The organism is Shimazuella kribbensis DSM 45090 (assembly GCF_000428065.1).
In the GTDB taxonomy this organism is placed as follows: domain Bacteria; phylum Bacillota; class Bacilli; order Thermoactinomycetales; family Thermoactinomycetaceae; genus Shimazuella; species Shimazuella kribbensis.
In genome coordinates, this window is the sequence record NZ_ATZF01000013.1 from 1 (window position 1) to 115,343 (window position 115,343).

Consider the following 115,343-nt stretch of genomic DNA (forward strand, 5'->3'; position numbering starts at 1 on the left):
GAGGTGTAAGCACAGCAATGTGTTTAGCTGACAGATACGAATCGGTCGAGGGCTTCTCCTACGCAACAACATCATTTCCTATCCGATTTTGGAAGTGCGAAAGCATTCCTTACAAAAAGTAAATACGTCTGGTAATCATAGCAGAGGGGTTCCACTCGTTCCCATCCCGAACACGACCGTTAAGCCCTCTCACGCTGATGGTACTTGGACCGCAGGGTCCTGGGAGAGTAAGTAATTGCCAGGCAGCAAACGAAAGCCTACCATTTGGTAGGCTTTTTTGTTTACGAAGTTTTGTCTGAAATAGAATTTATTAATAGAGATAAAGCAATGTCTGAAATGGAGGAACTATATTATGAGAGATATGAAGAATATGGAATTTATCTAGCTAGTTTGGAAATTGGAAAAATATATTTATCGAAAAGTATTTATCGAAAAGGTTTGGCTGATTTAAGTACACAGGATGAGGCAAGATATAGATGGAGATAGTCGATCTGATGATGGACATATTGGATATTTGTTCTGTGAAAAAACAGGCTTCTTCTTTATGGTTATGGCACTGTTGTATTGTGGATCTATACTATAGAATCTATACTTACGATGTTCTGAACACAGTTTGTGTATTCGATGGTGACTATTTACTCTTTCAGGTTTTTGCAAGCTGTATTTAGGTTCAGTCAAAATTAATTTCTTTTAAATGCAATCCAAGTTTCATCAGCGAAAATAAGCTTAACAACTGGAATGAGATCAGTACTTTTCTCAACATCTTTCCCGATTATTCCATTTACAAAGATAGTGGATGTTCAACAAACGCCCAAAACGTGCTTACTGCTGGTGAATCAATAGCTAATTTCGTTAAATACTGTTTTTTATGATTTTTCAATCTATCGTGTTTAGGTCAAAGGTTTTTTGGGAGCAGCGAAACATTGCATGATTATCATGAGACAGTTAATAATAATCATACCAATAATAGGTATGGTAAAACTATTCGTTGTATCGTGGAGTAAGCCAATCATAAATGGACCAGTTGCTCCAAATACGTATCCAACGGATTGAATCATGGCAGACCATGCAGCAGCTTCTTCTGAGTTTTTTGTTAAGTCAATAGGGAGAAGGAGGCTTAGTGAGAATAATGTACCTGCTCCGAGACCAATAAAAACAGCTGCAAGCCATGGTTGGACTGAGAAGAAAATCATACAAAAACCAAGCAATTCTATAGAAGCAGCTAAAGACATCCAAAGTAAACGCGATGGAAATCGTTGAAGGAGTTTTGGAAGTACTAACCCAACTGGAATTTGTATAACGGCAAATATCGTTAGTATATTGCCGGCATATACTTCACTATATCCCATACTCAACCACTACTCGTTTCAATGAATAGTCGATAATTAAATTAACCAAAGCCTACCATATGGTAGGCTTTGGTTGTGTCTTATTGAGAAGAATATTTTCATTCCATGATGGGGTATATATAAAAATTCGGATATCATCAATAAATGGAGAGACTCTTCCTTTCCCGATACCACATTAATTTTGGATAACAATTTGTGTATATTACTAGTGTTAAATAGTTAGGTAACATGAATCATTTGTTCTGAGTCATTGAGCTCCTTTCTCCCATAAAATCCTATAAAATTTCACTAGTAAATATTACTTATAAAGTATTATATTTATATTAAATACATTATATTATGCCAATGTTAAGCTACATCACTTCTCTCGCTTTTTTCTTGATGGAAAAGGTGCTATAGTAAAACAGATATAAATGAGCGGAGTGTGGGCCATGCAGGAACATAATGAAGTAGAACTTATTGTAGTAACAGGCATGTCTGGGGCAGGTAAAACAGTAGCAGCTCAGTGTTTTGAAGATCTTGGTTACTTTTGTGTAGATAATCTTCCACCGATCCTAATAACGAAATTTGCTGAGCTCTTGGGGCAATCAAACGGAAAACTACAAAAAGTAGCACTTATTATCGATCTGCGGGGCAGAGCGTTTTTTTCAACTTTGTTGGATTCATTGAAACAGCTCGAAGAACAATTTGGAATACGTCATCGCATTCTTTTTTTGGAAGCTGATGATAATACATTAGTTCGTCGATACAAAGAGACGCGAAGAAGGCACCCACTGGCTAAAGACGGGACTCCTTTAGATGGTATACGTCAAGAAAGGTTATTATTGCAGGAGCTTCGAGAGAGAGCCAATGATGTAATTGACACAAGCAGACTCCGTCCGCTTGAACTGAAGCAAAAAATACAAGCACTACAAAAGCAAACAGATTCCAAGAATGATGCGTTTGTAACCTTTATGTCCTTTGGGTTTAAACATGGTATTCCGATTGATGCTGATTTGGTTTTTGATGTTCGATTTTTACCTAATCCTCATTATATAGATGAGTTGCGTCCTCAAACGGGTAGAGAAAAAATTGTTTCTGACTATGTGATGAAATGGGATGAAACCAAATTATTTCTGGAAAAGTTAAAGGATTTACTGACTTTTCTTATACCCCAGTATAAAAAAGAAGGTAAATCTCAACTTGTAGTGGCGATAGGATGTACGGGTGGTAAACACCGTTCTGTGGCAATTGCCGAGCATCTATATCATACATTGAAAGATCAAGAAAGATGCCAAGTGAAACACCGGGATATGGAGAAAGGCGGTTAAGCACAGGTATGAAACGGAAAAAACAATATCCGCGTATCGTCTGTATTGGAGGAGGTACAGGGTTATCTGTATTACTTAGGGGTCTAAAAAAATTTCCAGTGGACATCACAGCTATCGTAACGGTAGCAGATGATGGCGGTAGTTCAGGAAGATTGAGAAACGATTTACAGATGCCTCCGCCTGGTGACATTCGTAATGTACTTATTGCGATGGCTGATACAGAGCCGCTTTTAGAAAAAGTATTCCAACATCGTTTTCAAAATGGAGATGGATTGGCGGGACATACTTTTGGTAATCTGATGATCGCTGCCATGCAAGAGATCACAGGCGATTTTACAACCGCAATCAAAGAATTGAGCCGTGTATTGGCGATACATGGGAGAGTGTTCCCAGCAAGTGAACAAGATGTTGTACTACTAGCTGAGATGATGGATGGTTCGATTGTTAAAGGAGAATCCAAAATACCTAAGTCTGGGAAAAAAATTCGAAGGGTATTCCTTCACCCGCCAAGTCCAAAGCCTCAGGAAGAAGCTATTGAAGCGATACGACAGGCAGACGGTATTATAGTAGGTCCAGGAAGCTTATATACTAGCATATTACCAAACCTTCTTGTAAAAGGAATGGCAGATGAGATTCGTAATGCAAATGCTTGTAAAATCTATATTTGTAACATTATGACACAGCATGGTGAAACAGATGGTTTTTCTGCAAGTGATCATATAAAAGTTATTTATGATCATGTTGGCCCAGAGCTATTTGATTTTACTTTACTGAACAATGAAGTTCCTCCATCCTTTTTAAAAGAGCGGTATGCAAGTAGTCAACAAAATATGGTGCTACCTGATTTGGAAGAAATTATGCGTCTTGGTTGTCATCCCATTATGGATAACTTGTTACTTTATCGTTCTTTACTTCGACATGATGCATATCGGATAAGCAAACATATCTTGAGGTTGGTTCGTGGAAGATTACGTGAGTTTCAAGGTGTTTAAGTTGCAGATATACGAGAAAATCCAGTAAAATAGGTAGTAAGTATAAGCGCTAGAAGGGACCAATCATGTCGTTTACTTCCGAAATAAAAAAAGAACTAACGAAAATGGAGACCAAACCGTGCTGCAAAAGAGCTGAATTATCAGCACTTGTTCGCATGAATGGTATCCTTGAAATTAGACATAAGCAATGGATGGTGGAGCTAGTTACAGAAAGTCCTTCTACGGCAAGGCATATGTTTTCTCTTCTAAGAGGTATGTATGGTGTACAACCAGAAGTACTCGTGCGTAAAAAAATTAGATTGAAGAAAAATAATGTTTACTCTATTCGACTTCATCAAAACTCAGCTAAAATATTAGCTGATCTAAGTATTTTTGAGTCAAAAGGATGGGAGAGAATTTCTGGAATATCTCCATCTTTAATAGCCAAGCCATGTTGTAAACGGTCTTACTTACGAGGTGCATTTCTAGCAGGGGGATCTGTCAATAATCCCGATAGTGGATCCTATCATCTGGAGATCATGACTACTTATCATGACCATGCAGAATCACTACAGCAATTGATGGAGGAATTTCATCTTCATCCTAAGATGATCGAACGAAAAAAAGGGTACATTGTTTACATGAAAGAAGGAGATAAAATAGGTGAATTTCTAAATATTATCGGGGCTCATCCTTCCCTTCTTCACTTTGAAAACGTTCGCATCATGAAAGATATGCGCAATTCCGTCAATCGATTGGTTAATTGTGAAACTGCAAATCTCAATAAAACAGTGCAAGCTGCAATGCGGCAAAAAGAAAACATTGAACTCATTGCAGAGCAATTAGGATTAGATAATATACCAGAAAAGTTACGAGAAGTAGCAGAACTCAGATTACAATATCCAGAAGTAAACTTTACCGAACTTGGAGAGTTAATCCCCAGCGGAAAAATTAGTAAATCTGCAGTGAATCACCGTATGCGAAAAATTGATGAGCTGGCCAAACAACTACGAGATAAATTGGGGGAGAATGATCGTGTATAAACAAAACGTAATAGTGACTTTAGATGTTGGCCTACATGCCCGTCCAGCAGCATACTTTGTTCGAGAAGCGAGTCGTTTTTCGTCGGAGATTTATGTAATCAAAGATACAGCCAAAGTGAATGCCAAGAGCATTATGGGGGTTATGAGTTTAGCTGTAGGAAAAGGGACAGAGATTACAATTGAAGCTACAGGACGAGATGAACAGGAAGCTGTAGAGCGATTAGTCGAAATCGTTCATGAAAAACATTAATGATAGTGTCACAATTGTAGCTCAGTATCACTTATCAACTTTGCTATGATGGAGGGTGATGAATGCTCCCACACCTATAAAGGTGTGGGTTTCTAATGTATCAACTATTTGGGGGCTTAATGTTAGTGAAGTTGAAACGTAAACCGATGGGAGGAGGGAAACCGTTTTGTCAAAACCTGCAACATTGTAATACTCGAAAAAAGAATCCGTCTCCTACATAGACGTTTAACCAATATACGAACGAATCATATTCATCAAGAGACAACCTCGATTGTGAAAACCAAGCCATCGAGAATCGTGATGGAAACTTTAAACATCAAAGGTATGATGGAGAATAAACACTTGTCCAAAGCGATAAAAGATCAAAAGTTAGCCGAGTTTATTCGTTTTATTACTTATAAATGTGCCAAATACAGAATCGAATTGGTGCAAACTGATAAGTGGTTTCCATCATCGAAAACCTGTTCATGCTGTGGGTATAAGAAAGAGAAATTGTATTTATCGGAGCGAGTTTTCCACTGTGAAAATTGTGGGAGATCCATGGACAGAAATTGGAATGCAGCAAGAAATTTAGCTCAGTATGAATTCGTACCAGTCACCTAAACGACTTTGCGAATATGTAGGACGCGTTGCATCCGAAATTTACGCCTGTGGAGTGTTATACCAAAATGGAGTAGCTTTGGCAAAACAGGATACGTCGAATCAGGAGGCAAACATGATTCTAAAAAGTTTTTTAGAGTTTTGGCAACGGACAACATGGATATTCTACTTTACCCTCTTTTTGTTTTGGGTTGTATGGTTTTATTCTTTTTTTGTTTTCGTTATTTCCAAGAATCTCCGTTTTGGGGGACAGCTTGGGTCTTCTTTTTAGTTATCACCCTTGTATATGACAATTTAGTTTTATTTTTGGGTCGTTGGATTGGTTTTGGAGAGACATTGGAAATGCTTAGTATGATTCGCTATCTTTTACACGTTTTTCTCGTACCAACCTTGGTATTTGTATCTCTAGACTTTCTTCGTCGAACTGGGGCGAGATGGGTAGAAAGTGTAACAGTACAATTGTTATTTCACCTCTATACTTTGATCTTGACCATAATCAGCGTTTTTCATGATTTTTTATGGGTACAAATGGAAGCTATTTCGATAAATGGAATAGATAGGTATATTACGAGTGAATCTCCATTTTCTATTACATTTGTACTTGCTTTCGTGCCAATGATTGTGACCTCTTTTGTTATATGGCGAAGAATGGAATGGCCCATCTTATTTTTTGGTTGTATGTTTGTTACTTTACTGGGGGCAGTGTCATTTTTTACAGAATACTACGCGCTTGGCTCGTTCACGGAACTAATATTTTTAGCCATATTGGTATTAACGGAATACAAACTAAAACAGGAAGATTATACATCCGACCTATTTGAAGCATGAAGATCATTTCACCTAGACAAACTACTCTGTAGGAGGTGGAAAGTATGCTTCGTCAATTGGGTTGGTTGTTTTTATGTTTAGGGATATTGCTAACAGGCTGTCAGCGTGCAGAACCACTGGAACGAAGAGAAGGTCTAGATAATGATACACATTCCTATAGTTATGTCGGTTACCCAGAGAGTAAGATGGTACAAGCCGCAAAAACTGTAAAAGGAGTAAATCGAGCAAAGATCGAGTACACAGGAAAGAATATCATCATGGATGTATATGTAAAACCAGGAATAGACCCGAGCAATTATGCAGTCATTGAGGCGAAAGTGAGAAAAGTCGTTACACAAGCTGCACCGCTCAATCCTTTTATTCTTCATATTCATCCAACAGAAGAAAGCCGAACCTAATTCACTAGGTTCGGCTGTTTTATTTAAGATCAGGTGCCGGTCACACACTGTCGTTAGGAGACGAACGCCAAACCCCTGACAGCGTGTGACCGACTTATAGGATTGATCTGGCGACATGTAAGACCCGAGGTCACCCGGAAGGAGAGGAAGCCTCACATGATGATCAATCGCTATACTTATTATTATATGATTATCTAAAAGAGAAACAAGAATATTATTTATTTTTTATTCTCTTTTTCTTGTCAAAGAAACGATTTTTTTGTTTTCCAGATGTCGAGGAGCCGCCTTTTCCATAATTACGCTTTGTTTTCGGGAAAGTTTGCTTTTCGGATCTTCTTTCTGACTTTTTCGGTGTACGTAATCTTCCAGGAACATTCAAATCAGAAAGGTTCACTTTGGTCTTATTTGGTTCTTTGGTGAGCATTTTTAGTGCAGCCGCAACAAGTGCAACAGAATCATGTTCGTCCAATAATTTTTTAGCAAGTTCACGGTAGGGTCCATAATTTTTTTCTTCCACCATATTGCGTAAGTTATCCATTGCTGTGAGTTGTTGGCCTTCTAATGCCTCATGGATCGTAGGGATTGCTTCGCGTTTGATTTTCTTCTTGGTCATCCGCTCAATATAACGAAGGTGATCCATTTCCCGGTAACTGACAAATGTGATAGCTACCCCTGTTTTACCAGCACGACCTGTTCGGCCGATCCGGTGAACATAGCTTTCTGGTTCTTGTGGGATATCAAAGTTATAGACGTGAGTTACACCTGAAATATCGAGTCCACGAGCGGCAACATCGGTTGCTACCATGATATCGATCGTACCTTCTTTAAAACGGCGTACAACCGTGTCACGGCGCGCTTGGTTGAGATCACCATGCAACCCTTCAGCAGCATATCCACGTTTGTTTAGAGCCTCTGTCAGTTCGTCTACGCGTTTCTTGGTTCGACCAAAGATAATGGCGAGTTCGGGTGACTGGATATCAAGTAAGTTGCAAAGGGTATCAAACTTTTGTTGTGGAGCTAGTTCGATAAAAGTTTGCTCGATGTTTGGCATCGTTACTTCTTTTGCTTTGACTTTTACTTGTAATGGTTCAATCATAAATTTATTCGCCAATTTGCGAATTTGATCCGGCATTGTTGCGGAAAAGAGTAGCGTTTGTCTCTCAGTTGGTGCTTGATCCAAGATCGCTTCGATATCTTCAATGAAGCCCATGTTCAGCATTTCATCAGCTTCGTCTAAAACGACGATCTGCGTGTTTTGAAGACGGATTGTTTTACGGCGAAGATGGTCTTGTAGTCTTCCTGGTGTACCAACAATTACTTGTGGGCGCTTTTTGAGTGCTCGGATCTGACGATCGATATCTTGACCACCATAAACAGGTAAAGCACGTACGCGTTTAAATTGACCAATCCGATTTAATTCTTCTGCTACCTGAATTGCGAGTTCGCGTGTTGGTGCGATGACCAAAGCTTGAATACTTTCGTTTTGTGTATCAATACGTTCAACTAATGGGATACCAAATGCTGCGGTTTTCCCTGTTCCTGTTTGAGCTTGACCAATAAGGTCCTTTCCGGAAAGTGTAATCGGTATGGTTTCGGCTTGGATGTCTGTTGCTTCTTCATATCCCATTTGATGGATTGCCTGAAGAAGTTGTGGACTTAATCCTAATTCGGAAAAAGGTTTCAATGTGTTTCTAACTCCTTTGATTGTAGTGGTTTCGTTTATTATTTGCATTAAATCTCATCCTATGTTGCCGGCTGAAAAAAATCCGCTCCCGCAAAAAATCCACCCTGACGGGTGGATTTCGATTCAACTTATCTTTTCATCTTATTTCTTTTCGATAACTTTGTCAATTAAACCATACTCAAGTGCTTCTTGTGCACTCATGAAATTGTCACGATCGGTATCTTTTGCGATACGTTCGATTGGTTGTCCAGTAAAGTCAGCATACAAGGAATTTAATTTATCACGCATTTTGATGATTCGTTTTGCGCGGATTTCAATATCGGATGCTTGCCCTTGTGCACCACCTAATGGTTGGTGAATCATCACTTCACTGTTAGGCAATGCAAAACGTTTTCCTTTTGCACCTGCTGCGAGCAAGAAGGAGCCCATGGATGCTGCAATGCCAATGCAATTTGTCTCCACATCTGGTTTGATAAATTGCATGGTATCATAAATGGCCATTCCAGCAGTAATTGAGCCGCCAGGTGAGTTGATATATAGGTGAATATCTTTTTCTGGGTCTTCTGCTGCGAGGAATAGCAATTGAGCTACAATGACGTTTGCTACATTATCATCAATCGCACTACCAAGTAGGATGATACGATCTTTGAGTAGTCGAGAGTATATATCATAGGAGCGCTCACCACGGTTTGTCTGCTCTACTACCATTGGTATTAGGTTATTCATCATGTTCGTCTCCTCCATATGTAAGGGGAATATTTTGTTCACAGGACTATCATAACTCATTGGTCAAAAAAGGTCAAATGAATTTTCTCAGTTTTGAAACGAGTCATCATAAGGTTCATATCATTTGATATTCTTTTGTTTTAAGCTGTATAATTACTACTAAGTGAAAGTAGAGCCCCTAATGGAAGGTAAGTTGGTAGCCGTGATCGACGGTCCTGACATCAACAAGTCTGTAGCTGAGTGTGCGTTTGCGTGTGGCGAACTCGAGGCAGAGATCAACTTCATTCGGGAGGCATTTGAGAAGGCCGTTCTCTGCCTCCCCCTCTTCCTCATTCCACTGATCACCAAGCTCGAGTTGGAGAGGCTGGCACAAGTACACAAACTTGCCCGTATGCTGGAATCGGTTCCTGAGCACCTTCGACCTGAGTTCAAAGCTATTTGGCACTACGGCATTGTGTACACCACATGGAGGAAGCATCTCCCGTTTGCTTACCAAACTACCAGTGATGAGTGGTTGAAGATTCAGATGTCCGCCCTGCGGACATCTGAAAGCTTCCGTCAGGCACAGGAGAACCTGGGGATCAAGTTTCCCTAACTCACCTTTCAAGGGGGCGCATCCGGAGACAGAAGGTTGATAGCATCCAGCTGTCCCTTACTGTCCCCGGATCCCGAATTCAATTTAACAAATTTTATATAGATAAAACCTATGATTTATTTCACAGGTTTTTTTCTTTTGTGATAATCCTTAAAGATGAATACAATTCCTATAGAATACGAATTAAAATTATTTCAAACCTTTTAGTTGACATATCAACTAAAAGAGAGGTATACTCTGTTTATGGTTGATATGTCAACTAAAAAACAAATACACAAATCAAGATATCACGGAACATGTTTACAATTGTAAGATTCGGTATTTTTATTAGAACTGTCCGTGATGCAGTAGAAAGGTGAGAATTTATATGATTAGCGGAACATTTCCTTACCAAAAAAAGCGTCAGCAAGTTCTAGATTTAGAGATGGCATATGCAGAGGTAGGCAGTGGAGACCCAATCGTCTTCTTGCACGGTAATCCATCATCCTCTTATCTCTGGCGTAACATTATTCCTTATGCACAGGAATATGGACGCTGCATTGCTCCTGATTTAATTGGGATGGGAGATTCGGATAAATTATCGGTTAGTGGTCCAGATTCTTATACTTTTGTCGAGCATCGAAAATACCTTGATGAACTTCTAAATCAACTTGGAATTTATAAAAATATCACCTTCGTCGTTCACGATTGGGGATCAGCATTAGGATTTGACTGGGCTCGCCGTCATCCTGGAGCAGTAAAAGGGATTGTTTATATGGAGGCAATTATCAAACCTCGTAGTTGGAGTGAGATTCCTGAGCAAGGACGTAAGATCTTTCAGACATTGCGATCTCCAGAAGGGGAAAAAATGGTATTGGAACAAAATTCTTTTCTCGAAGTCAACCTACCAGTTGGTATTTTGCGGGAGCTGACAGAGGAAGAAGTAGTACAATATCATCGTCCTTTTAAAGAAGCAGGAGAAGGACGTCGTCCAATGTTATCTTGGGCTCGACAACTTCCTTTTGATAACGACCCAGCAGATGTGACGGAAATTGTTACTGCTTATGGAAATTGGTTAGCTCAAAGTCCAATTCCTAAATTATTCGTCAATACTTACCCTGGAACTGCTCCACAGTCTCATCTTGATTTTTGTCGCAGTTGGCCTGAGCAGACAGAAATCACAGTGCCAGGGCGTCATTATCCAATGGAGGATGCCCCTGATGAGATTGGTACAGCCCTTGCTTCTTGGTTGGAAAAACTGAAATAAGTTTTTTCATTAGCCTGTGATTTATTTCATAGGTTTTTTGTTGTGTCATCAATAAAATTCCTAAAATGTTACCGTGAAAATAAAATTGATTATTTAGTTTAGATAAAATTCGAAAAGAATAGTCTACTATTTTTTTACATCAAAGAATAGATAAGATGAAATGGGGTATGAGGACATTACAGCAAAATATAACCTCTAAAAATGTATTTTACAAGATATGTTCCTTATGATATATTATAACTGATAAAAATATATTTAATAGGTTATATGAATAAATTATAGAAAGAAGTTGCTGAATATGTTGATACAAAAAATGTCTTGGGCTGGAATACACATTGATTCAGGAGAGACAAAAATAGCAATAGATCCTCTTTATCACTTCCCAATTAAATTTGGGACACCACATGAAGAGTTGGTTGCATGGGATCAGTTTGGCTCTGTTGATGCAGTTCTTATCACTCATTTGCATGAGGACCATTTTGATGTAGAGGGAATAAAAAGGTTTTATGGGGAAGATGTCCCTGTGTATGTAGCACAAGAACTACAAGAAGAAGCGAACAAGCGAGATTTAACCAATGTAAAAGGAGTAGTGTTTGGAGATTCTTTTTCCATTGGAGAACTCACGATTACTTCCACTTTTGCAGTAGATGGGATCGGGGATCATCAAATAGCTTATGTGATAGAGGGTGATGGCAAAAGAATATTCCACACAGGAGACACGTTATGGCATGGATATTGGAGAAAAATAAAGGAAAGATTCGGGATTTTTGATACAGTATTTTTACCAGTAAACGGAGCAGTTATCAACAATCCAGCATTATCAGCTAATAATCAACAGATTGTAATGACTCCTGAACAAGCTGTGTCTGCAGCTGTGATTCTTCAAGCTGGAAATTTGGTTCCTATTCACTATGGGGTAGTACACCACCCACCATTGTATCGGCAAACAGAAGATGTACTAGGGCGTTTAAAAGAAAGCGCAGGTGAAAAAGTGAAGGTGAAAATTTTACAAGTAAAAGAGAGTATTACTCTTTAAATAAATAAAACAATGATAGAAGAAATGCCCCCTAATGAAGTGAAAAATAATATTATGAAGGTGACCTTTTAAAAAGGATAGTAACTAAATAAAATTCAGGGGATAACGATGAATAAGAAACATTATGTTGACCGTTTGCAAATAGATCAAAAAGAAGCAGACTTCCATTTTTAACTCAAATGCAGTGCCAGCATGTACTTCAGATTCCTTTTGGATATCTAGATATGTTGCAAGATATTCCCATACCGCTTGATAGTAAAAAAAGAGAACATCAAAAATGCATGTTCTCTTTCATGTAATATTTAACGATTATGGATAGGAAATATTTAAGGTACAGTCACTTCTACATGAGTTATTTTCTCGAACTTCCCTTTATTCACTGTAAAGTAGAAAGTAAGGGTGTTCCCATCAGCATTGTAGGATACATAACCACTATTTTTCTCTTTGTATTCACCACCTGTACCCAGTTCCTTTTTTAATTCTTCGTAGGTCACAGAGGAATAGCTCTTGTCAAAAGTTTGCAGTAAAAATGCAGACTGTTTGTGTCCGTCGAAGTCATCTATTTCAAAACGAGTATGGCGTTTGCTGTACTTCATTTCCCCGTCCTTGCTATCTTTATCGGCTTTTCCCCATTTTTTTTCGATTTCTTTTTGTGAGGAACCAATTTTGAATTCACCACTGGTCTTTACTTTCCCTTGTGCAGCTAGTTTTTTTGTTTGTTGCAACAATTGTGCATGGTTTTGTTTTGTGGACTGTTGAACAGAAGATTTAGGGTTACTATTTGCTTGTGCTTCTCCAGTAGACACCCATCCAGTTAAAAGTGTTCCTACCGCAAGAGCCACTACCAACATACCTTTTATGCTTTTTTTCTGTGTTATCATTTGACTCTCTCCCTTATTTGTTTTTTCTAACACTTATTTTAGGGAGTGATTTTTTCCAAAAAATATGCAATTTGTCTCCAGTTTGTAAACTAAGTTTTACCAAATGGTGAAATGGGATAGTGAGTTGAAATTTCCTACAAGGAATAAAGCCTTCACGCTATAGCAAGAAGATCTGTGTGAAACATCTGCGATAAATTTTTTCCTTGTGATTTTTATTGGTTTTGCTTTTTTCGTATTTTGTAATAAATGGTTTATATAGGCATAATAGAGAAGCCGTAATTTTGCCAACAAATGAAAAAATGACTCGAGATTACCCAATAAGGAACTCCAATCATTTCGTATTTTAAAGCTATTTGCTTATTTGATTTATATTTCTTATTTTATAGAAATCACCAGAAAGGCTATTGTACAAAATCATTCTCTTTTTTGTATGATCATTTTTTCTGTAGTTTGCAATCTTTTATCCAACATTCCGTTGAATAGCACCACAACTACTGTCAGGAGGATAACAATTGCCCCTACCCAAGAAACCGCATGGAGTCCGTAAGAACTTTTAATGGCGAATCCTCCAATAAAAGGTCCCAAAGCGTTTCCTAGATTGATAGCCGAAACATTCACAGTAGAGGCCAATTCAGGGGCCTCAGGAGCAACTTGTACAATTCTACTTTGAAGGGCTGGTGCAACAGTAAATGACATTAAACCAAAGAAGAAAACCGTAATGATAGTTGCAATTTGATATTGACTAACAAAGGAAAATAAAACCATCACAGCAGCTAATGCCAATAAGAACAATATCGAACTACGAATTAAATTCTTGTCGGCAGCTTTTCCTCCCCAAATGATCCCAATCGCAGAGCCAATCCCTACCAGTGCTAATAGGAAGCTAGTCCAACCGGGGCTGAATTTAGAAATGCTTTGGAGAATTGTCGATAGATAAGTAAAGATCATGACTATTCCTGTTGCGAATAATAAAGACATGAGCAGAGTAGATAAAACTCTTGGACGGTATAAAACTCGAATGTTACTAACTGAATTGCCTGCCATTTGACTTTTCACGGTGGGTACTTGCACGAAGATTAACAAAAGTGCGAGTCCACCTAAGATCGCAACACTCCAAAAAGCGGATTGCCAACCAAAGAGTTGTCCAATGAAAGTCCCAAGAGGAACACCAACAACATTCGCTATCGTAATCCCCGCAAATACAAGAGCAATCGCGCTGCCTTGTTTATCGGAACTAACCATATTTACTGCCATGACTGAACTGACACCAAAAAATACGCCATGACAGAGAGCAGTGATAATGCGTGATATTATCAAAACCGTGTATGTTTCGGCTAACGCTGAGACAACGTTTCCTAAGATAAATATCACCATCAGTAAAAGAAGCAGTGTTTTTTTAGAAATAGACGAGGTAAGAATACTCATGATTGGACCACCAAAGGCAATAGTTAAAGCATAGACGGAAATCAAGGTGCCTGCTGTGGCGATAGGGATATGAAGATCTCGACTGATCTCAGGTAAAAGTCCCATGATCACAAATTCGGTTGTACCAATAGCAAAAACACTGAATGTAAGGATATAAAGCGCAAGAGGGAATCCGTGTTTTTCCATTGTTAGAGTCCTTTCTAGTTCATTTTTGTTTCATAAAGCTATGACATTGGAAATTCCTTTTCCGTAAAATCCAATATACTAATTATTTAATATATAGGTATATTAGCATATCTACAGAGTGAGTCAACATATTTTTTAAAGTACTAGTTTTTCGATACATCAGTAATTTGAATTATTCTAGTGAATATGTTATTCTCCCCTTATGAGAAAACCATATCAACCTTCCATAAACGATATAAGATTGTCGTCTGTCCTACATGCTTTGAGTGATCCGCGGCGCTTACAGATTGTGATGAGCCTTAAAGATAATACAGAGCAAAACTGTGCGATCTATTACGACTTGATGCCCAAGTCGACATTAACCCATCATCTAAAAGTCCTAAGAGAGGCAGGTGTGGCACAGGTAAGGATCGATGGGACCCAACACATTTACTCTTTACGTGTAAATGATCTGGAAGAACTTTTTCCAGGGCTACTCACAGCTGTTTTGAATTTAAACAAAGAAATGATTGAGTGAGGCGTTCATTTTAAGCAGGCAATTTATTTTCATAAGCAAATATGTTTTTAAATATAGATGGTTCAGTGTATCTCTAATCTGGGCCTAAAAGAACGCGGGAATTCCCTGCGTTCTTTTTTCATTGGACGGCGACTCCTTGCTCTATACCGCCAACCACTCGATTTCAGACATAGTAAAAAGCGTTCTCCTTATCACTTGATACAGACGATAAGGAGAACGCTTCACACATTCCATTATGTTAATTTAACGCTTTCCGACGTTTAAAAATAACGCTAATATTCGTTAAGACATCGCTAGAAACACGACTTTATACCGTTATGGTGCGCCTACCAGGATTCGAACCTGGGCACCCGGTTCCGGAGACCGTTAATAAAAGATTTCCGCTATGTAAAAACGCTCAATTGCGTTAATTTATTACGTTTTCCGAACGTTAAAATGACGTATACCTTACCGCCATGCACAAGTTTATAAATTCAGTATTGTTAAAATTCATATTATCATATGACAAAACGTTTATACAACACCCGAGGTTTAAAAAAATTGCCGGCAAATTTCGGGCATCTGGCGCAGGTGTATATACTGGACCCTCCCGGGGGGTTTGAAAATAATTTACAACAAGCAAGACAATTATTTTTATCGATCTACACGATCAACGTCGTTAAATAAAATGAAAACGAAAAATAAAATATATTAAATGTTCTTTGTTCGTTGTGTTCTCGTCGCTTCTTCTCGTTGTGTTCATCGTCGTTATAACTCATTCATTATTAACGTAAGTAATTACGTGATGTGATAGGTACGAGATAGGAGTGTAGTACGCCTGTAGTACCTGTGTAGTATCTAGGTAGTACCCGTAGCTATAGCGTGTATGTAGTAGCGTATAGAGCGCCTATATAGCGTGGGTAGTATTGCACTAACTAGCGTAGGGGGTACGGTAATAAAGCCGCTAGGGGCATCGTTATTTAGCCGGTACCCCTTTTATTTTCCGCGCCTCCCTGTATATTGTTGCTTCCGATACATGCGTAATTTTAGCAATCTGCTTTACGGTGTACTTGTTCTCATCACGGTTTTTATAAAGCTCCATAGCGTGGGTTAATCCCTCGTGCTTATCTGTATAACGTTTCGGACGTCCTTTGTATATTCCGCGCTCCTTCGCCTTTGCGATCCCTTCGCGCTGACGCTCCTTATTTATCCCTAATTCAAACTCAGCAACCGCACTGAACATCGTTATCATCATTTTACCGGTTGGCGTGGTTGTATCGACATTCATACCGCCAAAGTTAAGAATAACGAGGCCAACGCCTTTATCGTTTAAATATTCAATCGTTTCTAGTGCGTCTTTTGTGGAGCGGGCAAAGCGGTCGAGCTTTGTAACTACGATCGTATCGCCCTGTTGTACACGTTCCAGCAACGACTTAAAACCATTACGACCAGCGATGGTTTTATCACTAATCTTTTCTTTTATGATAGTTTCGCAACCGTGGTTATTTAGTTGCTCGATCTGTGGCGCTAACTTCTGGTCCTTCGTGCTGACCCTCGCGTATCCGTATATCATGAAAAACACCTCTTATTTTTGATAGATGTAAATGACAGTTGATTAATACCATAATACTGTTATCAAAAATAACTGTCAACAGGGTAAGCCCAAATGATAGAAATATTCTTTTGATGTTACGGGTATTGTAAAGATCGTTGTAATGGCAGGAATCGTAACCCCCTAATATTTTAGGGACGTTGTCTGTCAGAGAGGCACGGCTGGTATTGTAGTGGCAGGTACTAATTATAAATAATAACTCTATCTAACAGAGTAATTATATCAACTCGATATACCTTTATAAAATCTAATTTTCGCCGTCATCGCCACTTAGTTCATAACCGCAGTCAGTCGCCGACTATAGTAGCTAATACGTTACATAACGGCAATAAAAAAGCCCGTAGGATCACCCACGGACTAACGTTTATTCTTGTAATGTTTACCGACTACCGGACTAGCATCAATAGGTTTTACTGCCCTAAGATGTTCAGGGCGTAAGCAATCGCGATTCCCGCAAGTAGTAATAATGCGTAATTTATCCGCTATAGCTCCGTTATGAAGCGTATAGACATAACGACGAGGCGACCAATATTTATTGTATCTTTTAAGACCGGTAAATGTTGCCGGTCGTCCTTCTTTCGTGGGCTGGTAAAGCCAACACCCGTTATTAATTACATAGCGAATAGGCGAAATAGCTCGCTTCTTAGCGATATACCCGCCTTCATTGATATATTTTATATCGTTCTTATTATCTAACATTGTTAAGGGCACCTCCTCTATGGGGTAGTCGTAAGAGTCTCGCATTTCGTATATGTTTTTAACATTGTTTTTTCCTTTGATCTTTACTAGAATGAAAGTACACAGGTCAGTTATTTCACTGGACAGGAAGAAGAGTCAACATGTCTCACGACCAGATCATGGACATCGCCAACGAGAAGCTCATCTGGGTTCTCGGTGCACTGATCGTGATGGGGGTGCAGCTCGCCGTGTACGCGAAGACCGGTAAGAAGCCGCTGCTCTACTCCGCTGGATGCTTCGCGTTCGTCGCATTCATCAACGGGATCGTCCTGGTCCGAGCGTGGATTGAGCTTGCCTAACCGCGAGTTCCTCTGACTTCCGCGCTGACCGTTCTTTCTCCCCTTGGGCTGGAAACTTCAATTCAAGGGGGGAACAAATATTTACTACACAAATTGAATGGCTGTAAGTATTGTATTCCTCTTAATCCCCTTTACCAAATCTGCCACCACAATTTCTTAACGTTCCTAATACGTTTACCACATTCCACGTGAATCTTTGAAATTTGTTTTTCATTGCGCCACCCACGAGCTTTATTAATCGCGTCTTTACCTTGTTCATATAGCGAATTAGCGGAGTTATTAGTTGGTTTTCTTGTTGCCGGATTCTTCATAGTGGGATCGGTACCAACTTTATTAACTCGCAGCTCTATCGTTAATAATTCCGCTTGTGTTTTTAGTTGGATCTCGTCTTCTCCGTGTAACTTCTCATCTATCACCGCTAACATATCGTCATCCACGTTAAATTGTTTTAATAGCTCAGCTTTAATCGATTTAAGATACTTCTGTTTATAGGGTGCTAGGGCGTTGATCTCGCCCCGTAAGCGCTCTACTTCTATCATTGCATCAAGATATTTATTCCTATCGTCCTGAGCAGCTTCGACATTATCGACGGTGTTATGCTCAACGTGATTACGCTCTATAGCGTTGCTCATAATGATTTTATTCCCTTCGTAACTATGTGATAGGTATCATATGCGGCGGTTGGATTGCCGTGGGTGCGTAGCTGCTTTAATTGCATTAACTGTAACTCATGTTTAGGTAGTGCTAACTTTAAATGACTTTTTAGACCGGATAACATACCATCTAAATTATCGTCATCGCTCACGGCTTTAGATATTTGACCGAATTGGCGTAGAACGGTTAGTTTCTGCGTGTCGTTCATGACACGGATCTTATAGGCCAATAATTCTAATATGCGGTTTTTATCATCGCTATAGGAAAGCTCATTAACCGTATGATCGATTAACTTCGCTATGGTTGGGTCGTCGTCAATTACATGCGTAAGCGATGCCGTCGCAGCTTCGTCTATAAGGTTGTCGATCTCTTCGGCATATTTAGCCTTAAACGTCTTCATATCGTTTGTTAGTTCCGACTCTAATAAATCAAGTTGATATTTGCGCTCGCTTTCGTTTGAGTTATAACGTTCCGTTTCGGTTAATGCTATTTTCTTTTCCTTATATTGTTTAAATATGTGGTTGGCAGCTCTAGTGATGGATTCAAGCGTTGGGAAGTTTACCATCACGGCTATACCATCTTCTATTAGTTGCTTTGCTTCGTTTGCTGGAAATGAATGGATCCCGTTTGCATCGCAGTAATTACCGGCGTTATTCTTGTATCCGTCCTGTACAGATGCCGGCGAGTTTCTTCTCTCCGGCGTATTTTTTTTGTTTAAAATCGCTTATTTTAGATACTTGGAGGCGGGACTATATTGTCGGTGCTGAGCTTGCACATGATCTTTGTTCATTTGGATATAACGTCTAGTTGTTGTTATATCGGCATGATCTAGAATCAGTTGCAGGGTGAAGATATCCCCACCGTTTAGCAGGTAATCACGAGCAAATGTGTGCCGAAACATATGCGGCGTGGCGCGTTTTACCTTTGCTTCCTTTGCGTATACATACAAACGGCGTCTAAAAGTATCGGGGATCGCTTGATCTCCATAAGCGGTTAAGAACAAATAGTCGGTAGGTTCAAAGTAAGATTTGTTTTCCTTGTGTAGTTCTAATAGTAGTTTCATTATCTTTCTACTAACTGGTATAGTACGGCTTCTTCGGTTTTTTGCTATTTCTGCGGGTATGGTTAGTGTTAGTTGCTTAACATCTAAATGCTGTATCTCGATGTTAACAAGCTCATTGATTCGAATGCCTGTATCTAAGAGTAGTAACATAATCACTTTGTCACGGAAGCAACTGTATTGCCTCGTATCTAATACACCGAATAATTTTTTTAATTCCTTCTCGGTAAAGCCTGTCAAATCATCCACACTATCTGACTTTAGTAACTTCACTTTTTCCATGGGATTAGTAGTTAAATAGCCTTCTTCCGCCCAAAACCGGCACATAGTACATAAGGTACGCAAGCGAATATTAATAGTACTAACGGCAAGTCCTTTTCTAGGGCGTTCTCGTTTGTCTATACCTGCGAAGGGATTACGCTCATCTTTTAGATAATTAATATAGTTACGGATTAGGTCTGCTGTTAGTTGCTGAATGAAATTTACATCGGGATAAAATTCACTAAGAAACCGCCGGAACCATTCGATATGTTGGTAGTAATCATGAATGGTACGAAGGCGCATTCCTTCCGCTTTTTTGGCGTTGACAAAGAGTTCTAGAGCTTCCTCTAGTGTAATTTCATAGGAATTATTAACGGCAGGGGATACCGTTTTACGAGCGCTAACACGGTTTTTACCTTTGCGCTCTCTAATTGGTGATTTACGTGGTGTTTCGGTCATAATAAAAAACGTTCCCCCTTCGCCTGATACAGACGATAAGGAGAACGTTTCACACGTTCCATTACGTTAATTTAACGCTTTCCGACGTTTAAAAATAACGCTAATATTCGTTAAGACATCGCTAGAAGCACGGACTTTATACCGTTATGGTGCGCCTACCAGGATTCGAACCTGGGCACCCGGTTCCGGAGACCGGTGCTCTATCCCCTGAGCTATAGGCGCATGATAAGAACAAACGCTATTATACCATGTTTTTTATCTTACATACAAGAATAAAAAAAGTGTACAATTTGTGGTTTACCAGTAAAATCAAGTTTTTTGGTATTACCTGTGTAAAAGGTGTAGGTTATTCCAATATAATTGAAACGGATGATTAATACTATGGTGTTATTCAAGGTGTTAACATGTTTTATTATGTTTTTATCACCCTGTTCTACCTTAGTTCGCCTTCCTTGAGAACGGAGAACGAAATGGGTTGTTTTTTATTATTTGTACTAGCATTGAACATTGAAGTAAAATATAGTAATTTAAAAGAGTACTGATTTTTGTTGACAGTGATTGATCCTATACATCATTTTCATGGTGTTGGGAGTTGGTTGATGGTGATCTCACTAGAAAGCATACAATGTTATCGCAATTACGAGAAAGCGGTTTCGAGAAAATTTGTCTCTAGGCTTCGTGATCAGTCAACATTTTTTAACTCCTGTCTAAGATGGTGCTGGATCTATTTCATCGTTAACAGTCCAAACAAAGGACTGTTTTTATTTATTTGAAATGTGTTTTTTTTGGTCATACTAGTAGGGAATGCGTAAAAGGAGGAAGTTTATATGGGTAAAGGCAAAGTAGCAATTAATGGATTTGGTAGAATTGGGCGTAATGTTTTTCGTTCTTTGATCAATCATCCAAACTTGGAAGTTGTAACTGTAAACGATTTGACTGATAGCAAAACATTAGCTCATTTACTTAAATATGATTCAGTGCATGGTACTTTGGATGCAACAGTAAAAGTATCAGATAATGGGTTCAAAGTAAACGATAGAGAAGTAAAAGTAACTGCAGAACGTGATCCTGAGAAATTATCTTGGGGACAAGATAACATCGATATTGTAATTGAATCCACAGGTCGTTTTACCAAGCGGTCAGATGCAGAAAAACATATAAAAGCTGGTGCAAAAAAAGTAATTATTTCCGCTCCTGCGACAGATGAAGATATCACCATCGTTTTAGGTGTGAACGAAGATAAATACGATGCTGCAAGCCATCATATTATTTCCAATGCTTCTTGTACAACAAATTGTTTGGCTCCAGTAGCGAAAGTATTGCATGATAAGTTTGGATTGCGTCGTGGTTTTATGACAACGGCACATGCATATACGAATGATCAACAAATCCTTGATCTACCTCATAAAGACTTACGTCGTGCTCGTGCAGCTGGATTATCCATGATTCCTACTACTACAGGTGCTGCAAAAGCTATTTCACTCGTTCTGCCAGAATTAGAAGGCAAGTTAAATGGTATGTCCATCCGCGTTCCTACACCAACTGTTTCCATTGTTGACTTGGTAGCTGAATTAGATCAAGACGTTACAGTAGAAGATATCAACGGAGCTCTAAAGGAAGCAGCAGAAGGTGAATTGAAAAACATTTTGGATTACTCCAATGAGCCGCTTGTTTCAATCGATTATAAAGGAAATCCACACTCCTCTATTGTAGATGGACTATCTACCATGATCTTGGAAGATAATATGGTAAAAGTGCTAGCTTGGTATGATAACGAGTGGGGTTATTCTTGCCGCGTAGTAGATCTTGTTGATTTTATATTAGAAAAAGGCATTTAATCCTTTTATTGAAGCAGAGTATTCTGTAGAAAGGTGCAACATGATCGGTTACAATCAAGAATGATGTACCGAACATTTTGTTGTACGTGCAGTCAATAAAGGAGGAAGCCCCTTTGGATAAACTAACAGTCTATGATGTGGATCTACATAGTAAACGCGTATTTTGCCGGGTAGATTTTAATGTGCCATTAGAAAATGGAAAGGTGGCAGATGATACGAGAATTCGTGCTGCTATTCCTACCATTGAATACTTGATGGAACAAGGTGCGAAGGTTATTCTTGCTAGTCACTTGGGACGACCAAAAGGCAAAGTAGTTGAGGAGTATCGTCTCACACCTGTAGCAGATCGTCTTAGCGAATTGTTATCAAAAGAGATAAAAAAAGTAGATCAAGTAGTAGGTTCTGAAGTAACAACTGCTGTGGAGAAATTGCAAGATGGCGAAGTCCTGCTCTTAGAAAATGTTCGTTTTGAAGCTGGAGAGGAGAAAAATGATCCTCAGTTGGCAAAGGATCTTGCAGCTCTAGCAGATGTTTTTGTCAATGATGCGTTTGGTGCAGCTCACCGTGCTCATGCATCTACTGCGGGAATTGCTTCTTACTTACCTGCTGTTGCGGGTCTTCTACTCAAAAAAGAGCTAGAAGTGCTCGGGAAAGCAATTGGTGAACCAGAACGTCCTTTCACAGCAATTATTGGTGGTGCAAAGGTGAAAGATAAGATCGAAGTGATCCAAAACCTACTACAGAAAGTGGATAACTTGTTGATTGGCGGGGGATTAGCTTTTACATTTGTAAAAGCACAAGGTCATGAGATTGGAACTTCGCTTTTGGAAGAAGACAAACTGGAGTTAGCCAAAAATTTGATCAAACAAGCTGAAGATAATGGTGTGAAGTTGTATTTACCAATTGATGCAGTAGTAGCCGATCGTTTTGCTTCCGATGCTACTGCCACAGCTGTAGGTATCACCAATATTCCCGCTGATCAAATGGCACTCGATATCGGCCCAAAAACGACTAAACAATTTCGAGAAGTTGTACTGTCTTCCCAGCTGGTTCTTTGGAATGGTCCTATGGGTGTGTTTGAAATGGACAAATTTGCGAAAGGCACCTACCAAGTAGCTGAAGCTCTAGCTGAATCCAAGTCGTACTCCATTGTAGGTGGAGGGGATTCTGCTGCAGCGCTCGTAAAATCAGGACTTGCTGACCGTGTGGATCACATTTCTACAGGTGGTGGAGCATCACTTGAATTTTTAGAAGGCAAAGAGCTGCCTGGTGTAGTTGCATTAACCGATAAAAGATAGGAGGTAAACCATGCGTACACCTATACTAGCTGGTAACTGGAAAATGTATAAAACTATCTTGGAAACCAAAGATTTTCTAAGGCAGTTTCATAAAAATACGATTCCAGATAACCGGGAAGTCGTTATCTGTGCTCCTTTTCCATCTTTACCTTGGTTGACAGAAGCTTGTGAAGGTACATCCATTCAGATTGGTGCACAAAACGTGCATTGGGAATTGGAAGGTGCATACACAGGAGAAGTAAGTGTAGCGATGCTAAAATCATTAAATGTTACCCATGTGATTCTTGGTCACTCGGAAAGACGTGCTTATTTCGCAGAAACGGATGAAATGATTGGGCGTAAATTGCGTACCTCTCTTACAGCTGGTTTAACACCTATTCTTTGTGTAGGGGAAACCTTAGAAGAGAAAGAACTAGGGAAGACAAATGAAGTAGTGAAGCGGCAAATACGTACCGCATTAGAGGATGTTAGTCCAGTGGAAGTAGGAAAGATCATCATTGCATATGAACCTGTGTGGGCTATTGGTTCAGGTTTAGCGGCAACAGATGAAGATGCAGAGCGTGTCATTTCTTATATTCGATCTTTGCTGCCAGAACGTTACCAAGATAAAGTTCGATTGCTATACGGTGGTAGTGTAAAACCTGAAAATATCGGTACGTATATGAAACAACCGAATATCGACGGAGCACTTGTCGGTGGTGCCAGTTTGGATCCTATGCAATTTCACCAAATGCTAGGTGAGGTGTAATGTATGCATAAACCAGTAATGCTCTGTATATTGGACGGGTTTGGTCTACGGAGTGAAACGAAAGGCAATGCAGTAGCAGCAGCGAATAAACCCAATTTTGATCGTTATTGGAATCAGTATCCACATACAACATTAGAAGCCAGCGGTCGTGCAGTTGGTTTACCAGATGGCCAGATGGGAAATTCGGAAGTTGGCCATCTTAACATTGGTGCTGGACGGGTTGTCTATCAAGATCTAACGAGATTGACGAAAGCGATTGATGATCGTTCGTTTTATCATAATGAAACATTCATCCAAGCCATAAAACATGTGAAAGAACATAATAGCAGTTTACACCTATATGGTTTGCTTTCGGATGGCGGAGTACACAGTCATATTGAGCATCTTTTTGCATTATTGGAACTCGCTGCGGAAGAAAAGTTGCAAAAAGTGTTTGTTCATGCTTTTTTAGATGGACGAGATGTATCTCCGGACAGTTCTGCCGCCTATATTCATAGATTACAGGCAAAGATGAATGAATTAGGTGTAGGGAAAATCGCGACTTTACAGGGTCGCTACTATGCAATGGATCGGGACAAGCGTTGGGAACGTACCGAAAAATCGTATAATGCAATGGTTTATGGACTAGGTCCCACTTATCAAGATCCGATTCAAGCTGTTCACGAATCATATGAGAAGAGTGTGTACGATGAATTTGTCATGCCCACAGTTCTCGTAGATGAGGAAAATCAGCCTATCGGAAAAATACAAGATGATGATGCTGTGATCTTTTATAATTTCCGTCCAGATCGTGCGATTCAAATCTCGCAAGCTTTTACAAATGAAGACTTTCGTGGATTTAATCGCGGTGACCGTCCTCCAAAAGATTTATTTTATGTCTGTATTACCAAATTTAGCGAGACTGTTGGTGGTTATGTAGCATACAAACCAACGAATTTGGACAACACTGTGGGGGAAGTTTTAGCCCAAAACAATTTACGTCAGCTGCGAATTGCAGAGACCGAAAAATATCCGCATGTTACGTTTTTCTTTAGTGGTGGACGAGAAGATCCCTTTCCAGGCGAGAAACGTATTCTGATCAATTCACCAAAAGTAGCAACATATGACCTCAAACCAGAGATGAGTGCGTACGAAGTTACGGATGCTCTTTTGACAGAGATCAATGAAGAAAACTTTGATGTTATTATTCTTAACTTTGCTAATCCAGATATGGTAGGCCACTCTGGTAAGTTGGAGCCTACGGTTCGTGCGATTGAAACTGTAGATGAATGTCTTGGTAGGCTGGTAGATGCACTGCTGGCTAAAAATGGGGTAGCAATTATTACTGCTGATCATGGTAACTCAGATATGGTGATGGATGAAGAAGGAAAACCTTTCACAGCTCATACAACAAATCCAGTCCCTTGCATTGTGACACTATCAGAAATAGAACTACGAAAAAATGGTGTGTTGGCTGATCTTTCCCCGACTATTTTAGATTTACTTGATGTAGCTAAGCCTATAGAAATGTCAGGATCAACTTTACGATTAGGAGGAACTACGAAATTATGACTACAATTGAAACCGTCTACGGTCGTGAAGTACTGGATTCCAGAGGGAATCCAACTGTAGAAGTAGAAGTAACACTAGAATCTGGTGCGGTAGGACGTGCAATTGTTCCATCAGGAGCTTCTACCGGAGCCCATGAAGCAGTAGAGCTTCGTGATGGAGATAAGGATCGTTACGAAGGAAAAGGAGTTCTTCAAGCTATTCGCCATATTAATGGCGTCATTGCTGAAGAGTTGGAAGGGATGGATGTATTAGATCAATTGATGATCGATCAAACCCTTATCCAATTGGATGGCACTCCTAACAAAGGGCGTCTTGGTGCAAATGCACTCCTAGGTGTGTCCATGGCAGTGGCACGTGCAGCTGCAAATGCACTCGGAGTCCCTCTTTACAACTACTTAGGTGGTTTTAACTCTAAAGTGTTGCCAGTACCAATGATGAATATTTTAAATGGTGGAGCACATGCCGATAACAATGTGGATATCCAAGAGTTTATGGTTATGCCTGTCGGTGCGAGCAACATCCGTGAAGCAGTACGAATGGGTGCAGAAATTTTCCATTCTCTCAAAAAAGTATTAAACGAACAAGGGCTATCTACAGCAGTTGGAGATGAAGGTGGATTTGCTCCAAACTTGTCTTCCAACGAAGAAGCTTTAAAAACCATTATTACAGCGATTGAACGTGCTGGATACAAACCTGGTACAGAAATAAAATTGGCGTTAGATGTTGCAGCAACAGAGATTTATCAAGATGGCAACTATCACTTTGCAGCTGAAGGAATAACCCGGACATCTGAAGAAATGATCACCTTCTATGAGGATCTAGTAGCAAAATATCCAATTGTATCTATTGAAGATGGTTTGGCAGAAGATGATTGGGACGGCTGGAAACTGCTCACCGAACGTCTTGGAGATAAAGTACAACTAGTAGGGGATGACCTATTCGTTACCAATACAGTTCGATTAGCTGATGGTATTTCTAGAGGTGTTGGAAACTCCATCTTGGTCAAAGTGAACCAAATTGGTACATTGACTGAAACTTTTGATGCGATCGAAATGGCAAAACAAGCAGGATATACGGCTGTAATCTCTCATCGTTCGGGTGAAACCGAAGATACCACGATTGCAGATATTGCTGTTGCGACTGGTGCAGGTCAAATCAAAACAGGTGCACCATCCCGTACAGACCGTGTAGCCAAATACAACCAACTCATGCGTATAGAAGATGAACTCGCCTTCACTGCAACGTATTTGGGTGATAATGCTTTTTACAATCTGAAGTAATTATGGTAAATTGAATGGGGCGAGGAGGGTTTTTATATGGTACTTGCAGTGAAAATTTTGTTTAGCGTCGTAAGCCTAGGCCTCATAGTTGTCATTCTAATGCAGTCGAGCAAAAGTGCCGGTCTGTCAGGTGCGATTGGCGGCGGTGCTGAACATAATATGGGTAAAGCAAAAGTAAGAGGAATTGACCTACTACTGTCACGTCTGACAGCTGTACTCGCAGTACTCTTTATGATTCTTGCTTTAGCTGTTGGATACTTTATAAAGTAATTCTAACTTTTAAACAGCTGATAGATTCAGCTGTTTTTCTTCATTCCTAAAAAATGTGGAGGGAAGAATGGGCTTTCTTTTTTTCAAGGGAGTTAGAGCTAGTAGATAGAAAGGAAAAACCGCTCAGTTGTAGTAACTGAGCGGCTTTTTTAGTATGGGCGTGCTTTTAAGCGTTGTTGATGTAATTGTTGATGTACGCGTGTGATAGATGGTTGTTGGGCTATCTCTGAACCACCTACATTCCACCAAGAGGAATAATCATGTGTCATCGTTTTTGGTAAAACTTTGATATCCATTAATGTTGATCTGGATTGATTAGGGATGTCTGCTAATGCTTCATAAAGTTGTTTCATTGTTCTTACAGAATAGGTTTTCACACCATATCCTGCTGCCGACGCTGCATAATTGATTGTTTGTATTGGTCCATCTAATTTTTGAGTCTTCTCATTGCGCAGCCGGAATTCGGTTCCAAAACTCCCCATACCATGACCCATCTGTAAGTTGTTGATACAGCCAAATCCAGAGTTATCGAAGAGTAGGATATTAATTTTTAATCCTTCTTGAAGACTGGTGATTAACTCGGAATGCAGCATGAGATAACTTCCATCTCCCACTAATGCATAGATTTCTTTTTCTGGAGCTGCTAATTTAGCACCAAGTGCACCTGATATTTCATAACCCATACAAGAGTAGCCATACTCCATGTGATACGTATCTATTTGTTTACATTCCCAAATTCTTTGTAAATCACCTGGTAGACTGCCTGCAGCACCAACGATGATAGAGTCAGGGGATAACCGTTTATTTAACTCACGTATTACTGATGTTTGTGCTAATGTGGTTCCCAATGTATTTTGATATTCTTTGAGTTCTTCATCGTTTAATTGTCCATTTATTTCAGGCTGAAAGCTTGGTGTGCTAGCGTCAAGTTGCTCTAATCGACGTAACTCTTGCTGCCATTTTACCTTTGCTGTTGGAATTTCATCTTGATACGCAGAGATGTATCCTGCATCAGATAATCGCTGATCAAGCAGTTCTAATGTTACTTTTGCATCAGCTACTATTCTGGTTGCATCTAATTTACTAGCATCGAAATTGGATACATTAATGGTTAGAAAAGAACAGTCTTCGTGCTGAAAAAGTTGCTTAGACGAGGTAGTAAAATCGGAAAAACGGGTACCGATGCCAATGATTAAATCAGCTTGGTTCGCCAATTGATTTGCGGCTTGGTTCCCTGTGACACCGATTCCTCCAACGTTATGCGTGTGATTACTTTCGATTGCACTTTTGCCTGCTTGCGTTTCGGCTATTGGAATATTAAATTTTTCTGCAAACTGTTTTAAAGTATTTCCAGCGTTAGCATAACGAACACCGCCACCGCAGATGATCAAAGGGTGTTTTTTTTGTTGTATAAGGTCTAAAGCTTCCTGTAATTCTCGTTCAGTAGCAATTCTCTGATCTATATGATGAATTACTTTTTGAAAAAAGAGTTCAGGATAATCATATGCTTCCCCTTGGACATCCTGAGGTAAGCAAATCGTGACTGCACCGGTTTCTGCAGGATCTACTAAAACACGTACAGCATTCTTCATGGCAATCATCAATTGTTCGGGACGCCCTATTCGATCCCAGTACTTACTGACTGGACGAAAAGCATCATTGGTGGTCAAACTCGCATCATAAGGCTGTTCGATTTGTTGCAAGACTGGATCAGGCTGTCGACTTGCAAAAGTATCTCCTGGAAATAGTAAGAGCGGGATGCGATTTGCAGTTGCCACCGCGGCCGCTGTTATCATATTTGCCGCACCTGGTCCGATCGATGAAGTACAGGCCATGATTTGTCTTCGCTTTTTTTGTTTGGCAAAGGCGATTGCTGTGTGAGCCATCCCTTGCTCATTTCTCCCTTGAAAAACACGAAGATGGCCTGGATCTTCTTCTAAGGCTTGTCCTATCCCTAATACATTTCCATGACCAAAGATAGTAAACACTCCGGCAAAGAGTGGGTGTATTTCCTCATCGACTTTGATATATTGGTTGTTTAAAAAGCGGACAAGCGCTTGTGCCATTGTAAGTTGCATGCTGTCATCTCCTCAAACCCAGCGAGTGGTAATCACTTTTTTTCGAGTATAAAATTCCACTCCATCTCTGCCATTTGTGTGTAAGTCTCCGTAAAAAGAATCTTTCCACCCTGAGAAGGGGAAATATGCCATTGGAGCAGGTACACCAATATTTACACCAAGCATACCGGCATCGATTTCCTCACGGAATTGATGAACTGCTTTTCCACTGTTGGTGAAGATACAAGCACCATTAGCAAAACGAGATTTGTTGGTCAATGCAATGGCCTCATTCAGATTTTTCACTCGTATTATGGAAAGAACAGGGGCGAAAATCTCATCTTGCCATATTTTCATTTCTTGGGAGACTCTATCAAAAATGGTGGGACCAATAAAATATCCATTATGATGAACTGCCTGATCTTGGCGTCCATCTCTTACAAGACGAGCACCTTCTTTTAATCCTACTTCGATATATTGTAATGTGCGTTTTTTGTGCTCTTCTCGAATCACTGGTCCTAAAAAGACGTCTTCTTCAAGCCCGTTTCCAATTTTAAGTTCATTGGCCTTTGTCACCAATCGATCGATCAGTTCATCTGCAATCGATTCTTCGACAGCCACAACAGAACAAGCCATGCAACGCTCTCCTGCTGATCCAAAAGCAGCATTAATAATCTGTGTGGTTGCATTTTCTAGATCTGCATCGCTTAAGACGATGGAATGGTTTTTCGCGCCAGTGAGTGCTTGAACTCGCTTTAAATGAGATGTCCCTTTTTTATAGACATATTCGCCGACAGGCTGGGAACCAACAAAGGAGATAGCTTTTACCTCTGAGTTTTCCAGTAAGCCATTTACCACGTCGTGAGCACCGTGAACAATATTAAGTACACCAGCAGGTAACCCTGCTTCTAAAAACAGTTCCCCAAGCCGATTGGCTAGTATTGGTGTTCGTTCAGAAGGTTTAAGGACAAAAGTATTCCCACATGCAATAGCCAAAGGAAACATCCAACACGGAACCATCATAGGGAAGTTAAATGGAGTGATTCCACCAACTACACCAATTGGATAGCGGTACATACCAGTCTCCAAACCTGTTGCAACAGCAGGTAATTGGTACCCAGCAATTAGATTTGGAATACTGGATGCATGTTCTACGCATTCGATTCCTCTTCTCACTTCACCTAATGCTTCGTTTCGATTTTTACCATTTTCTAAGGTGATGAGCTCTGCAAGTTCGTTCGTATGATCAACCAACAATTGTTGATATTTAAAGAGAATCTTTGCACGTTTTGGAATCGAAACTTGTTGCCAAGATTCAAAAGCATTTGATGAGGAGAGTACTGCTTGATCCAATTCTGCTCGAGTGGAGAGGGGGACCTTTTCGATCACTTTCCCAGTAGATGGGTCATATATATTTTCGATTCGTTCAGAAGTGGATGGAATCCATTTCCCATTGATTAAGTTATTTATCATGATCCTTCTTCCTTTCCTTCGTCATATACTGCTGTTGCGATAAATTGATCAATTTCTGTAGTCGTAGGCATTGCATCAGAACAGCTATGTTTGGAAACAACGATAGCGGCAGATGCACTGCCATATTTCATTGCAGTGGATATATCCCATCCGTTCATCAATCCATAAATAAATGCAGAAGCATAGGAATCTCCGGCGCCAAACGTTTTCAATACCTTTGTTTCAAAAATTCCACCTGATACAGCTTGTCCATCTTTGGTATAAGTGGTTGATCCCGCTTTCCCGTGTTTGATCACTACTATTTTTGCTTGATGGTTAAACCAGTACTGTGCAGTTTCCTTGTCTCTTCTTGGAGTTGCTTCTAAACGTTCCATACTATCAAACTCTTCACGAGTACCTATAATCACATCGCACTTTTCAGCAGCAAGCTGGTAGTATATTGCTGTTTCATCAGGAGATGCCCATGTATAGGGACGGTAATCCAGATCGAAAAAGACAACCACACCATGTTTGCGAGCATAGTGTAGAGCAGTGAAAACAGCCTCTCTGGATGGTCTTTTTGCTAGGGCAGTTCCAGAGATGAGCAAAGCTTTTGCTTGTTTTAGATAGTCTTCTGATACTTCGTCAGGATGCAAAAGAAGATCAGCGGCATTGTCTCGATACATGAGGATGCTGCATTCTTCAGGACTTTTGATTTCGGTAAAGGAAAGTCCTGTGACGGCACCAGTTTGATCAGTGATTACTGCTTGGTCATCGATCTGTTGATCGATAAGATATTGACGAATAAATCTGCCATGTTGATCATCAGCAATTTTTCCAATAAAGCCGGTTTTTAGTCCAAGTCTGCTTGCACCGATCGCGATATTCGCTGGGGAACCGCCAACGTATTTGCGAAATGTGTGGGTTTTCTCCATTGGTTGGTTGATTTCGACTGCATTAAGATCGATGCAAAGCCGGCCAAGACTTATGAGGTCCAATGGGCGATTTGGTTGAAACGTTAGTAAACTCATGCGCAGTATTCACCTGCTATCTGTTGTGACATCATGATTGGATCAACCTTTCAAAGTTTGGTTCATTTGTAAATTTCCATTGCCGTACTGGTCCGGCCATTACGTTCAGGTAATAAAGCTCTGTTCCTGGTGTTGTGGCAACGGGATGGTAGCCTTTGGGAACAAAGACAATATCCTGATCCTCAATAGCAAAGGATTCATCTAATGTTCGATCATCCGTGTAAACACGTTGGAAAGCAAAGCCAGTAGTTGGAGTCATACGATGATAGTAAATTTCCTCCAACTTTGTTTCTTCAGGCAGTCGCAATTCATCATGTTTGTGTGGCGGGAAACTAGACCAGTTTCCTTCAGGAGTAAAGACTTCCACTACCAACAAATGCTCAGCTACAGCACTCTCGGATAAAATATTATGAATGATTCGTTCCATCTTTCCTGAACCACGTCTTTCCATGGAGATGTCATCAGGGAGAATGAGACGAGTTGGGTATTTTCCTTCAGCAGGTGCTTTGCATAAGGCTATTTCGACATTTGTGATTGCTTGTATATGCAGGTTGGTTTTGGGAGGAGCATACACTGCATAAGGTTTTTTGCGCTCAAAAATTTGCTCTCGGTTGCCGATATGCTCCCAATGTTCTTGACCAGCTTTCGCGGAGATGTGACCACTCAATAGTACAAGACATACTTCTTGATCCAGGGTGTCGTATTGGAAATGTTGATTTTTCGTTAGTTTCACAAGTTCAAAACTGATATAGTCCCAGTTCGCTTGTTCGGCAGATATATCCACCATTGATCCGGTTTGTTTAAGAGGGAGATAACTCGATGCTTTTTTGATCAATTCAGGCATGATGAAACCTCCTCAGATAGTTTTAGCAAATATTCTAGGCTAATCGAAAGACTTTCCAGTGGATCACGTTCACAGATATCTTGTTCGACAGCATAATATTCTACACCGTTTTGTTCACCCCAGCGGAGAATGGAGAGAAAGTCAATTGTGCCATTCCCTATTTCTGTTAACGATTCAGGATACCGTAGAGTCGGATTACTTTTCATATCTTTGAGATGGATAATCGGGCATCGAAAAGGAAATTTAGACAAATAAGTTAAAGGATCAACATCAGCATAACGTACCCAGTACGTATCAATCTCTGGATAGATAAACCGATTGCCACTGGGCATAGTGAGATAGTCGAGTGCTAGTTGTTCATCCACGGTGGATTGAAATTCAAATTCATGATTGTGATACCCAACACGATAACCAATTTCATTTAGTTTCGTTGCGGTATCCAGTAAAATCCGTTTTGCTTTCCGATAGCCTGATTCATTTTGCATCTCTTCATCTAAATAATGACAAAAAATGTCTTTTGTTTGAAAGAGATATCCTTCGTGGATGACAGCATCAAGATCATGGACCATCCGATCTAAGCTGATGTGCATTCCTGCTACTTTTAATCCCGTTTCACGCAAAGCTTCAGCGATTTCTTCAGCAGAATGTCCTCGGAGTCCATCGATTTGTACAGCTTGCCAACCCATTTTTTTTAGCTCTCGTAATGTGCCTGCAAAATCATGGGTCAATTGTTTACGTAACGTATAAAGCTGGGCAGCAAATTTATGTTTCATCAGGAGTACCTCTCATCCTTGCAAGTCTAGCCAGGCGACTTCATTTTCTGTTAGCTGGAGCTGAGCTCCCTCATAGGAAGATAAAAGTTCCGTTATATTTTCTGGTCCAATTAATGCAGCCGTTGCGAAACTTTGGTTTAATACGTAAGCAAGAGCGATTTGAATAGGAGTAACTTGTTTTTTCTCTGCTAATTGTTGTGCACGAGAGAATCGCTCCCAGTTCGCATCGCTATAATAAACTTCTACCATCTCTTGATTGAATTGATCTTCAGGTGTGAAACGTCCTGAGAAAAATCCACCGGCTTGGCTTGACCAAGAGAGGAGTGGGAGTTTCGTTTTTTCATGCCAGCTGATCATGGATTGATCAGCTGAGACACACCCTTCCCAACGAGGGCGATTGCATTTAGCCAAGCTTAGATTGGGACTATTAAAAGTAAATGGAACCAATTGATGTTGGTTTGCATATTCATTGGCTTCGAGGATTCGATTCACTTCCCAGTTCGAAACACCTATCGCACGTATGATTCCTTTATTAACTAATTTATGAAGTGCCTCCATCAGCTCTTCCACTGGTGTATGTGGATCATCGCGATGCAGCGCATAGAGATCGACATATTTGGTTTTTAGGCGTTCCAAACTTTCCATGAGATCTTCATGGATCGCTTGTGCATTTACACGTGGTTGATTTGGTGCTTCTCGTGTTGGATGACAACCTTTCGTTAAGATAGTCAGCTCTTCTCGATTGTTTCGTAGCTCCATCCATTTACCTAGTGCTTTTTCACTATGCCGATAGTGAAAAGCAGTATCAAAGGTAGTTCCTCCGAGTTCTAGAAATTTATCGAGAACGGGTGCAGCGAAGTCCATGTTTTCACTTCTTAAGAAATCACCTGAGCCCATAACTAATTGGGAACACTGTATTTCATACGACAGATTGTTTTTTTGTCCAAGTATCGTGATGGAATTCAAAATTACTTCCTTCTTTCTAATTTGCTCGCTGCTGCTTGATCCAGAAAGACATGTACATTTGGATGATTTTGCAAGAGGGTAGAAGGTATTTTTGTTGTGATTTCACCTTCAACCGTTTGCTGAACGATAGCTGATTTTTTCACATTATTTGCAATTAATAGAATATTACCAGCCTCGAAGATATGCTTCATTCCCAGTGTAATACCTTGTTTCACTTCCAGCTTCGTATCAAAGTATTTAGAGGAAACTTGTTTTGTAATGGGATCAAGATCAACGATGTGGCTGTATAGGTCAGGATTCACATTTGGTTCATTAAAACCGAGATGACCATTCATCCCGACACCAAGCAAAATAAGATCGATTTGCTGGTGTTGATGAATAAAGGAGTCGATTCGTTGACTCTCGGTTGCTAAGTCTGATGTTAATCCATCAAAGAAACAAATTTGTTCTTCACGGATCGACAGCGGATCAAATAGGGTATGGTAGAGTGTTTCTTTACAACTACCTGCTGTATCTTTTCCTAGTCCCACCCATTCATCGAGACTGACAAAATGGCATTGACGAAAGTCAACTTGTTGATTTTGTGCTGCCTCCACTAGTAGTTCAAAGGTACGTAATGGAGTATGTCCGCCAGCTAGACAAAGTAAGCTTTTTGGCTTTTTCATAACACACTCAATGATTGTTTGAGCTGTTGCTTGAGACATTTGCTCATAGTTTTCTAAAATATTTAGTTGCATCATTTTCACCCTTTATTAAAAATCCAGATCGAGTTTATCAAAGGCTTGTTGACGTTCATCCTTTTCTTTTGTTTTTGCAACTAGACTGCGTTCATACATTTTGAAAAATGGGTAGTACATACAAACAGCCGCGGCGATAATGGCAAAGGTTAAAATAAATGCTCGCCAATCCATTGTTGCTAAATACTGGGCAAAAGGAACTGGGATTCCGCCAACGTTGGCAATTGGTGGAGTGACCCAACCGAGTTTAAAAACGTAGTAGGTGAGAACACCTAATGTTGGTGTACCAAACACAAAAGGTATAAACAGATAAGGATTATAAACAATGGGTAGTCCAAAAACGACAGGTTCAGAAATGGTGAATATTGCAGGGACAGAGGAAGCTTTCCCAATCGTTCTTAATTCTTTTGATTTACTGAATAATGCTAGGATGACAATGGCGCCTGTTACTCCTGAACCCGTGCATCCAAGAAAATAATCCCAAAAGTTCGGTGCAAAAACATGGGGAATAGGTTCGCCAGCAGCAAAAGCAGCTGCATTTTTTGCTAGGTACGTTGTCATGAAAGGCAACACAAATCCGACTAATATCGCATACCCATTTAATCCAATAAACCAAAATAACATTTCGAGAAACGAGATTAACCAAATTGCATACGGTGTATCGATGCTGTCAAAAGTTGGTGCTAAAAAGTAAGTGAATGCTTCAGGGAGATTTTTTCCGCCTGTTAAATAAAGGATACTGGCATTGGCAATCACGGCTAACATCAACACGACAAAGAGAGGAATGAGTGCTTCAAATGTTTGGGCAATCCCATCTGGTAATCCCTTAAATCGAATGGTTATCTTACGCCTGATAAAAAAGGCCATTACCTCGACAGTAAGCAAAGAAGCAATAATGGCGATAAATAGACCTTTGGAATCAAGAAAAGATGTATCCAATGCTCCTTTTACCACTTTGACATTCAAGATAAGTGTTGCTAATGTAGCACCTATCATCGAATGCAAGAAAGGGATTTTCATTTGCCTGGCATGATGATAAGAAATAGAAATAGCTGCATATACAGACAGGAGCCCAAAAGTGAACTGAAATGGCATATTGATGATGCCATGATTTTGATCAAAGAAGGTTCGAATGGCTGATCCTTCAGGAAACATGTTTCCAATCGCCATGATGATCAGTGAAAATGACCCAATCATCAGCACAGCCATGAGTCCAATCATTCCGTTTTTAATAGATGAAATATGCCGCTGTTTTTCCACTTTTGCCGCGATAGGTGCAAAATATTTCTCCAGAAAATGAATGACCTTATTCATTTTTGTCGGTTGTACTTCGCTCATGAAAGGCCACCTCCATCAGCATTTAGTTTTAGCAAAATAGCAGATTTGAGAATATTCCCTCCATTGATTGTTCCATAATCTTGTGTGTCAATGACCTCGATTGGTTTGTTATATTGTTTTGCAATCGTAGACAGATGAGCAAATTGATGTTTGATTTGTGGACCGACTAAAATTACATCGAAATTTTGTATATGTTCTTCTAATTCACCAGCAGGATGAGCCTTAATTTCGATATCAATCGATTTCAGTTTTTCACTTTGTTGTACAATCTCTTTCATTTTGGTAACCATTACTCCAGTGGAAGCTCCTAAGTTACATACCAATAAGATGTGCAAACGATCGAAAGTGATCTTCATATTTTTTGCTCCCTTTGAGATTGATGAATTTCAATAAGTTCTTTTATTAATGTCTTGCTGAGTATGGTGTTCATTAGTGTATCTTGTGCATGAATCAATAACACAGACAAATCATTGGTTTTGCCATTTGCTTCTTTGACAATTAAATCCGTTTGCACTCGATGTGCTTGGTTTAGCAGTTGTTCAGCTTCTAAGAAAAGCGGATCAACTTTGTCAAAGTTACCTTTCTTTGCTTCTTGTAGGGCTTCCATCATTTTAGAAAAACTATCACCTGCATAAGAAATGATTTGAAAAGGTGTCTGTTCGTCCATATTCAATCTCCTAATATAGTTTTTTGTATTGAAATGACATCAAGTTAGAGAATGTGTTGCTTAATCAAGGAATACACATCTTTGGTGGATTTTGTCTCCAAAATTTGTGTGATTAAATTTTGATCTAAAATAACACTCATAATTTTCTCTATCAGTATTTGGCTTTTTGCTTCCTTCATCGCCAATGTCCAAATGAGTTGAACAGGTTTGTTAAATTTGTCGCCAAAATCTACACCCTTATCTAACGTGACAATGCTAAATGAATTAGCGTGTACACCGTCATCTGGACCTGCATGGGAAAGGATCACTCCTGGTGCGACTACCATATAGGGCCCAATGGTTTGTATATTTTCAATGATTTTGTCATGGTAACTCTGTTCAATGTAATTTTGTTCGATCAAAGGTCTTGTCCCCAATTGAATCGCTTCCTGCCAATCTTGAGCACTTGCATGAAGTTGAATCGATGATTCTGAAAAAGCTACTGGAGTAGGGGCTTCCTGAACAGAATGTTTATCAGGATCATGAATTAAGATATTGAGCAAAGCAAACTGTAGTTTGCTTGGATCACGAATGTCGCAAGTTTCATTGATCGCTTCCATAATCTGATTCAATTTGTTGACATCATTGCGTCTTAAAGTTGTGAGATTCAGTGTTAAATGATCCTTTAATAATTCGATTTCTTTTGCTCCTATGAATCTGTCGATTTTGATCAATTTATCATGATCAACATCAGGAATATCAACTGTACTGATAATAAAATCGTAGAATTGAGCTAATTCATTGGTCAGTGAGCGAACAGAAATGGTTTCTACACTATCAATGTCAAATAGATTTTTGATTGAGATAGCTAACATTTTAGAGACAGCAACGCCTTCTACACACACAACCAAAATCTTCGGTTTGTTTCTTTTTTGCGCTTCGATCTTTTGGAGTGAAGAGACAAAATAGATAGCAAGAAAAGAAATTTCGTGATCACTAATTTCCAATGACAATGTTTCTTCCATTGACTTACAAGCCTGTTTCATCAAATGGAAAACTTCCGAATGCTGTTCCACAAATTGTGTAAAAAGCGGATTTTCCAGACTCATCCCTTTGTTAATTCGCTGTACCATTGCATTGATATGAGTTGATAATGACGCCATCAAAGATTGATCTTGTAAAAAATCAACTTTTAACATTTGTGACATTTGCAAACACAGTTGTTTGATCGCTTGATTGAGACTTTCATCCACTGTTTTTTCCGTGCGAATATTACGGAGGGAGTGGATTAGTTCGATCAGTTGTACCAAGAATGCTTCAGTTATTTTTGTTTGATCTATCCATCTTTCGATGATGTTTTTGACTTGAGTGAATTCAACTTGTTTGATCTCAAAGTTTGTGCGTTTTGATTTCGTAAGCTCTTTGGATCCACTTAGCCACTTGATAAGGAAAACAATTAAAATCAAGCAAGAACGATCATCAAATGTCAACTTCAACTCGCTTTCTAGTTGATTCAGCAGTTGCATTGCTAATTGAAGTGACTCGATTTCAAACAAATGGTATAAATACAATTCACCAATTTTTGAGGTGTTTGTTTCTGTTTCTATGAAATTGTAGAACTCTCGAATGCTGATATTTTGAATAAACAGGTTTGCAAATGCAGTTGCTTTACTGATTTCATTTCCATTGATCTGGTAACCAGAACGTGGTGTACTCTTTAATTCCATGCCTTGAAGATACAAATCTAAATCGATTCCTTTTAAATGGCCAAGAACAGTGGAGCGAGAAACATAAAGTTGATCTTCAAAGTAAGCAATTGGCACAGGTTTGTGCTCTATTAGCAGTTTTAGCAATATGAAGCTTCTAAGTTCTTCTTTGGAGTAGTTATATAAATAAGGTGTCGTTCGTTGCTTAAAATCTGCTAAAAAAGAAATGAGCTCCGGATTTTTTTCTAAAAAAACCCCCTTACCTTGGTGTCGAATGAGTGCTTGGAACTGGTTAGCGCTTAAAAATTCTTCGATCTTTTTTAAGCTATATCTAACATTCCGCTCGGATGTTTGAACTTTTTCGGCCAACACTTGGATTTTTGTAAAATCATTTGTATCTAGTAGATAATCAATAATTTGTAAGCTTCGAAGATTCAAGGACACCATAACCACTCCATGATTAGATTTATAAAGATTATGTTGTAACATCCGAGCTCTATTGACAGGGTAACAAAATAAATAGAGCGCTTTCAATGGTTTGAATGTCAATTTTTGTCGCTGGTTTTCGGGGAAATATAACGGTTGGACTAGTAGATGCGTCCTTTGATTTCTTTGTAAAATAATAAAAACTTTATTGTTTATGGGTGGGCAGAAACGTTTTATTCGTATTTATTGTGTTACTTTGATGCAATATCTATAAGAAGGGTGAATGAAATGGGATTAGTAGAGATGAAAGGCATATTACAAAAGGCAGAACAAGGGCAATATGGAGTTGGAGCATTTAGTGTAGCTAACATGGAGATGGTGTTGGGAGCGATTCAAGCAGCAGAAGAGTTACGTTCTCCTCTAATCATACAAATTGCCGAAGTACGTCTGTCGTATTCTCCACTGCATTTAATCGGACCGATGATGGTAGAGGCGGCAAGAGAAGCAACTGTTCCTGTAGCTGTTCATTTTGATCATGGATTAACCAGAGAAAAAATAAAACAGGCATTAGATATTGGTTTTACTTCAGTCATGTTTGATGGATCTCACTTTCCATTAAAGGAAAACATCAAAAGAACCAAGCAAATCGTTGAATTGGTTAAACCATTTGGAGCCACAGTTGAAGCGGAAATTGGACAAGTTGGTGGCAGTGAGGATGGTACAGTAGATACAGAGGTCAGTTTGACAGATATAGAAGAGGCAAAGCAATTTGCTATGGAGACGCAAGTAGATGCACTAGCAATAGCGATTGGAAATGCACATGGTATATATAAAGGAAAACCCTGTTTGCAGTTGGACCATCTGGAAGCGATTCATGAACAAGTAGATCTTCCGCTGGTCTTGCATGGGGGTTCAGGAATCGATCCCCATGATTTTAAAAAATGTATTCAGCATGGGATTCGAAAAATAAATGTCGCTACAGCAACGTTTAACCAAGTGATTCATCAAGTGAACAAAGAAACCCCCTATAGGGATTACTTTTCACATCATCGCGATGTGATAATGGCTACTACAGAAAACGTTAAGCACCATATAAAAATTTTTGGAAGTGATTATAAGGTTTGAATGATATAGAGCAATATGCCGGGGTATTGGAAAATAAATGGGATTCACAGAATCAATAGGTTTGTAAAGGTACCCTTGTAACACATTCAATAGATGAACAATAAACGGTTCATCAAAAGAAGATAGTATTGTTTGTTTTTTGCGATTTGTTTCCTATCATGATATAATTTATTAAGAGTTATCAGGACTTTTTCTATTCAAACTATTAAAGCGACTCGTTAACCGAGTCGCTTTCATTATAAATCGGAGCTGAATGTGATGCAAAAAATAAGACGCTCCCCAGATCCCTTTTTTTATTATGGTGGGAAAACGGGTATCCTACTAATACATGGATTTACTGGTACACCATCTGAGCTAAGACCAATGGGAGATTATTTGCACAAACAAGGTTTTACCGTTTCTGCTCCATTGTTATCAGGTCATGGAACTACCCCTGAGGATTTACAACGAACAAGCTGGCAAGATTGGGTGCAGAGTGTAGAAATGGCATTTGCAGAATTAAAACAAGCAGGTGTAGAAAAACTATATGTAGTAGGTTTCTCGATGGGTGGTATTTTAGGACTATATCAGACCTTGGAGCAACAATCGCTCATCGATGGGGTCGTTTCCATATGTGCTCCTATTAAAGTAAGGGATTTCCGTGCGAATTTTGTACGTTTTATCCATTGGTTTATGCCGTTTTCGCTCAGGGGAGAAGGAAAGCATCCTGATATCGAACAATATTTGGTGCCATATGATCGTACCCCATTGAAAAGCGTGGGGGAATTAAACCGTTTAATCCGCTATGTACGTAAGAGACTGGCACAAATACACATTCCAGCACTCATCATCCAATCAAAAAAGGATGAAACCGTGGCCCCAGGAAGTGCCAATATCATTTACAATCAGATTTCATCCAGTGACAAAACACTAACATGGTATGAAAATTCCTCTCATATCATCACCCTTGATCGAGAGAGAAAAAAGTTATTTCAAGAAGTGGAGCAGTTCATCTTGCGAACTTCTTCTGAAAGGGAGTAATGTGGTTGCCAACCATACAAAAAATATTACAGTTTCTCGAACAGGAAGCGTATAAACCGCTTACTTTTTCTGAAATTGTAGAAATGCTAAACATGAGAGGACAAGAGGAAGAACTTACTTCTCTGTTACAAGAATTAGAATCAAATGGACAAGTCATCAAAACAAAGAATGAACGATATGGAACGCCCGATCGCATGAATTTGATAAAAGGAAAAGTTCAAGGTAATGCGAAAGGCTTTGCCTTTGTGATCGCAGATAAGAGCGATCTAAAAGATATTTATATTCATTCTAGTGATATGAATGGCGCGATGGATGGGGATATTGTACTTGTTCGAGTATTTAATAAAAAGAAACAAGATCGTAGACCAGAAGGCGAAATTACACGAATAGTAAAGCGTGGTCGTTCACAAGTCGTTGGTGTTTTCCGTTCTATCAATGAGCATTTTGGTTTTGTCGTACCGGATGACAGGCGTCTGCCAGCAGATATCTTTATTCCTACAGAACATCGGATGGGAGCAGAGAATGGACAAAAAGTCGTCGTAAAACTGAGTCATTTTCCATCTGATCGAAATAGTGCAGAAGGGGAAATCATTGAGATCATTGGAAATAAAGATGATCCTGGTGTGGATATCGTCTCCATTATTCGTAAACATGGTCTTCCTGAAAAGTTTCCTCCAGAAGTAGAGGAAGAAGCTGAAGCGATCAGTGAAACCATCAGTGACAAAGATTTATTAGGTAGACATGATATTCGTCAGCGTGTCATGGTAACCATTGATGGTGAGGATGCCAAAGACTTAGATGATGCTGTATCCGTTGAGCGTTTGCCAAATGGCAATATACGATTAGGCGTACATATCGCGGACGTAGGGTACTATGTAAAAGAAGGAAGTGCTCTTGACCGTGAAGCATACGAACGTGGATGTAGTGTTTATTTAGTCGATCGAGTTATTCCCATGTTACCCAAAAGACTTTCTAACGGCATATGTAGTTTAAACCCCCAAGTAGATCGATTGACGATGACTTGTGATATGGAAATAGACAAACGCGGCGAAGTAGTAGCCTATGATATCTATCCCTCTGTCATTTGTACAAATGAACGAATGACGTATCGCAATGTCCAAAAAATTTTGGAAGAGCATGATGCAGAGTTAATCGAACGTTATAGATCTCTTGTCCCACACTTTGAATTAATGGCTGAATTAGCAGATCGATTGAGAACCAAACGAATTCGCCGAGGTGCTGTTGACTTTAACTTTACCGAAGCAAAAATCATTGTAGATGAAAATGGTAAACCAGTTGATATTGTTAAGAGGCCAAGATCTGTTGCAGAACGTCTGATCGAGGAATTTATGTTGTCTGCCAATGAAACGGTTGCAGAGCACTATAATCGATTGGAAGTTCCATTTGTTTATCGCATTCATGAAAATCCAGATGCAGAAAAACTGCAATCCTTTTATCAATTTGTTACTACTTTTGGTTATCGGATGAAAGGAAAAGCAGATAAAGTAAAACCACGAGCTTTGCAAGACCTATTGTTAAAAATCAGTGGTAGACCTGAGGAAACAGTCATTAGTACGGTGATGCTTCGTTCGATGAAGCAAGCAAAATATTCTACAGAAAATGCGGGGCATTTTGGTTTAGCAGCAAATTTTTATTCCCATTTCACTTCCCCTATACGTAGATACCCTGACTTGTTAATCCATCGAGTGATGCGTGAACTGTATAACGAAGGGACACTTTCTTCTGAGCGAATGGAGCAATTGCAGTTATTTCTCTCTGATGCTTCAGAGCAGTCATCTGTTCGTGAACGTGTGGCTGTTGATGCAGAGCGCGAAACCGATGATCTCAAACAAGCAGAGTTTATGACAGAGCATGTCGGAGAAGAGTACGAAGGAACGATCAGTGGTGTTACCAGTTTTGGTATTTTTGTTGAATTAGAAAATACTATCGAAGGCTTAGTTCATGTTAGTTTTCTCAATGACGACTATTATCGATATGAAGAGAAATACTACTGTTTGATTGGAGAACGTACTGGTCGTGTCTTGCGAATTGGAGATAAAGTGAAGATCAAAGTAAGTGGTGTCAACATGGAGGAGCGAAAGATTGACTTTGAACTCTTAGAACATACAGCTCAAGATATACCTCTTCCTACTTCTCAAAAAGAGAAGAAAAAGAAAAAGCCTGTCCGGAAGAAACCAACAAATAAAGCAACACCAAGAAAGCCAAAAGCAACGGCAGTCAAAAAAGAAACCAATACAAAAGCGGATGCCCCTGCTGCACCACGCAAGAGACGTAGAAGAAAACCTCGTAAAACAGGGATTAACTAGAACTAGAAAGGGCCTCTCATCGAGAGGCTTTTCTGTATAAGTGATAAACAAAATGGAGGATAGATCAGGATTTGTCAGCTACCTCCAGAAATGAAATGAAAGTAGTGTCTCTTTTGGAGCCTTCTTTCTGGTTTTGAAAACAACAAAGGCATCCTACTCGAAAAGTAGCATGCCTTTGTTGTTTCTTATGTTTATATTTAAATATTATGATCCTTATTTCACTAAGCGACGGTAACCTAGAACAGCACCACCAAGTGCTAGAAGAGCAATACCTGCAAACATACCTGTTGGGTTGGAAGTAGCGGTCTTAGGCATTTTTCCACCTTTTTTGGTATTTTTGATTACTTGTTCTACTGTGTTTTTATCTACAGGTTTTGTAGGTTTGTAATCAGTTGGAGGTGGTTTAATTTCTCCGCCATTATTCCCCTCTCCTGTAACTTCGAGTGTGGAATATTTAACGATAAGCGTTTCTTCTCCATCCACTTTTCCGTCAAAAGCAAGAAGGACAATGTATTTTCCTTTTCCGATTCCAGTAAAGGTATGAGAGAAGCTTGTCCCATTGAAGTTTTCTACTTCTTTCATATCAATAATATCGTCGTTTTCTTCTTTACCAATAGTAATAGACCAGTAGCCTACTGCTTTGGTTGCAGGATTAAGAGTTCCTGTAAATTTATCGTTGTTTCCTACTTGCGCGTACTCAAAGTTGATATCAGGAATAGATTGCGTTCCTTCTACTTTGCTATCTTTTCCATCCACTTTTCCTTCAAATACGATTTTGATATCATGCCCACGTAACTCGCCAGCTTCTTCGAAATCAGATTCTAAATTCAAGTTAAAAGCAACATTGGTTTTTTTGTTCTTTTTTGTATTTGTTTTTTTACCATCTACATAAAAAGTCCAAGTTCCTTCAGCAGCTTTCACATCTTTTAGTTTTGCTTGAATGGTATAAGCTACAGCTGTTTCGCTAACTTGACGATGGATTTCCATTTTTGTTTCGGTAACAGGAGTAGTATTTTCAGTTGAACCGTTATTGTTATTATTTGTTGGTGGTTGTTGTGTTTCGTTGCTAGGTTGTGTAGTTTCTTTTTCTTTCTCTTCTGCAGGTTTTTGTTTTTCATCTCCAGCAGGAACTTCTTCTTTCGTATCTGGTGCAGGTTTGGTTTCAGGAGTCTTTACAGGTTGTTCCAAAGTGGTGGCATTACCTTCCTTTGGATTTTCTTCAGCCTGTACAAGTGTATGTATAGGTGAAAGGGAGAAAATTAAAGCTAATGAGAAAACAGGAGCAAGTAAACGCTTCATTTGTCGTATTTCCTCCTTATAGGAAATAAAATTATATTCTAGACTAGCTAATTATAGTTTTTTGAAATGGGTAAAGCAACTAAAATATCAAAGAAAAGAGTAGGAAATGTTGGTATTTTGTGATGGATTTGTGAAATTACATTCGGGTTACGTAAGATCGGCATCTTATAGGTCGATTATCTGACAAAAATCATGGCTTTTATTTTTCACTTTCAGAAATTCAAACAGGTCTGTTACTTAACTTTTGAGTTCGCTTCAAAGGTGTTGGAATCAAGTGAAAAAACGACTTACACAGTAATTGACAAGCTTGTACAAACGGAAAGACCCAAAGTTCCTCAAGCTTAAGCTTACCTCATATTCCATTGAACAAGTGAACAGTGATATTCGCCCTAGATCAATTTGGTTAGACAAACAACACATGAAGCAGATTAACAGAGTATATGAACATGATGTTAGATGAACCAATTATTCTGAAGAGTAGTTTTTCCTTTATTGCTGGGAACATGAAAGAAGTATTTCCAGAAAACGTGACAGAGAGGTTGTTTGGAACGTTTGTTTAATAGTAAGCGTCAAACTACACCTATTTCCCCTGTAAAAGGAAATAAAAAGAGATCTGGTGATTTTCTTTTTATTACATCCACTCTTTTAGAATAATAGTCGTTTGATTCACTAAACCAGTGAATGGTGACATCCCCTTTGATTGTTTGCTAGTTTGTAATATGTCCAAGTCGAAGTCCCGCTTGTATAGTAAGACTTTTGCTATTAAAATAAAAATTAAGAAAGTCCCAAAAGTAAGTTCTGACACGGAGGTTGAGATGTCCAACAGCGAGCGCGAGCAGGTGCACCCTCTTCTGAGGAAGGTCGAGGTTCCGGTAGAGCTCACTGACGACGAGCTCATGGGCTACGTTCTCTCCGCGGTGAAGGAGTTCATCAAGAAGGAGCTGATCCAGGAGAAGCGGCTTCTCCGATTCGAATCGAAGTCCATCCAGAAGTCTTCGTGGAATGGTGACACTCGTGATGAAGGGATGAAGCTGATCTCGGAGCTGAACTGTCCCCGTCCCGTGTACTACGAGGTGAAGCAGGCTGTCATCGACAAGGTGACGGAGGACACGAAGAAGCTGGATCCGAATGTGACCAATGTCAAGTTCGGATCCAACTTCGAGAACACGTTCGAGGCCGTTCTGGCCAAGGCGTTCGGTCAGGTGACCCACGAGGCGTTCATTCAGGCTTTCGCGTCCTGACTCTCCCTCCCATCATCCATCCTCTGTGTGATTCGTCGCATGGGAATGGGTAAAAATCAGACTGCTGACTCACAAAGCAACACGTGATCAGCGGTCTGACTGCTTTTTTGAACTGTTTATGATCCATTCTAATTATGAAAATCTATTCATATTGATTATCTCTGCTAATCTAATTCATCGCTTCTTAATCACCTATTACTAGGATTTTATTATCCAACTTGTAAGAAAGGAAAATCCCTGTTAAATGACAATAAGGGATTTTTCCTCTTTATGTGGTGATCTCCCCACCTTAATAATTAAAATCGAAGGTCTTTTATACCACTTAAATTAATTTCATACCTAGCATAGATTTTAGTTGTGTTTTCACCTGTTAATTCACTTTCTTTGTAACCTAGTAGAGAAGCTACTTGTAATACTTGTTCCTTTGATTCCGCTTCAATTTCCAGATAGGGAGGGATCATTGGCCAGTGATCAATTTCAAGCTGTGCATTGTTCAAAATAAAACTTGTTCGTTGATTTTCTTGATATGCTGTTGGAGTAAATCCCATAAGTAAAAGCAAATCGTTTGTTTTTTCAAAATCCTCTACCTTGATTTCTTCTTCTTCTGTTCCGCTAATTCCATCATTATGAATTTTTTTTACTGTTAACGTAATTTGCTTTCCGTCATCTCGAAGACGAATCCAATGACCTCTTCGTTCAGGGTTAATATTGTATACGTAACGTTTCATTCGTACACTACCAACTTTTGTTCCACCTAATTTAACAATCTTCTTTTCTATTTCCTCTGGGTTTACCTCAATTACTTTTGCTTCAAATTCAATGGACATTTGATATCACTCCGCTTATAAATTTCGGTTATTCGGTGAAACTCATTATTTTGAAATCTTACAATTTCCTTTGCGAGACTACTCTTCAGAAATTCATCTACTGGTTTACATAAATCCATCCGTTGTATGCAAACACCTATTTGATAATTTCCTTTATGATCCTTGTACAATCTAAGTCCATAAAAACCTTCATGACAATCTGTATCGTTATTAAATTGACAAGATTTACAGGTTTCTGGGAGACGGACATTTCTCAACTTTTTATACCAAATTCGTCTTTTGTCTTTGAACTCATACTCGAATCTTTCATCCGATACGCCTGCTGTAATGCTATAAGTTACCAGTTCTGCTCCAAATTCATGAAATAGTTCACGTATGGACTCAGTAGCTTCTTTTCTTATTTCCAACGATCTCATTATCCTTATACTGATTTGGGATGGGAAATCAGATAAAAGATTACGAATACGATTAATATGTGAAGAATCTAGGATTACTATATTTACAGAAACCTTGATACCGTTTTCAATAGCACAAATCATAGATTTCTTCAAGGATTTAATTTTTGCTTCTCCCCAAGAAGGATTTTTACATGTCGTATTTTGAACTAACATAAGTTCTTCGCCAGTTGTTCCAAATACAGAAAAATTTATTTTACCTAATCCCTCTTTCGCAACAGCTGGTATTATTTTTTCTCCGTTTTCCCCATTGGAAGTCATTCCAACATTCAATCCAAATGATTTTATTTTTCTAACTAATTCAGGCAAACAAGGATGTAGAGTGGGTTCTCCACCTGTTAAGTGTATTTCATCAAAATTGAATTTCTCCTGTAACTTTTCGAGAGTTAACATAAATTTCCCATCAGGCATGATCAAAGTGGGAAGGAAAGAAACTCCGTTTGTTTGTGCGTATATAGATGTCCTGCCGGATTTGCCTTGTGTGTTCCAGTTGCTAGAATAATTATGAATATTGTCAACAGCAACAGGAGTGCCTTCGTTATGACAAAAAGTACATGTCATACCACAAGAATCAAGGATTTTAATTCTAAGTGTTCGATCTTTGGTGACATACTTTGGAATATCTTTTCTACAGGTCATGTTCTGGAACCTCCATCGGATCGAAAGATGTTCCTTGAATGTAGGTGGAACCATCGCCCATATTGATTATCTTTGCATCTAAAAGAGTTAATTCTATGTTGTTATTGTCCATTGTTGTCAATTTCAATTTCGAGACCTTTTTTGATATCTGAGGTTTTAAAAATCGGTTTTCGTCAAAGTAATATTCTATCCTGGATTCATTAGGGGTAGTGGCTAATTTTGACTGATCATAGAAACGATATCGCGGGGTAGAACTGCGAAGATACTCCACAAATTCAGTTACTGCGTTGGAACTTCCTTCCACAATAAGACGCAAAGACATAGAAAACAACTCCTTTGAAAAATTAGAATATTCTCTCGTTATTAATATATATCTATATCAATAATAGTGCAACTGCCTGTTTCAATTTGTGGAATTTAGTGTACTATATTGGTATAAAACAAATAATCAGAATCAACTATGAAGGGAGGTAAACATGATGGCTAAAACAAAGTGGACAGAAATATTTGAAGTACTAAAAGAACGGATCGAAACGGAAATATATGCACCTAGTCAAAATTTCCCAACAAACTTAGAGTTAAGTAAAGAATTTAATGCTCATCCAATGACTATTCAATCTGCTGTGAATGCTCTAATACGTGAAGGATTGGTTATTTCTTCAAGTACAAGAAACCCTCGGAAAGTACGTCCAAAATTACCACACAAAAGTACAAGAAAGAGTTTCTCTAGAGATTCAGCAGGAAAGAAGTTTCATAAAAATCTGCTTGAATTACGGATTATAACAGAAAAAAAAGATATTCCAGCTGAAGTTTCAGCCGAGATCGAAGCTCCTGTTTTATATTATTGCCACGAACAATGGTTGGAAGATAAACTTGCCGCTGTGTCTCGTTCTTACATGCCAAACTATATCAATCTACCAGAACTTGAAGGAAGAATTAAAGAAAAAGGATCAGGACTATACCGATCCATGCGTGCAATGGGTTTTAAACCAAAGTATATCGATGAAACATTACGAGCTACATTACCTACAGAGCAAGATATAAAAGATTTGAAGTTAGAAGATGATCCTCAAAAGGAAAAGGTAGTGATCATGAATATTTTGCGGAAAGTATTCAATGATGATGGCAGGCTACTTGAATATTGCTTGCTAACAGATCGAGCAGATGTTTATGATTTCAACTATCAGTTCACAATGGATTGATAGTTTTTAGCATATGAGCATCTAGCATGTTACCCAAAGAAAAACTGGTATATCAATTGCCTTTACTGGTATGTATTGTTTTTAATCTATCTCTCCTTTGGAGGGATTTTTTGTATTTATCCAATTTACCAATTTGTTAATTGACTAAAAAGATAATTTCATTATTCAATAAGGTTGTAAAACCAAAATATAGAGAAGTAATCACGAATGACACACACTGAAATGGAAGTTCTGTTGGCAGGTCTTAAAGAATTAAAACAAGATTATCACAGAATTGAAGAGGTGGAGTTGTTCTGGCTGGACAACGTTGAGTACCTGACAAAACATTTGGAGCAAGGTGAACTGTCTGGCGAATCCTTGAAGCTATTCAAAGACCTTAGAGAAGTGACAAGTCCAGCTTGGGAAACTGTGGCTATTCTTTTTGATCGTTTGGAAGTTGCTCAAATAGAAATTGAAAATTGGTTGAATGAAGAGTTTTTGAAATATGGGAGTAAGACTAAAATTAAAGAAAATGCTTGAAACAAGAGGAATCATGCAGAAAGAATTGTCTCAAATGACTGGTATTCAAGAAAGCACACTGAGTTTTCTTGCTAGAAACAGACGAGACAAGATAAACACAGAACTTCTCTCGAAGATAATGAAAGCATTAAATATTACTAGCTTTGATGAAATCTTAGAGTTGGAAGATTGACAGTAGTAATGTGCGCATAGTACACTGAATACTGAGTGGAAAATATGAGTAAAGCTCACAATTTAGTATTCCTTTCATACTACTATGTTTATATGGGGTATTAGCTCAGCTGGGAGAGCGCTACACTGGCAGTGTAGAGGTCAGCGGTTCGATCCCGCTATACTCCACCACCCAAACCTCTTGTATATCAAGGGGTTTTGCTATGTTCAGAGGTTAGTATTAGGTGCTAAAAAGAGGAAATTGACAACGTACTGGGGTCAACGAGGCCATTATAATGTATGGAATAGACGATTTATTTAGAAATGTTTATTTTTTATGGGATTTCATCTTTCAGACATAGTTGGTATTCCTAATAAATATCCCGATACCTTTTGTCCGGGATTTCTTTAATTATAGGAAAGTATGACTCCTTAAGGTTATTCATACGCAGTTCGGCGTGACCCCTTCTAATAGGAGAAATCACGCCGGGAAGTTCAATTCCTCAAATCACGAGACCCACGATCTTCAGAATGATCCATGAGATGATGGCGATCAGCATGATCCACTTGTCCATCTGCACGTTCTGGTTCTGAGGCTTCAAGTCGAGGTCGAAGTAGTAGTTCATCATCACATCGGGCATACGGTGGGGATTTTTTAGTCGTCGTAAGACATATACCCATATAGTTTAGATTGTTTTCTAGAAAAGTTTCTAGAAAATGAGAGATGATGTTATGAAAGGTGTGTTTTTTCTGGACTCTCCCTATTGTAACGAAAGGCTCTCTATGTCCAGTTGTTCATATAATTGGCTTTCTTTGAGCATTTTCATAAATTTTGAGAAGGCGTTTGTAACTAAACTATCTTTATGACGGATTAGATATGTTCTTGATAGACCGTATTCTCGTGGGAGGGTAAACGATTGTAATTTTCCGTCTTTTAGAAACGATTGAACAGCAGACTTTGGGACAAGTGAGGAACCAAGCCCAGCTATAACCCCTCTTAGTATTGCCTCCATTTGATTGAATTCCATGTAACGAATGGAAGTAATTCCGTTCAAATTTAACCAATTCTCCAATCTCTCACGATGGAGACATCCTTTGGTATTCATAAGAAAGGGCTGCTTACATATGTCTTTGAGGTCTTCATTTGCTGGGTTCGTAATCAATAAGAGTTCATCTTCATGAACAAGTTCTTCCACAATACGATCATCTTTCACTGAAGATGCGACAAATGCACAATCCAGTTGAAAATGGTTTATCTTATCTATGAGAACTGTCGATACTTCTGTCTCAAGCGAGAGCTCCACCTGAGGATAGGTGGCGTGATAGTCTACTAAAATATTTGGGAGATGAAAAGCAGAGACTGTGTAATATGCTCCAATCGCTAGTCGACCTGCTGGGTTTAGATCGTCATTTAATGCTTTATGTGCTTCGTCTAGTAATTGTAAAATCCTTTCGGCATAGTCCAATAGTTTCTCTCCTGCTGGTGTCAACAACATTCCGCGTTTTCGGTAGAAAAGCGTAGTAGTTAACTCTTTCTCCAGTTGTTGCATTCGAGTAGTTACATTTGATTGGACATAGCCCAGTGATTGTGCGGCTTTGGTAATACTTCCTTCATGTGCAACAGCACGAAAAATTCGTAAATCATTGTTCTCCAAAGTTCTCCTCCTTTCAATTGAATCACTAAAAGTGAATCTTTATATTATTTATATTCATTTTACATGATAATTGAGCAGTTGTATATTGGCTATAGATATTTGAAAAGCCACAGGAGGAAGCCCTATGTCAGCTGTAAAACCTAATAAATGGGTAATATTATCTGTCATTACCTTTGTTTCTTTTATTTCGAACTTAGATGCAACGATTGTGGTAATTGGTCTACAGCCTATCGTAAAAGATTTGCAAATTCCAATTGCCACTGGCATGTGGACAATTACTGCCTTTTTCATCACAAATACCGTATTTTTACTTCCATCGGGGCGATGGTCAGACATGTTTGGTACCAAACGTATTTTTTTATGGGGATTTGCCTTGTTTACCTTTGCCACTGTACTTTGTGGATTTGCAAATTCCGGTTCAACGTTAATTGCTGCTCGCCTTTTTCAAGGGATTGGTGCGGCAATGGCAATGGCGACAACAACCCCAATCCTTATGCGGACATTTCCACCAAATCAGCTTGGATTTGCTTTAGGTATCAACAATCTTTCTTGGGTGACAGGATCGCTCATTGGACCAGTACTTGGTGGTGTATTGATAGGGGAATTTGGATGGCGTTCCATTTTCTTTGTAATCGTACCTTTTGGGATTATCAGCTTGATTGCTGCCATGTTTGTACTGGAGGATTCGCCAACAGGTGAGAGGGAGAAGACCGATTGGCTTGGTATCATGACCTTCGGATCTGGATTGGTTGCCTTTCTTGTTGCTTTGTCAGAGGGGGCGACATGGGGCTGGACATCGGTAAGAACAACGGTGTTATTTGCAGCTACGATAATTTTTTGGGCTCTTTTTGGATACATTGAACGAAAGATTCGGCATCCTTTGTTTCATTTAAGTCTCTTAAGCAATCGAAAATATACCATTGGTCTTGGGATAACGATGAGTTACTGTATTGGTTATTTCTCTGTCACTATCTTGCTTACCTTGTACTTACAAGGAGCACAACATCTTAGTGCATTGGAGACAGGGTTATTATTAATACCGTTATCTGTGCCTCAATTATTTACAGGTCCCATAGGAGGTAAACTGGCTGACCGTTTTGGTACAGTGAACATGATTCTATTAGGGTCATTCCTGATTGGAATTTCTCTTTTGTTACTTGGACAACTTGGTACTCAGTTATCGAATATGGCTGTCATTGTCCCACTTTTGATTATATCTGCTGCGACGGGGCTTTCATGGCCATCTCTTGCCAAAGCGGTATTGTCGGCTGCTCCTTCGGAACAAGCAGGCTCCGCTTCTGGTATGTTTTGGACTATCTACAACATGTGTAGAGCGATAAGCCAAGCACTTGCACTCTTGATTGTTCAATTAGGAAGTACATCGATAAATGTTACGAAAATGTTTTCCGAACCAGAAGCAATATTGGATGCGAATTCTAAGAGTGTATTCATTAACAGTACAAATATGGGTTTTCGCTTTTTCGCTGCATTCCTTGCTATTTCACTGATATTAGGATTATTTTTGATGAGAATTCAACAAAAAAAACATCTTATTGACGAGATTCCGAATGCTGAAAAGTCTGGATGAGTGTTTTATTCAAAAGCCAGTTGCATTAAATTCCCATAATTAAGAGTAAGAGTTGGACAAGAATTGGTTTGTTGGATTAGTTAAACAAGAGGAAAAGCCCATGCTACCTTCTAAGCCTGCTGGTGTATATGTGAGAATTTCGTTTAATGGAAAAGCAGTTCGCCGTATTTTCTATTGAAAAAATGGGGAATAGAATGACAAGAAAGAATTGAGACTCCACACGACTAAAGTCGTGGGATTCCTAGGTAGTTAGCGCACTCACTCCATTTCTGCTTTGTGCAGCTCCCAAGTTCATGGCTGTCTCATCAGCCCATCCCATGCAGTTAGAAGTGTACTCACATGGGCGGAACGCCTGTCACCAGCGTTCTAGTCCTCTTCCTGCCTCTAATGGTTTTATTCGGTAGGAGACAGATCCATTTGCTACCGAAACCCTATACCATTATATTTTCAAAGAACAAACCTACTAGCTGTAGGATGATCACCGATCGTGTGTTCTACTTTGCAAAATATTCGTTTCTCTTGCAACCCCTTTTTTTGGGGTTTGGAGCAACGCCGACTGAAAGCCCACGATTCAAACCGTGGGCTTTCAGTCGGCAAAAGTCTGTAAGATAAAATTTCTTTGTTTTGAGTAATCAATGTTTTCAAAATAGCGAATCCATATCATAGGATTCTTTGTGACTTCAGGGTAAGGTTTCTTTCCGATTAGTTGCATGGACACCTTTCCAGATGGACCGTTGGCGGCAGCACACTGTCTGGCCTTTCCCATTATTGCGGGGATGATCGGGGGAAAGCGTCGTTCGCTCCAACGAATTCGATTGAAATGCACGTGATCCGCTTTGTGTAATTCCTATATTTCCTCAAGAATGACCCTCTACTCAACTCATTTCAAGAAAAAATAAATCAGACTATTGACACCTCCATCTACTTAGTATTATTATGTAGAAGTAATAAGTTATACGGAGTAGGGAGGATGCCCATTATGGAAAATTTGACCGAGATGTTAAAAGGGGTTCTGGAAGGTTGTGTCCTAGAAATTATCGACCGTAAAGAAACGTATGGCTATGAGATCGTGAGAAGACTGAATTCCCTTGGCTTTGCAGATGTTGTCGAAGGAACAGTATATACCATTTTACTGCGGCTAGAAAAGAACAAGCTAGTCGACATTCAGAAGAAGCCTTCCGAAATCGGACCGCCCCGAAAGTTCTACACACTGAATAATGCGGGACGAAAGCAACTCCAAACCTTTTGGCGTAAATGGGATTTTATCGCATCAAAAATAAATGAATTAAAAATGAAAGGAGAATCATGATGGAAAATATTTTTTCGATTTTAACAGGAGTGAATTGGAAACAAGACAAAGCGGAATATAAAAGGTACAAACAACGGATTCATGCTCTACCAAAAGATTATCAAATCGTGATGAAAGAGATGGAGAATATCCTTTATACTTATTCATCCGACACGGACTCTACCATGGTCATCTATGAAGCGTTACAAGATGTACTAGAATTGTTTGAAACCAATGCACAAGAGGGAAAGGATGTGCTGGATGTAGTGGGTCAGGATGTGGGTGGTTTTTGCGATGATTTGTTACATGAGCTTCAGATTCCAACCTGGACGGGACAAAAAAAGGCACAATTGAACCAAACCATACGTGAAAAGCTAGGGAAAGGAGAATAACGAAAGCAAAAAAACTTCAACCCTTTTAGAAAAAATAAATCTAACTATTGACATGGCCATCTACTTAGTATTATTATGTAGAAGTACTAAGTTGTACAGAGTAGTAAGAGTGCTCCAATTTTGGGAAATTTGACCGTGATACGAAAGGGGATTTGGCGGGGTTGAGTTCTCGAAATCATCAACCGCAAGGAAATGTATGGTTACGAGACCATGAGAAAGTTGAATTTGCTTGGCATAAGTGAGATTTTATCGCATCAAAAATAAATGAATGAATGGAGAATCAGAATGGGATATAATATTTTGTCAATTTTAAAAAGATGGAAACAAGAAAAAGCGGAATATAGAGAGTACAAAAAACGAATTGATGCTCTGCCAAAGGATTATCAGATCGTGATGAATGAGATTGAGAATTTCTTATGGAATTATGCATCGGGCCATGATGCTGCTTTAATCATGTTTAAAGCGTTACAAGATGTACTGGAATTTTTTGAATCAAACGCACAAGAGGGATTGGATGTGCTGGATGTAGTGGGTCAGGATGTGGGCGGTTTTTGTGATGATCTGTTACATGAGCTGGAGGGACAAACCTGGACCGGAAAAAGAAAAGAACAATTGAGCGAAAGCATTCGTAAAAAGTTAGGGAAAGGAGAATAACACGCAATAGAGAGCGTCCAATAGAGCTCCATGAAGTTTTTTACCGGATGGGATTGTTATTACTTACAGAAGAATAATAGTTTGGAAGTAATGAAATCGAGAATAAACGCCCGATTAGCACTGGGGTGCCTATTTTTGTTACTATGAGATTCTAAATATTAGGATTTACATACCTATCCACCTACTTTGCGCATGATGTCAATTTCGCTGGTACTGCTTATTTTATGAACTTAAGTGATGCTCTGGCAAACATATAAAAGATGTGACATAGGCACATTCGAATAAAAACCAACCATTCATAATCTGAACCTCAAAAGTTCAATACATAGATGGTTGGTTTTTATTCTTCTAAAAGATTGAAAGACAATCTTGGATAGGCAGTTAAAATAGTTGGTGGTGTGGATGATCAAGAGACCATCCACACCCTTGAACAAAAGATAGTGGGAGCGGATTTTGGATACACCCGATTCTTGTTTCATTTGGTTAAAGTGCCTGCGTACATTTCATGGGGAAGCTGTATTCAAGACTGGTTTAGCTGCGAATGCTCATCTATTCTTGGGCACAAGTCTTGCTAGGTCTCTGTTCTCCTAGTCTCATCTTGTTTGCCTGTAGCATCCTTTGTGTTCTGATGAGCAATCACAGAAGTCATGTACATTCGGGGTTGGATCAGCGGAGTTGTTTTGTGAATTTGCTCATCTGAGTTAATAATTGAAATTATTTAGGGATATCAGCCGATACTATTATTTTATTTTTGAATATATAGAAAATGTATAAGTACTTTGATGTGAGGTGATTAGAAATACAAAAGAAAAGACAGTCCAAAGTGGAAAATCAAGTTTATTCAAATAGAGTGCTTCGTTCTGAATTTGATAAAAATTGGAAAACCAGACTAACAAGTAATGGATATGTAAAATACATTGCTACTGCAAATAGTGCCAAAGTAATTGTTTTGTTGGCTGGGGGAGTTCAAAAACTACTTATTTTTCCAAAAAATGGAAGAGTTTTAGTGGGAGGTGGAGGAACAAGTCATTATAGTAAACCACATAAAGCCGTATCAGTTTAAAGAAAATATGGAAAAACCGAAAATAATCTTTCATATTCATAAAAAGTTATTTTGACCGCCAAATGACCACGCACTGTGGTCAATGAAGGCGAATTTGATTTCCACTATTTCGTTCGGAATTTGGTTGTGTTGAGAGGTTATTCCGTTGTGTGTAGTGTATCACTAGAGAAAATACAGTAGCATGTGAAATATTAGAATATTTCAATTTCATTCCGTTTATCTTTAATAAACGGAAAAGTACAGGTGCTCTTCATTTGTTATGGAAGAGCTCGTGAGATAGTGTGGAAAAGTCAAAATTTAAAATGTCCGGTAGCCACCGGACATTTTAAATTTGAAGAGATACGATTACATTCGGTTATTTTTAAAACGTGACAAAAAACTATTTGCTTGATCTTTGTGTCTTTGGTTTGGATTTACTTCGAGGTACAAGTATCCATTCAGAAACAATAATATGTACCCCTATGGCTAACCATAAACCTGTTTCTAAAAGTCCAGCAAAGACTTCGGGTGTTGCGGCAACATCAGATGTTACCCCGCGAAGCGAGCAGTAGAGGGGAACCAGTAGTTGGGCAAAAATACGTGCACTAACAGCAACCAATGTGAGTCCATAGTTTCGAATCATCCATTCCCGGTGTTCCTGAATTTTTTTGTTGCGAATGGTATGATAGGCTTTCCAAGCAGAATAAAGCCAAAGTATATTTAAAAAGATAAAGCCAATTTCACGAGTGAATGTTTCTGTATAAAGAGCTACTCCAAAACCAGTTAATCCTCCAAGAAGTATCCCCACTAAGTAAATCTTTCCTAGAATTCGATGTAGGCTCCTGTTTTTTATCCTTACGCTTTGGGAAAATTGAAATGGTCCGATTGCCATGGATAAGGCTGCGAAAAAAATATGAATGATCAGAAGCGGGTATTGAATAGATGATTCTTTGCTGATTTCAATTCTGCTATGGGTTGGATCTAATTGCACATAGGGTGCAATGAAAAAAACGGTTAGACCTAGAACGATGATGGATAAGAAGCCACCAATAATTTTTCCTACATATTTCATGCTGTTTTCTCCTTGTTGTTGTAGTACATGTGTTTATTGGTGAAAGAAGCGATAAACTTCTTGGTCAATCCATTTGTTTATATCTTCCGAACTTTTATTGACTAGTCGATTCACTAATATATCATGCCAAATATAGTCTTCAAATAAATAAGCGTGCACTGGATCTTCTGTATAAAATGCATTTCCTCCCTGTAAAATAGAATGACCATAGAAAATATGTTTTCTATCAATGGAAAGAATAAACCATTTATTTTCATTTAGTTCGTTAATAAATTTTGTTTCACGATGTGGCTCAAGTCCCGGGAGTAACTTTGTTCGTTTGAATACGATTCCTTTAATGCTACAATCTTGTTGTTTGGCTTTTAAGTCATCTTCTAACTGATCATACATATTATCCCATAAAGAGACCGTAATTTGATTCTTCGCATTTGCAATTAGGCTCCTGCAAAAAGTTAAAATTTTATCTTTATCTTTGATCGTAGTAAGGGTTAGTTCTTTTGTTGGAACCTCTTGTTCTAGTTTTTTCAAACCCTCTTCTACTAACTGAAAGGATGTTTCCCATTGATTTTGAGCGGATTGTAGGAAGACATCCACTGGTAAGGGCTGGTATAATATCTCCTCGTTCTTTTCTATTTGTAATACTATTCCTCGAGTAACCAATGTTTTCAGAATTTCATAAATTCTTGCTCGTGGAACCCCAGAGTCCTTACTCACTTGATACGCATTTGCCATTCCCAATTTTACTAATGAAACATAAGCCTTTGATTCGTATTGATTGAATCCAAATTTCTGGATTGCTTGAAGTAATTGATCCAAATTCACACCTTCTTAGACACTATTAAAGTAGTAACTAGTTACTATCATAATGGTAACTAATCGAAATTGCAAGAGTTTAATAATAGATAGAATAATGTTTATATTTATAATATGAATAACATATCCCTGAGAGGATAGATGCTAATTTACCATTTATATTCCATAAAAAAATCCCGATACCTTTTGGTTTGGGGATTCTTTGTGTTGAATGGAATTATTCCACTTGGTGAGTGCTTAACTCTCTTTTTAGAAATGTACTTTTGATCCTAATCAGAAGAGGTTAGTAACAGAAAGATGGTGTCAGGGATGGATGGTTACTGGTGTACCAATGCTAACTCTTCGACTAAGATCTTCTACATCTCTGTTATACATGCGGATACATCCTTTGGATACCATTTTACCGATAGAGGCTGGACGATTTGTGCCATGGATGCCGTAACCGGGACGGGATAGTCCCATCCATAGTGTGCCATAGGGACTTAGTGGTCCGCCAGGCCAACTGTATGGGTAAGGGACTTTGTTGACAATCACATAATTGCCAGTGGGGGTTCGTGTGACCATTTTACCGATCCCAATTAAATAGCTTTTGATCAGCTTATTTCCTTCGTATAAAAATAGACGTCTCTTTGATAGAGAGATGTCAATGAGAGGCACAGTCACCCGCTCCTTTTACATCAGTATATGGGTGGCGGAGTGTTGAGGTGAAATATACGTTTTTAAGGAAATGCATCAAGTGAAAGGATAGAAATTACTTGCATTATTTCTATCCAAGGGAAGTGAGGCATATTTTAAATCATTACCATGAAAATGGAGGTAGGATGATGTCTGATCCCTTTGTAGCTCGTTCTTTAGATGAAATTCGTTTTTGGTCCCGTATTATGAAGGAACACTCTCTTTTTTTGAAATTAGGTTTCCGATGTGAGGATACCAAATTAATTCAAGAAGCTGATTATTATTATGCTGTATTTGAGGATATTGAAAATAGATCGCATGCGTTTCCATTGGAAACAGACCCCAAAAAAATAAAAAGTTTTAATGAAAAGGTTATCGTTGCCGTTACAGGTATTTGGGCATTTAAAAGAAAGGTGCTGGGTTTGGTTATTCGTTGTAAGCTTCCCGGGCAAAATAATTTTCCTTTATTAATTGACCATGTGAGCAGGGAAGCAAATTATTTTAGAAAACGACTAAAGGAGCTGAATAAAGGAAATCTAGCACCGTTACAAGACGCCATTATTAAAGAAAATGTGTTCTTTTTACGTATTATGGCGGACCATGCTAAATTTATTGGTCACTTACTTGACCCTTCTGAAAGGAAACTTGGGGATCTAGCAAGGAACTTTAGTCATGATTTTGATCAATTACTATTCCAAGCAAAAGATCTAGAATCGATGTGCCCTCAATCTCAGACAGTCCCATTGCTTGATCAATTCCTTGATCAAAATCGAGTATCAGTAAAATCCTTGCGAGATTTCAAAAAAACGGCACGCGATTTGATCGAAGAGTGTCGAATTAAAAGTATTATTCATCCTTTATTAGCTGATCATGTTTTCCGTGAAGCGGAAAGATTTCTTGAAATTATTGATATGTATGACGAACATTTAACACAAGTATGATGCTAACAAATCTTTTCATACAGGTTGATAGATAGAATATAAGAAAGCGCAGATAAATCAGGGATTCATTCTTATCGATTATCGAAATAGTTAACTTTTTTCTTATTCATTTCAAAAAGAATGGTGAAAATCGTGCTCACCGTTCTTTTCTATGTCATCAGGAAACTTGAGGTTTGGCTATTTTAAAAGTTAGGAACAGGTGGTAAAAAAGATGAATAGACCACACAATGTAGTCAATTGGGATCAAATAAAGTGACTAGATTGCTAGGAGAAGTCGTTTTACGGCTTTTCATTTTTCTCTATAAAAAGAGTAGGAGGAATAAGGATTTCTCATATAAGCAAGAAATATCTAAGTTTGTATCGGTTTCTTAGAGTAAGTTTTATTGGGATTAGATCTCAGAGCATCAAATTTCAGATAAGAGGAGATGATGAGATGACAACGATATATGTATATCGCGACAAAACCTTTTTTCGAAAAATGGAATTAGCCCTCACTGGGAAGGAACAAATGAATGGTCTTCTTGGTCGTACAACTGCGGGTAGTGGATTGTTTTTTATGGGAGCATCAGCAATTCACACCTATCAAATGAAATTTTCGATTGATGTCGTTTATTTAAACCAACAAGGACTAGTAATTGGTATAGAGGAACACTTAATGCCGAACCGAAAAGGCGCATATTTTGAAAGATCGATGCATGTAGTTGAATTTAATGCAGGTACCATCTATGATAACCAGATCGCACTTGGAGAACGATGGGATTGGCAAATCAGCATATAACATATGTATTGCTCCATGGGAAAGGATACTGTTCAACAGAAAAGAAGAAGATTTTATTATTACAGGATGCTTGAAATGACTTAAGTGGTGGAATACACAGCATGGTAGAGGATCCAGGAGGAGAAAATAATTTTTAAATATTCCTTTACAGGAATATTCTCTATGTGGTATATTCAATATAGGAATTCGACATGGAGTGTTGTTACGAAGTCAAGTTGTAGTCATGTAGCACTGCTTGTGTACAGTCAAAATTTAGTGAGAGATGGTCAGTACGGTACATAGTTGAGAAAGATCATAGTAAGGAAATCGTTTAGGAGAAAAAAACAAATCAAAGGGGAATTTAACATGAGAAAAGTGATTGTATCTATGTATGTGTCATTGGATGGCGTAATCGAGAACCCAGCTTGGACTGCTCCCTATTTTAATGAAGAAATTGGTAAGTTTCAAAATGAACTTTTATTTTCGAGTGGAGCTCTATTGTTGGGTCGAGAAACGTATCAAGGTATGTCAGAAGCTTGGCCTACTATGAAAGACGAAGATGGTTTTGCTGACAGAATAAATAACATGCCTAAATTCGTTGTTACCACTACTTTAGAAGAAGCGAAGTGGAATGCAAGTTTTATCAAAGAAAATATTGTGAAAGAAGTAAAGCAGTTAAAACAACAGCCTGGACAAGACCTTCTAATCTATGGAAGCAGTAAACTGATCCAAACCTTGATGCAACATGATCTTATTGATGAATATCACCTTATCGTTAATCCAGTTATAGTCGGTAGTGGAAAGCGCTTATTTAAAGAGGGAAGCGAACAGAAGGATTTGAAACTGGTAAATACAAAGACAACTGATACAGGTGTTGTCATTCTTTCCTACCAATCAAAGAACAACTAACATCAAAAATGTGCGACACGGGGACGGTTCCCGTGTCGCACATTTGTTCATCATAGACCAATCACAGCAAATAAACATCAGAGAAAGGGAATGAAGAAGCTATCCATTTATTATTTCAAATGAATAATACCTCACTATAAAATAAGAAAAATTTTGTCATAGTTAGAAAAAAATTGGTGAAATATAAGTATTTAAAGAGTGGGGTATTAAATTAAGAGTAAATAACAAAAAACGCCTGACAGCAATCAGACGTATTCGTTGGAGTATATTTAACTATTTTAAAAGGATCTAATTCTAAGGAGATACTCTTGATGCTAATATCCATACGGTTTAGGAATAGGCATATCCTTGTGATGTAGCCTAGCTTCAATCCATATTCTCATTATTTCTCGAATGGTGCTGTGAGCTTGTTCTTCCGTCAAGGTTATAACTTCACAATTTGTAAACTATAGGACGGATGCTTTATAGGACACAGTACCCCATTCTTCGAACCGTTCGATATGGATTGTGTAGGGTAGAGACATATAATAGTCTACTGTATTCTTATTTGTCATATTTATCTAAGCAAGGGTAAAAGGGTGAAGGATAAGTAGTGATTTGTACTTTAAATACAGGTTTCCAAACAGCGGCAGTGTATTGTGTATTGGTTAATATAATAATCTGATTATTGAAAAATAGAGTTTTCAATTGTTAATTTTGATAAATGAATACGAAGATGATTAGAGTTTTGGCGCAACTATTCCCTTACTCAGGTCACCTCCTTATATATTTATATTACCAAATAAAGTGTGAATAGTCAGTAATATACATCATATTGGTTTCCAGCTTAAAGAAATGAGTGACAAAACGACTTCTTTGGATGGATTATGGGTACGGATAGGTGTTTGCTCTTTATATACAGATTCCAATCCGTACTACGGGTTTGGTATAAGGAAGGAAATTCCAATAATAAGTTTATCTTTTTTTAAGAATTTATTTAGGAGGAGTTTACGTTTAAGCACTAACATAATTAAGGTATTAACGGCATTCGATAAGGAATTATTAGTAGGAAACATAATAAATGCCGTAAGATGGTGTATTTTATATGAAACTGGCTAACAATATTTACGGATGTATCTTGATCCTTCAAAGTTGTGTCTCAAATAAACAATGGAGATCCAAATAAAGAGAAGGAACAAATTTTGTACAAACAGGTCAAAATAGCCCTGAATAATAATGAGGAGCCGATAAAATGAACAAAACAGCAAAAATATTATCAACTGCATTCCTTGGTATAACAGTATTAGTAACTGGGTGTAGTACAAGCACACCAGACAATCAAATTACACAAAAAGAGCAGAAACAAGAACAATTTGTAAAAGTGAGTAATAAAGAAAAGAAAAAGAAATTAACTGCGGGACAAGAATTCGCTAATATTCTTAGTAGCACAAATTGGCAGGGTACAAGAGTGTATGACAAAGATAAAAATGATTTAACAAAAGAGAATGCTAATTTCATCGGTCTTGCGAAATATGATGTGAAATCAGGAAGATATGAATTTTTCGATGCGAAGACAGGGAAAAGTCGTGGAGATAAAGGAACATTTTTTATCACCAATGATGGGAAAAAGAGAATATTAATTTCAGAATCCATGAATTATCAAGCTGTTGTTGAAATGATAAAACTAAATAAGGACATCTTTACTTATAAAAGAATGGGAAAAGATGCTAATGGCAAAGATGTAGAGGTATTTGTTGAACATGTTCCCTATAAAGAAAAAGAGCTTTCATTTACTGATCCGGACAAGCAGTTGAACACGACTACAGGAGATATTGTGAAAGACATCGATGGGGATAAGATTTTAGGTAGCACCCTATGGCATGGAACAAAGGTATTAGATGAAGGCGGCAATGATGTCACAACGTATAATTCTAATTTTATAAGTCTGGCAAAGTTTGATGATAAGACGAATAAATATGAGTTTTTCAATGTTGAAACAGGCAAAAGTCGCGGTGATTATGGCTACTTCGATATTGTGCACGAAAATAAAATAAGAGCTCATGTTTCCATTGGAGTTAATAAATATGGTGCTGCTCTAGAACTTACCGAACTTAATAAGAATAAATTTACGTATAAGAGAACTGGTAAAGACAGAGATGGCAAGGACATAACAGTATTCGTTGAACATGAACCTTATAACGGTGATCTAAAACCAAAATTTAGTTTCTAAAAAGCATCGATTAAGATCATGAGGGAATGGTTAAAATCCATTCCTTTTTTTGTGTTTGAGATGGGAAGAAATGCAAGTGAGCAACAAAAGAATCATTTTTAGATCGTGTAAGTACAGGAGGAATAGGTAAAATTAAAACGTCCGGGACAACCAGACGTATAGGAAATAAGAAAGAAATGAAGTTTAATAAAATTCTCAAGTTAGTGGTATTCAAATGACTAGCATTACCTTGCGCATCCATTGCTTTCAAGAGATCAATCTGTGTGCTACTATTATGAACAAATCATGATAAGAATTCACAGTCTATCTCTTGTCTTTTCCTGTTTTATATAGCAATCAGAGATTGTTCGTAACTGAATTCATCATTTGTTTCACTAAAACTCGATTCTGCTCTTTGAAAATGTCATTATGAGAAGAGACCATTGCCGTTTTATTTGCTTGGGGTTGAATATATTGTTTCGCTTTGTTTACTGCATTTGCAGCATCTTGAAAACATCCAGCTATCAAATTCAACTTTCCATCATGCATTAATATATCCCCCGCAGCATAAAAACCATCGATTGATGATTCACTAGTTGCAGTTCCTTTAATATAATAATTATCTACTAGTTCCACGTTAATTTTACTGTTATGGATTAAGGAATTATCATTATCAAATCCATGGCTAATGATCACTTCATCCACTTCTAGATGGGAAACTGCATCAGTAGCTTTATTTGTCAGTTCAACACAATTTATTGCTTCTTGTTTCTTACAAGCCATTAGTTTTGTAATAGAAGTATGGAAAAGAGAAATGATCGAACTCTGTTTTATTTGTGTTCTCTGTGCTTCATGACAAGTAAAATCATTTCTTCTACAAGCCAAATATACTTGTTTGGCAACTGGCTGCAATTCATTTGCCCAATCAATTGCAGCGTCGCCTCCTCCAGAAATGAGGACAACTTTATCTTTGAATCGTTTTAATGACTTTACAGTGTAATGTAAATTAGACATTTCAAATTTACTAGCATCTTCTAATGTTAATTTTTGCGGTTGTAAGATACCACTTCCAATCGCAACAATAATGGTTTTGGAATAATGCGTTTGACCAGAGGAAGTTTGCAATACAAAAATTTTTTCTTCATCTTGGTGAATGGACTCTACTTTTTCATTTAGAAGTACTGTTGGATGAAATAGTAACCCTTGTTTTACAAGTTGATCTTTGAATTGTTCACCCGTGATAGGTGGTTGACCGCCAACGTCCCAAATCATTTTTTCAGGATATACATTCAATTTTCCACCTAATTCCGGTTGGAACTCAATGAGCTTTGTTTTCATTTCTCTAAGCCCACTATAGAAAGCAGAGTATAGCCCTGCTGGGCCACCTCCGATTATTGTTACATCAAAAAGTTCTTGCTGTCTCATAAACTCTCCCTCCAAATAGTGAAAACGATTCTCATTATCATTAATGTAATGTTTTTTCTTCTTAACTTCAATGTTTGAATGAAAATTTTTTTAAATTTGTTGGTGATTTGTGTTTGTACTCGGCTAGATATCACCATCCAAAACCTTGATATAAAGGGTTTTTTTCTGTTTAGGATCAGATATTATTTTCTAAAAACAAACATTGGTGATTGTGTAACCACTGTTGTACATCTATCAAATGGGATAAAGATAGGAAAAGAGACAACTATTCTATAAGTTGTCTCTTCCTGAAAAAAAATTTTTATTATTTTGCAATCATTTCAAATTCAATACTAAGTATTTTCACACCAAAAAACCAAAAACGGTGGGTAACTTGTAATCTTCCATAGTCATCGACCCAGATGAGGAAATGCTCGTTTAAAGGCAGACGTATGGAAAAGTTTTTAAGCATGAGAAAGTTTCCCTCATCACCCATGCCACCTCCCCTTGGTATAGAAGTGAGTTGCAAGGCTCCATCGATACCATGTTCAAGCCGATAGACAGTTGCTCGATTTGCTTTGTTTATAGGGTAAGTTATGTTTAAATAGCGTTCGTCATCTTGCTTATGATCTGTATAAATACCTACAAAAAATGTTTCGTCTGAATCTTTATAACTACAGATCCAGGCATGTAATCTTTTATTCCAATATTGTTCATTATTGATAACACTGACAATTTCACTTTCCATACATTTTACTTTTTCACTAGGAGAAGGAACGTTCGTCTGTTGTATTTTTTTAGACCAAGCTTTATGGAATTTTTCAAAAAGCCAAGCGGCTTTTGTCCAGTGAGCATGGATGGCAATATCGTATAACAAAGTATTTTCCAAGAAAGACCTTACTTTTGGATGTAATAGGGCAGGGATAAAGTCGTTTCTTGCAAATTTATCTAAATTATGCATAATACCAGCGTGTGATGTTCTTTGATCTTCATATCCATTGCGCTTTAGGAAATCTTTCCTAATGTAGGTATCTCCATTTATATTGATGTGAGGGAGTTGATATAAATTGTTTTTTTCTGTTGGTTTTCGAAAATACCAACCAAAAATACCTAGTAAAGATCCTATCGCAAGTGGTATATCATGATACTAAATCCATTGTTCACTGTTTATCCAAGTATGTCCTTGTAATTGGAATATGCCTTGGATAGTAGATAAAACAGTTGTTATGGACATTACAATCGTAGATAGCTGGATACAAATGCTGGTAATGGTATTCTTTTTTTCAACATGCAAGAAAACAAAATAACTATAGATGGATATACATATAGTATAAATCCATAGCCCTACGTTTTGAATCCAAGGACCAGTAAGAATACCGATTCCGATGATAAGTGGACTAAGCATGGTACCTCTAACAACCCATCGATAAACATGTCCGATTTTTTGGTCGAGCGGAAGCAAACGTCCAACAAATCCGATAAATACAGTGGACACAATAGCAGTAAAATGAAAGTGGATAGCGGCCATAAACAGATGGTGACTGATCATTTTATCACTGGTAAAACAATACAGACTGAGTGTAATTCCACCTAAGTGAGCATATAGAAAGCTAGTATCAATAGCGTTTTCTTCTATGATATACCAACCACGTTCGAGAAATCTCCTTACTCCATAAACAAATAATGCTAGTGTAAAGACAGCCCAAAGTATGGATAGTAATCCAGAGATAATACTTCCTTTTGAAAATAAAAGTGCGGTGCCTATCGTTACTGCTAAATAAAGGTGACTCTTCAAAAGAAAAGCATGATAACTGGAACTGTTTTCATCACGTTTTATCGTGGGAGTGAGAGAAAGTAGTATTGGTATCAAGAAAAAGATAGAGACCAAGAGTACCCTTTCTAGACCATCCACAAGCAAAACGAAGATAACCCATAAAAAAGTAGAGATTAATATATTTCCGAAAAAAGAAGTTTTCATATAATGTAAAGTTCCTTTCCTTTTTCTGAATAGTTTACCACTAAGGAAAGGTAAGTAAATATACGAAATAGAAAACTTAAATGAAGGGTGCTTACAGGAAATCTATATTGGCAATCTAGTAGCAGCAAATAAAAATGACTATATATTTAGTCATTTAATTGTAGGATTCAATGAAAATAGTCCACATGTTTCATCGCCTATTGGTACAGATTTAAGGTGAACACTATTAATGACTTACTGTCTGGTATAATCCGTTATTTGTGTAATTATTTATCTGAACCAATCTAAAATGATTTTACTATAAAATATGCCAATAGTTGGTATTGGCATGGAGAATCGTGGTAATTAGAAGAACGAATAAAGTTTTTCTTAGCATTCACATTTTCGTATCTTAATTTATTGTCGTTCCTTATTTGGTAAAAGGTTACTCGTTACACTAATATCAATCCTAGTGTGACGAAAGAAGTCTAAGCAATATCTTTGGTATTCTTTATCTTCTTTTAGACATTCTACACACTTCTCAAAGTGGTGTCCGATGATATTAAAATCTTTACCATTCGAATATAGGAAGGAGACACCTCGTGTTCCTTATCGCAAGTTTTGCATTTGTACATATCCGTTCTCGAGGAGATATTTTTTTCCAATAACGGTTATATTAAACGAAAATGTAGGTACGAGAGGATATGTAGTATGTTTTTTTTAAAGAAACTATTTACAAATCATCAAAAGAAAAAGCCATCTGAGGAAACAGTTGGATTATATTCTTCTTTAGCAAAAAACTTAAACTATCTACAAACAAATTTGTCTCATTCGAGTGATTTGAAATGGGAACAAATCAACTTTAATAATAAAAAGGGTATACTTATCTATTTGGAATCTGTGACGGATCGAGAAAAAATCGAAAAAAAAGTTATTTATCCGTTACACAAAAAGGCTGAGGGTGTGATCGAAGAAATACTCCCTATTGCTCAATTTAAGAAGATAGCTCATCTTAACAAACTTCCTCTTCTATTAGTTAAAGGGAATTGTATCCTAATATTGGAAGGATTGCATGAGGCATATGTAATGGGTGTAATGCCGAGCTATAGCCGAAGTATATCAGAACCAAGTAATGAACAAGTAGTTCGTGGGGCACATGATGGGTTTATTGAAAACTTAACCACTAATCTTTATTTAATTCGTCATCGTATCGAAAGTACAAAATTGAAGGTGCATTACTATGAAGTTGGGGAAATAACGAAAACCAAAGTAGCTGTTTTGTACATGCAAGACATTGTGAATCCAAAATTAGTAGCTGAGGTTGATCGTCGTATTACTTCCATTTCTACAGACACCATTGCTTCTACTGGAATCATTGGTGAATTTATTGAAACTAGTCCATTATCTCCTTTTCCTCAAATTTTATATACGGAGAGACCAGATCGAACAGCGGTAAATATTATGGAGGGACGTGTGGCTATCTTAACAGAAGGGGATTCATCAGCAATGATTTTACCTGTTACGATATCTGCCTTCTATCAGTCTCCGGATGACTACAACAGCAAATGGATTATTGGGTCTTTTATCCGTTTGATTCGTCTAGCTAGTATTCTAATCGCATTTCAACTACCAGCTGTCTATATTGCTGTAGTTGGTTTTCATCCTGAAATCCTACCAACTGAATTGATCTTTACTGTGCAAAGTAGTGTAGGCAAGGTACCATTTCCTCCTATTTTAGAAGCAATTTTGATGGAATTAACATTAGAAGTAATCCGAGAAGCTGGACTTCGTCTGCCTAGTCGTGTTGGACAAACAATTGGAATTGTAGGTGGTTTGGTAATTGGTGAATCGGTTGTGCGGGCTGGTTTGGTTTCTTATCCGATGATTATCGTTGTCTCTTTAACGGCTATTGCATCGTTTGTTGTACCCTCTCATGAAATGAGTACTGCTATTCGAATCTTACGCTTTCCTCTTATGGTTTTGTCTGCACTTTTTGGTATCGTTGGAATTTCCGTTGGCCTTTTATTCATTTTGATTCATTTGTGCAGGTTAGAAAGTTTCGGTACACCCTTTCTTGCGCCGTTCTCTCCTTTACGAATGAAAGATTTAAAAGATACATTTGTTCGGTTCCCGATTTGGAAATTAAATCAACGCCCTCACGATATTCATCCCCAGAGAATGACCCAAGAGGATTATTCGAGAGGTTGGGATGCAGATGGTCAAAAAGAACAGTAGTATCACCCAAGGCCAATTGATGTTTTTTATTTTGCAGGCACAAATTGGAGTTGGAATCTTATCCCTACCTCATGTTCTCCAATTAACAGCGAAAGGAGGAGCTTGGATTTCCGTTTTGTTTGCAGGATTATTTTTGCAATTGGTCATTATCATTCATTGGGCACTCTGCAAATTGTATCCCTCTGATAATATTTATAGTTTCTTACCCAAAATAGTTGGAAAATACTTGGGGAATTTATTGAGCTTGATTTATAGCGGGTACTTTCTTTTTACTGCTGGGATGATTTTAGTGAGGTTGCTGGAAATTATACATAAATGGATGTTGCAAGAAACACCGAAATGGGCGGTATTAATTTTAATTCTTGTCCTTTCCATCTATTTGGTGAGAGAGAATTTGAGAATCATCACCCGTTTTTTTGTCATCACTTCATTTATCATCGTCGTCATGGTGATACTTTCTTTGGTTGGTTATATGAACGTAGATTTTACCTATATTTTTCCAATCACAGAAGCTGGATGGGTCAACATTTTAAAAACAATCAAAGATGCTACACCTGCCATGCTAGGGTTTGAGATTCTTTTAGTCTTTTATCCGATGGTGGAAGGTCAGAGCAATGGAAAACTAAAAGCAGTATCTGTGGCCAATCTTTTAACCACACTCTTTTACACATTTGAGGTATTTACGAGTTTGATTATTTTTAGTCCAGAAGAACTTCCGCTCGTTCCAGAACCAATGCTGTATATGTTAAAGGCTTTTTCCTTTCATATTGTTGACCGAATTGATCTTCTGTTCTTAGCTTTATGGTTTGTGATAACGTTTACATCTTTGACCGCCTACCTTTATGCAGGGATAGTTGGATTAGGTCAGCTATTCCATAAAGGTCAACATAAAAAATCATTATTATATGTACCTTTTATTGTTTTTCTTATATCTTTCATTCCTGATGATACGTTTACGATTTTGTATTATGAGCGAATGATTTCTGTCGCTTTCCGTATTTTGATCATTGGACTTCCTATTTTCTTCCTGATGATTGGTTATGTAAGAAAGAAAAGGAGGGAACAAACGATATGAAGAAATGGTATGTTGTATTAATCGGTTTTTGTGTCCTTCTTTTTCTATCCGGTTGTTGGGATCAAGAACTATTAAAAAATGCACGATTACTCTCGATAGCTGGATTTGATAAAGCTTCAGAAAATAAATTGTTTTCGACATATGTTTTTCATGATCAACCAATGAGTGAGTCCCAAGAGCCAAAAGATGAAATAAAAAGTGCAATTGGCAGAACGCCTAGAGAGACGCGAGATAAAGTGGACAGAAAGTTGTCTAACTATTTCCGTGCTTACAAAAATCGAGTCGTAATGATCGGAGAGGAACTAGCCAAAAAAGATATTTACCCCATACTTGATATTTTTTATCGTGATCCTCATAGTTCATTAAACGCAAAGATTGTGGTTGCTCAAGGAAAAGCAAGTGATTTACTAGCAATGAAAAAAGTGGGGAACACACTTATCTCTGATGAGATTCCCAAACTGATCGATGGTTCGGAAGAGAAAACACTTGTTACAGCGGAGAATATTCAATCCATCTGCCCTGTTCTATTTGATCCAGGAGAAGATATTTTGCTTCCTTATCTAACGAAAAAAGAAACGGACATAGAATGTGCTCAGTTGGCAATGTTCCACAATCGGATTTTTACTGGAGTTCTAAATCCAAATGAATCCACGATGTTTTTGTTATTGAAAGGAAGCCCCGGCAAAATAGCAAGAATGACGAGAGAAGAAATTGATTCAGACAATTCGAGCCCAATCACATTTGATGTGGAAAAAGCAAAACATGATATGCAGGTCAGGGTCCAACCAAAAGGAAAGATTGTTGTTACTTTACATGCAGATTGGAAAATTGGGATTACTGAATATGCTCAAAATCATCTAAACGAGCAGAAAATAGTGGATCGATTAAATCGGAAAATCTCGGAAGATATGACTCGTTTAGCAAGACAAACAATCAAAAAAATGCAAGAAGCACAATGTGATGGTTTTGGCATTGGCCGAAGAATCATTGCGTTTCATCCTCAAGTTTGGAAAAAAATGAAGGGGAATTGGGCGTATCACTACAAAAAAGTACAATTTAAAGCAGATGTAAAAGTGAAGATTATACATTCGGGTGTAATTAATTAAAGTTTCTCTGTTGCTTTCTTTATAGATCAAGCAAATAGCTTCTCTTATTCGGCTTTGATGCTAATTTATTTTAAGCTTTCTAGACATAGTTGGATGAATAACGAATGAGGGGATATCCATATCCAAATAGGACGGTTACCCCCTTGATTTTGTACCTTATACACTTATTGTTTTTTATTCTAACTCTTCATCATTCTCTTTGATTGATTTTTGAGTTTTATCATCGCTTTTATTCATTTTTAAAAGCATGTCGTTTACTTGTCCAGACAGTAACCAAACCAATTAGACCTAATAAAGAAAGTGCCCATGGAAAAGATCCTGCTCCCCATTGGACTAAAAGCATTCCACCAACAATACCTCCACCCGCAATGGCGATATTGAACACCGTTACGAGCATAGATTGTGCAACATCTGTATCTTCGCCTGCGGCAGTTGCCATTGCCGTTTGGAGTAATGTTGGTCCACCTCCAAACGTTAATCCCCAAGCAGCAATTCCGATGTAGATCAATATGGGCATTTCTTTTCCAATACCCATAAATAACGCAGACAAGGCAAAGACAGCAAGACTAATAAGTGTCAATTTTCGAATTCGTCCGTCTATCAACAAACCAGTAACCCATAGACCGACTACAGATGAGATGCCAAAAATGAATAAACCAAAGTCTAATTGATCAGCGATTTTATGGTAACCCATGAATGGTGCGATATAATTGTAGAGAATGTTGTGTGCCAATATCCAAACAAAGAGCACAAAAAGCACAGTGCGAATTCCTGGAAGCAGGAATATAGTATGCAACGGGCGCTGTTGATGTACTTTTTGACCAGGATAGTCAGGGATGGAAGTGAGTACCCATATAATTAAAATAAGCGCAAGAAGAGAGAGGATACCAAAGATTATTCTCCAATCCAAAATGGTTCCCAACCAAGTTCCTAATGGTACACCCAAAGATAAAGCAATAGGTTGTCCCACCATCACAATCGCTAGAGCTCTTCCATGTAAATGCTGTGGTACCATACGCATTGCGTAACCACCAACTAATCCCCAGATCAGTCCAGTTGCCATTCCAGCTCCTAAACGAATAATGAGTGTCAGTACATAGTTGGTCGATACAGCTGTTAACATATTCATAACAAATAACCCACTTAAAGCCATTAATAGCACTCGCTTTCTGGGCCAACTGCGTGTAATTGCGATAAGTGGAATAGCCGCCATCACCGAGCCAACGGCAAAAAGTGTCACAAGTTGACCGACTAGTGCTGAGGAAACATCAAGACTTTTGCCGATCTGAACCAATAATCCTGCGGGCATGGTTTCTGTCAGTATTGCGAGAAAGCCGGCCATCGATAAAGCTATTAGTTTCCAGATCGGCAATGGATTCGATTTGGATGTATTTGAAGAGATATGATCTACTAAGGAATGGTTTTCTGATATACTTATGTTCTTTCCAGTGGACATTTGATAAGCCCTCCTAGCCGGCATATAAAATTAATTATTAACAATATTCAAAAAATATTAATTTTCATCTATCATCTTATCTACAAACCGAGGATCATCAAGCAAAGGGCTCCCTACTGCTATAAAATCTGCAAGTCTGTCTGCTAAAATAGAATTCGAGAATGCTTTGGTATGGATCTTGCCTACAGCAATGACAGGAATTTGAACAAATTGTTTGATAATCGATGCATAAGGTACTTGGTACCCTTTTGGTGCAGCAAGCGGTTGAACTGGGAGTAGTCCACCTGATGATACATCAATGGCATCAATCAGAGATTCGATGTAAGTTAATGCATTAGCAACTTCTACTGGAGTCAGACCATCTTGATCAAAATCAGAAGCGGAGACACGAACGATAATAGGATATTGATTTCCAGTCACAGATCGTATCGCTTCTAATATTTCTTGAATCAATCGAACTCTATTTTGGATGGACCCACCATAAGGATCTGTTCGTTTGTTGGATAATGGAGATAGAAATTCATGCAGTAAAAATCCATGTGCCAAATGTAACTCTATCCCATCAAAACCTGCTGCTAAGCTCCTTTTTGCTGCTAAGCGATAATCTTCGATGATATTTTTGATATCGGTATGGTTCATTTCATTGGGGATGCCATAATTTTCATCATAAGCGATTGGGCTGGGTGCAATTAAATGTTTGGTTACTTCCGGAGCAGATTTTCTACCACCATGAGAAAGTTGAATGAAAATAGGAGTCTGTTTTGCATGAACGGCATCCACAATCTTTTTGAGAGGCTCTATATGTTCATTACTAAAGATTCCAATGTCATTGGGAACGAGACGTCCATTCGGTGAAATTGCAGTTGATTCTATGATGATTAGACTAACTTTTCCAGCTCGTTTGCTATAAAATTGGATATGGTGATCTGTAGCAAATGCTTGAATTGTTCCTTGGTATTGTTGCATAGGTGACATAATCAAACGATTTTTTAGTGTTAAGTTACCAATTTTCATGGGAGTATGAATGTTTATTTTCATATCGTTGCCTCCTTTGTTTGTATTTCTATCATACTGGTTTCATCGTATGGATTACATAGAAAAACAAAGGCGTTTGGGTTTCTTTTCTTTAAATGTATAAGTAAAAATAAATAATAACTTTAAATGTTGAAGATAGAGGAGGATGGGGCTGAAATGGATCACATTGATGCAAAAATATTGGAGATATTACAACAGAATGCGCGGACGACCATTTCACAGTTGGGACGAATGATCAACATGACCCAACCAGCGGTAAGTGAGCGAGTTCGAAAATTAGAGGATCAAGGAGTGATTTTAGGTTACCAAACTGTATTGGAACCAGAAAAACTAGGGAAACACGTAACCGCTTTTGTTTTGGTAAAAGCAAATAACTGTGGCAAACTCTTTGACTTTGGGGAGCAGTCAAGTGAAGTAGTAGAAATGCACCAATTGAGCGGGGAATTTAACTTTATTTTAAAAGTGATGACTTCATCGCTAAAAACATTGGATCGGTTTATTCATGAATGCAGTCAGTATGGCTTTACAACAACGATGACCGTTTTGTCTTCTCCTATGAAATCAAAAGTACTATCGATGGAGGAAGAATAAAAGGAGTCCATGATACTGACATATTCGTGATTATGTGATTGATTTGGAAAAACAAACCTAAGATAGGGACATATTGTGATAACTAAAAAGCAGTATTTCATTATTGAAATACTGCTTCAGTCTGACAAGAGGTGCTGTGTTATAGCCTCTTGTTTTTAATTATGTTTTAGTTATTAATAGTGTGCGGATAAATATCCTTCCGCATCACAATCTTTATATACAGCTGATCCTGTTGTACATTTGAGCATTATCTGATAATAGCCAACTGGACCACCTATATTGTCAAGGGCAGTTGACTTTCCTGATGCTACGTATCCATCTTTAATAATCTTTCCAGTCGATTGTGAAAATACTTTGTAGTAAACCTTATGACCAGAATAACTATTCACATTGATCTTCATCTTATAGCCTGATTGCAAATATATTTTTCCTGAAGTTTTACTAGAAGAGCCAGGGCTCAAAAAAACTTGCGTCGCGTATTCATCTGCAAACACATTAGAACTCAATGTGAACAACGCAAGCAATAATGAAACCAAAGAAAATAATCTTTTCAAAGCAAACATCCACTCCATCATATGTATTTTTAAGTCATTCATTTATCAAATAACCATATTTACAATTTTAACACTATTAAACCTTTTTGTGTAATATTTTTATCGATATGGCTTCGATAACTACTCTACTTGATAGTGGTTATTTTATAGGTTTCAAAAAGTACTCCCTTATGGACTATCTTAATTGTGGGTATTAAACGTGTATTTAAATTGTCTAATATATTTTTTAAAAAAACCAGTGACAAGATTCGTTTGATAGACCGCAAAGTAATTATGTTTGCTTAAGGGTTATTTATAGCGATAGATTTTCTTTCTCTTATAAATATGGACTATTGATTTCGATAGATTGCTCTTTTTTGGTCATGACACATATTTTTTTAAATGATGCATTTCAGATGATAATGATAAAAGAACGTTTGAAGTAAAAATCATTCATATTGTCTGTTATGATAGGAGTAAATGACGAATCAAGTAAAAATTATTATCGGATAAAGAGAACATCAAAGGTTCCTTTACATGACTGGAAACTTCGTTAAAGGGAGTGGATTTTTTGGGAAGAGATTTCAAGGAATATTTCAATGAGGATATGAAAGTTCGGTTTCATGCAAAACGATGTATCCATGCTGCACGTTGCGTAAAGGGATTACCAGACGTGTTTGATACAAAAAAACGACCTTGGATTAATGTGAATGGTGCAACTGCTGCTAATATTGCTGAAATTATTGAACGATGTCCAAGTGGCGCATTGGAATATACAAGATTGGACAACAGTGAACAAGAGAATTATGACAATGAAACGATGATGATAGAACAACAGCCATCAGATGTTATTTACCTTAGAGGAAATTTATCGATTCAAATAGGTAATGAAGTTGTCGAGAGTAATAGGGCCTCTCTGTGCGGATGTGGTTTGTCCAAAAATAAGCCTTTTTGTGATCTTAGTGGAGGTTGTAAATCATAACAATGGGGGGGTATCAGGATGGAAATTAAAAAAGGTACAAATAAGTTTTATATCAGTAACAACGAGAACCAGACATTAGCAGAGATACATTTTGTTCCAACTGGAGAAGAACGTATCATTGTTGATCATACTTATGTTTCTGATGAATTGCGAGGCCAAGGTATTGGAGAAAAATTGGTCAGCCATATCGTGAACTATGCACGCGAAGAGCATAAAAAGATTATTCCTTTATGCCCTTTTGCAAAAAAGGAGATAGATAAACATATAGAGTACCAAGATATTTTAAATAAGTAATACAGTTTTTTGGTCTATATTGTCCAGTTTAATAGCGAGTTAGGTGAAAATCTCATGGCTAAAAAGGTGACATGGTTAGAACTTTTCTATGATTTGGTTTTTGTAGCAGCGATTGCTAAGGCAACTCATGTGTTGGTGCATGAGAAAAATGGAGTCATACCTTCCGAATATTTATTCAAATTCCTTTTAATATTTGTCCCCATCTGGTGGGCGTGGGTGGGACAATCTCTTTTTATGAACCGATTTGGGGAAGACACCGCGAAGCATCGAATATTTATGGTGACACAAATGTTTTTTGTGTTAGTGATGACAGCCAGTTTAGATGTTGATTTCGATAAGTACTATTTAATATTTTTAATAGGGTATGTGGGGATTCGATTTTTAACGTCTTTTCAATACTTGTGGGTCAGTAAACGAGAACATGGAGCACGTAAAGATACAGCATTGTTCTTAGGTTATGGATTTTTAATCGGCATTGGTATCTCTTTATGTTCTTTATTTTTTGATACATGGATAAAATATTTGGTTTTATATATAGGTATTTTCATCGATATTCTTCTACCGTTACTCGGACGGAAGTATCTAAAGAAAGTATCTACCCATTTGCCTCATTTGTTCGAACGCTTTGGATTGTTCACCATCATATTATTTGGAGAGTCCATTGTTAGTGTCATTGTAATCCTTAAATTAGATAACCTAAATTGGCAAATCGTCTCTTTTGCTGTTGTGTCATTTGCACTTGTGGTAGCCATGTGGTGGCAATATTATGATCACTTAGAGAAGAAGGTAAATAAAAATTTAGCATCTTCTGGACAATCCATTATATATGGACATTTGTTTCTATCCTTATCTTTAAGTGTGATTGGAGCTATTGTTCAACTTACTATTTTGTATGAGATAAACTATCTATTTTTGTTGTTTATGATTTATGCAGCAATATTGCTATATGTTGTTTCTGTCACTTTTGCTTTTCATAAATACCAAGTCCAAAGGCATCCATTATATATTCGACACTTCTGTTTACTGATAGGTTTGCTCCTTTTGTTTTTGATTTTTGATTTAGTGGTAACAGTTCCGATCATCATTGTATTTATTCAAATCGGTATCTTTTTCATGCTTTTTAGAAAGGCAACCTCATAGCGGAATCATTTTACGTATTTTAGAAATGGTTAATGGATAAGCAAAGCAATGGCCAGATCTCTTTCTATTATTTTGATCTGGCTATTGTTTTTATAGTTGTTCTTTGTGCTATTTTCGATGTACTGATTTTATATAAATAATAGAAATATTCAAATATATAAGGGTTTATAGAAAAGGGACTATGCTATAATAAGTAGTATTACTTATATTTTCCATCTTGAACGGAGGAATCCGAATGGATACACAGGAAAACACAAATGTAACATCGTCAGAATCTTGTCATGCTGGTGATGAGCGGAAAAGCCATCACTCCGATAAAGTAAAGAAAAACTTGATCAATCGGTTAAATCGTATCGAAGGTCAGGTACGTGGAGTGAAGGGGTTAATCGAAAAAGATACCTATTGCGATGATGTATTAAATCAAATCGCTTCTATTCAATCGGCTTTAAATGGTGTTGGAAAATTACTACTCGAACAACATATGAAATCATGTGTGGTAGATCGGTTTCAAGACGGAGACAAAGAAGTGATTGATGAGCTTCTTATTACGATGAGTAAACTGATCAAGTAATCGTTTTTGACTAGAGGTTTAGAATTTTTTGTCGGTTCTGACCTATTACATAAGTTTGATGAAAACCGAGGCATTTTAGCATATGCAAGCATCATAACTTCTCCCCATTGGGAGAAGTATTTTTGTTGTTGACGAAACCCGAATAGTTTCGATTTGTTTCATTCACCGCGTAAAAGGATAAACAAGTAAAATTACTATTACGAGTTTCTTCGTTTTTCGATAGAATAACACTAAGTCTCATTCGGCATGTAATGAAGGGAAGATCATGGGTAGGAAAGTTGCCCTTGCCGTTCACGCAATTGGGGCCAGTTGTTCGATGTATTATGCCTCTCCCATCAAAGATATGGGGAGAGGGAACCGTGGCTGGAACTCAGGAGTGTACTGGATAAGTTTACTGATTGAGTTCCATGCGGCTGTTCTTTGGGACAGTCGCCCGGTATTATTTTCTATATTTTTTATTTCCTATTATTTGTAAGGAGATGATTGAATGTCTAAGCAAAAGAGTCATAGAGGATGGAGAGTATTGGGGTATGTATTGGTTGTCCTGACTGTCCTTTTTGCACTAGGAGCAATTCGGAATTTAGCTGGCGGATTTAGTGGTTCAGATCCAGCTGAAAATTTTGGGAAGATCATTGGCGCTATTCTTCTACCAGTCTTGGCAGGGTTGTCAGCCCGCTATTGTTTGCGTAGATCCCGCAGATAGTTGAAATCCACTACAAAAGTAGTGGATTTTGTTCTTCTAGATCCAATATTATTCATTTGACGTTGATCTTTACAACGGTTCCATTTGGGTATTTTCTCACTTTGTTGGAGAACCAAGATCCAGCACCACGGTTTTCTTTTGGCTTGATATAGCGAATATCTGCTCCTTTTCCACCTTCTTTGCACATAGCCATAGGAAATTCATCGCGGTCATACCCTTTTTTAGTTGGGACATTTGCCAATGAGTCATCGCGGTTTTGATCTGCTCCCTTTCGATCGATGGTACAAGTACTAGGCTTTCCCTTTCTTATGGCATCTTTGATGTGATCGGCTACTGATGGGTATTTATCTGACGGAAAATCAATAACGATAACGTTATCAATAGATGGGGTTTCCTTTTGTTTTTGAGCTGGTATTTCTTTTGGATTGGATAGGTTACAAGAAGATAAGATGGAAATAGTCAACAAGCAGCAAAAAGCCATTAGCCAATATAGGGTTTTCTTTCTGTACATCATAAATTCTCCTGTTAAGTTCATTTCGTATAGGGTGTCACAATTTGGTATCTGTTTTATAGTAGGAAGATTGTATTAAAATAATAGGATATGGAAGAGGAGGGGTAGTGGTGTTGCAGGAATATTTTCAGCAGATCAATGGAGAAACATGGTTGGTGGAAAACGATCGGAATAACCTAAAAGTAAGTTATCGTGTAAAAAAAGTTATCGCTTCCAAACAGTCTGATTATCAGCATGTCATGATTGTAGATACATATGATTTTGGTAAGATGTTGGTTTTAGATGGAGTAGTACAAACGACATCATTGGATGGTCATATTTATAACGAAATGATCACGCATGTTCCGCTATCTATCCATCCTGACCCAAAAAAAGTTCTCATTATTGGCGGCGGAGATTGCGGCGCAGCTCGAGAGGTTGCAAAGTATCCAAATATCGAAATCATCGACATGATTGAGATTGATGAGTTAGTAGTGAAGTGGAGCAAAGCTTATTTGCAAGATGTTTCAGGTGATTTATCTGATCCAAGAGTGAGGTTTTTATTCAAAGATGGATTGATTCATGTGAAAGAGTATCAAAACCATTATGATGTCGTCATTGTTGATTCGTCTGACCCTATTGGGCCAGCAGAACAGCTTTTTAGTCACGAGTTTTATGAAGATATATTCAAAGCGTTGAAATCAGATGGATTAATGGTTTGTCAAAGTCAATCACCTTTGTTTCATTCCGATATTATGGTACAGACTTATCGATATATTCGTGGTCTCTTTACTCATCATCAACTTTATACAGCTACCGTTCCAACCTATCCTGGCGGTTTTTGGAGCTTTACGCTTGGTTCCAAAAAGCACCATCACGTTTCCTTTGATCTTTTGCCTACCGATACCAAATATGTGAATAAAGAAATCGTGAATAGCTGTATGTTATTACCGGTATTTATTCAAAATAAGTTAAATTTGATTGATAATAAATAGCCTCTTCTACATTATACTAGCAATGCTATTCCATTCTCGTTATTTGTTTTGTCTATTTTCTATGTAAAAAAAGCAACCCTGAATTACATGGTTGCTTTTTGTGTTTTTATTTCATTAACCATCCAATTTCCAAAGCTTGCACCAATAATGTCCCAGTGGATGAATTTGTTGCTAATGGTATACCGTAGACATCACACAATCGAAGCAAAGCGCTGATGTCTGGTTCATGGGGCTGTGCTGTTAGTGGATCACGGAAGAAAAAAATAAGATCCAAGTCACCCATTGCAATCAACGAACCAAGCTGTTGATCCCCGCCAAGCGGCCCCGATTTTAATAGATGAATGTCTAGGTTAGTCGCTTCCATGATGCGTTTTCCAGTTGTTCCTGTAGCGTAAAGCGAGTATGGTTGAAAAACGGACTCATATTTCACCATAAACTCTACCATTTCCACTTTCTTTTTATCATGTGCTACCAATGCTATCTTCAATGTAATCCCCCATTTTGTGGTTATTATATTTGGATTAGGAGATGAGGAAAACGGAAAACTATATGGTTATTATATATGAACGTATGGGTAAATCGAATGTTTTTATTTGGTTGTTGGTGCATGGCATGCTTTTTTTAGTCTGAAAGAACAAACCCAATAGGGGGGGTATTTTTTATCCATTATCTGAAGCAGGTAATGGTAGCTTGCGACTAATTCTTAACTAGATGCCTTTTTCAGGCTTCTTTTTTGCGATAGATTGTTTTATAACATTTACTTAGTGAGTTGAAATCATCAAGAAAGAGAAGAGAACTATTAATATTTAATTATAATGTAATGGAGGTAGTTAATGAATATTCGAATTTTAATTATCGAAGATGATGTCGAAATAAACCAATTGGTTTCTAGATACTTGAATAAAGAGGGTTTTCATACACATTCGGTATATAACGGAAAAGATGCACTCGCATATATCTCCAAGCATGATTACCAACTCATCATTTTAGACTTGATGTTGCCTAAAGTGGACGGACAGGAGGTCTTGCGTAAAATTCGTAAAAAGAAAACTATCCCAGTGATTATTTTGTCCGCTAGAGATAGAGAAATAGATAAAATACTGGGATTAGGACTTGGAGCGGATGATTATATGACCAAACCATTTACGATAGGAGAACTAATCGCAAGGGTCAAAGCTCAGCTTCGTCGGCACATGAATTTTAATGCGGATACTACTAGAACAGAAGTTAAGGTTTTAAAGCATGGTGTTTTGGAACTCGATACGAGTACATATGAGGTCACCTTGAGTGGACAGAAAAAGCCTTTGACTGCCAAGGAGTTTGGTATTTTAAAACTATTTCTAGAAAATCCCACGCGTGTTTTTACTAAATCCCAGATATTCGAAGCCGTTTGGCAGGAAGATAGTATGACTGATAACAATACAGTTATGGTTCATATCAATAGACTCAGAGCGAAAATAGAGAAAGATGCATCTAATCCTGTTTATATTCAGACCGTGTGGGGATTCGGCTATAAACTAGGTGAGGGGAGTTAGTATGCTGATTATAATTCTTGTACTCCTATGCTTACTCCTGTTTCGCCACTTCCAATTAATTTGTGAAATAAAAAAGATAACCCAGATCACGAAGGGAATTCAGACAGGTAATCTTAATCTGCGTTATCGGCTACGCACATCTCAAAAGGACATAGAAGACTTGGGGGGAGAGTTAAATCGGCTAGTAGATTACTTCCAGAACGGTTTTGAACGGATCGCTTTTCTGGAGGAAGAGCGTAAACGGATGATTGCCAATATTTCACATGATTTACGTACTCCATTGACCTCTCTACTAGGATATATGGAGGCGTTAAAACATGATGCTACCTTGACAGTAGAGGAAAGAGAAGATTTTCTTCGTATCACCTCCGAAAAAGGAAATTCCTTGCTGGTACTATTACAAGACTTTTTTGAACTGGCAAAGTTGGAAGCGGATGATTTCGAATTGAATCTTGGAAAAGTCGACTTAGTAGAAATCGTACCCGAAGTTCTTCTTGGCTTTTATCCTGACTTTGTAAAGGCTGAAATTATACCTGTGATCAAAATCCCGGATGCACCTCTTTATGTCAAAGGAGATCAAGTCTGCTTGCGACGTATCTTAAACAATCTGCTGTCCAACGCTTTGTGCTATGGTCAAGATGGTAAGGAGATAGGAATCGCTCTTCGTGAGGAAGAAAGCCTTGTCTGGGTAGATGTTTGGGATAGGGGCAAGGGAATCCTAGCTAAAGACATATCTCATATTTTCGAGCGACTATATACCGGAGAGGCTTCGAGGAATACTTCCCTTCAAGGGACTGGCCTCGGATTGACCATTACGAAAAATCTGGTCGAAAAACAAGGTGGTCGAATTACGGTAACCAGTACTCCAAATGAGAAAACAGTTTTTTCTTTTTGTCTATCTAAGAGTTAGATCTCCTTGCAGAGTAGTTCGAGAAACTTTCCTTCGGATTTTTATATGGATATAAATTTAAGGACTTTGTAAGGGATTTTTATATGGGTTGTTAGGTCTCTCGTCTATAGTAGGCTTTGAAGGAAGTGATAACTTTGGATTATGTTTTACGAACATATCATTTAACAAAACGTTACAAGGATAAAGTGGTGGTTCATGATCTTAACATGAATATTAAAGCCGGAGACATCTACGGTTTTTTGGGGCAAAACGGTGCTGGTAAGACGACTACTCTGCGGATGCTCATGGGATTGATCCGACCATCGTCAGGAGAGATCGAGTTATTTGGAACAGGGCTAAATGGCAATAAGAACAAGGCACTGGAGCGCATTGGTGCGATTATTGAGTATCCGGGGTTTTATCTTAATCTGAGTGCGGTAGATAATTTAGGGATTCATCGTCGTCTTATGGGGATGGGCAATAAGGAATGCATGGATGAGGTTCTGACCACTGTCGGTCTGCATGATGCAAAACATCAAAAAGTGAAGAATTATTCCTTGGGGATGAAGCAGAGATTGGGAATTGCACGGGCTTTGCTTCACCGTCCAGAATTACTGATCTTGGATGAGCCTACCAATGGTTTGGATCCAGGGGGAATTAAGGAAATCCGGCAACTCTTCTTGGATCTTGCCAAGCAACGTGGCATAACTATTATCATTTCCAGTCATTTGTTAAACGAAATCGAACAGGTGGCTAACAGAGTCGGGATTATTCATCAGGGAAAGCTTCTGGAAGAAATAGACCACGAAACCTTGCAGAAAAGGACTAGACACTATCTTGAAATCAAAGTTACTGATGAGCAACGGGCGGCCTATGTATTGGAACAAAAGCTTGGAGTGACTGATTACTTTGTAACCGAACCTGGTATCTTGCGCCTTTACGAACATCTGGATCAGTCGACAAAGATCAATCTTACACTGACTAATAATGGTATTGGTGTAAAGGAGATTGCGCTTTCAGGGGATAACCTAGAAGACTATTTTCTCAAAATCACTGGAGGGGAATAATTTGTTTCGTGTTTTTCATGCTGAAATAATGAAACTCAGAAAAACAAAAATTTATTGGCTGGTTCTTTTGGGAGTATTACCAGCATGCCTTGTGAGCTCAATGGCTTTATTACCAAAAATATCTTCCGATGGGACTCCAATAGATTTGGATATGCAGGAAATGTTTTACCATCAAGGGATGGTGTTGTCCGTATTTGGACCTGCTTTGTTCGCTTTGATAACAGGATATGTGGTAGCACGTGAGTACCAGGAACGCACGATTAATCAATTATTCTCATATCCAACTTCGCGAACCATATTCCTCATAGCTAAACTATTGGTAGTATTGTCGCTCATTGTGATAACTGTTGCACTGCCATTTGTGTTTGCGATTGGTTCCACACTGCTAATCCGGCATACCCTAGATATTCCAGTATTATGGTTAGGTATGAAAATGAACATCATGATCTGTGTACTTTCGTTTGGCGCCATTCCCACTGCGGCGGCCTTAAGTATGGTAGGAAAGAGCATTATGCCCAATGCTGTTTTGGGGGTGATTGTCTCACTCTTCGCAGGAATCAGTGAAGCAAAACATAGTATGTCTAGCATCCTTTTTCCTTGGTTGACTCCTTATTGGCCTGTTCGTGATCTTGCCCAAGATATAGCTCAAAGCGGCCCGAATCCTTATGTAATACCTGCACTGACGATCCTGATATTAACTTTCATCATCTCTCTCATTTTTTGCATTGTATATTACAACCGGGCGGATGTACACAGTGGAACTTGATTTAATTAGGTTCTTTAAATAGAGGGATCAAGGATGTACGAATGTACTTTAAAAATAAATGAACGGAGGAATATTAATGAGAATATTTGAAATGGTTTTAATTGTGTCAAATTTATTTCCTTTATTTTTTCTAGGTTTTAAAAAGCAGTCAAAGATAGTTTGGTTAGTAGTTGCGGGTGTAAATACAGCTGTACTTTTTATTCATAGTATAGTTGAGGGATTGCGTTATCAGATGGCTTTTTCTTACGTTTTTGTCATTTTATTTATTGTGTATACTTTAGCAAAAACACACAAAAGATTTGTCGATGCCAAACTCCCGAAAGCACTAAAGGTTACCGTAATAAGCCTATCCCTGGTTTTTCTTGCGTGTACATCTTATCTGGCGTATGCCCTTCCTGTATTTACGATTCCAAAGCTAACAGGCAGCTATGATGTGGGCATGAAGTACTTCCAATTTGTTGATGAAAACCGTACTGAACCTTTCTTGTATAAATCGACTCAAAAACGAGAGCTGATGGTTAAAGTTTATTATCCTGCAAAGAAAGATGATTCCAAACCATTTTCTCCTTACTTTCACAATTCACACGAACTTATACGGTTGTTTACAATAAACCATAATATGCCTGATTTCATGTTTGACCATCTAAACCTAGTAAAAACGAATTCAAAAGAAAATCTACAGTTATCAGAAAAGCAACAAAATTACCCTGTGATTCTGTTTTCTCATGGAGCAGGAGATACAATGGAAGTTCAAACGTCCCTGAGCGAGAATTTGGCAAGCCACGGATATATTGTTGTGGTTATCGACCATACCTATGCATCAACAGGTACGGTTTTCCCTGATAGAGTTGTTTCACATAAAGATGCTACAACAGACTTCAAAACGCCCGAACCTGGGGAGATAATTACTCAAATCATGGCCGATGATTCTAATTATGTAATTAGAAAGTTAGATGAAATGAACGAAGGCAAGATTAGTTCTATTTTTAAAAGAAAGTTAAATCTTGATAAAATAGGTGCTATAGGTCATTCTGTTGGTGGTGCAGTAGCATATAATTTGGCAATCAATAATAGTAGGGTTAAGGCAGCAATTAATTTAGACGGTAGAGTTTTTATCACTCCTAAAAAGAACATGAAGGATATGGCGCCTTTTCTAATGCTGGCCAGTGATAAATTTCATATCCAAACGATTCAGAATCGAAAAAGCCTTTTAGAAAAGTTCGAAGATATGCCTGTTGAAGATCAAAAAATAATGGTTGATAGTTATGGAAGCGAGAAAGCATATAGGGAGGCTTACAATAAAGCACAACAAAACGTAATAGGACTTACTGAGGTACTTAAGGAGTCTGGGAATTTATATACAATTGAAGGTAGCGATCACATGAAATTCACAGATATTGGCCTTTTTATAGGTGACAGCAATTTACGCAAACTAATAGGTATAGCTGGGAAAACAGATCCGATAAAATGCCTTAAAATCACGAATTCTTTAACATTATCGTTTTTTGACCAACAGTTGAAGAGTGATACCAAAGATTCATTGGAATCCTTGGTTAAAAGGTATTCGGAACTGAAAAAAGTAGATTTGAAATAAGTAATAAATATAGCCCTCCAATATCTGAGGTATGATTTCACATTCTCTCTTCTTCGAGGGGACACTGGCTTAATTAAAATTTAACTATTTAGAAATATTAAAAAATAAAGCCGGACGAAACTCCCATGATAAATAGGATTTTAACAAACAATGGCACCAGCTATGATCCTAAACTATTTGAGATAAGAGCAAAATATGGTTTATGCGGAATACTTTCAAAAGGATATGAAGGAAAACGGATTTTCCTTTGTATCCTTATTTACGTTGTCTATTAACATAGAAGTAAATACTCGAGGGATCCAAAGTTTTTCCTTCCCGATCTTTGGTAATTTTATTTTTTTGCAATCTACTACCATAATTATGTATAGAAGTATATCTTAATTATATAAAAATAATACCAAATGGCTAATTTTAAGAAATTTGTATTGACGCAACGGCATAATTTTATTAGTCTTATAAAGGTTCAATGAATAAAAATACAACCCAAAGAAAGGATTGAACAACTTGGAAACTTATTTTCATTTGGAAACACATACAAACGACATCCAAAGAAGTATTTATCGTGAAGTGAAAAACATTCCAGCATCTGAATTGGAATCAACTACACCATCTGGTCATAAGCATAACGGCAGTAGACTAAAATGGACCAATTGGTTACGTGTTATTCCTTTTTTCAAATTCTAGTTTTTCCTTCTCGAGATTTATTCCCTCATCATCTTCGTTTGTCATCCTGTCGTTTGACTACCTAATTTTCCCGTTACAAACAGAAAAATAATCATACCGCTAGACAGTTTTTCCTTTAGGTGCAAACAAGTATAATATCGCACCTAAATAAAGCTGTCTTTTTTTCATTTTTATCTGAAAGCGATTTCTTTTATTCTCTATTTTTATTCTATCTGCGATGCTTTGTCAATTGTTTTTTATGATTTTAATTGAATTTGTATTTTTTTAATCGTATTTAGTCAAAGGATTGCTAGAGTATGAAGAAACATCTTTATTCCATATAAAAAATCGAAACTATGTTCCGTGTGATCGGATAACTACTGTTAATTTATATTGGAATTATTTTATTTTCAAGAAATAGAAGATGTACTATTTTTGAAAGTGTTTTTCAACTGAAGCTCGCAGTCTCAGATCTTATGCAGTTGCAAGGAAAAGTAACAATAACATTGGATAAAACTGCTTCAAATTCCTTGTCAGCAGTGACGAGACGGTTAAGATAATAAATTTAAATCTCATTACGATTGAGGTAACAACTAAAAGTAGCAAAGGAAAAACACATGAGATTACCTTTAACTTAAAAAAGTAAGGAATGATGAAAAGAAGCAGTGTGAAAATAGCCGCTCTGTTTCTTTTATTTGTTTTATCTTAGGTTTGTTTTTCCGTGATATACGTTTTTACATCTGGATCTTGATAGGATGCAAACTGATCCAGCAATCCCGCAGGGTCTGTATCCACTAATGTCATAGAATGGTACTTTTCCTGTAAAAACTGTTGATCTCTCATATGGTCAAAGAGGGAAATAAGCGGATCATAATAATGGTTACTATTCAATAGTCCAAATGGCTTTTGATGAAGTCCCAACTGAGCCCAAGAATAGACTTCAAAAAACTCTTCTAATGTTCCTGGTCCTCCCGGCAGAGCGACAAAGCCGTCAGAGAGTTCTGCCATCTTTGCTTTTCGTTCGTGCATAGAATCAACCATGATCAAGTCTGTTAAGTTTTTATATGCAATTTCTTTCTTCTCGAGGAAATAAGGGATAACTCCCGTAGCTTGTCCACCTGCTGTTAGGACTGCATCTGCAACAGCACCCATCACACCAACACTTGCGCCTCCATAGATGAGCATGATGTCTCTTTTGGCTAGTTCTCGACCAAGTTTTTGTGCATCCTCTTGATAAATAGGTGATGAGCCAAATCTTGATCCACAAAATACAGCTAACGATTTCATGTGTATCAACCTCCTAGAAGCTATCGTCAACTCTACTCTTTTATGGTATATGATTAGGCGATCTCGGACCAGAGTCGGAAAAGAAAATAGAACTTTAGCTCATTTCAGAATAATATCTTTTTCTTTAAGATGAATTTATCAAACGAAAACGAGGTTATATATATGAAAAAAGTTCTTATTTCTCCAACTTGCTTTTGAAGGGAAATTAGACTTGAATAAATCCGTTCAATACTATTTACCAGATCTACTCCCAGAAGATTATCCAGTGATCAAGGTTGGCCAACTACTCAATCATACAAGTGGTTTACCAAAACCAAAAATAAATGAAAGCTTTGAGTATCAATATGAACATCGCTTTGATGCGATGAAACCTGAAAATTATGTGAAATTAGCTGTGCAAAACCCAATTGAATTTACTCTAGGAACCAAACAACACTATGTAAATACGGGCTATTTTGTTGCGGGATTGCTCATCGAGAAAGTAACCAAAGATAGCTTTGCCAATCAAGTGAAAAAGCGAATAGCCCAACCATTGCAACTAGAAGATACCTATGTACCATCCATCTATGATCCTAAGATTCGTGGAGCCCATACACATGGTTATCAAAAAGTAATGGAAAATGGTGTTACCAAACTAGTAGACGTTACCGAATGGAGCCCTTCGTTAAATTTTGCTTCTGGAGATATGATTTCAACAGCTCCAGATATCGATAAGTTTTTCTCTTCACTACTAGCAGGTGACCTATTACCTGCCGATGTTCAAAAAAATCTATTTACAATCCCAACAAAGCAAGACGGTACACCAATTCCTAGCGTAGATGACAAAGGAAATGTACTTGGAAAAACAGACTATGCCGTGGGTTTGCGGAAATTCAAAATGGGCAATGTCATCATGTGGGGCAAAACTGGTGCCAAAGATGGCTACCTAAATGGAGTAGGTGGAACAGTTGATGGTCAACGTCAGATGGTATATACGATCAACTCCACTGATGCAAAGGGCTCAGAGCAATCTAAACTAAGTCAACAATTGATTGTATCAGGATTTTTGGGAGCTCAAACAAAATAAGATAGAGATGAAGCCTAGATATCAATGAATATCTGGGTTTTGTTGTATTTAGAATATATAGATATAAAAAATGAACATTTATGGTTTTATCTGATATAATAGTACTAGCCAAAAAGGCAGACTCAACACTCCATTGGAGGAGTACCGTGACCGAACAGCTTTCCATCCCGGCCCCCGACGTGTTTCTGAACGGTGGACTCATCCTTCGTGCAGGCGACTTCGAGCTCGTTCCGTACCACATGGATCTGGCTTACGACTTCCTCTTCGCTGTGGGATACGAGTCGGTCCAGGAGTACTTCCTGAACCGCGTCCTCAACTTCGAGAGCGCGAAGGCTCACATCCAGAAGGGAATCGACGAGTGCCTGGAAGGCAAGCGTCTCCCCTGGATGATCCGTCACGACGAACGCGTGATCGGAGCCATCTCCCTGACCGACATCGTGAAGCCGCACCGTCGCGGCAAGCCGGCATACGTCTTCATCGAACCCAAGCTTCAGCGTCAGGGCATCGCGCTGACCGCTGCACGAGCGGTGACCGAGTGGGCGTTCATGTCGGCCGGCTTCCACCGTCTGGAGGCAGATATCGCCGTGGACAACGGCGCATCCTTCCAGGCGGCCATGGAGCTGGGCTTCATCAACGAAGGTGTCCGACGGAAGCACATGTACTGCGGGGACGGGGTGTATCGTGACATGGCGAACTTCGCCATGCTGCGTGAGGACTACCTCGCGGCCGCGTAGGGTACGCTAACCCTCACCGGAGTGTCTCTCCATCTGATATCCAATTCAGGTGGGGAGGTACAAAGTTAATAAACTGAAAATTATGACTATCATAAGCTGACCCTATATGCTTACATCTCAATCTAGATCATAGATCTAGGTTTTTTACTTTTATTTATGAGTTTATTTGAAAGTGGTCTGTGTTTTTGTCTTAAATGATTTCTCCTAAGTAAATGATACACTATCTACTATAATTATACAATTCTTACTTTTATAGAATAATTTATTTTTTTCTGGGTTGACAACCTATTCTTACAATATGTTACAATATACCTAGGAATTACTTATTCTGTTTTGCGAGGCTAATGTCTTTGCAAGATATGCCACAATTGAATATGCGCTGGAGATAATAGTGATACTCCTATGCCCGAAATCGGGCTGTTTCGTATGCTTAACAGAAAAAACACCTTAGACCAGACACCCTCTTTCCCATTACTTTCCTGAAAGGATGAAGTGGATGGCATTGCTTCAGCGGTTTTCAACAACGACGAAAGGCGCGATGACTTTTACTGGTAATACGCTCGGATATGGCGAGTTAAATACCATCTACAATGACATTGGCGCTTTTCTAACCCTCGATGTTTCTCTGCAAGTACCTGGTTACCCTCTTGGAAGTACGCTCGATTGGAAAAAGAATTCTTCGATGGCTTATCTCAATCTCCTTACCGGCAGTGAAGTGTTATATGCAGAACTGATTTGGGGCGGATCGACCAAATCAGGAAAAGAAGATGTCACGAGTGAAATCAATTCTCCCGTTACGTTGATGGATTCATTAGGAGCATTTCAATCCATAACACCAGATCCTGCAACAGCCCAGCAGGTCACCCATGAATCACAAGTGTTTTATATCCGTTCTGCAGATATTACAGATATCGTGAAAAACAGTGGTGCTGGGTCTTATTTGGTCAGTGGTGTACCCGCAACGGTACTCCATCCAAGTAGAAGTAATGCTGCTGGTTGGACACTAGCAGTTATTTATAAAGATATCTCTCTAGCTCTACGCAATATGAACCTCTTTGTAGGTATTGCCTCGATCGACCGAACTGGCTTTGTCGATCAAACCATTTCTGGTTTTGCTACCCCCGATTCAAAACCATTCGCTGCACGTGCGTTATTGACAGCGATTGAAGGTGATAGTTTCATTCCCAAAGATCAGTTTTTATTTGGTCCTGATACAAGCAGTTTGCAAGTGATTTCTGGGCCGAATAATTTAGCAGATAATTTCTTCGCCTCTCAAATCAATGATGATAATGGAAATTTGGACACCAATGGGACAGCTGGTACAAACAATGTAACTCCTGGTCAAAAACAATCCGGCAATCGTTATGGCTGGGATATTACCAACGTTGATGTTTCTAGTGCGATGGACACATCTCAGACATCTGCAATTGCTCGTCTTGCTACCAAGGGAGATGGCTTTGTCTTATCTGGCCTCGGTCTGCAAATCGATGTAAACAGCCCAGATATACAGATGGAGAAAACGGTTGACAAAGATATTGCTGTTGTCGGAGATATTTTGACCTATACTATTTTGGTTTCTAACAATGGATTGGTAGAAGCGGAGAATGCCATTTTTACGGATAAATTGCCTGCAGGTGTCTCGTTTGTTCCCGGTAGTCTGCAAATAGATGGGATCGCTCAACCGACAGCAGACCCTACCAAAAGTGTATCTATTGGTTCCGTTTCGATTGAAGGACCAGTAGAAATCGTATTCCAAGTTGAAGTAACGTCTGTTCCCCCAAGTGGCAAAGTTCCTAACAAAGGAACACTAGATTATGAGTTTCATAGCGCTCCAAGTCTGCCTGTCAGCTATGGTTCCAATGAATCCAATGAAGTAGAGACCATCATCAAACGAGTACAAGTCGATGCTGTGAAAATGGAAGATAAATCCGTATACGACAAAGAAAATGAAGTTATCACATATACCGTCTTGGTATCCAATAACGGTGATGTTGATGTAAACAACATTTTGGTCAAAGATGTGATCCCTGTTGGTACAACACTGGTTCCTGGTAGTATTCAAGTGAACGGAACTGCGGTGGCTGGTGATCTTACATCTGGTATCCCTGTTGGTTCCCTAGCTCCAGATCAAAGCGTGGAAATCACTTTCCAAGTATCCGTGCTCGCTCCACTCCCACCTCAAGTAGATAATCAAGCAGAAGTGAATTACGACTATCAATTAAAACCTGGAAGTGAAGTAGTTTCCCAGACAGAATCAACCAATGTTATTACAGCAGTGATCCTAACAGAATGCCAGAAAGCACAAAATCAAATTTTTGAATCCGTGGCGCAACAAGAATTGGCATTAGCTAGATTGTTACAAGCTGAAAGTACGAAAGTAAAAACAGCAGTAGAGGCTTTTTCTGAAGGAAGAATAACCGCTAATCAACTAGCTAGAATCAATCAAAGTGCTGAGCGGGTCACTCGTAAAATTGCACAGCTGGAAAATGTCCTCAAACAAAAATTAGATGTTGCTAAGGAAATTTGTTGCTCGTGACGTGATGCAAAGCAAAAGGAGAGAAGCATGCCATTTTATCAACGCTTTACGAAAACGACAAATGGTCAATTGACGTTTACTGGTAATTCGTTGGGATACTCCGATGGTGGTAATGATATTGGAGCATTTATCACGATTGACACATCCAAGCAAGTGAGTGGATATCCAGCGGGAAGTACGATGAATTGGCAAGAAAATTCATCTTCGGCAGTATTGCGGATGGTTGATGATGCAGAAGTGCTCTATGCGGAACTGATGTGGGGTGGATCGACGAATTCCGATTCGGAAAATGTCGTAGGATCATTAAATTCTGCGGTTACTTTTACGACACCTACTGGTATTTTTACCATAAGCCCAGATCCATTGACAGCAAGAGAAGAACCAGCGGCTTATGGCCAAGTATTTTATAGTCGTTCAGCAAATGTGACCAGTTTGGTGCAAGCGGCTGGAGCAGGGGTTTATACGACAGGTGGAGTTCCCGGTACCGTTCGCCCGAAAACAGGAGCTACCAATGCTGCTGGATGGACATTAGCAGTTGCATATAAGCATCCAGGTCTGAAAATTCGGAATATGAATATTTATGCAGGATCTCAACTGATCGACAGGAATAATCCCCCTGTGGATGAGATTTTATCTGGGTTTATGACGCTAGAAGCAGGTGAAATCAAAGGTCGTGTGATGTTGACCGCGATGGAGGGTGATTCTGATATTCTAGGTGACCGTTTTGAGTTTGGTCCTGATACCTCATCGCTTTCCGTGATCGCAGGTCCCAACAATTCAGTAAGTAACTTTTTTGCAGCGCAAATTAATGATGACGATGGGTATTTGGATACAAGTGGAACAGCAGGTGTATTAAACCAACCAAGTGGTTCAGATGTTTTTGGCCGACGTTCAGGATGGGATATCACCAATGTGGATGTATCCAGTACATTACAAAATAGCCAAGGGCAAGCTGTTGTACGTATTGCTACAGCAGGAGATACGTATATGGTCAGTGGTTATGGTGTCCAGCTCGATGCCAACAGCCCGATCGTGAAAATGACAAAATCAGCGGATAAAGAAAAGGCGGTAGTAGGGGAGATCGTCACTTATACGCTAGAAGTCAAGAATGAAGGTTTTGTGCCTGCTACTAATATTATTTTTCAAGATTTCCTCGACCCAGAGTTAGAATATCTCCCTGATAGCTTGCGGGTTCGCGGCGTGTCATTTCCGGGGGAGGATATCGCAGCAGGGGTTAATGTCGGTACGATCGCTGTAGGTGAGACGATCATCATAACGTATCAAGCAAAAATTATTAAGGAACCACCAAGTAAAGTGGTTCACAACAAAGCTTCGATGACGTTTGATTTTCAGAGCAGACCTGATCTGCCTATCTCCACTGCGACAAGTGTAAGTAATGTACCAGGCGTTGAAGTAATTGAACCTCCTCTATGCGAAGAGAGCAAAAATGAGATTATCAAGACTGTAGCCGAAGCAGAAAAAGGTATCGCCCATATTATTCGTGCAGAGGCAGAAAAAGTTGAAATGGTCTCTCGGGCTTTCCAAGATGATGCTGTATTGATTCGTGATTTGATCGCAGTGAATGACAGCGTAGAACAGATGCTGGATGCAGTGATCGAATTAGAGGAGAAATTGATAAACAAATTATCAACCGTCAAAGGTGTTTGTGACTACTGTTAGGTGGGGAATATTCACAAACAAAATTGGATGTCGCTTAGAAAATTTGTTATTTGTAACGAAAATGGAGGCAAAGGAGGAAAAGCATGCCATTTTATCAACGGTTTACGAAAACGACAAATGGTCAGCTGACTTTTACTGGTAACACGTTGGGTTATGCTGATGGCAGTACAGATATCGGTGCTTTTATCACCGTTGATACCTCTAAACAGGTGAGTGGATATCCAGCAGGAAGTACGATGAATTGGCAAGAGAATTCATCTTCCGCAGTTTTGAGTATGGTTGATGATGCAGAAGTGCTTTATGCCGAGCTAATATGGGGTGGATCAACCAACTCCGATTCGGAAAATGTGATTGGATCGATCAATACACCTGTTACTTTTACGACTCCAACAGGTACTTTTACGGTAAGTCCAGATCCCCTCACCGCAAGAGAAGAACCAGCTAGTATGGGTCAAGTATTTTATGCTCGATCTGCCAATGTGACCAGCTACGTTCAAGCAGGTGGGGCAGGAGTTTATACAACAGGAGGAGTGCCAGGAACAGTTCGTCCAAAGTTAGGCGAAACGGATACGGTTGGTTGGACACTAGCGGTGGCTTACAAACATCCAAGTCTGAAGATTCGCAATATGAATATTTACGCCGGTTCCCAACTTATTAATCAGTTTAATCCTCCTACAGATGAGCATTTATACGGGTTTATGACGCTAGAGGCAGGTGAAGTAAAAGGACGCGTGATGTTAACCGCAATGGAAGGGAACTCCAATCTTCCTGGAGATCGATTTGAATTTGGACCAGATTTCTCTTCTCTGCAAGTCATCTCTGGACCAAACAATCCAGCAAGTAACTTCTTTGCATCACAAATAAATGATGACAATGGAAATCTGGATACGAGTGGAACAGCAGGTACATTAAACAAACCGATTGGTTCTGATGGATTTGGTGTTCGCTCCGGTTGGGATATCACCAATGTAGATGTGTCCCATACATTGCTAAATAGCCAAGGTCAAGCAGTTGTTCGAATTGCTACAGCACAAGATACGTATATGGTCAGTGGCTATGGTGTGCAGCTCGATGCCAACAGCCCGATAGTGAAGATGTATAAGTCAGCGGATAAAACCAAAGCAGTGGTTGGGGAGATTGTTACCTACACATTGGAAGTCAAAAACGAAGGTTTCGTTCCTGCTACCAATATTATCTTCCAAGATTTCCTCGATCCTGAGCTGGAGTATCTACCAGATAGTTTGCGGGTACGAGGGGTAGCTTTTCCAGGAGAAGATATTGCAGCAGGAGTAAATGTCGGTACGATCGCTGTCGGTGAGACGATCATCATTACTTATCAAGCGAAAATTATAAGAGAGCCGGAAAGTAAGGTTGTTCATAACAAAGCATCCATGACCTTTGATTTTCAGAGCAGACCTGATTTGCCGATTTCTACGGCGACCGTGATTAGTAATGTGCCGGGAATTGAAGTAATCGAACCTCCTCCATGTGATGAGAGCAAAAATGAGATCATTAAAACCGTTGCTGAAGCAGAAAAAGGCATTGCTCGCATCATTCGAGCAGAGGCAGAAAAAGTCGAAGCAGTATCTCGTTTCTTTCAAAATGATGCCGTTTTGATTCGCGATCTCATTGCAGTAAATGAAAGTGTAGAGCAGATGCTCGATGCAGTAATTGAGTTAGAGGAGAAATTGATAGACAAATTATCAACTGTGAAAGAAATTTGCGATTACTGCTAAACGAAATAAATGGGGAGGAAGGTGTATTATGGCACTCATTCGCCGCTATGCAGCTACGATTAATGGGGCAATTACCTTTACTGGCAATACGTTAGGTCTTGCTGATCTGAGTAAAGGGACGTTTTATATTGGCGCTTTTCTCACTACGGATACATCGAAGCAAGTAACTGGTTTTCCACCAGGAACGACGACAAATTGGGCGGAAAATAAATCGGCGGCCATTTTGCGTCTCACAAGTGGTGCAGAAGTACAATATGCGGAGCTTATATGGGGTGGTACAACAGATAGCAGTGTCAGTGGTTCATTGAACAATTCTGTTGATCTTACTACTCCTAATGGCACGGTTTCGCTTGCTCCTGATCCTGCTACCGCACAACAAAATGGGAATTTTTACGTTCGTTCTGCGGATGTGACGGATTTGGTGAAAGCAGCAGGAGATGGTACGTATACTGTTGGAAAAGTACCTGCTACCCTAGGAGCTGTTGGTTGGACATTGGCAGTAGCGTACAAAGATGCTACCTTGCCAAGTCGAAATATTACGTTTTTTGTAAACGATACTTTCATATATAGTGGTTCGCCACAATCCATTAAAATTACAGATTTTGGTACTCCGGTTTCAGGATCAGTGAATGCACGTTTACTTGTGACAGCAATGCAAGGGGATACGAATCTCGTTGGTGATCAATTCTTATTTGGACCAACGGACTCCACACTGCAACCAATGAGTGGGCCAAATAATCCTGCGAGCAATTTCTTTGCCACACAGATCAATGATGACAATGGAAACTTGGATACAAGCGGTACAGCAGGAAATCTCAATCCGAACATCGGCGGCTCTAGTGGTATGTCACGTTATGGATGGGATATCACCAATGTCGATGCATCCAGTGCGATGATCAATAGTCAAAATGAAGCTGTTGCCCGTTTTACATCAAACAGTGATGCTTACCTCATATCAGGGGTAGCAGTGCAAATCGACGTCGACAGCCCCAAAATCGAGATGCAAAAGACAGTAAATCTCGCAGAAGCCAAAGTTCGGGACATAGTGACCTACACGGTTTTGCTTGTGAACACAAAAGATATTGAAGCAAGAGAGGCAGTGTGGACGGATATTTTACCACCTGAACTCCAGTTTGTTCCAGGGAGCATTCGAGTGGATGGGATTCCCCAGCCGAGCAGTGATCCAGAAACAGGGGTTTCCCTCGGTACATTAAGCTTGAATGAACCTGTGGAAATAACATTTCAAGCGAAAGTGGTCAATGTCCCATCAGACGAGATTATCGAAAATATAGCTTCTCTTACCTATGAATTTGAAAGCGCACCTGGATTACCGATTGCCACCGGAGAAGCGCAAAGTACGATCGCGGAGACAAAAGTAGTGGTGCGGCCTCCTACACCTTGTGAACGAAACAAAGAAATAATTGAAAATTCCATTCGCCAAGAAGAACAAAATATGAAACTGCTTCAAGATGCAGAGCTGCTCAAAGTGGAAGCTGCCAATCAAGCATTCGCAGATGGGGCCATTAGCGCTACAGAGCAAGCCCAAATTATTCAGAGTGCAACTGGTGTATCTGATGCGCTTCGTGTGCTACAGCAAGCATTGGATAACAAACGTGCCAGCCTTACAGATTTGTGTAGTGGATGCAAATAGAGAGGAGTGGTGAAGGATGGCAGAAAAACCAGAAGTGGTGTTAGCAAAAGAAGTAGATAAGACAGATGCTGTTGTTGGGGATATTTTGACCTATACGGTGTTCTTGACCAACGATAGCTTAGTGGAAGCAGGCAATGTGATTTTTAAAGATGTTTTACCAGAAGAATTGGCCTTTGTTCCGGGAAGCGTCAAAATAGACGATATTCCTAACACAAGTGCTGATCCAACAACCGGTTTTCCCCTTTCACCGATATCGATCGAAGGTCCGATTGTAGTCACATTTGAAGTGGAAGTAGTGAAACCTGATCCAAGCGGTGTGATTGGGAATACAGCAAGTGTGGAGTATGAATATGAAGAGGAACCGGGCGAGCCTCCAGTCAAAGATTCTGCGATTAGTAACGAAGCTCAGACCAATGTCCCTGCTGGTCGATCTGCTTGTGAATGGGCGAGAGATTTGATCATTCACTCTATCGCTCAAGAACAAAAGGCAGTTGCTGGTGTGTTAGATATCGAAGGTGAAAAAATTCAGGCGGCTTCCCAGTTATTTCGAGCAGGTTTACTCACTGTGGCGGAGTTATTAGAGATTAATCAGAGTGCGACGCAGGCAGTTCGTTCGATTTCACAATTGGAAGAAGTGCTGATTCAAAAATTAGATCAAAGCAAAGATATCTGTTGTGGTTGTAGTTAAACAGAAAGGATAGATGAGATGAGCTTTCAGAACCGTTATTCTACGACGACAAATGGTGCAGTTACGTTTACGGGAAATACCCTTGGATTGAGCAATACCAACACCATCTATTCAGATATTGGAGCATTTATTACCCTCGACACTACAAAGCAAGTAACAGGATATCCTCCTGGTTCCACACAAGATTGGCGAGAGAATGGGTCTGCTGCTCGCCTTCAGATTCCGACAGGAGCAACGGTTTTATATGCGGAACTGATCTGGGGGGGCTCAACAAAGACAAGCACAGAAGATGTGACCAGTGAGATTGATGGGCCTATTACGTTTACTTCACCAGCTAGTACGTACACCATCACACCAGATGTCACTACTGCACAACAAGTAACCCAAGCGAATCAAACATTCTATGTTCGTAGTGCCAATGTGACGAGCTTAGTGAACAGTGATGGAGCAGGTACGTATACGGTCAGCGGTGTACCTGCAACGGTTCAGCGATTTAAAAGTAATAACGTAGCAGGTTGGACCTTACAAGTGGTATACCAAGATGCTTCACTTCCCCTGCGAAATATGAACGTATACGTTGGTACAGCTTCCATCGAGCGAGCAGGTGCGATCAATCAATCCATTACTGGCTTTTCTACTTCTGATTCAGGACCAGTAAATGCGAGACTGCTTGTTACTGCTATGGAAGGCGATTCCAGAATACCAGGGGATCAGCTCTTGTTTGGGAAAGATGCGTCTTCCCTGAGCCCTGTATCAGGACCAAATAATCCCGTAGATAATTTTTTTGCTTCTCAAATCAATGATGATGATGGAAATTTAGATACAAGTGGAACAGATGGTTCGTTAAATGTCACACCGGGAAATGCCGCTGGAGCAGTTCGCTATAGCTGGGATATTACTAATGTGGATGTCTCTGCTGCGATGGAAAATTCTCAGACAGATGCGGTTGTTCAATTTACTTCCAAATCAGACGGATATATTGTAACGGGTTTAGGGGTCCAGATCGATGTAAACAGCCCAGAAATCAAAGTTACCAAAGAAGTAGATAAGAGGGCAGAAGTAGTGGGAGAAATCCTGACCTATACCATCTTTGTAGAGAACAGTGGATTAACGGAAGCCCAAAATACCATTTTAAAAGACACACTTCCACCCGAGGTTTCTTTTATTCCAGGCAGTTTGTTAATCGATGGAATACCACGCCCGAGTGATGATCCTACTGCTGGTGTTAACATCGGATCTGTTTCTATTGAAGGGCCCATTGAAGTGGTATTTCAAGTAAAAGTAAATAAAGTCCCACCTGATAACTTAGCAGTAAACAAGGCCTCTGTCATCTACGATTTTCAAAGTGGACCTGGGCTGCCAACTTCTACAGGCACAGCGGAAAGCAATGAAGCGACAACGGTTATCCGCTTTGTTCAGGTAGAGGTAGCCAAAAAAGAAGATGTGCCTGTTTATAATCGGGCAGGAAACACGATTCTGTACACCATTGAGATTGACAACACAGGGGACACTGATATTACCAATGTAGTTATTGAGGATATCATTCCAAATGGAACGAAGTATGTAGCAGGATCGTTGCAACGAGATGGAGTCCCTATTAGTGGAGACATTGAATCTGGGGTGAACATTGGGTCAGTAGAAGCAGGTAAATTTGTTCAAGTGACATTTGAAGTGGAGATCGATAGCCCTGAACCAGAGCGAGTAGATAACAAAGCGAAAGTTCAATATGAATATGAACTCATTCCAGGGGATCAAGTATTTGAAAAAGATGTCACCACCAACGAGGTAACAGCAACATTAGTGAAGAATTGCAAAGAGGCGCAGAAACAGATTCTTGGTAAAATTGGTGAAGATGAGCTAGCAATAGCCGGACAGATCGTAGCAGAGAAAGTGAAAATTCAAGATACGATTCGTTCGATTTTTGCTGGTACCAAAGACGCAACAGAGCTTTTATCTGTGAATCAATCATTGAATAATAAACTTCAGAGGGTTATTTTGAATGAAACAGCTTTACTCGCGACGTTAAATAAAGGGAAAAAACTTTGTTGTACTTGATCTTACAAATAGAACCATGCATATAGCATGGTTTTTTCTTTATCTTTTTATTTCATAAAAAAATTCATGTTTTTTGTCACAAAAACATTCCTTCGTTCGTTATAAGAGTAAATGAACCGAAAGGGATGATCATGTTGGTAAATTATGATGTGGCAATTGTTGGTGGAGGATTAGCAGGACTTACGGCTGCTATTTATGCAGCAAATGCTGGGAAGAAAACGATCATATTGGAACAACAAAAACAACTGGGTGGCAGAGCGATTACGAAGAAAAAAGATGGCGCCTATTTTGATCTTGGAGGACATGCTTTATACAAAGGAGTTGGAGTAGAAATATTAAATGAACTAAATGTAAAAATAGAAGGAAATACACCATCTAGTGATGCTTTCGGGATGTGGAATGGACAGTTATTATCTGTACCCACAGGGATAATGTCTTTATTCACAAGTCCTTTGCTACCTGTTAAAGGAAAATGGGAAGTTGGAAATATATTAGGTAAGTTAGGTAAATTGGATACAGATCAGTACCGTCACATAAGTGTACGGGATTGGATTGAAAGTAATTTTCGAGATCCAATGGCGCGACATTTATTCTATTCCTTGCTGAGAACGGCAAGTTATGGGCTTGCCCCTGATCTTCAAGCTGCTGGCCCCGTATTAAAACAGCTTCAAAATGCCCTGAATGGTGTTTATTATCTGGATAAAGGCTGGGGTTCTTTAGTAGAGGAAATGAGAAAGAAGGCAGTAGAAAAAGGCGCAACGTGTCATGCTGGTATCAAAGTGACAGAAGTAGAGCACGAAAATGGGAAAGCCAAAGCTATTGTTTGTTCGGATGGTACCAGAATAGCAGCAGAAAACATTATTCTCACCACATCACCAGAAGTAAGTTATAAAATGGTACCAAAGGCAAATCGCACATCACTTCAAGTATGGAAAGATCAAGCGATTTCGATTACGTCCGCTTGTTTGACTGTTGTATTAAGACGTTTGCCAAATCCAAAGTTTCAGTTCATTTATGGGATTGATCAACCTGTATTTCTCTCCAATCAGTCACGAGCAGCAAATCTGAGTGATCAAGGAGATCAAGTTATTCAGTTGATTAAATATCAAGGTTCACAAACGGATGCTCAGAAAGATAGAGAAGATCTTGAGCAAGTGTTAGACTTGGCTCAACCTGGTTGGAGAGAGGAATTGGTATCCAAACAATACTTACCAAAAATCGTCGTTACTCATGATTTTATGCATTTGAATGGTAGAGTAAATCCGGGTCCAGAAGTTCCTGAAATTAGAGGATTATATGTAGCTGGTGACTGGACTACTCATGGAGAATTATTAGCTGATGCAGCCATAGCTAGTGGAAAACGAGCAATCGAACACATTCTTACTCATTCTCATCAAGAGAGGAACTTAAATAATGGATATCGCGATATTATATAAAGAAAATAAGTCTCTCCTCTTCTCCCTAGCATATCGAATGCTAGGGAGTGTCATGGATGCAGAGGATATTGTACAAGAGACGTTTGTCACTTTTGATCAGTTACCAAATCGCGAATATATTACAAATGATAAGGCATACCTGTGTAAAATCGTGACCAATCGTTGTCTCGATTTACTGCGATCATCAGCGAAAAAGAGAGAATTGTATGTTGGACCATGGCTTCCGGAGCCTCTATTGAATCAAGAGATATTGGAAAACGACCCAGCTATATCCTATTTACAAAAAGAATCCTTAACTACTGCGTATTTACTACTTCTACAACAATTAAACGCGATGGAAAGAGCTGTTTTTTTGCTTCGGGAAATTTTTCCATACACTTATGAAGAAATAGCTGACATGGTAGGTAAGTCGGTTGCCAATTGCCGCCAAATTTATCAACGAGCAAAGAGAAGTATTCATTTTGATCCAGAGACCATCCCATCTGTTACAGAAGCACAGACCCAAGTCAAAGATTTTGTTCAATCCATTATTCAAGGGAATACCACTCATTTGCTCGAGTTGATCCGCGAAGATGTGGTTTGTTATAACGATGGTGGTGGGAAAGTGCGAGCAGCTCAAATTCCTGTAGTGGGATCGTCCAAAGTTATTCATATGCATATAAACCTTATAAAAATGTATAATAGTGAGTATAAGGTGCAGTTTGCAGAAGTGAACGGTCTACCTGGTATGGTTATCGTGATGAATAGTGGTACAAAATACGTTTACTCCTTTTCTTTTAAAGGGGATCAAATTCAATTTATCTATGTGGTAGCAAATCCTAATAAATTACTTCATATTAGATAGGATCATAACAAAAAACGCCTAATGATAACTTTGGCGTTTTTATATTTGTAGAGAGAATACTTGTGAATTCATTGGTGGGATGAATGGCCACGGTTTTTTTCTTTTTTTGGAAAATAAATGAATATTTTGTATAGCGGGCTTCAACTTTCTATAGAAAAGAGGTGAAAAGCCCATGTATCTCACCGTAAAACAACAACTCAAACATCTTTCGAAAGAAGAGTATCTTCTTTTGAAAGAATTGTGTCATATGCCATTATACAAACAAGAAAACCCACGGTATAGTAGCCGTGGGACAAACAAAATTACTTATTCGATACTTGAGGCGTTTCTAGTATTCTTTTCAGTTCCGTTAGCATGTGTGAGTGAGATTCCGTTACCTGCTTCATAACGAAACTCGTTAAATAACGTGGTGCCTCTACTAAGGAATCCTCATTTACTATCGTATGATTTTCATCTTGTTTGAGGTGCAGTATATTTTTAATATGTATATTCGGGAAGGTGAAAGTCTCCATTATTATAGTGGACTGTACGGGTAGAGTCTCTACACTTGCTTGATATGTCTTATAAATCGAAAATCGTCCAAAAAGAGGTATCTTATCTTTGATCTCCAATATATGTTTGCGTGAATCTGTAGAAGGTAACTCTCTTATTTCCACAATAAGTGGATGCAAATGGATCATATTTTGAAATTCAGTAAGATATGCATAGACATCGGACAAAGGAGCTTTTATGGTGATGGAATTACGAAAGTGATTCTGGTTCATAGGAACACCTCATCTCTCGCAGTTTTTTGGAATTGTAAATTATTTTGTATTATACCACAATAATAACATGTTTTATTGCGTTGTTATTCTTCTGTTCTGATAAACCAACTCTCATCATCATTGTTACTGTATTGTTCGATTAATTGATTCCATTTTTCTTCAGCAGTCTGTTGGTAATCCTTTTCTTTGAATTCGAGTTGAAGCAAAGAAATCAAATCAAAAATCACCGTATTTAGTTCTTTGTGATCCAATACCATCTGAAATTGCATGATCCCCTTATATTTTTCTCTCATTTGTTGTTCATTCATATGTTCACCTTTTTCTTTTTGACGATAATATCTATTGGTAAATACAAAGAGATAGTTAAGAATCTAGGGATTTTATTTTTTTTCATTCCACTTCATTTCATCATGGAGTCTAGCTACTTTTGTTAGGATTGGTTCAATCTCTTTCCCCAATTTGGAAATAGTGTATTCGACTTTGGGTGGCATGACTGTGTATACCTTTCGATTAATCAATCCATCTCTTTCTAATTCTCTCAATTGAGTAGTTAGTACTTGTCGTGAGACTGTAGGAAGTGCTTTTTGAAGTTGACCAAATCGCATCGTTCTTTGAAAGAGTTCATATAAAATGGATGGTTTCCATTTTCCTGAGATCATTTTTAAAATATTTTCTACTGTACACCCATCTATCTCGTCAAAATAAGGCATCTTTCCACTCCTTACATCACTTAGTCAGTTTTTTATGCGTATTGTCGATGCTTTTATGCACTAGTAAACTGATTATAAGCGAAAGGAGATAGATGCGGAATGGAAAACAAAATTTTAAACCCTGCTCACATAAATGAAGCTTTTGCTAATGCTTATAATGAGAAAGACATAATTAAATTACTAGCTTTATATGAGTCAAAGGCTATTCATGTAACGAGGGATAGTGTAAATACAACAGGAATAGAGAATATAAAAAAAGATTTGGAACAGCTTATTGGATTAAATGGAAAGATGACTTCTGTTAATCTTTCCACCGTTATCCATGATGATATTGCGTTATTACAAGCGAAATTCGTATTGAAAGATGCGGGAGAAAAAGAGGTTTTAGCCGAAGGTGTGACCAGTGAGGTGCTCCGAAGACAAGCGGATGGTAGTTGGCGCTACATCATTGATCGACCTTTTTCACAAACAACTCTTTAGGTAGAAAACAGCCATTCCCATGGGAATTGGCTGTTTTCTTGAATAAATAGAAACCAATAAAAATTCTTTTGCTTTCAAAAAAAGAAAACGTTTTCTTGAATATCTATATAGAAGTATGCTAGTATCGAATTAAGAAAACGTTTTCTCAGTAGACAGAATAGAGGGGTGATTATGAGTTTAACGATTAAAGATATTGCCAAAATGGCTGGTGTGTCTATTACTTCTGTTTCTCGAGTGTTAAATAACAAGACAGAAGGCATCAGCGAGAGCACTCGCCAAAGAGTTTTAAAGATAATCGAACAGCATAATTATCGACCAAATGCGATCGCCCGGAGCATGATTACAAAAAATACAAAGACGATCGGATTGATTATTCCGGATATTCGAAACCCATTCTTCTCAGACTTAGCCAGAGGGATTGAAGATGTCGCAAGTGAATCCAAATATTCCATTCTGTTATGTAATACAGATAGTACATTAGGGAAAATCATAGACTATCTTTGGCTATTAAAAGAAAAAAATGTAGATGGCATGATTTTTGCCTGTTCGGACCCAACATTGAATCGAGAAGTCCATACGTTCGTAAAGCAAAACAATATACCAGTTGTTATTGTCGACCGTGGCTTGGAAGATCAAATGTATAGTGGTGTATTTATTGATAATGAAAAAGCTGCTTATATGGCAACAAAACATCTGCTTGAGCTCTCTCATACTCGAATTGGATGTATTTCAGGTCCAAGTTTTATTAAAAACTCAAATGAACGTCTAGAGGGATATTTTAAAGCCCACCAAGAATTTGGGGTTCCGACTGATAAAAGTTTGATTAGAGTAGGAGAGTATGTCATGGAAGGTGGCTACCAAGCCGCGAAAGAGTTATTGGAACAAACAGATGTGACTGCACTATTTGCTTTTAATGATCTAATGGCTTTTGGAGTCTATCAAGCTGCTGAGGAATTAGGATTAAAAATTCCAGATGATATTTCGGTCGTTGGCTTTGATAATTTGAAATATAATCTTCTTTTACATCCAAAGTTAACTACCATGGAGCAACCAATCTATGAAATTGGTGAAGTGGCAACCAAGCTATTACTGGAGCAAATCGAAGAGGGGAAAAGCGACCAAATAAAATCTGTTTTTCTCGATACGAAGCTCATTGTTAGAGAGAGTACAAAAAAGCGATAAAAAATAACGGATAAATGTAAGCGCTTCAATAAATCGAATGGGGGGACATTTTTACATGACAACTAAGCGTGGATTAAAATATGATTTTTCGTTAATTGCTATCTTATTAATTCCAATCGGTGTAGCCATCAATTTCGTTGGTGCTCAAATTGTTTTGCTTCTTAAGCTTCCTGTTTACCTTGATACCATAGGTACCGCATTAACAGCTATGATTGGTGGACCATGGATTGGTATGGTGACAGGTCTTTGTACAAACCTTGTGAAAGGGATTTTGAATCCTGTCAGTTTTGCATTCATCCCCGTACAGATGGGTGTAGGGTTAGTAGTTGGGTTATTAGCGATGTCAGGTATGTTTACAAAAGCATGGAAAGTAATCATTGCAGCGGTTTTGGTTTCGCTTACTTCTACTATCATCGCTTCTCCTATTCAAGTCTTAATGTTTGGTGGCGCGACAGGTAATTCATCTGATGCTTTAGTTGCAACATTCCTTGCATCAGGGCAACAAATTTGGACAGCTGTATTCTCTACCAAAATCATTAATGAATGTATTGATAAAGTTTTCTGTTTACTTATCGCTTTCTTTATTGTCAAAAAGATGTCTCCGAGATATTTATCCAAACTCAACTATGGTTCCATATTCATCAAATCGAAAAAACAGTAATTTGTGTCGATCTTTTGTGGCCAACACCCCAAAGGAACAATTCTTCAGGGGTGTTCCTACCTATTAAGATTTTTAGGAAATGAACAAAAGTTGGAGGTTAGGAGGGAATTCTATGGATCAAATAAAAAAATCAATACTCCATCTTTATCCGACTACGAAGTTTTTAGTTACCTTGTTTCTGTGTATTTCTGTATTTATTGTGCCAGGATATTTATATGCCTACTCTGTTTTGTTTATTTGTATGTTCTTCTCTTACTTAGCGGGTTCATTCAAAGAGTTTTCCGATTTGGCGATAAAAGCCTTACTGCTGATTGTGGTGTTTATTTTTATACTCCAAAGTTTTTTTTATCCAGGCACGCACGTGATTTGGAGTTGGAGCATTTTTTCTATTAAGCAAGAAGGTATTGATTTTGCTTTAAACTTAACATCAAAAATCGTAGCCATTGGCTCTTCGTTTATTCTCTTTTTTCGCATTACCAAAGTGAAAGATTTGATTAGTTCACTAGAGGCATTAGGCCTACCGCCAAAAGTAACCTATATTTTTTTATCGACACTGCAAATTATCCCAGAAATGAAAAAATTAACAATCGTAATTATGGATGCGCAAAAAACGAGGGGAGTAGAGACAGAAGGGAAGTTATTCACTCGTATAAAAGCGTTTTTGCCAACGCTCAGCCCGCTTATTCTAGGTTCAATCGCCGGGACCGAAGAGCGAGTATTGACATTAGAATCAAGAGCTTTTTCGGCGAAGGTCAAAAAGACGAGCCTATATACAGTGGAGAAGACAAAATATGATCCCATCGTACGGATTATACTCCTTATTTTACTCATCACATTAATTATATGGAGAGTTATGCTATGAGTATGATTACGATAAAAAATCTATCTTACCAGTATCCAATCGTGGAAACAGATGTCTTGCATGATATCAATATAAGCATAGAAAAAGGAGAATTTTACGCCGTTATTGGGTCAAACGGTGCTGGGAAAACGACCTTTTGCAATGTCATACGTGGTTTTATTCCCCATTTTTATAAAGGTGATCTACGGGGAGAGATCTTGATTGAAGGAAAAGATATTCGGGATTGGGAGTTAGGAGACCTTTCTCAAAAAATCGGGTATGTATTTCAAAATCCATTTACACAAATTAGTGGTGTCAAAGAGACTGTTTTTGAAGAGATCGCTTTTGGTCTTGAAAATTTAGGATTAGAAGTAGAGATCATCAAGGAAAAAGTAGAAAATGTATTGAAAATGCTAGAGATCGAATATTTACAGGAGAAAAATCCATTTGAGTTGTCCGGCGGACAAAAGCAAAGGGTTGCCTTGGCGTCTATCATCGTGATGGAACCAGATATATTGGTTATTGATGAACCAACCTCTCAGCTTGATCCACAAGGGACAGAAGAGGTCTTCAAAATCATCGAATTAATGAAGAATAAAGGAAAAACGATTATTTTGGTAGAGCACAAAATGGAATTGATCGCAGAGTACGCGGATCGCATTATTTTGATGCAGGATGGAAAAGTGGTCAAACAAGGGTTAACGAAAGACATATTATCAGATGAAGATACCTTGCAATATGGATCAGCCCTGCCACAATATGCTCTGTTTGGTATCGAAATGAGAAATCAAAATATGGATTTAGGTTCTATCCCATTGACAGAAAAGCAATCCATATCCGTAGTCCAACAATGGATGAAAAAGGAGGGGCTTGCATGAGTTTTTTAACTTTAAAAGATGTCTCCTTTCAATATCCCAATGGTTTCAAGGCGGTGAATCAAGTAAATATGTCCTTTGAACGAGGCGAGGCAGTTGCGATTATTGGGCAAAATGGAGCTGGTAAAACCACTACCGTCAAAATGATGAATGGTTTACAGAAACCAACCGAAGGGGACGTTTTGGTTGATGGTTGGAATACAAAAGACTATACAACTGCGCAAATTTCGAGGAAAGTCGGCTATGTATTTCAAAATCCCGATGATCAGATTTTCCATAATGACGTATACAGTGAGATAGAATTTGGCCCTAAAAATCTCGGCCTTTCTCCAGAACAAGTGGAGGAGAATGTCATGAAGTCTGCTGAATTGGCTGGTGTAGTACCTTTTTTGAAAGAAAATCCATACAACTTGCCATATTCGATGAGGAAGTTTGTTACGATTGCTTCTGTGATTGCGATGAATTCAAGTGTGATTATTTTGGATGAGCCTACTGCGGGGCAAGATTTAAAAGCATTGGAGCGGCTTTCTAATTTGATCAAGACTTTAAATGATGAAGGGAAAACCGTTATTACCATCACGCATGATATTGAATTTGTGGTTCATCACTTTGAACGAGTGATCGTCATGGCGAATCAACAAGTGATAGCAGATGCAAATAAACGAGAGATCTTTTGGGATTTCGACATTTTAGAAAAAGCAATGTTAAAACAACCCCATATCAGTCGTCTTAGCAATTCCTTAAAGATAGATGGTGACATACTAGAAATAACAGAGTTGACAGAGCGATTAAAACGAAAAACAGCAAAGGTATAAGATGCGGAGTGATTTGATTTTGAAAAGGATTCTTGTGATTGGAAGCTTAAACATGGATTTGGTTACCCATGTTTCTCATCTTCCAAAACCAGGAGAGACTATCTCGAGTTCTAAATTTTATAAGAATCCTGGTGGAAAAGGAGCAAATCAGGCGATTGCGGCTGCAAAACTAGGGGCAAATGTACAAATGATTGGGAAAGTAGGATGGGACGACTATGGAACAGATCTTTTAGACAATCTACGATCTGCTAACGTCCAAATAGATGGAGTAAAACGTGAGGATGTTACAGGGATGGCCTTCATAAATGTGAGTGATGAGGGCGAAAACAACATTGTGTTAGTCCCTGGAGCAAATTCAAAAATCACAAATGCGGATATTGATCAAATGAAAGATGAAATAGCAGCATGCGATCTCATCATTTTGCAATTGGAGATTCCACTTCCTGTTGTTGAATATACTTTGCGATTGGCTAAAAATATACAAAAAGAAGTGATATTAAACCCTGCACCAGCTCAAAAACTATCTACGGATATGTTACGAATGGTGCATACTTTAATCCCCAATGAAACAGAATTGGAAATACTAACTGGTCGCCCCGTTTCTACGGAGAAAGAGTTGATCGAAGCGGCACAGATGGTGCGATCATGGGGTGTTAAGAGAATCGTAGTTACTTTGGGGTCAAAAGGGTCGCTGTTAATAAACGATCAGGAACAAGTGCTCCTTCCTGCTTATCGAGTAGATGCAGTGGATACAACTGCTGCGGGAGATGCGTATGTGGGGGCTTTTGCTATAGGAATTACATCTGGAATGTCTGATCAAGAAGCAGCAAAATTTGCGAGCAAAGTGTCAGCAATCGTAGTTACACGCGAAGGAGCACAACAGTCCTTACCTACAAAGGAAGAAGTCGATAAGATTATACTTTCAGACTAGGAAAGTGCTCAATCTTAAGAGAGGGGTAAGCCGATGAATGCGGAAAAACGTATTATCCTTGATGTGGATACGGGTATCGATGATGCACTCGCCATCTTATTCGCAGTAAAATCTCGTAAATTAAAAGTGGAAGGTATCACAACAGGATATGGAAATTGTGATGTGCATCAAGTTACGGAAAATACATTACGAGTACTCGAACTAGCACAACCACGTTATGATATACCCGTTGTGATGGGATCAGATAATCCTTTATTTCGAAAACGAAGAGAGTTCTCAGCTGTAATCCATGGTCATAATGGCCTAGGTGGGTATGAGTTGTCAGGAACAAATCGAACAGCATTGGAAGAGAAAGCGGCAGATTTTATCGTTGATCGCATAAATAAAAATCCTGATCAAATTACTTTGGTTTTCACAGGCCGATTGACGAATTTAGCAATCGCTTTAGCAAAAGACCCCACTTTGCCGAGTAAAGTCGAAAGGCTGATATTAATGGGTGGGGCACTGCATGTACCAGGGAATATTACACCTGTTTCGGAAGCGAACATTCATGGTGATCCAGAAGCTGCCTATCGAGTTTTTCATTCAGGAATTCCGATTACGATGGTTGGATTGGATGTCACAGGAAAAACCAAGTTCGGGGAGAAGCATTTTGAGCAATTAATGAACGCTTTGACTTCAGAACAAAACGAACTAAAGGCATTTTTAAATCACATATTTACGTTTAGTTTTGAGGCAAGTGATAGTTTAAATGAGGGAAAATATCGTCTTATGCACGATCCATTAGCAGTCGGGGTTGCAGAAGATCATACTTTGGTAACATGCGAAGATTATTACATTCAAATTGAAACGAAAGGCGCTTTATCATCTGGAGCTACCTTGACAGATTTGCGACATCCCCAAACACAAATAAATGCCTCTGTTTGTTTAAGTGTGAAAGATGAGTTATTTTTACAACACTATATCAACACAATCGTATCTTAAGGGAAAGACAGGGAGGGAATCAGTTGCAGCGTGTACTCTTGGATGTAGATACAGGAATCGATGATACATTAGCCATTTCCTATGCTGTTCGCTCTACGGAATTAGATGTGATAGGGATTACGACCTGTTTTGGGAATGTTTCCGTTGACCAAGCTACTGATAATACATTACATGTATTAGAACAACTTGAAGTAGACATCCCAATCGCCAAAGGAGAAGGGAAACCATTATTTCATCCGATGCATAAATCCTATTCCACTCACTTTCATGGAGAAAATGGATTAGCGAATCAAAGTGTCTCACGTTCGGACAAGCATTTGCCTAAACATGCGTCGCAATTTATAATCGAGCAAGTCAAAAAATATCCCCATGAAATCACCATCATTTGTGTGGGATCTCTTACGAATCTAGCATTAACGATTATGCAGGAGCCAGAGATTATCTCCCTTGTTAAGAATGTAGTGGTAATGGGTGGCGCAGTAAGAGTACCAGGGAATAATCAAATGCATGCAGAAGCAAATATTTATGCCGACCCGGAAGCAGCAGATATCGTGTTTCGATCTGGCATTCCCATTACGTTAGTTGGATTAGATGTGACGATGAAAACAGCTTTGTCTAAGAAAGAAATACAAAAATGGAAAAATCATAATACAAAAGTAAGTAATTTTTTATATGAAATAACCGACTATTATATTGATAGATATAGAAATTACTATGGTGATCGAGACTATTGTGCCCTTCATGATCCATTAGCTGTAGCAGTAGCGATTGATCCTAGTCTTGTCACCATTGAACCGATGGTTGTATCCATTGATTTAGAAGGACTTTACTCCTATGGGAGAACAGTTGCCGATCTTCGTGAGCGGTGTACAGATAAACCAAATGTGAATGTGTGTGTAGCAGTAGATTCCGAGCGGTTTTTAGCTCATTTTCTACAACATATTGTTTAATTTAGTATGATCTATATCCATTAAAAGCGTACTCTCTGTTCGCTTTTTCTTTTTATTAGTCAAAAAACTAGGAAAAGGCTTCAGGGTTGATTTTGATCCTTTAGCTGACTGTATTATTTGGATTTATTAGAAAAAAACAGATATTCAAATGAATTTCCAAGATGATATAATATTCAAGGGATTGTTGCAATTGGAGGAGGGTGATGATGGATAAAAGAAGAATGGCAAAAGATTTTGTAGATATCATGGATCAGATGGAAAATGTTCGTAACAATCGAAAATTCGTTATGGTGGAGATTCTCCTTCTCTCTGTGGCCATAGGATATTATTTGGGTTCTTGGATAGCCCTCATTGGTTCTGTTATCATTTTAGCAATTTTATTTGTTATTCCATTTTTAAGAGCAGTCATCTTTTTATTTTTAAGTATCATCTGGGGCCTCATCGGTTTTGCTATTTTAGCATTGTTTTTAAGTACAAATTTGGCGATAGCAGGTGGTGCACTAATAGGTCTGCTCGTTTTTTTTATTCATATGGGTTCGAGATAGTAGAAAAAGAGGTCTTCCGAAGATTTTATGATCCTTGGAAGCCCTTTTTTGTTGTGGCTTTATGCTTCTTTGTAAAGAGAACGGAATTCTTAATTTAGAAAAGCCAAAATGGAACAAAAAATAAGATAATCTATCAAATTACTTCAACTCAACTCTTATTTGTTCTTTTCATCTATTTATATGAACATGTCAACTACAAAGCAAAGCAATTCGCTCAAGGTAGAATCTTGGGTATTTTTGTTTTTGGAGGAATCAATTTTCATTTTTGTATTCATTATCAACTAATTTACTTATCTTTTCCATATCATAATGAAAACTATACAAATCTTAAACTATTACGTTACGTAAATGTCAATCACGTGCTGTTGTTATGAAACTTATCAGTTAGGCAAAAACAACAGTGGGATTAGTTAAATAGGAATTGTTACTATTTTATATATGGGGTAATAAGTGCTAATGCTACTTTTAGTCTGTGATAATTATTAAAAACGAGAGTGTATAATACGATTATACACCTATTTATGTTTGTTGTTTGGAATCACCCCCTCTGTTTTGTTCACAATGTCGATTTAATATTCTTGTTTACAAATAAGAATGATTACGATATAAGTGAGGGTGTACATTGGAGGAGGAGATAAAATGCTAGAAAAGAAAATACCAGTAACCGTGTTAAGTGGGTATTTAGGTTCTGGAAAGACTACCATTTTAAATCATGTCTTAAACAACCGAGAAGGCAAAAAGGTAGCGGTCATTGTAAATGATATGAGTGAGATAAATATCGATGGAAAACTAGTGAATCAAGAAGGAAATCTATCACGAACAGAAGAGAAGCTTGTTGAAATGTCCAATGGGTGTATTTGTTGTACTTTACGCGAGGATCTACTTTTGGAAGTAGAGCGTTTAGCAAAGGATGGAAGTTTTGATTATATTTTAATTGAGTCTACTGGTATTAGTGAACCTATCCCTGTCGCACAAACTTTCACTTATATCGACGAGGAGCTTGGAATTGATCTCAGTCAATTTTGTCGTTTGGATACGATGGTAACGGTTGTGGACGCTTATCGTTTTTGGCACGATTTTTCCTCTGGGGAAACATTAGTAGACCGACAAGAGGGACTGGATGCAGAGGATCACCGTGATGTGGTTGATTTGCTCATCGATCAGATAGAATTTTGTGATGTCTTGATCCTCAACAAATGCGATTTAGTTAGTGAAGTTGAGTTGGCAAAGTTAGAATCGGTGTTGAAGAAAATTCAACCAAAAGCACAAATCATTCGTAGTTCGTATGGAAGAGTGGATTCGGAACACATTCTTGATACAAAACGTTTTCATTTTGAAGAAGCCAGCCTTTCTGCTGGATGGATTCAAGAACTAAACCAACCTGAACATACTCCTGAAACGGACGAGTACGGTATTTCATCGATGGTTTATCGAAATAGACGACCTTTTCACCCTGCAAGGATGATGGATTGGTTCAACGAATGGCCCGAAACCATCGTGCGTGCCAAAGGGATTGTTTGGATCGCGACACGGAATGATTTTGCTTTTCTTCTCAGCCAAGCTGGTCCATCTATCCAACTTGGCCCGTTATCCAATTGGGTGGCTTCTCTACCATTAGAGGAGCAAGAATGGTACAAAAAAGAAGATCCTGAGCTTTCAGAGGCATGGCAAGAACCATATGGAGATCGAAAAAATGAACTGGTATTAATCGGCTTAGATATGGATCAAGAGCAATTAAAAAAAGAGTTAGACCAATTGGTGTTAACCGAGGAAGAAATGAACCAAGAATGGCATACTTTTTATGATCCGTTACCAAGTGAGAAGCAACAAATAGAGGGAAGCTTCGTTTCATGAGAGAACTCAGTAGCCCTTTCTATCAGCATGAATTTTTATGAGGTTTTTTCATTGTCATCCAAAATGAATATCTGGCAGAATACGAACTAGGAGTAGTATCCTTTACAGACAATACATAAAAGAGGAATCATTGACAATTTGATTTGTTGATCTTATACTTCTTTGTAATAAAACCTTTTGGGTTGTGGACTTTTCTAGAGGTAACTCTATTTTCGCCACACAATTGCTGATGCAATTGTGTGGCTTTTTATGTTAAGCAGAGGAGGAAAAGAAATGAAGACATGGCAATATGGATTGATTGTTTTTTTAGGTGGATGTAGTTATGGGGTATTATCTACTTTTGTCAAACTGGCTTATTCAGCAGGTTTTTCGGTGACAGAAGTAACAGGAGGCCAATATTTATTTGGGGCAATCCTTACTTGGATACTGTATCTGTTTACCAAAAAGCAGAAATTAAGGTTAAAACAAGCGGCTAAACTGTTATTATCGGGAATTCCATTTGGTTTAACAGGTGTATTTTATTATCAAGCACTTCAAACGCTTGATGCTTCCCTAGCAATCATTTTTCTTTTTCAGTTTGTTTGGATTGGCACCTTGTTGGATTGGATCATTTTTAAGAAAAAGCCAACGAAAGGGAAAGTTATTTCCATTGGAATGCTTATTTTAGGTTCGGTTCTAGGTGCGGGACTAGTTGCAAAAAGTGAAGTTGCCGTATCCTTTGAAGGGACAGTATGGGGATTGCTTTCTGCTTTAACCTTTACTACTTTTATCTTTCTAAGCGGGTCCGTAGGAAAAGATACCCCACCTGCTTTGAAAAGTGCTTTGTTATCTACAGGTGGCTTAATTACGGTACTTTCATTTTTTCCGCCAACATTTCTATTTGATTTACCTGTTTTACTAGGTGTGGCTCCTTATGGATTATTTCTAGGATTGTTTGGTGTTGCTTTGCCACCGCTTTTATTTTCCATTGGCATGCCCAAAGTTGGCCCAGGATTAGGTACCATTTTAACTGCATCTGAACTTCCCGTAGCAGTAATCATGTCTTCTCTTATCTTGTCTGAATTGGTAAGTTTTACACAATGGTTAGGAGTTGTCATCATATTAGCTGGGA

The 115,343-nt window shown here is 38.5% G+C and carries 115 protein-coding genes, 3 tRNA genes, 1 rRNA gene and 2 pseudogenes (1 of these 121 running past the window's edge); 77 read left to right on the top strand and 44 right to left on the bottom strand.

Going from position 1 to position 115,343, the window contains the following annotated elements:
• Positions 1-127: 127 nt before the first annotated feature.
• Positions 128-244 (top strand): 5S ribosomal RNA (gene rrf, locus A3GQ_RS0116050).
• An 83-nt stretch (positions 245-327) separates the two neighbouring features.
• Entirely contained in the window at positions 328-486 is a 159-nt protein-coding gene (locus tag A3GQ_RS27245; protein ID WP_169818303.1) for a hypothetical protein, read from the top strand.
• A 404-nt stretch (positions 487-890) separates the two neighbouring features.
• On the opposite strand, the gene A3GQ_RS0116060 is transcribed toward A3GQ_RS27245, so the two are convergent.
• Positions 891-1,349 (bottom strand): MFS transporter, encoded by a 459-nt coding sequence (locus A3GQ_RS0116060; protein ID WP_028777928.1) that lies wholly within the window; start codon positions 1,347-1,349, stop codon positions 891-893.
• A gap of 431 nt (positions 1,350-1,780) precedes the next feature.
• On the opposite strand from A3GQ_RS0116060, the gene rapZ reads away from it, so the two are divergent.
• The 7 genes and pseudogenes from rapZ (at position 1,781) to A3GQ_RS0116095 (ending at position 6,749) form a co-directional block, all read left to right on the top strand.
• The gene (rapZ, locus tag A3GQ_RS0116065; RefSeq protein WP_028777929.1) at positions 1,781-2,659 is read left to right on the top strand and encodes an RNase adapter RapZ; all 879 of its coding nucleotides are present in this window, start codon (positions 1,781-1,783) and stop codon (positions 2,657-2,659) included.
• 8 nt (positions 2,660-2,667) lie between these two features.
• Positions 2,668-3,651 carry a gluconeogenesis factor YvcK family protein gene (locus A3GQ_RS0116070; RefSeq protein WP_028777930.1) on the top strand — a complete coding sequence of 328 codons (984 nt, stop codon included), beginning with the start codon at positions 2,668-2,670 and terminating at the stop codon, positions 3,649-3,651.
• A gap of 65 nt (positions 3,652-3,716) precedes the next feature.
• A complete protein-coding gene (gene whiA / locus A3GQ_RS0116075; protein ID WP_028777931.1) occupies positions 3,717-4,673 on the top strand; it encodes a DNA-binding protein WhiA in 957 nt (318 codons plus the stop codon).
• On the top strand, positions 4,666-4,923 hold the full coding sequence (locus A3GQ_RS0116080; protein WP_028777932.1) for an HPr family phosphocarrier protein: 258 nt from the start codon (positions 4,666-4,668) through the stop codon (positions 4,921-4,923). Before whiA ends, A3GQ_RS0116080 begins: the two co-directional genes overlap by 8 nt.
• 150 nt (positions 4,924-5,073) lie before the next feature.
• Positions 5,074-5,526 (top strand): annotated as a pseudogene (locus tag A3GQ_RS24640) (RNA-guided endonuclease InsQ/TnpB family protein); the annotation flags it as partial.
• A 153-nt stretch (positions 5,527-5,679) separates the two neighbouring features.
• Positions 5,680-6,351 carry a hypothetical protein gene (locus A3GQ_RS0116090; protein ID WP_169818305.1) on the top strand — a complete coding sequence of 224 codons (672 nt, stop codon included), beginning with the start codon at positions 5,680-5,682 and terminating at the stop codon, positions 6,349-6,351.
• Positions 6,352-6,395: 44 nt separating this feature from the next.
• Entirely contained in the window at positions 6,396-6,749 is a 354-nt protein-coding gene (locus A3GQ_RS0116095) for a hypothetical protein (protein WP_028777934.1), read from the top strand.
• Positions 6,750-6,963: 214 nt separating this feature from the next.
• Here A3GQ_RS0116095 and cshA read toward each other — a convergent pair whose 3' ends face one another.
• Entirely contained in the window at positions 6,964-8,433 is a 1,470-nt protein-coding gene (gene cshA, locus A3GQ_RS0116100; protein WP_245596804.1) for a degradosome RNA helicase CshA, read from the bottom strand.
• A gap of 141 nt (positions 8,434-8,574) precedes the next feature.
• Positions 8,575-9,162, bottom strand: a complete 588-nt coding sequence (gene clpP / locus A3GQ_RS0116105; protein WP_028777936.1) for an ATP-dependent Clp endopeptidase proteolytic subunit ClpP — start codon at positions 9,160-9,162, stop codon at positions 8,575-8,577.
• A 178-nt stretch (positions 9,163-9,340) separates the two neighbouring features.
• On the opposite strand from clpP, the gene A3GQ_RS0116110 reads away from it, so the two are divergent.
• From A3GQ_RS0116110 to A3GQ_RS0116120, 3 genes are all read left to right on the top strand, one after another.
• Positions 9,341-9,754, top strand: coding sequence for a hypothetical protein (locus tag A3GQ_RS0116110; protein WP_028777937.1), 414 nt, complete (start codon positions 9,341-9,343; stop codon positions 9,752-9,754).
• A 367-nt stretch (positions 9,755-10,121) separates the two neighbouring features.
• Positions 10,122-11,000, top strand: coding sequence for a haloalkane dehalogenase (locus A3GQ_RS0116115; protein ID WP_028777938.1), 879 nt, complete (start codon positions 10,122-10,124; stop codon positions 10,998-11,000).
• Positions 11,001-11,298: 298 nt separating this feature from the next.
• On the top strand, positions 11,299-12,036 hold the full coding sequence (locus tag A3GQ_RS0116120; RefSeq protein WP_028777939.1) for an MBL fold metallo-hydrolase: 738 nt from the start codon (positions 11,299-11,301) through the stop codon (positions 12,034-12,036).
• A 326-nt stretch (positions 12,037-12,362) separates the two neighbouring features.
• Here A3GQ_RS0116120 and A3GQ_RS0116125 read toward each other — a convergent pair whose 3' ends face one another.
• Positions 12,363-12,917 (bottom strand): DUF4309 domain-containing protein, encoded by a 555-nt coding sequence (locus A3GQ_RS0116125; RefSeq protein WP_028777940.1) that lies wholly within the window; start codon positions 12,915-12,917, stop codon positions 12,363-12,365.
• Positions 12,918-13,331: 414 nt separating this feature from the next.
• On the bottom strand, positions 13,332-14,528 hold the full coding sequence (locus A3GQ_RS0116130; RefSeq protein ID WP_028777941.1) for an MFS transporter: 1,197 nt from the start codon (positions 14,526-14,528) through the stop codon (positions 13,332-13,334).
• A gap of 202 nt (positions 14,529-14,730) precedes the next feature.
• Here A3GQ_RS0116130 and A3GQ_RS0116135 point away from each other — a divergent pair, with 202 nt between their 5' ends.
• Entirely contained in the window at positions 14,731-15,045 is a 315-nt protein-coding gene (locus A3GQ_RS0116135; RefSeq protein ID WP_028777942.1) for an ArsR/SmtB family transcription factor, read from the top strand.
• Between the two features lie 318 nt (positions 15,046-15,363).
• On the opposite strand, the gene A3GQ_RS0116140 is transcribed toward A3GQ_RS0116135, so the two are convergent.
• The 3 genes from A3GQ_RS0116140 to A3GQ_RS25785 all read right to left on the bottom strand — a co-directional run bounded on the left by A3GQ_RS0116140 (position 15,364) and on the right by A3GQ_RS25785 (position 17,335).
• Positions 15,364-15,442 (bottom strand) — tRNA-Ser (locus A3GQ_RS0116140).
• Positions 15,443-16,000: 558 nt separating this feature from the next.
• Positions 16,001-16,597 carry a recombinase family protein gene (locus A3GQ_RS0116145; RefSeq protein WP_028777943.1) on the bottom strand — a complete coding sequence of 199 codons (597 nt, stop codon included), beginning with the start codon at positions 16,595-16,597 and terminating at the stop codon, positions 16,001-16,003.
• Between the two features lie 396 nt (positions 16,598-16,993).
• Positions 16,994-17,335 carry an HNH endonuclease gene (locus A3GQ_RS25785; protein ID WP_051271933.1) on the bottom strand — a complete coding sequence of 114 codons (342 nt, stop codon included), beginning with the start codon at positions 17,333-17,335 and terminating at the stop codon, positions 16,994-16,996.
• Between the two features lie 140 nt (positions 17,336-17,475).
• Here A3GQ_RS25785 and A3GQ_RS0116155 point away from each other — a divergent pair, with 140 nt between their 5' ends.
• Positions 17,476-17,673 carry a hypothetical protein gene (locus tag A3GQ_RS0116155; protein ID WP_028777944.1) on the top strand — a complete coding sequence of 66 codons (198 nt, stop codon included), beginning with the start codon at positions 17,476-17,478 and terminating at the stop codon, positions 17,671-17,673.
• A gap of 131 nt (positions 17,674-17,804) precedes the next feature.
• Here A3GQ_RS0116155 and A3GQ_RS0116160 read toward each other — a convergent pair whose 3' ends face one another.
• The 4 genes from A3GQ_RS0116160 to A3GQ_RS0116175 all read right to left on the bottom strand — a co-directional run bounded on the left by A3GQ_RS0116160 (position 17,805) and on the right by A3GQ_RS0116175 (position 20,329).
• Positions 17,805-18,305 carry a hypothetical protein gene (locus tag A3GQ_RS0116160; protein WP_028777945.1) on the bottom strand — a complete coding sequence of 167 codons (501 nt, stop codon included), beginning with the start codon at positions 18,303-18,305 and terminating at the stop codon, positions 17,805-17,807.
• Positions 18,302-18,895: a hypothetical protein gene (locus tag A3GQ_RS0116165; RefSeq protein WP_156877776.1), complete on the bottom strand. Its 594-nt coding sequence runs from the start codon at positions 18,893-18,895 to the stop codon at positions 18,302-18,304. Before A3GQ_RS0116165 ends, A3GQ_RS0116160 begins: the two co-directional genes overlap by 4 nt.
• A gap of 156 nt (positions 18,896-19,051) precedes the next feature.
• Complete coding sequence (locus A3GQ_RS24650) at positions 19,052-20,107, bottom strand: tyrosine-type recombinase/integrase (RefSeq protein WP_083964274.1); 1,056 nt, start codon at positions 20,105-20,107, stop codon at positions 19,052-19,054.
• Between the two features lie 147 nt (positions 20,108-20,254).
• Positions 20,255-20,329 (bottom strand) — tRNA-Arg (locus tag A3GQ_RS0116175).
• A 605-nt stretch (positions 20,330-20,934) separates the two neighbouring features.
• Between A3GQ_RS0116175 and gap the strand changes: the two genes are divergently transcribed.
• The 6 genes from gap to secG all read left to right on the top strand — a co-directional run bounded on the left by gap (position 20,935) and on the right by secG (position 27,092).
• Positions 20,935-21,945, top strand: a complete 1,011-nt coding sequence (gene gap / locus A3GQ_RS0116180; RefSeq protein WP_028777947.1) for a type I glyceraldehyde-3-phosphate dehydrogenase — start codon at positions 20,935-20,937, stop codon at positions 21,943-21,945.
• Positions 21,946-22,058: 113 nt separating this feature from the next.
• Positions 22,059-23,243 (top strand): phosphoglycerate kinase, encoded by a 1,185-nt coding sequence (locus A3GQ_RS0116185; RefSeq protein ID WP_028777948.1) that lies wholly within the window; start codon positions 22,059-22,061, stop codon positions 23,241-23,243.
• 10 nt (positions 23,244-23,253) lie between these two features.
• Entirely contained in the window at positions 23,254-23,991 is a 738-nt protein-coding gene (gene tpiA, locus A3GQ_RS0116190) for a triose-phosphate isomerase (RefSeq protein ID WP_028777949.1), read from the top strand.
• Positions 23,992-23,994: 3 nt separating this feature from the next.
• Positions 23,995-25,542, top strand: a complete 1,548-nt coding sequence (gpmI, locus tag A3GQ_RS0116195) for a 2,3-bisphosphoglycerate-independent phosphoglycerate mutase (RefSeq protein ID WP_028777950.1) — start codon at positions 23,995-23,997, stop codon at positions 25,540-25,542.
• Positions 25,539-26,822, top strand: a complete 1,284-nt coding sequence (gene eno / locus A3GQ_RS0116200) for a phosphopyruvate hydratase (RefSeq protein ID WP_028777951.1) — start codon at positions 25,539-25,541, stop codon at positions 26,820-26,822. Before gpmI ends, eno begins: the two co-directional genes overlap by 4 nt.
• A gap of 36 nt (positions 26,823-26,858) precedes the next feature.
• Positions 26,859-27,092, top strand: coding sequence for a preprotein translocase subunit SecG (gene secG, locus A3GQ_RS0116205; protein ID WP_028777952.1), 234 nt, complete (start codon positions 26,859-26,861; stop codon positions 27,090-27,092).
• Between the two features lie 149 nt (positions 27,093-27,241).
• On the opposite strand, the gene iolD is transcribed toward secG, so the two are convergent.
• The 11 genes from iolD to A3GQ_RS0116260 are packed head-to-tail and all read right to left on the bottom strand — an operon-like array spanning position 27,242 to position 39,086.
• Positions 27,242-29,170 carry a 3D-(3,5/4)-trihydroxycyclohexane-1,2-dione acylhydrolase (decyclizing) gene (gene iolD / locus A3GQ_RS0116210; RefSeq protein WP_028777953.1) on the bottom strand — a complete coding sequence of 643 codons (1,929 nt, stop codon included), beginning with the start codon at positions 29,168-29,170 and terminating at the stop codon, positions 27,242-27,244.
• A gap of 12 nt (positions 29,171-29,182) precedes the next feature.
• Positions 29,183-30,622, bottom strand: coding sequence for a CoA-acylating methylmalonate-semialdehyde dehydrogenase (locus tag A3GQ_RS0116215; RefSeq protein WP_037465271.1), 1,440 nt, complete (start codon positions 30,620-30,622; stop codon positions 29,183-29,185).
• Positions 30,619-31,632: a 5-dehydro-2-deoxygluconokinase gene (iolC, locus tag A3GQ_RS0116220; protein ID WP_028777955.1), complete on the bottom strand. Its 1,014-nt coding sequence runs from the start codon at positions 31,630-31,632 to the stop codon at positions 30,619-30,621. Before iolC ends, A3GQ_RS0116215 begins: the two co-directional genes overlap by 4 nt.
• A 31-nt stretch (positions 31,633-31,663) precedes the next feature.
• Positions 31,664-32,476: a 5-deoxy-glucuronate isomerase gene (iolB, locus tag A3GQ_RS0116225; RefSeq protein WP_028777956.1), complete on the bottom strand. Its 813-nt coding sequence runs from the start codon at positions 32,474-32,476 to the stop codon at positions 31,664-31,666.
• A complete protein-coding gene (locus tag A3GQ_RS0116230; protein WP_028777957.1) occupies positions 32,464-33,249 on the bottom strand; it encodes a sugar phosphate isomerase/epimerase family protein in 786 nt (261 codons plus the stop codon). The genes iolB and A3GQ_RS0116230 overlap by 13 nt, the downstream gene beginning before the upstream one ends.
• A gap of 12 nt (positions 33,250-33,261) precedes the next feature.
• Positions 33,262-34,215: an aldo/keto reductase gene (locus tag A3GQ_RS0116235; RefSeq protein WP_028777958.1), complete on the bottom strand. Its 954-nt coding sequence runs from the start codon at positions 34,213-34,215 to the stop codon at positions 33,262-33,264.
• 2 nt (positions 34,216-34,217) lie between these two features.
• The gene (locus A3GQ_RS0116240; RefSeq protein WP_028777959.1) at positions 34,218-34,952 is read right to left on the bottom strand and encodes a glucosamine-6-phosphate deaminase; all 735 of its coding nucleotides are present in this window, start codon (positions 34,950-34,952) and stop codon (positions 34,218-34,220) included.
• Positions 34,953-34,967: 15 nt separating this feature from the next.
• Positions 34,968-36,290: a PTS sugar transporter subunit IIC gene (locus A3GQ_RS0116245; protein ID WP_037465273.1), complete on the bottom strand. Its 1,323-nt coding sequence runs from the start codon at positions 36,288-36,290 to the stop codon at positions 34,968-34,970.
• Entirely contained in the window at positions 36,287-36,646 is a 360-nt protein-coding gene (locus A3GQ_RS0116250) for a PTS sugar transporter subunit IIB (protein WP_037465275.1), read from the bottom strand. Before A3GQ_RS0116250 ends, A3GQ_RS0116245 begins: the two co-directional genes overlap by 4 nt.
• Positions 36,643-36,957: a PTS sugar transporter subunit IIA gene (locus A3GQ_RS0116255; RefSeq protein ID WP_028777962.1), complete on the bottom strand. Its 315-nt coding sequence runs from the start codon at positions 36,955-36,957 to the stop codon at positions 36,643-36,645. Before A3GQ_RS0116255 ends, A3GQ_RS0116250 begins: the two co-directional genes overlap by 4 nt.
• Positions 36,958-37,001: 44 nt before the next feature.
• On the bottom strand, positions 37,002-39,086 hold the full coding sequence (locus A3GQ_RS0116260) for a BglG family transcription antiterminator (RefSeq protein ID WP_028777963.1): 2,085 nt from the start codon (positions 39,084-39,086) through the stop codon (positions 37,002-37,004).
• A 270-nt stretch (positions 39,087-39,356) separates the two neighbouring features.
• Here A3GQ_RS0116260 and A3GQ_RS0116265 point away from each other — a divergent pair, with 270 nt between their 5' ends.
• The 3 genes from A3GQ_RS0116265 to rnr all read left to right on the top strand — a co-directional run bounded on the left by A3GQ_RS0116265 (position 39,357) and on the right by rnr (position 43,540).
• A complete protein-coding gene (locus A3GQ_RS0116265; protein ID WP_028777964.1) occupies positions 39,357-40,193 on the top strand; it encodes a class II fructose-bisphosphate aldolase in 837 nt (278 codons plus the stop codon).
• Positions 40,194-40,451: 258 nt separating this feature from the next.
• Entirely contained in the window at positions 40,452-41,213 is a 762-nt protein-coding gene (locus tag A3GQ_RS0116270; RefSeq protein WP_028777965.1) for an alpha/beta hydrolase, read from the top strand.
• Between the two features lie 5 nt (positions 41,214-41,218).
• Entirely contained in the window at positions 41,219-43,540 is a 2,322-nt protein-coding gene (gene rnr, locus A3GQ_RS0116275) for a ribonuclease R (protein WP_028777966.1), read from the top strand.
• A gap of 213 nt (positions 43,541-43,753) precedes the next feature.
• Here rnr and A3GQ_RS0116280 read toward each other — a convergent pair whose 3' ends face one another.
• Positions 43,754-44,839, bottom strand: coding sequence for an LPXTG cell wall anchor domain-containing protein (locus A3GQ_RS0116280; RefSeq protein ID WP_028777967.1), 1,086 nt, complete (start codon positions 44,837-44,839; stop codon positions 43,754-43,756).
• 815 nt (positions 44,840-45,654) lie between these two features.
• On the opposite strand from A3GQ_RS0116280, the gene A3GQ_RS0116290 reads away from it, so the two are divergent.
• Positions 45,655-46,080 carry a hypothetical protein gene (locus A3GQ_RS0116290; RefSeq protein ID WP_156877778.1) on the top strand — a complete coding sequence of 142 codons (426 nt, stop codon included), beginning with the start codon at positions 45,655-45,657 and terminating at the stop codon, positions 46,078-46,080.
• Positions 46,081-46,376: 296 nt separating this feature from the next.
• Here A3GQ_RS0116290 and A3GQ_RS0116295 read toward each other — a convergent pair whose 3' ends face one another.
• The 3 genes from A3GQ_RS0116295 to A3GQ_RS27755 are packed head-to-tail and all read right to left on the bottom strand — an operon-like array spanning position 46,377 to position 48,323.
• On the bottom strand, positions 46,377-46,907 hold the full coding sequence (locus tag A3GQ_RS0116295) for a class IV adenylate cyclase (protein WP_028777969.1): 531 nt from the start codon (positions 46,905-46,907) through the stop codon (positions 46,377-46,379).
• Positions 46,880-48,001 (bottom strand): radical SAM protein, encoded by a 1,122-nt coding sequence (locus tag A3GQ_RS0116300; RefSeq protein WP_028777970.1) that lies wholly within the window; start codon positions 47,999-48,001, stop codon positions 46,880-46,882. Before A3GQ_RS0116300 ends, A3GQ_RS0116295 begins: the two co-directional genes overlap by 28 nt.
• Positions 47,991-48,323: a hypothetical protein gene (locus A3GQ_RS27755; protein WP_028777971.1), complete on the bottom strand. Its 333-nt coding sequence runs from the start codon at positions 48,321-48,323 to the stop codon at positions 47,991-47,993. Before A3GQ_RS27755 ends, A3GQ_RS0116300 begins: the two co-directional genes overlap by 11 nt.
• A gap of 157 nt (positions 48,324-48,480) precedes the next feature.
• Between A3GQ_RS27755 and A3GQ_RS0116310 the strand changes: the two genes are divergently transcribed.
• The 4 genes from A3GQ_RS0116310 to A3GQ_RS0116325 all read left to right on the top strand — a co-directional run bounded on the left by A3GQ_RS0116310 (position 48,481) and on the right by A3GQ_RS0116325 (position 50,064).
• A complete protein-coding gene (locus A3GQ_RS0116310; protein WP_028777972.1) occupies positions 48,481-49,203 on the top strand; it encodes a GntR family transcriptional regulator in 723 nt (240 codons plus the stop codon).
• Positions 49,204-49,410: 207 nt separating this feature from the next.
• Positions 49,411-49,722 carry a hypothetical protein gene (locus tag A3GQ_RS0116315; protein WP_028777973.1) on the top strand — a complete coding sequence of 104 codons (312 nt, stop codon included), beginning with the start codon at positions 49,411-49,413 and terminating at the stop codon, positions 49,720-49,722.
• Positions 49,723-49,735: 13 nt separating this feature from the next.
• Positions 49,736-49,894, top strand: a complete 159-nt coding sequence (locus A3GQ_RS0116320; protein ID WP_169818306.1) for a helix-turn-helix domain-containing protein — start codon at positions 49,736-49,738, stop codon at positions 49,892-49,894.
• A 94-nt stretch (positions 49,895-49,988) separates the two neighbouring features.
• Positions 49,989-50,064, top strand: a tRNA-Ala gene (locus tag A3GQ_RS0116325).
• A gap of 303 nt (positions 50,065-50,367) precedes the next feature.
• Here A3GQ_RS0116325 and A3GQ_RS0116330 read toward each other — a convergent pair.
• Together A3GQ_RS0116330 and A3GQ_RS0116335 are read right to left on the bottom strand one after the other, a co-directional pair.
• The gene (locus A3GQ_RS0116330; RefSeq protein WP_028777975.1) at positions 50,368-50,553 is read right to left on the bottom strand and encodes a hypothetical protein; all 186 of its coding nucleotides are present in this window, start codon (positions 50,551-50,553) and stop codon (positions 50,368-50,370) included.
• Positions 50,554-50,633: 80 nt separating this feature from the next.
• Positions 50,634-51,527 (bottom strand): LysR family transcriptional regulator, encoded by an 894-nt coding sequence (locus A3GQ_RS0116335; protein WP_028777976.1) that lies wholly within the window; start codon positions 51,525-51,527, stop codon positions 50,634-50,636.
• Between the two features lie 124 nt (positions 51,528-51,651).
• Here A3GQ_RS0116335 and A3GQ_RS0116340 point away from each other — a divergent pair, with 124 nt between their 5' ends.
• From A3GQ_RS0116340 to A3GQ_RS0116370, 6 genes are all read left to right on the top strand, one after another.
• Positions 51,652-53,115 carry an MFS transporter gene (locus A3GQ_RS0116340; RefSeq protein ID WP_028777977.1) on the top strand — a complete coding sequence of 488 codons (1,464 nt, stop codon included), beginning with the start codon at positions 51,652-51,654 and terminating at the stop codon, positions 53,113-53,115.
• 52 nt (positions 53,116-53,167) lie between these two features.
• Positions 53,168-53,293 (top strand): hypothetical protein, encoded by a 126-nt coding sequence (locus A3GQ_RS28260; RefSeq protein WP_281170842.1) that lies wholly within the window; start codon positions 53,168-53,170, stop codon positions 53,291-53,293.
• A gap of 801 nt (positions 53,294-54,094) precedes the next feature.
• Entirely contained in the window at positions 54,095-54,424 is a 330-nt protein-coding gene (locus tag A3GQ_RS0116355; protein ID WP_028777979.1) for a PadR family transcriptional regulator, read from the top strand.
• Positions 54,424-54,795 carry a DUF1048 domain-containing protein gene (locus A3GQ_RS0116360; protein WP_028777980.1) on the top strand — a complete coding sequence of 124 codons (372 nt, stop codon included), beginning with the start codon at positions 54,424-54,426 and terminating at the stop codon, positions 54,793-54,795. Before A3GQ_RS0116355 ends, A3GQ_RS0116360 begins: the two co-directional genes overlap by 1 nt.
• 285 nt (positions 54,796-55,080) lie before the next feature.
• Complete coding sequence (locus A3GQ_RS0116365) at positions 55,081-55,449, top strand: DUF1048 domain-containing protein (RefSeq protein ID WP_051271936.1); 369 nt, start codon at positions 55,081-55,083, stop codon at positions 55,447-55,449.
• Positions 55,450-56,248: 799 nt separating this feature from the next.
• A complete protein-coding gene (locus A3GQ_RS0116370; protein WP_028777982.1) occupies positions 56,249-56,512 on the top strand; it encodes a hypothetical protein in 264 nt (87 codons plus the stop codon).
• A gap of 379 nt (positions 56,513-56,891) precedes the next feature.
• On the opposite strand, the gene A3GQ_RS24655 is transcribed toward A3GQ_RS0116370, so the two are convergent.
• From A3GQ_RS24655 to A3GQ_RS0116385, 3 genes are all read right to left on the bottom strand, one after another.
• On the bottom strand, positions 56,892-57,563 hold the full coding sequence (locus tag A3GQ_RS24655) for a DUF2306 domain-containing protein (protein ID WP_051271939.1): 672 nt from the start codon (positions 57,561-57,563) through the stop codon (positions 56,892-56,894).
• 33 nt (positions 57,564-57,596) lie between these two features.
• On the bottom strand, positions 57,597-58,379 hold the full coding sequence (locus A3GQ_RS0116380) for a TrmB family transcriptional regulator (protein WP_028777983.1): 783 nt from the start codon (positions 58,377-58,379) through the stop codon (positions 57,597-57,599).
• A gap of 300 nt (positions 58,380-58,679) precedes the next feature.
• Positions 58,680-59,033, bottom strand: coding sequence for a L,D-transpeptidase (locus A3GQ_RS0116385; protein ID WP_028777984.1), 354 nt, complete (start codon positions 59,031-59,033; stop codon positions 58,680-58,682).
• Positions 59,034-59,200: 167 nt separating this feature from the next.
• Between A3GQ_RS0116385 and A3GQ_RS0116390 the strand changes: the two genes are divergently transcribed.
• The 4 genes from A3GQ_RS0116390 (at position 59,201) to A3GQ_RS0116405 (ending at position 63,867) form a co-directional block, all read left to right on the top strand.
• Positions 59,201-59,992, top strand: coding sequence for a DUF2935 domain-containing protein (locus A3GQ_RS0116390; protein ID WP_028777985.1), 792 nt, complete (start codon positions 59,201-59,203; stop codon positions 59,990-59,992).
• A gap of 433 nt (positions 59,993-60,425) precedes the next feature.
• Positions 60,426-60,770, top strand: coding sequence for a DUF192 domain-containing protein (locus A3GQ_RS0116395; protein ID WP_028777986.1), 345 nt, complete (start codon positions 60,426-60,428; stop codon positions 60,768-60,770).
• A gap of 345 nt (positions 60,771-61,115) precedes the next feature.
• Positions 61,116-61,658 carry a dihydrofolate reductase family protein gene (locus tag A3GQ_RS0116400; RefSeq protein ID WP_028777987.1) on the top strand — a complete coding sequence of 181 codons (543 nt, stop codon included), beginning with the start codon at positions 61,116-61,118 and terminating at the stop codon, positions 61,656-61,658.
• 1,231 nt (positions 61,659-62,889) lie between these two features.
• Positions 62,890-63,867, top strand: coding sequence for a DUF4822 domain-containing protein (locus A3GQ_RS0116405; protein WP_028777988.1), 978 nt, complete (start codon positions 62,890-62,892; stop codon positions 63,865-63,867).
• A 336-nt stretch (positions 63,868-64,203) separates the two neighbouring features.
• Here the strand turns inward: A3GQ_RS0116405 and A3GQ_RS0116410 are convergent, their stop codons facing one another.
• The 3 genes from A3GQ_RS0116410 to A3GQ_RS0116420 all read right to left on the bottom strand — a co-directional run bounded on the left by A3GQ_RS0116410 (position 64,204) and on the right by A3GQ_RS0116420 (position 67,228).
• Positions 64,204-65,271, bottom strand: coding sequence for an NAD(P)/FAD-dependent oxidoreductase (locus A3GQ_RS0116410; RefSeq protein ID WP_028777989.1), 1,068 nt, complete (start codon positions 65,269-65,271; stop codon positions 64,204-64,206).
• Positions 65,272-65,575: 304 nt separating this feature from the next.
• Complete coding sequence (locus A3GQ_RS0116415; protein WP_028777990.1) at positions 65,576-66,211, bottom strand: hypothetical protein; 636 nt, start codon at positions 66,209-66,211, stop codon at positions 65,576-65,578.
• A gap of 186 nt (positions 66,212-66,397) precedes the next feature.
• The gene (locus A3GQ_RS0116420) at positions 66,398-67,228 is read right to left on the bottom strand and encodes a YndJ family transporter (RefSeq protein ID WP_028777991.1); all 831 of its coding nucleotides are present in this window, start codon (positions 67,226-67,228) and stop codon (positions 66,398-66,400) included.
• Between the two features lie 690 nt (positions 67,229-67,918).
• On the opposite strand from A3GQ_RS0116420, the gene A3GQ_RS0116425 reads away from it, so the two are divergent.
• Genes A3GQ_RS0116425 through A3GQ_RS0116435 form a run of 3 tightly spaced genes read left to right on the top strand, consistent with a single transcriptional unit; the run spans position 67,919 to position 71,623 of the window.
• Positions 67,919-69,442, top strand: coding sequence for a spore germination protein (locus A3GQ_RS0116425; RefSeq protein ID WP_028777992.1), 1,524 nt, complete (start codon positions 67,919-67,921; stop codon positions 69,440-69,442).
• Positions 69,417-70,517: a GerAB/ArcD/ProY family transporter gene (locus A3GQ_RS0116430; protein ID WP_245596801.1), complete on the top strand. Its 1,101-nt coding sequence runs from the start codon at positions 69,417-69,419 to the stop codon at positions 70,515-70,517. The genes A3GQ_RS0116425 and A3GQ_RS0116430 overlap by 26 nt, the downstream gene beginning before the upstream one ends.
• Positions 70,514-71,623 (top strand): Ger(x)C family spore germination protein, encoded by a 1,110-nt coding sequence (locus tag A3GQ_RS0116435; RefSeq protein WP_028777994.1) that lies wholly within the window; start codon positions 70,514-70,516, stop codon positions 71,621-71,623. Before A3GQ_RS0116430 ends, A3GQ_RS0116435 begins: the two co-directional genes overlap by 4 nt.
• A gap of 229 nt (positions 71,624-71,852) precedes the next feature.
• Here the strand turns inward: A3GQ_RS0116435 and A3GQ_RS0116440 are convergent, their stop codons facing one another.
• Positions 71,853-73,079, bottom strand: coding sequence for an MFS transporter (locus A3GQ_RS0116440; protein ID WP_028777995.1), 1,227 nt, complete (start codon positions 73,077-73,079; stop codon positions 71,853-71,855).
• Positions 73,080-73,136: 57 nt separating this feature from the next.
• On the bottom strand, positions 73,137-74,117 hold the full coding sequence (locus A3GQ_RS0116445; protein ID WP_028777996.1) for an oxidoreductase: 981 nt from the start codon (positions 74,115-74,117) through the stop codon (positions 73,137-73,139).
• A gap of 153 nt (positions 74,118-74,270) precedes the next feature.
• Here A3GQ_RS0116445 and A3GQ_RS0116450 point away from each other — a divergent pair, with 153 nt between their 5' ends.
• Positions 74,271-74,705, top strand: coding sequence for an Lrp/AsnC family transcriptional regulator (locus tag A3GQ_RS0116450; protein ID WP_028777997.1), 435 nt, complete (start codon positions 74,271-74,273; stop codon positions 74,703-74,705).
• A 173-nt stretch (positions 74,706-74,878) separates the two neighbouring features.
• Here A3GQ_RS0116450 and A3GQ_RS0116455 read toward each other — a convergent pair whose 3' ends face one another.
• Entirely contained in the window at positions 74,879-75,301 is a 423-nt protein-coding gene (locus A3GQ_RS0116455) for a hypothetical protein (protein WP_028777998.1), read from the bottom strand.
• A 508-nt stretch (positions 75,302-75,809) separates the two neighbouring features.
• Between A3GQ_RS0116455 and A3GQ_RS0116460 the strand changes: the two genes are divergently transcribed.
• The 6 genes from A3GQ_RS0116460 to A3GQ_RS0116485 all read left to right on the top strand — a co-directional run bounded on the left by A3GQ_RS0116460 (position 75,810) and on the right by A3GQ_RS0116485 (position 78,928).
• Positions 75,810-76,220: a (4Fe-4S)-binding protein gene (locus A3GQ_RS0116460; RefSeq protein ID WP_037465276.1), complete on the top strand. Its 411-nt coding sequence runs from the start codon at positions 75,810-75,812 to the stop codon at positions 76,218-76,220.
• 18 nt (positions 76,221-76,238) lie between these two features.
• Positions 76,239-76,514, top strand: coding sequence for a GNAT family N-acetyltransferase (locus A3GQ_RS0116465; protein WP_028778000.1), 276 nt, complete (start codon positions 76,239-76,241; stop codon positions 76,512-76,514).
• A 54-nt stretch (positions 76,515-76,568) separates the two neighbouring features.
• Positions 76,569-77,654 carry a low temperature requirement protein A gene (locus A3GQ_RS0116470; RefSeq protein WP_028778001.1) on the top strand — a complete coding sequence of 362 codons (1,086 nt, stop codon included), beginning with the start codon at positions 76,569-76,571 and terminating at the stop codon, positions 77,652-77,654.
• Between the two features lie 235 nt (positions 77,655-77,889).
• Entirely contained in the window at positions 77,890-78,225 is a 336-nt protein-coding gene (locus A3GQ_RS0116475) for a metal-sensitive transcriptional regulator (RefSeq protein ID WP_028778002.1), read from the top strand.
• 265 nt (positions 78,226-78,490) lie between these two features.
• Positions 78,491-78,700, top strand: a complete 210-nt coding sequence (locus A3GQ_RS0116480; protein ID WP_028778003.1) for a hypothetical protein — start codon at positions 78,491-78,493, stop codon at positions 78,698-78,700.
• 12 nt (positions 78,701-78,712) lie between these two features.
• Entirely contained in the window at positions 78,713-78,928 is a 216-nt protein-coding gene (locus A3GQ_RS0116485; RefSeq protein WP_028778004.1) for a hypothetical protein, read from the top strand.
• Between the two features lie 52 nt (positions 78,929-78,980).
• Here the strand turns inward: A3GQ_RS0116485 and A3GQ_RS0116490 are convergent, their stop codons facing one another.
• Positions 78,981-79,439 carry a NucA/NucB deoxyribonuclease domain-containing protein gene (locus A3GQ_RS0116490; RefSeq protein ID WP_037465278.1) on the bottom strand — a complete coding sequence of 153 codons (459 nt, stop codon included), beginning with the start codon at positions 79,437-79,439 and terminating at the stop codon, positions 78,981-78,983.
• A gap of 110 nt (positions 79,440-79,549) precedes the next feature.
• On the opposite strand from A3GQ_RS0116490, the gene speE reads away from it, so the two are divergent.
• Positions 79,550-80,413, top strand: coding sequence for a polyamine aminopropyltransferase (speE, locus tag A3GQ_RS0116495; RefSeq protein ID WP_245596802.1), 864 nt, complete (start codon positions 79,550-79,552; stop codon positions 80,411-80,413).
• 106 nt (positions 80,414-80,519) lie between these two features.
• Here the strand turns inward: speE and mgsA are convergent, their stop codons facing one another.
• Positions 80,520-80,900, bottom strand: coding sequence for a methylglyoxal synthase (gene mgsA / locus A3GQ_RS0116500; RefSeq protein ID WP_028778007.1), 381 nt, complete (start codon positions 80,898-80,900; stop codon positions 80,520-80,522).
• Between the two features lie 346 nt (positions 80,901-81,246).
• Here mgsA and A3GQ_RS0116505 point away from each other — a divergent pair, with 346 nt between their 5' ends.
• The 6 genes from A3GQ_RS0116505 (at position 81,247) to A3GQ_RS0116530 (ending at position 86,948) form a co-directional block, all read left to right on the top strand.
• A complete protein-coding gene (locus A3GQ_RS0116505) occupies positions 81,247-81,948 on the top strand; it encodes a response regulator transcription factor (protein WP_028778008.1) in 702 nt (233 codons plus the stop codon).
• 1 nt (position 81,949) lies between these two features.
• Positions 81,950-82,858: a sensor histidine kinase gene (locus tag A3GQ_RS0116510; RefSeq protein ID WP_028778009.1), complete on the top strand. Its 909-nt coding sequence runs from the start codon at positions 81,950-81,952 to the stop codon at positions 82,856-82,858.
• A 125-nt stretch (positions 82,859-82,983) separates the two neighbouring features.
• On the top strand, positions 82,984-83,904 hold the full coding sequence (locus tag A3GQ_RS0116515) for an ABC transporter ATP-binding protein (protein ID WP_425423386.1): 921 nt from the start codon (positions 82,984-82,986) through the stop codon (positions 83,902-83,904).
• Position 83,905: 1 nt separating this feature from the next.
• Complete coding sequence (locus tag A3GQ_RS0116520; protein WP_028778011.1) at positions 83,906-84,670, top strand: ABC transporter permease; 765 nt, start codon at positions 83,906-83,908, stop codon at positions 84,668-84,670.
• 76 nt (positions 84,671-84,746) lie between these two features.
• Positions 84,747-86,264, top strand: a complete 1,518-nt coding sequence (locus A3GQ_RS0116525) for an alpha/beta hydrolase family protein (protein ID WP_028778012.1) — start codon at positions 84,747-84,749, stop codon at positions 86,262-86,264.
• A 504-nt stretch (positions 86,265-86,768) separates the two neighbouring features.
• A complete protein-coding gene (locus A3GQ_RS0116530) occupies positions 86,769-86,948 on the top strand; it encodes a hypothetical protein (protein ID WP_028778013.1) in 180 nt (59 codons plus the stop codon).
• Positions 86,949-87,632: 684 nt separating this feature from the next.
• Here the strand turns inward: A3GQ_RS0116530 and A3GQ_RS0116535 are convergent.
• On the bottom strand, positions 87,633-88,214 hold the full coding sequence (locus A3GQ_RS0116535; RefSeq protein WP_028778014.1) for an LOG family protein: 582 nt from the start codon (positions 88,212-88,214) through the stop codon (positions 87,633-87,635).
• Positions 88,215-88,404: 190 nt separating this feature from the next.
• Between A3GQ_RS0116535 and A3GQ_RS24660 the strand changes: the two are divergent.
• The 10 genes and pseudogenes from A3GQ_RS24660 to A3GQ_RS0116585 all read left to right on the top strand — a co-directional run.
• A pseudogene (locus tag A3GQ_RS24660) lies at positions 88,405-89,280 on the top strand (serine hydrolase domain-containing protein); the annotation flags it as partial.
• A gap of 146 nt (positions 89,281-89,426) precedes the next feature.
• Entirely contained in the window at positions 89,427-90,014 is a 588-nt protein-coding gene (locus tag A3GQ_RS0116545) for a GNAT family N-acetyltransferase (protein WP_028778015.1), read from the top strand.
• Positions 90,015-90,510: 496 nt separating this feature from the next.
• Positions 90,511-92,550 carry an alpha-helical endospore appendage domain-containing protein gene (locus tag A3GQ_RS0116550; RefSeq protein ID WP_028778016.1) on the top strand — a complete coding sequence of 680 codons (2,040 nt, stop codon included), beginning with the start codon at positions 90,511-90,513 and terminating at the stop codon, positions 92,548-92,550.
• A 27-nt stretch (positions 92,551-92,577) separates the two neighbouring features.
• Positions 92,578-94,230: an alpha-helical endospore appendage domain-containing protein gene (locus A3GQ_RS0116555; RefSeq protein ID WP_028778017.1), complete on the top strand. Its 1,653-nt coding sequence runs from the start codon at positions 92,578-92,580 to the stop codon at positions 94,228-94,230.
• An 83-nt stretch (positions 94,231-94,313) separates the two neighbouring features.
• The gene (locus A3GQ_RS0116560) at positions 94,314-95,966 is read left to right on the top strand and encodes an alpha-helical endospore appendage domain-containing protein (protein WP_028778018.1); all 1,653 of its coding nucleotides are present in this window, start codon (positions 94,314-94,316) and stop codon (positions 95,964-95,966) included.
• Between the two features lie 28 nt (positions 95,967-95,994).
• The gene (locus A3GQ_RS27870; protein WP_028778019.1) at positions 95,995-97,617 is read left to right on the top strand and encodes a DUF11 domain-containing protein; all 1,623 of its coding nucleotides are present in this window, start codon (positions 95,995-95,997) and stop codon (positions 97,615-97,617) included.
• Positions 97,618-97,633: 16 nt separating this feature from the next.
• Entirely contained in the window at positions 97,634-98,305 is a 672-nt protein-coding gene (locus tag A3GQ_RS0116570) for a DUF11 domain-containing protein (RefSeq protein WP_028778020.1), read from the top strand.
• Positions 98,306-98,323: 18 nt separating this feature from the next.
• Entirely contained in the window at positions 98,324-100,360 is a 2,037-nt protein-coding gene (locus tag A3GQ_RS0116575) for a DUF11 domain-containing protein (RefSeq protein WP_028778021.1), read from the top strand.
• Positions 100,361-100,491: 131 nt separating this feature from the next.
• On the top strand, positions 100,492-101,796 hold the full coding sequence (locus tag A3GQ_RS0116580) for a phytoene desaturase family protein (protein WP_245596803.1): 1,305 nt from the start codon (positions 100,492-100,494) through the stop codon (positions 101,794-101,796).
• A complete protein-coding gene (locus A3GQ_RS0116585) occupies positions 101,774-102,640 on the top strand; it encodes an RNA polymerase sigma-70 factor (protein ID WP_028778023.1) in 867 nt (288 codons plus the stop codon). The genes A3GQ_RS0116580 and A3GQ_RS0116585 overlap by 23 nt, the downstream gene beginning before the upstream one ends.
• 302 nt (positions 102,641-102,942) lie before the next feature.
• Here A3GQ_RS0116585 and A3GQ_RS0116590 read toward each other — a convergent pair whose 3' ends face one another.
• The 3 genes from A3GQ_RS0116590 to A3GQ_RS0116600 form a co-directional block, all read right to left on the bottom strand.
• Complete coding sequence (locus A3GQ_RS0116590; protein ID WP_028778024.1) at positions 102,943-103,404, bottom strand: SRPBCC family protein; 462 nt, start codon at positions 103,402-103,404, stop codon at positions 102,943-102,945.
• Between the two features lie 83 nt (positions 103,405-103,487).
• Positions 103,488-103,712, bottom strand: coding sequence for a hypothetical protein (locus tag A3GQ_RS0116595; protein WP_028778025.1), 225 nt, complete (start codon positions 103,710-103,712; stop codon positions 103,488-103,490).
• A gap of 72 nt (positions 103,713-103,784) precedes the next feature.
• A complete protein-coding gene (locus tag A3GQ_RS0116600; RefSeq protein WP_028778026.1) occupies positions 103,785-104,114 on the bottom strand; it encodes a winged helix-turn-helix transcriptional regulator in 330 nt (109 codons plus the stop codon).
• A gap of 99 nt (positions 104,115-104,213) precedes the next feature.
• On the opposite strand from A3GQ_RS0116600, the gene A3GQ_RS0116605 reads away from it, so the two are divergent.
• From A3GQ_RS0116605 to A3GQ_RS0116660, 12 genes are all read left to right on the top strand, one after another.
• A complete protein-coding gene (locus A3GQ_RS0116605; protein WP_028778027.1) occupies positions 104,214-104,594 on the top strand; it encodes a YybH family protein in 381 nt (126 codons plus the stop codon).
• A 171-nt stretch (positions 104,595-104,765) separates the two neighbouring features.
• The gene (locus tag A3GQ_RS0116610; RefSeq protein WP_028778028.1) at positions 104,766-105,776 is read left to right on the top strand and encodes a LacI family DNA-binding transcriptional regulator; all 1,011 of its coding nucleotides are present in this window, start codon (positions 104,766-104,768) and stop codon (positions 105,774-105,776) included.
• A gap of 55 nt (positions 105,777-105,831) precedes the next feature.
• Positions 105,832-106,437, top strand: a complete 606-nt coding sequence (locus A3GQ_RS0116615; RefSeq protein ID WP_028778029.1) for an ECF transporter S component — start codon at positions 105,832-105,834, stop codon at positions 106,435-106,437.
• Positions 106,438-106,549: 112 nt separating this feature from the next.
• Complete coding sequence (locus tag A3GQ_RS0116620; protein WP_037465281.1) at positions 106,550-107,299, top strand: energy-coupling factor transporter transmembrane component T; 750 nt, start codon at positions 106,550-106,552, stop codon at positions 107,297-107,299.
• Positions 107,296-108,156: an energy-coupling factor ABC transporter ATP-binding protein gene (locus A3GQ_RS0116625; RefSeq protein ID WP_028778031.1), complete on the top strand. Its 861-nt coding sequence runs from the start codon at positions 107,296-107,298 to the stop codon at positions 108,154-108,156. The genes A3GQ_RS0116620 and A3GQ_RS0116625 overlap by 4 nt, the downstream gene beginning before the upstream one ends.
• Positions 108,153-108,968 carry an energy-coupling factor ABC transporter ATP-binding protein gene (locus A3GQ_RS0116630; protein WP_028778032.1) on the top strand — a complete coding sequence of 272 codons (816 nt, stop codon included), beginning with the start codon at positions 108,153-108,155 and terminating at the stop codon, positions 108,966-108,968. The genes A3GQ_RS0116625 and A3GQ_RS0116630 overlap by 4 nt, the downstream gene beginning before the upstream one ends.
• A 19-nt stretch (positions 108,969-108,987) precedes the next feature.
• Positions 108,988-109,899, top strand: a complete 912-nt coding sequence (gene rbsK / locus A3GQ_RS0116635) for a ribokinase (RefSeq protein WP_028778033.1) — start codon at positions 108,988-108,990, stop codon at positions 109,897-109,899.
• 33 nt (positions 109,900-109,932) lie between these two features.
• Entirely contained in the window at positions 109,933-110,883 is a 951-nt protein-coding gene (locus A3GQ_RS0116640; protein ID WP_028778034.1) for a nucleoside hydrolase, read from the top strand.
• 23 nt (positions 110,884-110,906) lie between these two features.
• Positions 110,907-111,833, top strand: coding sequence for a nucleoside hydrolase (locus A3GQ_RS0116645; protein WP_028778035.1), 927 nt, complete (start codon positions 110,907-110,909; stop codon positions 111,831-111,833).
• Positions 111,834-112,039: 206 nt separating this feature from the next.
• A complete protein-coding gene (locus A3GQ_RS24665) occupies positions 112,040-112,378 on the top strand; it encodes a hypothetical protein (protein WP_037465283.1) in 339 nt (112 codons plus the stop codon).
• Between the two features lie 639 nt (positions 112,379-113,017).
• The gene (locus A3GQ_RS0116655) at positions 113,018-114,232 is read left to right on the top strand and encodes a GTP-binding protein (RefSeq protein ID WP_028778036.1); all 1,215 of its coding nucleotides are present in this window, start codon (positions 113,018-113,020) and stop codon (positions 114,230-114,232) included.
• A gap of 273 nt (positions 114,233-114,505) precedes the next feature.
• Positions 114,506-115,343, top strand: partial view of an EamA family transporter gene (locus A3GQ_RS0116660; RefSeq protein WP_028778037.1) — the 5' portion only. The gene runs 47 nt beyond the window's last position; only the first 838 of its 885 coding nucleotides appear in the window; its start codon is at positions 114,506-114,508; its stop codon lies off the right edge, out of view.

Coding starts and splice junctions, on each gene's coding strand:
- A3GQ_RS27245 (WP_169818303.1), top strand. CDS start 328: ATGTCTGAAATGGAGGAACTATATTATGAGAGATATGAAGAATATGGA.
- A3GQ_RS0116060 (WP_028777928.1), bottom strand. CDS start 1,349: ATGGGATATAGTGAAGTATATGCCGGCAATATACTAACGATATTTGCC.
- rapZ (WP_028777929.1), top strand. CDS start 1,781: ATGCAGGAACATAATGAAGTAGAACTTATTGTAGTAACAGGCATGTCT.
- A3GQ_RS0116070 (WP_028777930.1), top strand. CDS start 2,668: ATGAAACGGAAAAAACAATATCCGCGTATCGTCTGTATTGGAGGAGGT.
- whiA (WP_028777931.1), top strand. CDS start 3,717: ATGTCGTTTACTTCCGAAATAAAAAAAGAACTAACGAAAATGGAGACC.
- A3GQ_RS0116090 (WP_169818305.1), top strand. CDS start 5,680: ATGGATATTCTACTTTACCCTCTTTTTGTTTTGGGTTGTATGGTTTTA.
- A3GQ_RS0116095 (WP_028777934.1), top strand. CDS start 6,396: ATGCTTCGTCAATTGGGTTGGTTGTTTTTATGTTTAGGGATATTGCTA.
- clpP (WP_028777936.1), bottom strand. CDS start 9,162: ATGATGAATAACCTAATACCAATGGTAGTAGAGCAGACAAACCGTGGT.
- A3GQ_RS0116110 (WP_028777937.1), top strand. CDS start 9,341: ATGGAAGGTAAGTTGGTAGCCGTGATCGACGGTCCTGACATCAACAAG.
- A3GQ_RS0116115 (WP_028777938.1), top strand. CDS start 10,122: ATGATTAGCGGAACATTTCCTTACCAAAAAAAGCGTCAGCAAGTTCTA.
- A3GQ_RS0116120 (WP_028777939.1), top strand. CDS start 11,299: ATGTTGATACAAAAAATGTCTTGGGCTGGAATACACATTGATTCAGGA.
- A3GQ_RS0116125 (WP_028777940.1), bottom strand. CDS start 12,917: ATGATAACACAGAAAAAAAGCATAAAAGGTATGTTGGTAGTGGCTCTT.
- A3GQ_RS0116130 (WP_028777941.1), bottom strand. CDS start 14,528: ATGGAAAAACACGGATTCCCTCTTGCGCTTTATATCCTTACATTCAGT.
- A3GQ_RS0116135 (WP_028777942.1), top strand. CDS start 14,731: ATGAGAAAACCATATCAACCTTCCATAAACGATATAAGATTGTCGTCT.
- A3GQ_RS0116145 (WP_028777943.1), bottom strand. CDS start 16,597: ATGATATACGGATACGCGAGGGTCAGCACGAAGGACCAGAAGTTAGCG.
- A3GQ_RS25785 (WP_051271933.1), bottom strand. CDS start 17,335: ATGTTAGATAATAAGAACGATATAAAATATATCAATGAAGGCGGGTAT.
- A3GQ_RS0116155 (WP_028777944.1), top strand. CDS start 17,476: ATGTCTCACGACCAGATCATGGACATCGCCAACGAGAAGCTCATCTGG.
- A3GQ_RS0116160 (WP_028777945.1), bottom strand. CDS start 18,305: ATGAGCAACGCTATAGAGCGTAATCACGTTGAGCATAACACCGTCGAT.
- A3GQ_RS24650 (WP_083964274.1), bottom strand. CDS start 20,107: ATGACCGAAACACCACGTAAATCACCAATTAGAGAGCGCAAAGGTAAA.
- gap (WP_028777947.1), top strand. CDS start 20,935: ATGGGTAAAGGCAAAGTAGCAATTAATGGATTTGGTAGAATTGGGCGT.
- tpiA (WP_028777949.1), top strand. CDS start 23,254: ATGCGTACACCTATACTAGCTGGTAACTGGAAAATGTATAAAACTATC.
- gpmI (WP_028777950.1), top strand. CDS start 23,995: ATGCATAAACCAGTAATGCTCTGTATATTGGACGGGTTTGGTCTACGG.
- eno (WP_028777951.1), top strand. CDS start 25,539: ATGACTACAATTGAAACCGTCTACGGTCGTGAAGTACTGGATTCCAGA.
- secG (WP_028777952.1), top strand. CDS start 26,859: ATGGTACTTGCAGTGAAAATTTTGTTTAGCGTCGTAAGCCTAGGCCTC.
- iolD (WP_028777953.1), bottom strand. CDS start 29,170: ATGCAACTTACAATGGCACAAGCGCTTGTCCGCTTTTTAAACAACCAA.
- A3GQ_RS0116215 (WP_037465271.1), bottom strand. CDS start 30,622: ATGATAAATAACTTAATCAATGGGAAATGGATTCCATCCACTTCTGAA.
- iolC (WP_028777955.1), bottom strand. CDS start 31,632: ATGAGTTTACTAACGTTTCAACCAAATCGCCCATTGGACCTCATAAGT.
- iolB (WP_028777956.1), bottom strand. CDS start 32,476: ATGCCTGAATTGATCAAAAAAGCATCGAGTTATCTCCCTCTTAAACAA.
- A3GQ_RS0116230 (WP_028777957.1), bottom strand. CDS start 33,249: ATGAAACATAAATTTGCTGCCCAGCTTTATACGTTACGTAAACAATTG.
- A3GQ_RS0116240 (WP_028777959.1), bottom strand. CDS start 34,952: ATGCAACTAAATATTTTAGAAAACTATGAGCAAATGTCTCAAGCAACA.
- A3GQ_RS0116245 (WP_037465273.1), bottom strand. CDS start 36,290: ATGAGCGAAGTACAACCGACAAAAATGAATAAGGTCATTCATTTTCTG.
- A3GQ_RS0116250 (WP_037465275.1), bottom strand. CDS start 36,646: ATGAAGATCACTTTCGATCGTTTGCACATCTTATTGGTATGTAACTTA.
- A3GQ_RS0116255 (WP_028777962.1), bottom strand. CDS start 36,957: ATGGACGAACAGACACCTTTTCAAATCATTTCTTATGCAGGTGATAGT.
- A3GQ_RS0116265 (WP_028777964.1), top strand. CDS start 39,357: ATGGGATTAGTAGAGATGAAAGGCATATTACAAAAGGCAGAACAAGGG.
- A3GQ_RS0116270 (WP_028777965.1), top strand. CDS start 40,452: ATGCAAAAAATAAGACGCTCCCCAGATCCCTTTTTTTATTATGGTGGG.
- A3GQ_RS0116280 (WP_028777967.1), bottom strand. CDS start 44,839: ATGAAGCGTTTACTTGCTCCTGTTTTCTCATTAGCTTTAATTTTCTCC.
- A3GQ_RS0116290 (WP_156877778.1), top strand. CDS start 45,655: ATGTCCAACAGCGAGCGCGAGCAGGTGCACCCTCTTCTGAGGAAGGTC.
- A3GQ_RS0116295 (WP_028777969.1), bottom strand. CDS start 46,907: ATGTCCATTGAATTTGAAGCAAAAGTAATTGAGGTAAACCCAGAGGAA.
- A3GQ_RS0116300 (WP_028777970.1), bottom strand. CDS start 48,001: ATGACCTGTAGAAAAGATATTCCAAAGTATGTCACCAAAGATCGAACA.
- A3GQ_RS27755 (WP_028777971.1), bottom strand. CDS start 48,323: ATGTCTTTGCGTCTTATTGTGGAAGGAAGTTCCAACGCAGTAACTGAA.
- A3GQ_RS0116310 (WP_028777972.1), top strand. CDS start 48,481: ATGGCTAAAACAAAGTGGACAGAAATATTTGAAGTACTAAAAGAACGG.
- A3GQ_RS0116315 (WP_028777973.1), top strand. CDS start 49,411: ATGACACACACTGAAATGGAAGTTCTGTTGGCAGGTCTTAAAGAATTA.
- A3GQ_RS0116320 (WP_169818306.1), top strand. CDS start 49,736: ATGCAGAAAGAATTGTCTCAAATGACTGGTATTCAAGAAAGCACACTG.
- A3GQ_RS0116330 (WP_028777975.1), bottom strand. CDS start 50,553: ATGGGTATATGTCTTACGACGACTAAAAAATCCCCACCGTATGCCCGA.
- A3GQ_RS0116340 (WP_028777977.1), top strand. CDS start 51,652: ATGTCAGCTGTAAAACCTAATAAATGGGTAATATTATCTGTCATTACC.
- A3GQ_RS0116355 (WP_028777979.1), top strand. CDS start 54,095: ATGGAAAATTTGACCGAGATGTTAAAAGGGGTTCTGGAAGGTTGTGTC.
- A3GQ_RS0116360 (WP_028777980.1), top strand. CDS start 54,424: ATGGAAAATATTTTTTCGATTTTAACAGGAGTGAATTGGAAACAAGAC.
- A3GQ_RS0116365 (WP_051271936.1), top strand. CDS start 55,081: ATGGGATATAATATTTTGTCAATTTTAAAAAGATGGAAACAAGAAAAA.
- A3GQ_RS24655 (WP_051271939.1), bottom strand. CDS start 57,563: ATGAAATATGTAGGAAAAATTATTGGTGGCTTCTTATCCATCATCGTT.
- A3GQ_RS0116390 (WP_028777985.1), top strand. CDS start 59,201: ATGTCTGATCCCTTTGTAGCTCGTTCTTTAGATGAAATTCGTTTTTGG.
- A3GQ_RS0116395 (WP_028777986.1), top strand. CDS start 60,426: ATGACAACGATATATGTATATCGCGACAAAACCTTTTTTCGAAAAATG.
- A3GQ_RS0116400 (WP_028777987.1), top strand. CDS start 61,116: ATGAGAAAAGTGATTGTATCTATGTATGTGTCATTGGATGGCGTAATC.
- A3GQ_RS0116405 (WP_028777988.1), top strand. CDS start 62,890: ATGAACAAAACAGCAAAAATATTATCAACTGCATTCCTTGGTATAACA.
- A3GQ_RS0116410 (WP_028777989.1), bottom strand. CDS start 65,271: ATGAGACAGCAAGAACTTTTTGATGTAACAATAATCGGAGGTGGCCCA.
- A3GQ_RS0116415 (WP_028777990.1), bottom strand. CDS start 66,211: ATGCATAATTTAGATAAATTTGCAAGAAACGACTTTATCCCTGCCCTA.
- A3GQ_RS0116420 (WP_028777991.1), bottom strand. CDS start 67,228: ATGAAAACTTCTTTTTTCGGAAATATATTAATCTCTACTTTTTTATGG.
- A3GQ_RS0116425 (WP_028777992.1), top strand. CDS start 67,919: ATGTTTTTTTTAAAGAAACTATTTACAAATCATCAAAAGAAAAAGCCA.
- A3GQ_RS0116430 (WP_245596801.1), top strand. CDS start 69,417: ATGCAGATGGTCAAAAAGAACAGTAGTATCACCCAAGGCCAATTGATG.
- A3GQ_RS0116435 (WP_028777994.1), top strand. CDS start 70,514: ATGAAGAAATGGTATGTTGTATTAATCGGTTTTTGTGTCCTTCTTTTT.
- A3GQ_RS0116440 (WP_028777995.1), bottom strand. CDS start 73,079: ATGTCCACTGGAAAGAACATAAGTATATCAGAAAACCATTCCTTAGTA.
- A3GQ_RS0116445 (WP_028777996.1), bottom strand. CDS start 74,117: ATGAAAATAAACATTCATACTCCCATGAAAATTGGTAACTTAACACTA.
- A3GQ_RS0116450 (WP_028777997.1), top strand. CDS start 74,271: ATGGATCACATTGATGCAAAAATATTGGAGATATTACAACAGAATGCG.
- A3GQ_RS0116455 (WP_028777998.1), bottom strand. CDS start 75,301: ATGAATGACTTAAAAATACATATGATGGAGTGGATGTTTGCTTTGAAA.
- A3GQ_RS0116465 (WP_028778000.1), top strand. CDS start 76,239: ATGGAAATTAAAAAAGGTACAAATAAGTTTTATATCAGTAACAACGAG.
- A3GQ_RS0116470 (WP_028778001.1), top strand. CDS start 76,569: ATGGCTAAAAAGGTGACATGGTTAGAACTTTTCTATGATTTGGTTTTT.
- A3GQ_RS0116475 (WP_028778002.1), top strand. CDS start 77,890: ATGGATACACAGGAAAACACAAATGTAACATCGTCAGAATCTTGTCAT.
- A3GQ_RS0116480 (WP_028778003.1), top strand. CDS start 78,491: ATGGGTAGGAAAGTTGCCCTTGCCGTTCACGCAATTGGGGCCAGTTGT.
- A3GQ_RS0116485 (WP_028778004.1), top strand. CDS start 78,713: ATGTCTAAGCAAAAGAGTCATAGAGGATGGAGAGTATTGGGGTATGTA.
- A3GQ_RS0116490 (WP_037465278.1), bottom strand. CDS start 79,439: ATGTACAGAAAGAAAACCCTATATTGGCTAATGGCTTTTTGCTGCTTG.
- A3GQ_RS0116505 (WP_028778008.1), top strand. CDS start 81,247: ATGAATATTCGAATTTTAATTATCGAAGATGATGTCGAAATAAACCAA.
- A3GQ_RS0116510 (WP_028778009.1), top strand. CDS start 81,950: ATGCTGATTATAATTCTTGTACTCCTATGCTTACTCCTGTTTCGCCAC.
- A3GQ_RS0116525 (WP_028778012.1), top strand. CDS start 84,747: ATGAGAATATTTGAAATGGTTTTAATTGTGTCAAATTTATTTCCTTTA.
- A3GQ_RS0116535 (WP_028778014.1), bottom strand. CDS start 88,214: ATGAAATCGTTAGCTGTATTTTGTGGATCAAGATTTGGCTCATCACCT.
- A3GQ_RS0116550 (WP_028778016.1), top strand. CDS start 90,511: ATGGCATTGCTTCAGCGGTTTTCAACAACGACGAAAGGCGCGATGACT.
- A3GQ_RS0116555 (WP_028778017.1), top strand. CDS start 92,578: ATGCCATTTTATCAACGCTTTACGAAAACGACAAATGGTCAATTGACG.
- A3GQ_RS0116560 (WP_028778018.1), top strand. CDS start 94,314: ATGCCATTTTATCAACGGTTTACGAAAACGACAAATGGTCAGCTGACT.
- A3GQ_RS27870 (WP_028778019.1), top strand. CDS start 95,995: ATGGCACTCATTCGCCGCTATGCAGCTACGATTAATGGGGCAATTACC.
- A3GQ_RS0116570 (WP_028778020.1), top strand. CDS start 97,634: ATGGCAGAAAAACCAGAAGTGGTGTTAGCAAAAGAAGTAGATAAGACA.
- A3GQ_RS0116575 (WP_028778021.1), top strand. CDS start 98,324: ATGAGCTTTCAGAACCGTTATTCTACGACGACAAATGGTGCAGTTACG.
- A3GQ_RS0116580 (WP_245596803.1), top strand. CDS start 100,492: ATGTTGGTAAATTATGATGTGGCAATTGTTGGTGGAGGATTAGCAGGA.
- A3GQ_RS0116585 (WP_028778023.1), top strand. CDS start 101,774: ATGGATATCGCGATATTATATAAAGAAAATAAGTCTCTCCTCTTCTCC.
- A3GQ_RS0116590 (WP_028778024.1), bottom strand. CDS start 103,404: ATGAACCAGAATCACTTTCGTAATTCCATCACCATAAAAGCTCCTTTG.
- A3GQ_RS0116595 (WP_028778025.1), bottom strand. CDS start 103,712: ATGAATGAACAACAAATGAGAGAAAAATATAAGGGGATCATGCAATTT.
- A3GQ_RS0116600 (WP_028778026.1), bottom strand. CDS start 104,114: ATGCCTTATTTTGACGAGATAGATGGGTGTACAGTAGAAAATATTTTA.
- A3GQ_RS0116605 (WP_028778027.1), top strand. CDS start 104,214: ATGGAAAACAAAATTTTAAACCCTGCTCACATAAATGAAGCTTTTGCT.
- A3GQ_RS0116610 (WP_028778028.1), top strand. CDS start 104,766: ATGAGTTTAACGATTAAAGATATTGCCAAAATGGCTGGTGTGTCTATT.
- A3GQ_RS0116615 (WP_028778029.1), top strand. CDS start 105,832: ATGACAACTAAGCGTGGATTAAAATATGATTTTTCGTTAATTGCTATC.
- A3GQ_RS0116620 (WP_037465281.1), top strand. CDS start 106,550: ATGGATCAAATAAAAAAATCAATACTCCATCTTTATCCGACTACGAAG.
- A3GQ_RS0116625 (WP_028778031.1), top strand. CDS start 107,296: ATGAGTATGATTACGATAAAAAATCTATCTTACCAGTATCCAATCGTG.
- A3GQ_RS0116630 (WP_028778032.1), top strand. CDS start 108,153: ATGAGTTTTTTAACTTTAAAAGATGTCTCCTTTCAATATCCCAATGGT.
- A3GQ_RS0116640 (WP_028778034.1), top strand. CDS start 109,933: ATGAATGCGGAAAAACGTATTATCCTTGATGTGGATACGGGTATCGAT.
- A3GQ_RS24665 (WP_037465283.1), top strand. CDS start 112,040: ATGGATAAAAGAAGAATGGCAAAAGATTTTGTAGATATCATGGATCAG.
- A3GQ_RS0116655 (WP_028778036.1), top strand. CDS start 113,018: ATGCTAGAAAAGAAAATACCAGTAACCGTGTTAAGTGGGTATTTAGGT.